This is a genomic window from Streptomyces gelaticus (assembly GCF_014649535.1).
GTDB classification, from domain to species: Bacteria; Actinomycetota; Actinomycetes; order Streptomycetales; family Streptomycetaceae; genus Streptomyces; species Streptomyces gelaticus.
In genome coordinates, this window is sequence record NZ_BMTF01000009.1 from 115344 (window position 1) to 230686 (window position 115343).

General features: G+C 69.8%; 92 protein-coding genes, 6 pseudogenes and 1 riboswitch (2 of these 99 cut by a window edge). Of the genes and pseudogenes, 55 read left to right on the forward strand and 43 right to left on the reverse strand.

What is annotated here, in order from left to right:
- Positions 1–671: the 3' portion of an enoyl-CoA hydratase/isomerase family protein gene (locus IE107_RS15955; protein ID WP_189544417.1), read on the forward strand. It extends 403 nt beyond the left edge of the window; 671 of the gene's 1074 nt are visible here — the last part of the coding sequence; its start codon lies off the left edge, out of view; it ends in the stop codon at positions 669–671.
- A gap of 73 nt (positions 672–744) precedes the next feature.
- On the opposite strand, the gene IE107_RS15960 is transcribed toward IE107_RS15955, so the two are convergent.
- The 6 genes from IE107_RS15960 to IE107_RS15985 all read right to left on the reverse strand — a co-directional run bounded on the left by IE107_RS15960 (position 745) and on the right by IE107_RS15985 (position 8187).
- Positions 745–2208 (reverse strand): L-fucose/L-arabinose isomerase family protein, encoded by a 1464-nt coding sequence (locus tag IE107_RS15960; protein WP_189544418.1) that lies wholly within the window; start codon positions 2206–2208, stop codon positions 745–747.
- Between the two features lie 39 nt (positions 2209–2247).
- Positions 2248–3726, reverse strand: a complete 1479-nt coding sequence (locus tag IE107_RS15965) for a rhamnulokinase (RefSeq protein WP_189544419.1) — start codon at positions 3724–3726, stop codon at positions 2248–2250.
- Between the two features lie 15 nt (positions 3727–3741).
- Positions 3742–5787: a bifunctional aldolase/short-chain dehydrogenase gene (locus IE107_RS15970; protein WP_189544420.1), complete on the reverse strand. Its 2046-nt coding sequence runs from the start codon at positions 5785–5787 to the stop codon at positions 3742–3744.
- Positions 5788–5844: 57 nt separating this feature from the next.
- The gene (gene rhaI, locus IE107_RS15975) at positions 5845–7011 is read right to left on the reverse strand and encodes an L-rhamnose isomerase (RefSeq protein ID WP_189544421.1); all 1167 of its coding nucleotides are present in this window, start codon (positions 7009–7011) and stop codon (positions 5845–5847) included.
- A gap of 368 nt (positions 7012–7379) precedes the next feature.
- Positions 7380–7607: a hypothetical protein gene (locus IE107_RS15980; protein WP_189544422.1), complete on the reverse strand. Its 228-nt coding sequence runs from the start codon at positions 7605–7607 to the stop codon at positions 7380–7382.
- 88 nt (positions 7608–7695) lie between these two features.
- Entirely contained in the window at positions 7696–8187 is a 492-nt protein-coding gene (locus IE107_RS15985) for a hypothetical protein (protein ID WP_189544423.1), read from the reverse strand.
- 180 nt (positions 8188–8367) lie between these two features.
- On the opposite strand from IE107_RS15985, the gene IE107_RS15990 reads away from it, so the two are divergent.
- Entirely contained in the window at positions 8368–9213 is an 846-nt protein-coding gene (locus IE107_RS15990) for a pentapeptide repeat-containing protein (RefSeq protein WP_189544424.1), read from the forward strand.
- A gap of 182 nt (positions 9214–9395) precedes the next feature.
- Complete coding sequence (locus tag IE107_RS15995; RefSeq protein WP_189544425.1) at positions 9396–10760, forward strand: radical SAM protein; 1365 nt, start codon at positions 9396–9398, stop codon at positions 10758–10760.
- Positions 10761–11277: 517 nt separating this feature from the next.
- Here IE107_RS15995 and IE107_RS16000 read toward each other — a convergent pair.
- Positions 11278–12234 (reverse strand): NADPH-dependent F420 reductase, encoded by a 957-nt coding sequence (locus IE107_RS16000; RefSeq protein ID WP_308434230.1) that lies wholly within the window; start codon positions 12232–12234, stop codon positions 11278–11280.
- Between IE107_RS16000 and IE107_RS16005 the strand changes: the two genes are divergently transcribed.
- The 3 genes from IE107_RS16005 to IE107_RS16015 all read left to right on the forward strand — a co-directional run bounded on the left by IE107_RS16005 (position 12127) and on the right by IE107_RS16015 (position 13534).
- A complete protein-coding gene (locus IE107_RS16005; protein WP_189544427.1) occupies positions 12127–12678 on the forward strand; it encodes a glycoside hydrolase family 25 protein in 552 nt (183 codons plus the stop codon). The two genes, IE107_RS16000 and IE107_RS16005, sit on opposite strands and share 108 nt — an antisense overlap.
- Before the next feature lie 86 nt (positions 12679–12764).
- Complete coding sequence (locus IE107_RS16010; protein ID WP_189544428.1) at positions 12765–13268, forward strand: MarR family winged helix-turn-helix transcriptional regulator; 504 nt, start codon at positions 12765–12767, stop codon at positions 13266–13268.
- Positions 13265–13534, forward strand: coding sequence for a hypothetical protein (locus tag IE107_RS16015; RefSeq protein WP_189544429.1), 270 nt, complete (start codon positions 13265–13267; stop codon positions 13532–13534). Before IE107_RS16010 ends, IE107_RS16015 begins: the two co-directional genes overlap by 4 nt.
- Positions 13535–13559: 25 nt before the next feature.
- On the opposite strand, the gene IE107_RS16020 is transcribed toward IE107_RS16015, so the two are convergent.
- Positions 13560–14915 (reverse strand): nucleotidyl transferase AbiEii/AbiGii toxin family protein, encoded by a 1356-nt coding sequence (locus tag IE107_RS16020; RefSeq protein ID WP_229866978.1) that lies wholly within the window; start codon positions 14913–14915, stop codon positions 13560–13562.
- A gap of 335 nt (positions 14916–15250) precedes the next feature.
- Between IE107_RS16020 and IE107_RS16025 the strand changes: the two genes are divergently transcribed.
- Complete coding sequence (locus IE107_RS16025; protein WP_189544430.1) at positions 15251–16420, forward strand: S1 family peptidase; 1170 nt, start codon at positions 15251–15253, stop codon at positions 16418–16420.
- A 130-nt stretch (positions 16421–16550) separates the two neighbouring features.
- On the opposite strand, the gene IE107_RS16030 is transcribed toward IE107_RS16025, so the two are convergent.
- From IE107_RS16030 to IE107_RS16040, 3 genes are read right to left on the reverse strand one after another with little or no spacing between them, the layout of a single operon-like run.
- Entirely contained in the window at positions 16551–17258 is a 708-nt protein-coding gene (locus IE107_RS16030; RefSeq protein WP_189544431.1) for an NUDIX domain-containing protein, read from the reverse strand.
- A gap of 28 nt (positions 17259–17286) precedes the next feature.
- Entirely contained in the window at positions 17287–17439 is a 153-nt protein-coding gene (locus IE107_RS16035) for a hypothetical protein (protein ID WP_189544432.1), read from the reverse strand.
- Positions 17440–17441: 2 nt separating this feature from the next.
- Complete coding sequence (locus IE107_RS16040) at positions 17442–17606, reverse strand: hypothetical protein (RefSeq protein ID WP_189544433.1); 165 nt, start codon at positions 17604–17606, stop codon at positions 17442–17444.
- Positions 17607–17762: 156 nt separating this feature from the next.
- Here IE107_RS16040 and IE107_RS16045 point away from each other — a divergent pair, with 156 nt between their 5' ends.
- The 6 genes from IE107_RS16045 to IE107_RS16070 all read left to right on the forward strand — a co-directional run bounded on the left by IE107_RS16045 (position 17763) and on the right by IE107_RS16070 (position 20794).
- Positions 17763–18239, forward strand: coding sequence for a hypothetical protein (locus IE107_RS16045; RefSeq protein WP_189544434.1), 477 nt, complete (start codon positions 17763–17765; stop codon positions 18237–18239).
- A gap of 225 nt (positions 18240–18464) precedes the next feature.
- Complete coding sequence (locus IE107_RS16050) at positions 18465–18608, forward strand: hypothetical protein (protein ID WP_189544435.1); 144 nt, start codon at positions 18465–18467, stop codon at positions 18606–18608.
- Positions 18609–18630: 22 nt separating this feature from the next.
- Positions 18631–19089 carry a hypothetical protein gene (locus IE107_RS16055; protein WP_189544436.1) on the forward strand — a complete coding sequence of 153 codons (459 nt, stop codon included), beginning with the start codon at positions 18631–18633 and terminating at the stop codon, positions 19087–19089.
- Between the two features lie 230 nt (positions 19090–19319).
- Complete coding sequence (locus IE107_RS16060; RefSeq protein ID WP_189544437.1) at positions 19320–19778, forward strand: hypothetical protein; 459 nt, start codon at positions 19320–19322, stop codon at positions 19776–19778.
- A gap of 313 nt (positions 19779–20091) precedes the next feature.
- Complete coding sequence (locus tag IE107_RS16065; protein ID WP_189544438.1) at positions 20092–20466, forward strand: VOC family protein; 375 nt, start codon at positions 20092–20094, stop codon at positions 20464–20466.
- A 142-nt stretch (positions 20467–20608) separates the two neighbouring features.
- Positions 20609–20794 carry a hypothetical protein gene (locus IE107_RS16070; RefSeq protein ID WP_189544439.1) on the forward strand — a complete coding sequence of 62 codons (186 nt, stop codon included), beginning with the start codon at positions 20609–20611 and terminating at the stop codon, positions 20792–20794.
- Between the two features lie 67 nt (positions 20795–20861).
- On the opposite strand, the pseudogene IE107_RS16075 reads toward IE107_RS16070, so the two are convergent.
- The 4 genes and pseudogenes from IE107_RS16075 to IE107_RS16090 all read right to left on the reverse strand — a co-directional run bounded on the left by IE107_RS16075 (position 20862) and on the right by IE107_RS16090 (position 25709).
- A pseudogene (locus IE107_RS16075) lies at positions 20862–22011 on the reverse strand (XdhC family protein).
- Positions 22004–24166: a xanthine dehydrogenase family protein molybdopterin-binding subunit gene (locus tag IE107_RS16080; protein ID WP_189544440.1), complete on the reverse strand. Its 2163-nt coding sequence runs from the start codon at positions 24164–24166 to the stop codon at positions 22004–22006. The pseudogene IE107_RS16075 and the gene IE107_RS16080 overlap by 8 nt, the downstream one beginning before the upstream one ends.
- Positions 24163–25155: an FAD binding domain-containing protein gene (locus IE107_RS16085; RefSeq protein WP_189544441.1), complete on the reverse strand. Its 993-nt coding sequence runs from the start codon at positions 25153–25155 to the stop codon at positions 24163–24165. Before IE107_RS16085 ends, IE107_RS16080 begins: the two co-directional genes overlap by 4 nt.
- A complete protein-coding gene (locus tag IE107_RS16090; protein ID WP_189544517.1) occupies positions 25152–25709 on the reverse strand; it encodes a (2Fe-2S)-binding protein in 558 nt (185 codons plus the stop codon). The genes IE107_RS16085 and IE107_RS16090 overlap by 4 nt, the downstream gene beginning before the upstream one ends.
- A 240-nt stretch (positions 25710–25949) precedes the next feature.
- Here IE107_RS16090 and IE107_RS16095 point away from each other — a divergent pair, with 240 nt between their 5' ends.
- Complete coding sequence (locus IE107_RS16095) at positions 25950–26549, forward strand: TetR/AcrR family transcriptional regulator (RefSeq protein ID WP_189544442.1); 600 nt, start codon at positions 25950–25952, stop codon at positions 26547–26549.
- A gap of 76 nt (positions 26550–26625) precedes the next feature.
- Here IE107_RS16095 and IE107_RS16100 read toward each other — a convergent pair whose 3' ends face one another.
- Positions 26626–27036, reverse strand: coding sequence for an SUKH-4 family immunity protein (locus IE107_RS16100; RefSeq protein ID WP_189544518.1), 411 nt, complete (start codon positions 27034–27036; stop codon positions 26626–26628).
- A gap of 23 nt (positions 27037–27059) precedes the next feature.
- Here IE107_RS16100 and IE107_RS16105 point away from each other — a divergent pair, with 23 nt between their 5' ends.
- On the forward strand, positions 27060–27776 hold the full coding sequence (locus IE107_RS16105) for a hypothetical protein (protein ID WP_189544443.1): 717 nt from the start codon (positions 27060–27062) through the stop codon (positions 27774–27776).
- A gap of 41 nt (positions 27777–27817) precedes the next feature.
- Here the strand turns inward: IE107_RS16105 and IE107_RS16110 are convergent, their stop codons facing one another.
- Entirely contained in the window at positions 27818–28480 is a 663-nt protein-coding gene (locus IE107_RS16110) for a hypothetical protein (protein ID WP_189544444.1), read from the reverse strand.
- A gap of 315 nt (positions 28481–28795) precedes the next feature.
- A pseudogene (locus tag IE107_RS16115) lies at positions 28796–29353 on the reverse strand (aldo/keto reductase); the annotation flags it as partial.
- 261 nt (positions 29354–29614) lie between these two features.
- Between IE107_RS16115 and IE107_RS16120 the strand changes: the two are divergent.
- Both IE107_RS16120 and IE107_RS16125 read left to right on the forward strand, forming a co-directional pair.
- Positions 29615–30085: a helix-turn-helix domain-containing protein gene (locus IE107_RS16120; RefSeq protein WP_229866980.1), complete on the forward strand. Its 471-nt coding sequence runs from the start codon at positions 29615–29617 to the stop codon at positions 30083–30085.
- Positions 30086–30241: 156 nt separating this feature from the next.
- Entirely contained in the window at positions 30242–30808 is a 567-nt protein-coding gene (locus IE107_RS16125; RefSeq protein WP_189544446.1) for an O-methyltransferase, read from the forward strand.
- 102 nt (positions 30809–30910) lie between these two features.
- Here the strand turns inward: IE107_RS16125 and IE107_RS16130 are convergent, their stop codons facing one another.
- A complete protein-coding gene (locus IE107_RS16130) occupies positions 30911–31954 on the reverse strand; it encodes a phosphotransferase family protein (RefSeq protein ID WP_189544447.1) in 1044 nt (347 codons plus the stop codon).
- Positions 31955–32082: 128 nt separating this feature from the next.
- Here IE107_RS16130 and IE107_RS16135 point away from each other — a divergent pair, with 128 nt between their 5' ends.
- A complete protein-coding gene (locus IE107_RS16135) occupies positions 32083–32724 on the forward strand; it encodes a DUF5701 family protein (protein WP_189544448.1) in 642 nt (213 codons plus the stop codon).
- Positions 32725–32865: 141 nt separating this feature from the next.
- Complete coding sequence (locus IE107_RS16140; protein WP_189544449.1) at positions 32866–33828, forward strand: nitronate monooxygenase; 963 nt, start codon at positions 32866–32868, stop codon at positions 33826–33828.
- A 142-nt stretch (positions 33829–33970) separates the two neighbouring features.
- Here the strand turns inward: IE107_RS16140 and IE107_RS16145 are convergent, their stop codons facing one another.
- Together IE107_RS16145 and IE107_RS16150 are read right to left on the reverse strand one after the other, a co-directional pair.
- A complete protein-coding gene (locus tag IE107_RS16145; protein WP_189544450.1) occupies positions 33971–35149 on the reverse strand; it encodes a serine hydrolase domain-containing protein in 1179 nt (392 codons plus the stop codon).
- Positions 35150–35380: 231 nt separating this feature from the next.
- On the reverse strand, positions 35381–36001 hold the full coding sequence (locus IE107_RS16150; protein WP_189544451.1) for a CGNR zinc finger domain-containing protein: 621 nt from the start codon (positions 35999–36001) through the stop codon (positions 35381–35383).
- A 38-nt stretch (positions 36002–36039) separates the two neighbouring features.
- Here IE107_RS16150 and IE107_RS16155 point away from each other — a divergent pair, with 38 nt between their 5' ends.
- The gene (locus tag IE107_RS16155) at positions 36040–37251 is read left to right on the forward strand and encodes an MFS transporter (RefSeq protein ID WP_189544452.1); all 1212 of its coding nucleotides are present in this window, start codon (positions 36040–36042) and stop codon (positions 37249–37251) included.
- Between the two features lie 832 nt (positions 37252–38083).
- Entirely contained in the window at positions 38084–38635 is a 552-nt protein-coding gene (locus IE107_RS16160) for a DoxX family protein (protein ID WP_189544453.1), read from the forward strand.
- 70 nt (positions 38636–38705) lie between these two features.
- Here IE107_RS16160 and IE107_RS16165 read toward each other — a convergent pair whose 3' ends face one another.
- The 3 genes from IE107_RS16165 to IE107_RS16175 all read right to left on the reverse strand — a co-directional run bounded on the left by IE107_RS16165 (position 38706) and on the right by IE107_RS16175 (position 40894).
- Entirely contained in the window at positions 38706–39851 is a 1146-nt protein-coding gene (locus IE107_RS16165) for an RNA polymerase sigma factor (RefSeq protein WP_189544520.1), read from the reverse strand.
- 8 nt (positions 39852–39859) lie between these two features.
- Positions 39860–40267: a YciI family protein gene (locus tag IE107_RS16170; protein WP_189544454.1), complete on the reverse strand. Its 408-nt coding sequence runs from the start codon at positions 40265–40267 to the stop codon at positions 39860–39862.
- Between the two features lie 198 nt (positions 40268–40465).
- Complete coding sequence (locus IE107_RS16175; protein ID WP_373302455.1) at positions 40466–40894, reverse strand: MarR family winged helix-turn-helix transcriptional regulator; 429 nt, start codon at positions 40892–40894, stop codon at positions 40466–40468.
- 156 nt (positions 40895–41050) lie between these two features.
- On the opposite strand from IE107_RS16175, the gene IE107_RS16180 reads away from it, so the two are divergent.
- The gene (locus IE107_RS16180) at positions 41051–41449 is read left to right on the forward strand and encodes a tautomerase family protein (RefSeq protein WP_189544455.1); all 399 of its coding nucleotides are present in this window, start codon (positions 41051–41053) and stop codon (positions 41447–41449) included.
- A gap of 137 nt (positions 41450–41586) precedes the next feature.
- Here IE107_RS16180 and IE107_RS16185 read toward each other — a convergent pair whose 3' ends face one another.
- A complete protein-coding gene (locus IE107_RS16185) occupies positions 41587–42369 on the reverse strand; it encodes an AraC family transcriptional regulator (protein ID WP_189544522.1) in 783 nt (260 codons plus the stop codon).
- Positions 42370–42455: 86 nt separating this feature from the next.
- On the opposite strand from IE107_RS16185, the gene IE107_RS16190 reads away from it, so the two are divergent.
- On the forward strand, positions 42456–43259 hold the full coding sequence (locus IE107_RS16190) for a sulfite exporter TauE/SafE family protein (RefSeq protein WP_189544456.1): 804 nt from the start codon (positions 42456–42458) through the stop codon (positions 43257–43259).
- 53 nt (positions 43260–43312) lie between these two features.
- On the opposite strand, the gene IE107_RS16195 is transcribed toward IE107_RS16190, so the two are convergent.
- On the reverse strand, positions 43313–43819 hold the full coding sequence (locus IE107_RS16195) for a DUF6624 domain-containing protein (RefSeq protein WP_189544457.1): 507 nt from the start codon (positions 43817–43819) through the stop codon (positions 43313–43315).
- A 288-nt stretch (positions 43820–44107) separates the two neighbouring features.
- Here IE107_RS16195 and IE107_RS16200 point away from each other — a divergent pair, with 288 nt between their 5' ends.
- Positions 44108–45616 carry a carotenoid oxygenase family protein gene (locus IE107_RS16200; protein WP_189544458.1) on the forward strand — a complete coding sequence of 503 codons (1509 nt, stop codon included), beginning with the start codon at positions 44108–44110 and terminating at the stop codon, positions 45614–45616.
- Positions 45617–45828: 212 nt separating this feature from the next.
- Here IE107_RS16200 and IE107_RS16205 read toward each other — a convergent pair whose 3' ends face one another.
- Together IE107_RS16205 and IE107_RS16210 are read right to left on the reverse strand one after the other, a co-directional pair.
- Positions 45829–46374, reverse strand: coding sequence for a YciI family protein (locus tag IE107_RS16205; RefSeq protein WP_189544459.1), 546 nt, complete (start codon positions 46372–46374; stop codon positions 45829–45831).
- 116 nt (positions 46375–46490) lie between these two features.
- A complete protein-coding gene (locus tag IE107_RS16210; protein ID WP_189544460.1) occupies positions 46491–46985 on the reverse strand; it encodes a GyrI-like domain-containing protein in 495 nt (164 codons plus the stop codon).
- A 371-nt stretch (positions 46986–47356) separates the two neighbouring features.
- Between IE107_RS16210 and IE107_RS16215 the strand changes: the two genes are divergently transcribed.
- The 4 genes from IE107_RS16215 to IE107_RS16230 all read left to right on the forward strand — a co-directional run bounded on the left by IE107_RS16215 (position 47357) and on the right by IE107_RS16230 (position 50440).
- Positions 47357–48208, forward strand: coding sequence for an alpha/beta fold hydrolase (locus IE107_RS16215; protein ID WP_189544461.1), 852 nt, complete (start codon positions 47357–47359; stop codon positions 48206–48208).
- A gap of 129 nt (positions 48209–48337) precedes the next feature.
- Positions 48338–48402, forward strand: a riboswitch (Fluoride riboswitch).
- A gap of 30 nt (positions 48403–48432) precedes the next feature.
- Entirely contained in the window at positions 48433–48918 is a 486-nt protein-coding gene (locus IE107_RS16220; protein WP_189544462.1) for an inorganic diphosphatase, read from the forward strand.
- 170 nt (positions 48919–49088) lie between these two features.
- Positions 49089–49592 (forward strand): SixA phosphatase family protein, encoded by a 504-nt coding sequence (locus IE107_RS16225; protein WP_308434236.1) that lies wholly within the window; start codon positions 49089–49091, stop codon positions 49590–49592.
- Positions 49593–49849: 257 nt separating this feature from the next.
- Entirely contained in the window at positions 49850–50440 is a 591-nt protein-coding gene (locus IE107_RS16230) for an isochorismatase family protein (protein WP_189544464.1), read from the forward strand.
- A 64-nt stretch (positions 50441–50504) separates the two neighbouring features.
- On the opposite strand, the pseudogene IE107_RS16235 reads toward IE107_RS16230, so the two are convergent.
- Positions 50505–50804: pseudogene (locus IE107_RS16235) on the reverse strand (GNAT family N-acetyltransferase); the annotation flags it as partial.
- The gene (locus IE107_RS16240; RefSeq protein ID WP_229866981.1) at positions 50747–50893 is read right to left on the reverse strand and encodes a hypothetical protein; all 147 of its coding nucleotides are present in this window, start codon (positions 50891–50893) and stop codon (positions 50747–50749) included. The pseudogene IE107_RS16235 and the gene IE107_RS16240, both read right to left, overlap by 58 nt.
- 291 nt (positions 50894–51184) lie before the next feature.
- Between IE107_RS16240 and IE107_RS16245 the strand changes: the two genes are divergently transcribed.
- Positions 51185–52759 (forward strand): N,N-dimethylformamidase beta subunit family domain-containing protein, encoded by a 1575-nt coding sequence (locus IE107_RS16245; RefSeq protein WP_189544466.1) that lies wholly within the window; start codon positions 51185–51187, stop codon positions 52757–52759.
- Positions 52760–53160: 401 nt separating this feature from the next.
- Here the strand turns inward: IE107_RS16245 and IE107_RS16250 are convergent, their stop codons facing one another.
- Positions 53161–53574 carry a DUF6223 family protein gene (locus IE107_RS16250; protein ID WP_189544467.1) on the reverse strand — a complete coding sequence of 138 codons (414 nt, stop codon included), beginning with the start codon at positions 53572–53574 and terminating at the stop codon, positions 53161–53163.
- A gap of 220 nt (positions 53575–53794) precedes the next feature.
- Between IE107_RS16250 and IE107_RS16255 the strand changes: the two genes are divergently transcribed.
- Both IE107_RS16255 and IE107_RS16260 read left to right on the forward strand, forming a co-directional pair.
- On the forward strand, positions 53795–54922 hold the full coding sequence (locus IE107_RS16255) for a sensor histidine kinase (RefSeq protein WP_189544468.1): 1128 nt from the start codon (positions 53795–53797) through the stop codon (positions 54920–54922).
- Positions 54919–55581 carry a response regulator gene (locus tag IE107_RS16260; RefSeq protein ID WP_189544469.1) on the forward strand — a complete coding sequence of 221 codons (663 nt, stop codon included), beginning with the start codon at positions 54919–54921 and terminating at the stop codon, positions 55579–55581. The genes IE107_RS16255 and IE107_RS16260 overlap by 4 nt, the downstream gene beginning before the upstream one ends.
- A 332-nt stretch (positions 55582–55913) precedes the next feature.
- Here IE107_RS16260 and IE107_RS16265 read toward each other — a convergent pair whose 3' ends face one another.
- The 3 genes from IE107_RS16265 to IE107_RS16275 all read right to left on the reverse strand — a co-directional run bounded on the left by IE107_RS16265 (position 55914) and on the right by IE107_RS16275 (position 59115).
- A complete protein-coding gene (locus IE107_RS16265; RefSeq protein WP_189544470.1) occupies positions 55914–56705 on the reverse strand; it encodes an aminoglycoside adenylyltransferase domain-containing protein in 792 nt (263 codons plus the stop codon).
- 101 nt (positions 56706–56806) lie between these two features.
- Positions 56807–57928 (reverse strand): PP2C family protein-serine/threonine phosphatase, encoded by a 1122-nt coding sequence (locus tag IE107_RS16270; RefSeq protein WP_189544471.1) that lies wholly within the window; start codon positions 57926–57928, stop codon positions 56807–56809.
- Positions 57929–58407: 479 nt separating this feature from the next.
- Positions 58408–59115: a ScbR family autoregulator-binding transcription factor gene (locus IE107_RS16275; protein WP_189544472.1), complete on the reverse strand. Its 708-nt coding sequence runs from the start codon at positions 59113–59115 to the stop codon at positions 58408–58410.
- Positions 59116–59685: 570 nt separating this feature from the next.
- Between IE107_RS16275 and IE107_RS16280 the strand changes: the two genes are divergently transcribed.
- From IE107_RS16280 to IE107_RS16290, 3 genes are all read left to right on the forward strand, one after another.
- Complete coding sequence (locus tag IE107_RS16280) at positions 59686–60372, forward strand: HAD family hydrolase (RefSeq protein ID WP_189544523.1); 687 nt, start codon at positions 59686–59688, stop codon at positions 60370–60372.
- 639 nt (positions 60373–61011) lie between these two features.
- A complete protein-coding gene (locus tag IE107_RS16285) occupies positions 61012–61470 on the forward strand; it encodes a hypothetical protein (RefSeq protein ID WP_189544473.1) in 459 nt (152 codons plus the stop codon).
- A gap of 374 nt (positions 61471–61844) precedes the next feature.
- Complete coding sequence (locus IE107_RS16290; protein ID WP_189544474.1) at positions 61845–62723, forward strand: hypothetical protein; 879 nt, start codon at positions 61845–61847, stop codon at positions 62721–62723.
- Positions 62724–63421: 698 nt separating this feature from the next.
- On the opposite strand, the gene IE107_RS16295 is transcribed toward IE107_RS16290, so the two are convergent.
- Entirely contained in the window at positions 63422–64258 is an 837-nt protein-coding gene (locus IE107_RS16295; protein ID WP_189544475.1) for an SGNH/GDSL hydrolase family protein, read from the reverse strand.
- Between the two features lie 202 nt (positions 64259–64460).
- Positions 64461–65021 (reverse strand): hypothetical protein, encoded by a 561-nt coding sequence (locus IE107_RS16300; protein ID WP_189544476.1) that lies wholly within the window; start codon positions 65019–65021, stop codon positions 64461–64463.
- A gap of 776 nt (positions 65022–65797) precedes the next feature.
- On the opposite strand from IE107_RS16300, the gene IE107_RS16305 reads away from it, so the two are divergent.
- From IE107_RS16305 to IE107_RS16325, 5 genes are read left to right on the forward strand one after another with little or no spacing between them, the layout of a single operon-like run.
- Positions 65798–72598 (forward strand): type I polyketide synthase, encoded by a 6801-nt coding sequence (locus IE107_RS16305; protein WP_189544477.1) that lies wholly within the window; start codon positions 65798–65800, stop codon positions 72596–72598.
- An 8-nt stretch (positions 72599–72606) separates the two neighbouring features.
- Positions 72607–77121, forward strand: a complete 4515-nt coding sequence (locus IE107_RS16310) for a type I polyketide synthase (RefSeq protein ID WP_189544478.1) — start codon at positions 72607–72609, stop codon at positions 77119–77121.
- Positions 77111–77446, forward strand: coding sequence for an acyl carrier protein (locus IE107_RS16315; RefSeq protein WP_189544479.1), 336 nt, complete (start codon positions 77111–77113; stop codon positions 77444–77446). Before IE107_RS16310 ends, IE107_RS16315 begins: the two co-directional genes overlap by 11 nt.
- A 2-nt stretch (positions 77447–77448) precedes the next feature.
- Positions 77449–78255: an alpha/beta fold hydrolase gene (locus IE107_RS16320; RefSeq protein ID WP_189544480.1), complete on the forward strand. Its 807-nt coding sequence runs from the start codon at positions 77449–77451 to the stop codon at positions 78253–78255.
- Complete coding sequence (locus tag IE107_RS16325; RefSeq protein WP_189544481.1) at positions 78256–79497, forward strand: glycosyltransferase; 1242 nt, start codon at positions 78256–78258, stop codon at positions 79495–79497.
- A gap of 1190 nt (positions 79498–80687) precedes the next feature.
- Here IE107_RS16325 and IE107_RS16330 read toward each other — a convergent pair.
- From IE107_RS16330 to IE107_RS16340, 3 genes are all read right to left on the reverse strand, one after another.
- A complete protein-coding gene (locus tag IE107_RS16330) occupies positions 80688–81323 on the reverse strand; it encodes a hypothetical protein (RefSeq protein ID WP_189544482.1) in 636 nt (211 codons plus the stop codon).
- Between the two features lie 190 nt (positions 81324–81513).
- Positions 81514–81705, reverse strand: a complete 192-nt coding sequence (locus IE107_RS36130) for a hypothetical protein (RefSeq protein ID WP_373302452.1) — start codon at positions 81703–81705, stop codon at positions 81514–81516.
- A gap of 17 nt (positions 81706–81722) precedes the next feature.
- Positions 81723–82274 (reverse strand): ATP-binding protein, encoded by a 552-nt coding sequence (locus tag IE107_RS16340; RefSeq protein ID WP_189544483.1) that lies wholly within the window; start codon positions 82272–82274, stop codon positions 81723–81725.
- Positions 82275–83491: 1217 nt separating this feature from the next.
- On the opposite strand from IE107_RS16340, the gene IE107_RS16345 reads away from it, so the two are divergent.
- The 7 genes and pseudogenes from IE107_RS16345 to IE107_RS16375 all read left to right on the forward strand — a co-directional run bounded on the left by IE107_RS16345 (position 83492) and on the right by IE107_RS16375 (position 96882).
- Positions 83492–83899 (forward strand): hypothetical protein, encoded by a 408-nt coding sequence (locus IE107_RS16345; RefSeq protein ID WP_189544484.1) that lies wholly within the window; start codon positions 83492–83494, stop codon positions 83897–83899.
- Between the two features lie 547 nt (positions 83900–84446).
- Positions 84447–84662, forward strand: coding sequence for a DUF5988 family protein (locus tag IE107_RS16350; RefSeq protein WP_189544485.1), 216 nt, complete (start codon positions 84447–84449; stop codon positions 84660–84662).
- A 62-nt stretch (positions 84663–84724) separates the two neighbouring features.
- Positions 84725–86040, forward strand: a pseudogene (locus tag IE107_RS16355) (beta-ketoacyl synthase N-terminal-like domain-containing protein).
- Positions 86041–86245: 205 nt separating this feature from the next.
- On the forward strand, positions 86246–92608 hold the full coding sequence (locus IE107_RS16360; RefSeq protein ID WP_229866983.1) for a type I polyketide synthase: 6363 nt from the start codon (positions 86246–86248) through the stop codon (positions 92606–92608).
- Positions 92609–92724: 116 nt separating this feature from the next.
- On the forward strand, positions 92725–94851 hold the full coding sequence (locus tag IE107_RS16365; RefSeq protein ID WP_189544486.1) for a histidine kinase: 2127 nt from the start codon (positions 92725–92727) through the stop codon (positions 94849–94851).
- Entirely contained in the window at positions 94836–95492 is a 657-nt protein-coding gene (locus IE107_RS16370; protein ID WP_189544525.1) for a response regulator, read from the forward strand. Before IE107_RS16365 ends, IE107_RS16370 begins: the two co-directional genes overlap by 16 nt.
- 133 nt (positions 95493–95625) lie before the next feature.
- Positions 95626–96882, forward strand: coding sequence for an alpha/beta fold hydrolase (locus tag IE107_RS16375; protein ID WP_189544487.1), 1257 nt, complete (start codon positions 95626–95628; stop codon positions 96880–96882).
- Between the two features lie 152 nt (positions 96883–97034).
- On the opposite strand, the gene IE107_RS16380 is transcribed toward IE107_RS16375, so the two are convergent.
- Positions 97035–98618: an alpha/beta hydrolase gene (locus IE107_RS16380; RefSeq protein ID WP_229866985.1), complete on the reverse strand. Its 1584-nt coding sequence runs from the start codon at positions 98616–98618 to the stop codon at positions 97035–97037.
- Between the two features lie 684 nt (positions 98619–99302).
- On the opposite strand from IE107_RS16380, the gene IE107_RS16385 reads away from it, so the two are divergent.
- The 3 genes from IE107_RS16385 (at position 99303) to IE107_RS16395 (ending at position 102908) form a co-directional block, all read left to right on the forward strand.
- Positions 99303–100322 carry a proline racemase family protein gene (locus tag IE107_RS16385; protein ID WP_189544488.1) on the forward strand — a complete coding sequence of 340 codons (1020 nt, stop codon included), beginning with the start codon at positions 99303–99305 and terminating at the stop codon, positions 100320–100322.
- Between the two features lie 437 nt (positions 100323–100759).
- Positions 100760–101491, forward strand: a complete 732-nt coding sequence (locus tag IE107_RS16390; protein ID WP_189544527.1) for a type 1 glutamine amidotransferase — start codon at positions 100760–100762, stop codon at positions 101489–101491.
- An 844-nt stretch (positions 101492–102335) separates the two neighbouring features.
- A complete protein-coding gene (locus IE107_RS16395) occupies positions 102336–102908 on the forward strand; it encodes a TetR/AcrR family transcriptional regulator (protein ID WP_189544528.1) in 573 nt (190 codons plus the stop codon).
- Positions 102909–103266: 358 nt separating this feature from the next.
- Here IE107_RS16395 and IE107_RS16400 read toward each other — a convergent pair whose 3' ends face one another.
- Positions 103267–103728, reverse strand: coding sequence for a hypothetical protein (locus IE107_RS16400; protein WP_189544489.1), 462 nt, complete (start codon positions 103726–103728; stop codon positions 103267–103269).
- 174 nt (positions 103729–103902) lie between these two features.
- Between IE107_RS16400 and IE107_RS16405 the strand changes: the two genes are divergently transcribed.
- Positions 103903–105714 carry a flavin-containing monooxygenase gene (locus tag IE107_RS16405; protein WP_189544490.1) on the forward strand — a complete coding sequence of 604 codons (1812 nt, stop codon included), beginning with the start codon at positions 103903–103905 and terminating at the stop codon, positions 105712–105714.
- A 355-nt stretch (positions 105715–106069) separates the two neighbouring features.
- On the opposite strand, the gene IE107_RS16410 is transcribed toward IE107_RS16405, so the two are convergent.
- Positions 106070–108205: a SpoIIE family protein phosphatase gene (locus tag IE107_RS16410; RefSeq protein WP_189544491.1), complete on the reverse strand. Its 2136-nt coding sequence runs from the start codon at positions 108203–108205 to the stop codon at positions 106070–106072.
- A gap of 5 nt (positions 108206–108210) precedes the next feature.
- Positions 108211–108489: a hypothetical protein gene (locus tag IE107_RS16415; protein WP_189544492.1), complete on the reverse strand. Its 279-nt coding sequence runs from the start codon at positions 108487–108489 to the stop codon at positions 108211–108213.
- Between the two features lie 748 nt (positions 108490–109237).
- On the opposite strand from IE107_RS16415, the pseudogene IE107_RS16420 reads away from it, so the two are divergent.
- The 5 genes and pseudogenes from IE107_RS16420 to IE107_RS16435 form a co-directional block, all read left to right on the forward strand.
- Positions 109238–110236, forward strand: a pseudogene (locus tag IE107_RS16420) (DUF4158 domain-containing protein); the annotation flags it as partial.
- A 126-nt stretch (positions 110237–110362) separates the two neighbouring features.
- Positions 110363–110815: pseudogene (locus IE107_RS34925) on the forward strand (DUF4158 domain-containing protein); the annotation flags it as partial.
- Between the two features lie 583 nt (positions 110816–111398).
- Positions 111399–113240 (forward strand): Tn3 family transposase, encoded by a 1842-nt coding sequence (locus IE107_RS34930; protein ID WP_229866989.1) that lies wholly within the window; start codon positions 111399–111401, stop codon positions 113238–113240.
- A gap of 115 nt (positions 113241–113355) precedes the next feature.
- On the forward strand, positions 113356–114000 hold the full coding sequence (locus tag IE107_RS16430) for an ArsR/SmtB family transcription factor (protein ID WP_189544493.1): 645 nt from the start codon (positions 113356–113358) through the stop codon (positions 113998–114000).
- Positions 113997–115343: the 5' portion of an MFS transporter gene (locus tag IE107_RS16435; RefSeq protein WP_229866991.1), read on the forward strand. Its footprint extends 30 nt past the window's final position; only the first 1347 of its 1377 coding nucleotides appear in the window; its start codon is at positions 113997–113999; its stop codon lies off the right edge, out of view. The genes IE107_RS16430 and IE107_RS16435 overlap by 4 nt, the downstream gene beginning before the upstream one ends.

A 115343-nucleotide genomic window follows, 5' to 3' on the forward strand; every position in this document is an offset into this window, starting at 1 on the left:
CCATGCCCGAGACCGGGATCGGATTCGTCCCCGACGTCGGTGGCACGTACCTGCTCGCTGCGGCGCCCGGTGAGCTCGGCACCCATCTGGCGCTCACCGCGGACGCGGTCGGCGCGGGCGATGCGCTGCTGTGCGGGATCGCCGACCACTTCGTACCGTCGCAACGCCTTGCCGGACTCACCGCGGAGCTCGCCGGCTGCGATACGGCCGTCGGCGTCGAGCATACGGTCCGGCGGTACGCCGCACCCGCGCCGGACGGTGAACTGGCCGCGCACCGTGAGTGGATCGATTCCTGCTACCGGGCGGATTCGGTCGAGGAGATCGTCGACCGGCTCGACAGCATCGGCGTCCCCGCCGCCAAGCAGGCCGCCGAAACCATCCTCACCAAGTCGCCCACCGCGCTCAAGGTCACCCTCTCCGCGCTGCGCAGGGCACGGGGGCTGGGCAGCCTGGAGGCGGTGCTCGACCAGGAGTACCGGACATCGTGCATGGCCTTCACCAGGCCCGACCTGGTGGAAGGCGTGCGCGCCCAGATCGTGGACAAGGACCGCGACCCGCGGTGGTGCCCGGCGACCCTGGCCGAGGTCACCGAGGCCGACGTGGCCCTCTTCTTCACCCCGCTGGGCGACCGTGAACTCGGCCTGGCCGCCGCTCCCGGGACGACGGCCTGAGACGGTCCGGACGGACCGTGGGCGGAGCACGAGACCGCGCGCGGGAGCGGAGCAGGTGGACCGCGTCCGGGACTCAGAGGTCGTTCGGTCCGTCGACCGTGCGGAACGGGACGCCGAGCAGGTCGGCCGCTGCCCTGAGGTCCTTGGCACGATGGCCGGTGCACAGCGTCCAGTGGTGACCGATGCCGGTCGCGGACCAGGCATCGGTCCACTCGCCCGGGTCGAAGCCGAAGTCGACGCGGGAGGTGGTGTTGCCGATCTCCAGCAGGGGCCCCGGCACGACCTCGCCCTCGGAGGCGATGAAGGTGAAGGTGCCGTCGGCCTCCTGCCCGATGCCGAACGTGGTGACCGGGCCATGTCTGACATCGAACTCCACGCTCACACCCCAGCCGCGTTTGCCGTGGTAGACGCCCAGCCCGCGCAGCAGTGGATCCTTGGCGCTGATGGCCAGATGGGCGGGGCCGTCGTGGCCCATCTCGACGACCCGGTCGCGGAAATTGAGGGCCTGGAGTTCGGTGAAGGAGCCACCGGCGCCGATGGTGTCGGCGATCAGCATGGCGAGGCTGGTGCGCAGTTCGTACTCCCCGGCCATCGGAATGCCGCGCGCGGTCAGCAGTGAAGCGCCGAGAATCATGCCGGCGCCGAGCCGCTCGTGGATCTCGCCCTCCAGACCGCGGTGGTAGTAGGCGAGACTGTCGAGTCCGAAGTCCTCGACGAGCCGGTCCAGCCCGACCGAAACCCGCGCTGCCCAGGCGAGATCGTCCTCGTCGACGGAGCCGTCGAGGGTGAAGACCGTGCGTGCGAGTGCGACGCGTTCGGCGGTCGCCTCGTCCGTCACAGCGGCGACCCTGACCCGCAGATCGTCGAATTCGAGGACTTCGACATGCCCGCCGAACTGGGTGGAGACCAGCGTCATGTCGGTGGAGACATCGAGCATGCCCGGGTAGAGATGGCCCATCAGACCGTGCCGGCCGTGACGCATCGCACCGCGGACCCGAGCGGCACGGATCCAGCGGCGGATCCGCTGCCAGGCGTTCTCGTCACGCAGATGGCCCGACACGGAGCGGAAGGGGATGCCGCTGCGCCGGAACACATTGGCGATCTCGGGCAGCGGGCACTGACCGCAGTACGCCAGCCACTTGCCCGTGTCGGTGTCCGGATGGTCCATCGCCTCGGTCGGCTGGAGGTCGATGGCCAGCACCGGAGCGTGCGCGCGCTGGGCGATCGGCAGCACCATCGAGGCAGTGAGATACGTGGTCAGGAACGTCACGACGATGTCGCAGTCGGCTGCCCGCAGCCGTTCCGCGGCCTTCGCGGCCTCCTGCGGGTCGGAGATGAAACCGGCGTCGACGACTTCGCAGCCCATCTCCTCGAACCGCCCGGCCACAAACCGGGCCGACTCCCGCAGCCGGTCGAGCAGTCCGGGGAACTGCGGCCAGTACGCACCGAGCCCGCCGGACACCAGACCGACACGGGTACGTCGGCGCGCGGTGCGGGAGAGCACATCGTCGAGCGCGGCGGGCGAGACATCGGTCATGAGCTTCCTTCCTTCGGTTCCGTCGAGGACCGAACGGACTCAGGCCTGTTCCAGCCGCGCGGCGGCCCGGTCCCAGGCCCGCTGGTCCCCCTGCGGGGTGTAGTGGCGCAATTCCTGCGTCCGTGCCACCAGTTGTCGCATGTCCGCGAGGTCACCCACCAGACCTCGGGCACGCGCCTGCACCAGGATGTTGCCGAGCGCGGTCGCCTCGGCCGGGCCGGCCGTGACGGGAAGCCCCGTGGCATCCGCGGTCCACTGGCACAGGAGCTCATTGCGTGACCCTCCGCCGACAAGATGGATCCGGGTCAACTCCCGCCCCGCGAGACCGGCTGCCTCCCGCAGCGTCCTGCGATGGGCCAGCGCCAGGCTCTCCAGTACACACCGCACATAGCCACCGGGACTGCCGGGCGGCACCTGACCGATCCCCACGAGATGGGTGTCGATACGCGACGGCATGTCACCCGGCGCGAGGAACACCTCGTCGTCGGGATCGATCACTGCCGCGAACGGCCTGGCACGGGCCGCCTCCGCGAGCAGTGCGGGCAGCCCCGGATCCTCACCCCGCCGGTCCCAGGTCCGACGGCACTCCTCCAGCAGCCACATTCCCATGATGTTGCGGAGGTAGCGGATGGTGCCGTCCACCCCGCGCTCATTGGTGAAGTTCGCCGCGCGCGACTCCTGCGTGAGCACCGGAGCCTGCAGTTCGAGCCCTGCCAACGACCACGTACCGCAGGACACATAAGCGAACCCGGGCTCGGTCGCGGGCACCGCCGCGACCGCCGACGCAGTGTCGTGCGAGGCGACGGCCGTCACCGGCGTGCCGGCCGGCAGACCCGTGAACTCGACGACGTGCGGCAGGAGCGTCCCCGCCGGGTCACCCGGCTCACGCAAGGGCGGGAACATGGAACGCTCCAGACCCAGCCGGCCGATCAGCGCATCGGACCAGCAGCCGGCCGACGCGTCGAACAACCCGGTCGTCGACGCGTTGGTGATCTCCGTGCCCACCACCCCGGTCAGCCAGTGCGTCAGCAGATCGGGCATCAGCAACAACGTCCGCGCCGCACCCCACTGGGCACCGGCGCGGTGAGCGGCGAGCTGGAACACGGTGTTGAACGGCAGATGCTGCAAGCCGTTCACCGCATAGAGCTCCTGCGCCCCGCACACGGCCAGCACCTGCTCGGCCGCGCCCGCGTTCCGGCTGTCCCGGTAGTGGAACGGCAGCCCGAGCAGGGCCCCGTCGGCATCGAGAAGGCCGTAGTCGACCGCCCACGTATCGATTCCGACCGATGTGATCGGACCGCTGCGCGCAGCGGCCCGCAGACCCTCCAGCATCTCCCGGTACAGCGCGAGCACGTCCCACCGCAGTCCGTCCGGCAACCGGACCGGCATATTGGCGAACCGGTGCGCCTCGCTCAGTTCGAGCCTGTCGGGCCCGGCCAGGCCGGTGATCACCCGGCCGCTGGTGGCACCGAGGTCCACGGCGGCGAAGGCCGCGTCGCTGCGTGACGTCACAGACATCGACACCTCATCCGGTCATCGGAGGAAGGCCGCGGCCACACCGGCGTCGACGGGAACGTGGAGTCCCGTCGTGTGCGTGAGGTCGCCGCCGGTCAGCGCGAAGACGGCGTTGGCCACATGCTCGGGGAGCACCTCGCGCTTGAGCAGGGTCCGCTGTGCGTAGAACTCGCCGAGCTTCTCCTCCTCGATGCCGTACGTCGCCGCACGCTGGGCGCCCCAGCCGCTTGCGAAGATCCCCGAACCGCGCACCACACCATCGGGGTTGATTCCGTTGACCCGGATTCCGTGCTCGCCCAGTTCCGCGGCCAGCAGCCGCACCTGGTGGGTCTGATCGGCCTTGGCGGCCGAGTAGGCGATGTTGTTCGGACCCGCGAACACCGCGTTCTTCGAGGCGATGTAGACGATGTCGCCACCGAGGTTCTGCGTCCGCATCATCCGGGCGGCCTCGCGCGACACCAGGAACGAGCCGCGCGCCATGATGTCGTGCTGGAGATCCCAGTCCCGGGCCGACGTCTCCAGCAGCGGCTTCGAGATGGAGATTCCGGCGTTGTTCACGACGAGATCCACGCCGCCGAAAGCCAGCGCCCCAGCCCGGAACGCCTCGACGATCTGCTCCTCGCTGGTCACATCGACCGTCACGGCGATCGCCTGGTCAGAGCCGCCGAGCTCCCGCGCCACCGAGGCGGCGTTCTGTGCGTCGATGTCCGCGACGATCACACACGCCCCCTCCGCGACCAGCCGGTGCGCGATGGCCTTGCCGATGCCGGACCCCGCGCCCGTGACCAGCGCCACCCGGGTGGCCAGCGGTTTCGCCTCCGGCATCCGGCGCAGCTTGGCCTCCTCCAGCTCCCAGTACTCGATCCGGAACTTCTCGGACTCCTCGATCGGCGCGTACGAGGAGACGGCCTCGGCGCCGCGCATCACGTTGATGGCGTTGAGGTAGAACTCCCCGGCGACCCGGGCCGTCTGCTTGTCCTTGCCGAAGGAGAACATGCCGACGCCGGGCACCAGCACGATCGCGGGGTCCGCTCCGCGCATCGCGGGGGAATCGGGGGAGGCATGACGCTCGTAGTACCCGCGATACGCCTCCCGGTACTGCTCGTGCAGTTCCTTCAGCCGTGCCGCCGCCTCGTCCAGCGGGGCATCCGCGGGCAGGTCGAGCACCAGCGGGCTGACCTTCGTGCGAAGGAAGTGGTCGGGGCACGAGGTGCCCAGGGCGGCGAGCCGTGGATGTTCGGTGCGGGAGAGGAAGTCCAGCACCGGCTCCGTGTCGGTGAAGTGGCCCACCTGGGGACGGTCGGTGGAGGCCAGTCCGCGGATCAGCGGGGCGAGTGCGGCCGCACGCTCCGTGCGCCGCTCCTCGGGAAGAGGTTCCCGGCCCGCCCAGGCAGGGCCGAAGGGTTCGGCCCTGCCCCGTTCCCGGAGGAAGGCCTCGGCGGTGCGGATCATCCAGAGGGCGTTGTGCTCGCACTCCTCGGACGTCTCGCCCCAGGCCGTGATGCCATGGCCGCCGAGGATCACCCCGACGGCCCGTGGGTTGGCCTCCTTGACCGCGGCGATGTCCAGACCGAGCTGGAACCCCGGCCTGCGCCAGCCCACCCAGGCCACCTTGTCGCCGAAACACTCCGCGGTCAGCTTCTCGCCCTCGGCGGCGCACGCCAGCGCGATCCCCGAGTCCGGATGCAGATGGTCGACATGGGCCGCTTCGACCAGGGCGTGCATCGCCGTGTCGATGGACGGTGCCGCACCGCCCTTGCCGTGCAGGCAGTAGTCGAACGCCGATACCATCTCGTCCTCGCGCTCCACCCCCGGATACACGTTCTTGAGCGCACGCACCCGGTCCAGACGCAGCACGGCGAGCCCGGTCTCGGTCAGCGTGCCCAGATCACCACCGGATCCCTTGACCCACAGCAGCTCGGTGCCGCCACCGGTGACCGGGTCGGTGCCGGTGGCCTTGACCGATGCATTGCCACCGGCGTAGTTGGTGTTCCGGGGGTCGGAGCCGATCCGGTGGGCGCGTTCCAGCAGCGCGGCGACTTCGGGGTGCGTCGCGGAGGTCATGGGAATCCTTCGTGGTCGAGGGTCAGGTCGGTGTTCGTACGCGGAAGAGGCCGGGGCTCAGGCACCCCAGCCGGCCTGCTCGCCACCGACCCGGGCGGCGGCGATCCGCTCCTGATTGCCCGAGGCCAGGTACGCGATGAACGGGTCCTTGGCCAGGCCGAGTTCCTCACGCACCTCGGCGAGCAGCGGACGTACATCGGTGTTGTACGCATCCATCAGGGCGCCGTTCGCGGCCAGCACATCGCCGGACTGCTGAGCGGCGCTCAGCGCCGCCATGTCGACCAGCAGAGCCTTGGCGGTCGCTTCCTGCACATTGGCCACCGACCGGATCACGGCAGGGATCTTCGCCTCGATGTTGTGGCACTGGTCGAGCATGAAGTTGACGTTCGTCTCCGGCTTCAGCCCGCCGTTCCTGACCACCTCGTGCATGATCCGGAACAGCTGGAACGGGTCGGCTGCCCCGGCCATCAGATCGTCGTCCGCGTAGAAGCGGGAGTTGAAGTCGAACGCGCCGAGCTTGTCCGCGCGCAACAGCGAGGCCACGATGAACTCGATGTTGGTGCCCGGCGCGTGGTGCCCCGTGTCCACGACCACCTGGGCCTTCGGACCGAGGCCCAGACAGTGCGCGTACGCCGTGCCCCAGTCGGGCACATCGGTCGTGTAGAACGCGGGCTCGAAGAGTTTGTACTCGAGGAGCATCCGCTGGTCGTCGCCCAGTCGCCCGTACACCTCGGCCAGTGCCTCGGCCAGCCGGTCCTGACGGGCTGTGATGTCGTCCTGCCCGGGGTAGTTCGTGCCGTCGGAGAACCAGAGCTTGAGATCGGGGGACCCGGTCTCGTCCATGATGTCGACGCACTCCAGCAGATGGTCGGTGGCCTTGCGGCGCACCTTCGGATCGGGATGGGTGACCGAACCGAGCTTGTAGTCGTCGTCCTGGAAGACGTTGGAGTTGATCGCCCCGATCCGCAGTCCGAGATCCTCGGCGTGCCGGGTCAGCGCGGCGTAGTCCTCGACCTTGTCCCACGGAATGTGCAGCGACACCTTCGGTGCCACGCCAGTGAACGCGTGCACCTGGGCCGCGTCCTCCATCTTCTCGAACGGGTCGCGCGGCACACCCGGCTGCGCGAACACCTTGAAGCGCGTACCGGAGTTCCCGTACCCCCACGACGGCGTCTCGATGACCTGGGACTTCAGAGCTGCCTTGACGGCCGAAACATCAGACATGAGCACCTCGTGAGCAGAGTCGTCCAGCGACCGGAGACTGTTCGGATCTGAAGGTGTGAATCGTTTCATCCGGACCGTACGCTAGATTTGGTACAAGCTTCCAGTCAAGGAGCCGGTCACGTTCTCGTCGGGTTCTCTCACCCTCTTGAATCAATTCATCGGGCGGGCGGGCCGGATTCCTGGCCGATGACTCGTTCACCAGCATGGTGGGGGATCGGGACGACGAGGTGCACAGAGGCGGCGCGCGCCTGCCGCGCTCCACCCGCCGCCACGGGCCACCCGTCGCAGGACGAGGCCGGCCGAGGTCATGCGGCCGACCCGCCGGGCGGTGGAGCAGGCAGTCCCGGGGTGACTTCCGGCGGCCCCGCTCAGTGACCGCTGCCGGACATGCTCGGCTGCAGCGAACTCACCAGGCCGAAGAACCGGGACTCGTTGCCGCAGAGGCCGGCGCGCTGCAGCGCGCCATCGGCCTCGGCGATCGGCGAAGCGAGCAAGGGGACGTACAAGGGGCCCTCGTCCGGGTCCGCGAGCGCGGCGCGAGTGGCCTCCAGCAGTCGGACATACGCCTGGGCCGCGGCGAGTTCGTCATTGCGCATCTCAGCATCTCCCGGTCAGAGGTGTCGGACCCACCAGCATCCCTCATGGGTCTGACAACGCCTGCCGACTACGGCGCCAGCGCGCCCGCTACCCGTCGTTCGGCCCCCGCACACCGACCGGCGGTTCGACCTCCAGAAATCTTCGACGACGCGCTCCGCGGTACAGCAGCACCGTCCAGCCCAACTCCCGCAACACGGCCGCGCACCGGGCCAGCTCGGACTCCTCCGCATGGGCGGCCCCGCTGCCGGGGGGCCCGAGCCAATCGATACGTACACCACCCGGTGACTCGCCCTGCTGCAAGCGGTACCCGGTTGCCGTGCGCAGGCCCGATCCGTCAACGGCCGAGGCGGCCAGGCCCGATGCCTCCAGGGCGATGGCGACCGCCCGGACCGGACGGTGCATCTCCCACGCCGCGGGTATGCCCTGCGGGTCGGCATGCCCGGTGTTCGTCAGCCGGCGGATCTGCAGCATTCCCTCGAACGCCGTCCGGACGGAAGCGGAGCGCCCTTCGTCCGGCTCCGGAGCCTGCGGGCCGTCCCCGGTGGCCGGTTCGAACCCTGTCCCGTCCCAGGTGCTCATCAGCTTCCCCCTTCGCCCGTGCCGTACTTCTCCCAGTGTGCGCCGAGCCACTGACAGTGGCTCGGGCACCGTGGCCCCGGCATTCCGGATGTCGTTGATCACGAAATTGACGCGAAAGGGTGATGGACCCCGATAGGGTCGACCGTCCCACAGTTCCGGTACCCAGAGGATCCACGCATCGTGCCCGACAACGTCCAAGACCCCGGCACCGACCGCGGCGACCGTGCCGCGCTGCGCGCCGACTGCGCGAACTGTTTCGGGCTGTGCTGTGTGGCGCTGACCCTGACACGGTCCGCGGACTTCGCGATCGACAAGGACGCCGGGAAGCCCTGCCGGAACCTCCAGGAGGACTTCCGCTGCGGCATCCACACGGAGCTGCGGACGCAGGGCTTCCCCGGCTGCACCGTGTACGACTGCTTCGGGGCGGGCCAGAAGGTCTCCGGCGAGACCTTCCACGGACAGGACTGGCGCCGGGCCCCACGGACCGCCGGGCAGATGTTCCAGGTGTTCCCCGTCATGCGGCAGCTCCATGAACTCCTCTGGTACCTCACGGAAGCGCTGTCCCTGGAACCGGCGCGGCCACTCCACGCCGAGATCCGGCGCACCCTCGACGAGACGGAACGCCTCACCCACCTCCCGGCCGACGCGTTCGTGGACCTGGACGTGGCCGGCCACCGCGACGTCGTGGCCGAACTGCTGCTCCGTACCAGCGAACTCGTACGTGCGACGGTGCCGCGCAAGAAGAAGCGTGACCGTCGCGGCGCCGACCTCATCGGAGCCAGGCTCAAGGGCGCCGATCTGCGGGGCGCCGACCTGCGCGGCGCGTATCTGATCGCGGCGGACCTCACCGGTGCCGACCTGCGTCTGGCCGACCTGATCGGCGCCGACTTCCGGGACGCGAACCTGTCCGGCGCCGACCTCACCGGAAGCCTCTTCCTCACCCAGGCCCAGCTCAACGCAGCCCGCGGCGACACGGTGACGAAACTCCCGCCGGCACTCGGCCGTCCCACGCACTGGGTCCGGTGAACCGCGGCCCGGGGACAGCAACCGACCGGCGACCCGGGCCGCGCCGCCGAGGGCCGCGAACTCGTTCCCGCCGTACCGGATCCAATCGGCCGGTGGGGCCGGGCACTGTGGACGTGTCCGGTTCGTTGCACAGTGCGGCGTACCCGGAACGCCGCAGACGACCGGACCGAGGAGTCGCGCACATGCCCAGCAGTACCGACCGCAGCCGCACCGAGACGAGCCGCACGGACGGGAGCCGCACCCGTCTGGTCGAGCGCCTCATGGAGCAGTTCCCGCACGTGCCCCGGGAAGCTGTCATCAAGGAGGATCTGCTGCGCGGCGGCGTGGCGTTCGACGAGTCCGCCCTCAGTGACAACGAGGGCGGTGACGTCAAGCCGAAGTCCTACTTCATCTTCTCTTTCGACCACGGCACCCTCCCCGAGCTCGGCGCGGCCGCACTCCGCCGTCCGCCGGAGGAGATCGTCCTCACCGGCGGTCCGTACGACCTGCGCAGGACCGTCGTGTCCGTCCGGGTCAACCCCGCGTCCCCCTACCGCGTGGCGGCCGACGAAGACGGTGTGCTCGGGCTGTATCTCGACGGCCGGCGGATCTCTGACGTGGGGTTGCCGCCCATGCCGGACTATTACCGGCACACACTGGAGAACGGCAAGTCCGTGATGGAGGTCGCCCCCACCATCCAATGGGGATATCTCGTCTACCTGACCGTCTTCCGGGTCTGCCAGTACTTCGGCGCGAAGGAGGAGTGCCAGTACTGCGACATCAACCACAACTGGCGCCAGCACAAGGCGGCGGGACGCCCGTACACAGGGGTGAAGCCGGTCGAGGAGGTCCTGGAGGCGCTCGCCATCATCGACAAGTACGACACGGCGAAGACCTCCACCGCCTACACCCTCACCGGCGGGGCCATCACCTCCCACATCGGCGGCCGCGACGAAGCCGATTTCTACGGGCAGTACGCCAAGGCCATCGAGGAGCGATTCCCAGGCCGCTGGATCGGCAAGGTCGTCGCCCAGGCCCTGCCCAAGGCCGACGTACAGCGGTTCCACGACTACGGCGTGCAGATCTACCACCCCAACTACGAGGTGTGGGACCGTCGGCTGTTCGAGCTCTACTGCCCCGGCAAGGAGCGCTATGTGGGCCGCGACGAGTGGCACCGCCGCATCCTGGACTCCGCGGAGGTCTTCGGCGCTCGCAACGTCATCCCCAACTTCGTGGCCGGTGTGGAGATGGCCGAGCCCTTCGGCTTCACCTCCGTGGACGAGGCCATCGCATCGACCACAGAGGGCCTGCGGTTCTTCATGTCGCACGGCATCACCCCGAGGTTCACCACCTGGTGCCCGGAGCCCACCACCCCGCTCGGGAAGACCAACCCGGACGGAGCGCCGCTGGAGTACCACATCCGTCTGCTGGATTCCTACCGCGCGACCATGGAGGAGTACGGTCTCAGCTCACCCCCCGGATACGGCCCGCCCGGACCCGGACGCGCGGTCTTCTCCGTCAGTTCGTTCATGGACAGTCTTCCGGCCCTTCCGGAGGACGGCCGGTAGCACCGGGCCGGTCGTCGGCCCCGGGCGCTCGGCCCGGGCCGCGGCCACCAGTTCACGCACGACGCCGGCGAACCTCCGCACGAGGTCGTTCTCCGCGCCTTCGACCCGGACGAGCACGATCGGTCCGCAGCGGTTCGACATCGGTCAGCGGCACCCTCGAAGCACTGCCCGAGGCGCTGGCGGCCGAGGTCGCCCCGCACGGAATCAGGGTTGAGATCATCGAACCCGGATCGTTCCGGGCCGGCTTTGCCGGGGGAGGAGCGCTCCGGCTGACGGCCGAGCTGCTCGTGTGGCAGAGCGTCAGCCGCAGCACGGCTTCGACGACCGAGGACCGTGTCCGATCGGGCCGCCGCAGGGCCGGACGCCTGCGCCGGATGGTGGAGCGGATGCGCCGGGTGGCCGCACCTGGCCCCCGGGTGCGCGCCGGAGCGAACACCCCGAGCGTCGCGCAGACGATCAAGAGCCTGCCCCTCGGGTGCGCGCCGGAGCGCGCCCGAGGGCTCGGTGTCGGGGACTGTCAGGCGCGCCACTCGGCCGTGCGCTCGGGCGATGCTTCGGCGAGCGCCTTCACAATTGCTTCGGCGTCGCCCTGATGACCGTAGACGGGCGTGCCGGGCTGCTGACGCCAGGAGTCGTCGAGGTCCCCCGCGTCCACGGTGTCGAAACCCAGCTCGTCGATGAGGTCGCGCACGACCTGCTTGGTCGCCGCGTCGTCACCGGCCACCGGCAGCGCCTGACGGCCGGGGCTGCCCTTGGGGAGACCGTTGGACAGGATGTCCTGCGCGTACGTCCCGTTGAACGCCTTGATCACCGGATGGCCGATCTGCTCCTCGGTCCACCGGCTCTCGGGCGTGCCGTCCTCGATCGCGGCAATGCGGCCGTCGCGCTGTTGCGGGTAGTAGTTGCCGGTGTCGATGACCGCGACCCCTTCCGCGGCACCGTCGATCAGGCCGGCGGGCAGACCGGGGACGGCCTTGAGGGGGACGGTGACGACAACGACCTGGGCCCCCCGAGCCGCCTCCGCGGCGGTGACCGCGGTGGCTCCGGTCTCCTCGACGAGAGCGGAGAGTGTCTCCGGGCCGCGCGAATTGGCGACGGAAACATCGTGGCCCAGCGCGGTGAGGCGTCGGGTGAGGTTTCCGCCGATGTTGCCCGCTCCGATGATGCCGATCTTCATGGATCCGACCTTTCGATGGCGTCTTCGACAGGTGATGTGGTCCTGTGGCTTCACCAACTGCTCGGTTCCGGCCGGTATTCCTGGCGAGGGAAAACGATGCGCAGGTTCACTCGAAGGATGGGAACCGGCGTCTGGGGGCACGTACAGGGAAGAGAACGGAATCACCGAGCCCACTTGAAGGCGGTGCCCATGCTGCATGGCGTCGATGTCAGCTCCCATCAGTCGTCCTTCGACACGGACGGACTGGACTTCGTCTTCATCAAGGCCACCGAGGGTCGTTCCTACGTCAATCCGCATCTCGCCTCACAGGTGAAGCGAGCGAGGGACGCGGAGTGCGTGGTCGGCTTCTATCACTTTCTCTGGCCGGGGAACATCACGGCCCAGGCCGAGTACTTCGTGAGCAAGGCCCCGGAGAAGGTGGGTGATCTGCTCGCCGTGGACTGGGAACAGAACGGCGAGGGCACGCGGGCCGGCAATGCCGAGAAGGACCGCTTCATCCGCGAGGTCAAGCGCCTGCGGCCGCACCACAGGGTGCTGCTGTACTGCAACCGCTACTTCTGGTTGAACCACGACACCACGTCATATGCGGGGGACGGCCTGTGGATCGCCGACTACGTGACTGCGGGAAAGCCCAGGATCAAGGCTTCCTGGCGTATCCATCAGTACACCGACCATCCGCTCGACCAGGACGTAGCAGCCTTCTCCTCGCGGACGGCCATGCGCGACTGGGCCCGGGTATAGGCGCCGCGCCGGGTTGGCGGGGCCGGGCGCCGCGCTCCCATCGGCAGGTGTGAACTCATGATGGTTGCGTGCCTAGGATGGTGGCGATGAGCGAGACCCCGCCCAGCCTCCTGGGACTCACGACCTATCTGATGTCCAAGACCGGCAAGGCGGCGCGGAACCGGCTGGCGGCGCGACTGGCCGACCGGGACATGCGTCTCTGGCACATGGCCGTGCTGTCGGCGCTCGTCGACTTCGGCCCTCATGTGCAGCGGGAACTGGCATCGCGGCTCGGGATCGACCGGAGCGACATCGTCAAGATCGTGGACGATCTTGCGGTGGCCGGTCTCGTCGACCGAGCCCGGGACAGCAGCGACCGCCGCCGCATGACCGTCACGCCGACTCCGGCCGGGCGTGCGGCGCTCAAGGAGCTCCAGGCCGAGGCGCTCACTGTGCAGGAGACACTGCTCGCACCCCTGACCGGGTCCGAACAAGCCCAGCTGGCCGCGCTGTTGAAGCGTGTTCACGCCCATGTCCACGACGGTGCCGAAGAGCTGAAGGCAGGTCGCCGACCGATTCCCCCGGCGTGGTGCGGCACACTTCCCGGGTGACCACAGCCGCGGCTCAGCCGCCTCGCGACCGCGCGCTCGGGCGCGGAATCACCACCCTCATTCCGCAGGCCGTGACGGCCACCGCGGCCGAACAGGCGGCGGCCGTTCTCGCGGCGATGCAGAGCGTTCCGGTGCGTGTGGGTGTCCTCCAGGCAGCCGTGGCCCTTCTGGAGGAACGGGTGCGTGCGACGGACGACGACGCGGAGCGCGCGGCCGCCGCGACGACGGTCGCCATGCTGCGCAGTGCGATCGGCAGGGCCGGCTGAACCGGTCCGGCGCCGGGGGCGGTGATCAGCGCAGCTCGTCGAGGGCCCGGCCGCACGCGTCGGGTTGGTTCCGCCAGTGATGCCAACTTCCCTCGTGGGAGAGGACGACGGCAAGGGCGTCCGTCAGGCCGAGCTGCTGACGCCCGGCGATCTCCCGTACAACCACGACGGCCGCCGTGAGCCCGTCCCGTCCGCCGTCGGCCAGATACCCGAGCGAGGCGGCAGGGTTCTCCGCGGCCGTCGCACGCGTGGAATCGACCAGCGGTTGCAGCCACCGGGCCCACCGCTGGTACCGGCCCGACACCTCCGCGTCCGGTCCTTCCCGCCCGCACGTCCCTGCCGGCTTGTCCGCCTCACTCGTCCCGTCCGGGCGCTCCGCCGCGTCCATCAGAGGTGTCAGGGCCCGCGCGAGACGTTCGCAGTAGCCGGCCGCACTCTCCGTCACCCAGGGGTGCTCGGCGGTGAAATGCTCCCATCCGGTCTGCACTCCCAACTCGTCGAGCCACCAACCGCCGACGGGCCGAAGGCCCTCCGTGCCACCCAGAACGAAGGCTTCCCGCACCAGTTCGTAACTCGGCGGGGTGCGTTCGGCGAGCAGCACCGCGTCGTACAGATCCTTGCCCTGCGGGTATGCGTCGGTGACCAGCCAGAGCAACTTCCAGGCCAGTGAAAGCTCGGGGGACACGGCCTGCACGCGGCAACCCGGCCCGTCTCCCAGCGGCCGGAGTTCGGTGAGCGCGGCGGGGGAGGGCAGCGACTCGTTGAACACCACGTCGATCTGCACGGTGCCGCCGGGCACCCCGTCCGCCGTCCACGGCAGCAGAACGCGTCGCCCGGGAACTCGGTCGTACGTCCAGATGTCCTCCGCCACCATGCCCGCCGCGTCGATCCGGACGGCGCCTCGGGCGGCGGCGGCCGCGTCCTGGGCGATCGTGTCGAAGAGACCCGAGGCCCGCGGGTCGTCCATGGACCAGTCCCGGGGCACGAAGAGAAAGTCCAGATCACCCGGGTCGCGTGCGGTGTCCCCGAACCACGTGGCCATCAAAACGCTGCCGCGCAGCACCAGATGGCCGCCCCACGGACCGTCCGCGATGGACGCGAGCACCGTGTCCAGCACGGTACGCCGCGCCCGGTGCCAGGCCCGCCCCAACTCCTCCTCGCCGTCGCCGAACTCGGGCTCTCCTGCTCGGTAGGCATTGGCGAACTGCTTCAGGGCGGGCTCGAAGACGAATCCGTGATTCATCCCCTGCGGTACGGGCAGCATCGTGCCAGGAAGCTCCGCGTTGCGACGTGTCTCCTCGTCCAACGGAGCATGGGGAACACGCGGGGAGCCCCAGCGGAACCTGGTCCAGGGCGCGGATTCGTCGGCGGAAGATGTCACGGTGAGGCTCCTGCGGGCGGGTTCGCTGCTGTTCGCGAGACCTGTGGTGGAAGCGGAAGCTGACACATCGGTATGCGCGATCCGCCTGACGCGAGCATAGGTGTAGGCGTTGCGCGGAGGACCGCGGGTCCGGGAGGGGCCGGGGCCGGTGCTTCGCGGGGCAGTGCGCTCGACGGCCGGATACCGGCAACGTCATTGGCATGGACCTGATAGGTGAGCTGCGTTACAGTCCGTTGCGGCACACTCTGAGAGCGCTCTCAGACGGGAGCTCCCGGACGCCTGCTGTTCCTCCCCCACGATGCCGGAACAACAGAAGGGCCATTGCCTTGAGATGTATGAACACGCTGCGTACGAGCCTCGCTGCCGTGCTGGTTGTCGGAGCCTGGGCGACCGTGGGTCTTGCCTCTGGTCCGGCATCCGCCGCCGCGGTGGAGCCGACTTCCGCGACACCCCGTTCCGCAACCGATGAGGCGCCGGCCTCCGCGGGGCTGCTCGCCGCCCTGCGGCGAGACCTCGGCCTGACAGAAAGTCAGGCCAGAGAGCGGCTGGCTGCGGAGAAGACGGCGACCGCCCTGCAGGGCAAGGCGCGCCGGGTCGCCGGATCGTCCTACGCAGGCTCCTGGTTCGATCCGGCCGCAGGCAGACTGACCGTGGCCCTCACCGACAGGCGGAAGGAGGACGTCGTACGGGCAGCCGGCGCGTCCGTCCAACTGGTACGCCACAGTGCGCGGCAGCTCGACGCGGCCAAGGCGCGGATCGACGCGATGTCCGCACCGGAGGGTGTCAGCGGCTGGCGCGTCGACCCGAAGGCCAACCGGGTCGTCGTCGACGTGGTCGCTTCGGCAGAGGGTGACAACGATGTCCGGGCGTTCGTCGAACGGGCCCGCAACGTCGGCCCCGTACTGGTGAATCGGACACCCGAAGCGCCCAGGACCTTTGCTGCCGGAACCGTGGGCGGCGATCCCTACTACACGGGCAACGTCCGATGCTCCATCGGCTTCTCCGTGCATGGTGGCTTCGTCACGGCAGGTCATTGCGGACAGGCCGGCGCCGCGGTCAGCGGATGGGACCGTTCGGCCATCGGCCACTTCCAGGGTTCCTCCTTCCCTGGTGACGACTACGCCTGGGTCGGCGTCGGCAACGGCTGGTGGACCGTCCCCGTAGTAATCGGCTGGGGAACGGTCTCGGACCAGCTGGTCCGGGGCTCCGCGGAGGCGCCCATCGGCGCCTCGATATGCCGCTCAGGCTCCACCAGCCACTGGCACTGCGGCAATGTGCTGGCCACCGGCGAGACCGTGAACTACAGCCAGGGCGCGGTTCATCAGATGACCAAGACGAGCGTCTGCGCCGAACCGGGAGACTCGGGAGGTTCGTTCATCAGCGGCGACCAGGCCCAGGGAGTGACTTCGGGTGGCTGGGGCAACTGCACCGGCGGCGGCGAGACCTGGCACCAGCCGATCAACGAGATCCTGAACCGGTACGGGCTGACCCTGCAGACAGCCTGACGGCACGCAGGGGCTTGTCGGACGACCCCGATCCGTTCGGCGCCCACTGTACGGCGGGGCCTGTTCGCGACCCGGCCTCCCTCGCTCGGGTGCGGCAGGCCCCTGCTGCGTGGCACGCGGACGCCGAGCCTCACCAAGTGCAGTCGGCCTGCAGATCGTTGATGCTGTCCGCGAGTTCGGCCGGCCGGACCGGCCAGCCTGTCGTGTGCCAGTGAGCGATGCGCCAGGCCAACCGCCGCGGCCACACCGGCGTGGTGGGCAGCTGGTCGACCGGAATCCACGTGGGCGTCCCGCCGTGATTGTCGAGTTCCGTAGGGGCGCCGATCGTGCCTTCGGCACGCAGAAGGAAGTAGTGCTCACGGCGATCGTCCTTCCAGACGCGGGCCACCTCCCTGACCACTTCGCCGCTCAGGCCGGACTCCTCCCGCAGCTCCCGGACCACCGCAGTGTGCAGGGTCTCGCCGTCCTCGACCCCGCCGCCCGGGATCTCGTAGAACGGCTGTCCGTCCTCCTCGAATCCGATGAGCAACATGCGCTCGTCACGAATCACCACCGCGCCGGCCCGTACCCGCACCGGATCAGCGGCCGCCGGATCGTCCCAGGCGGCCACTTGGTGCGCAGTGCCTTCCGCCACCCAGTCCCGCAGCACGGTCTCCGCGGTTCCGACGGGCCGGATCCGCGCGTGCAATGCCTCGGCCAGCGGCAGCGAGCACCATGAGCTGTCCGGAACCCCTCCGTGGCGGGGGAGGCTGTAGGCCCCGCCCTCACCGGGCTCCGTGGTCACGACGAGTCCGATGTCGTCGAACTGGATGTTCAGCAGCGCGGTGTCGTCAGGCATCGGTGAAGAATAGTCGCCCGTGCCGCGCTCAGGGCTCCGCACGGGCACGCCACTCGTCGAACTGCTCAGGCATACGGACCCGGTCGACCAGGTCCGACCGGTCGATGCCGACGTTCTTCACCGGCTTTCCGTACTCGGCGCGCTCCGCCAAGGTCTGCTGGCCGAGCGCCGGGCAGATCACCGTTACGTCGAGATCGCGACGATCACCGGCCCGAGGGCGTAACGCCCCACCCCCACCGCCCGGCCGACCCCGGGCAGCAGTTCGCCCAGCCGTGGACCGGTGCTCATGGCATCCGCCGCGGAGCGCAGTGCGTCATGCTGCTGCACGAGTCCCTGTGCAGCCGTCACGCGACCATTCCCCCGGGAACCACCCCCGTAAGCGCTGGGCCACCGCTTGCTGTTCGGCTCGATCCGGTTCGGCGTGCGCGGTACAGGTGCCGGACAACGCGTATGACCCGAACGAGAATCCGTGTTGCCGCGGACCTCCTCGGTAGGGTGCGTGGTGTGAGTGACGTGTATGAGTTGGCGGTATCGGTCGATCTCCGGGACGAGATCTCCGAGCAGGAGCTCGTCGAACTGCGCTGGCATCTGGGAATCGGGCCGCAGCCGGAGCACCTCTCCATCGTGACCTCGTTCCCCGTCGTGGTGGAGGACGAGTCCGGTGCCCCGTTGATCGAGAACGAACCTCGCCCGCTGCTCGCCGACAGCGGCCCGGCCCGGCGAGTGGGCGGTGTGCTCGGCTCGGCGCTGGCCGACCGCGCGAATCTGTCACGGAAGGGCTGGGCGCTCACCTCCCGGCAGGAGATCCACCCGGACGAGTTCGACCGGCTCGGCGAGTTGCTCGGCTGGCTGGCCGTGCGGATTCACGACGCCCACCTGCTCGCGGACGATGCCGTTTCGATCGGCTGCCTGAGGTTCCACGAAGACGTGGCGCCGAAGACGCTGAAGGTCGCGGACGGGCAGATCGTGTGGCCGTCCTAGCGTCTTCCGCTTCCTCCGGGGCACTGCGGCGCCGCCCGGGACGGTCCCGCCCAGCTGGTGAGATCCGGGACCGGCAGCTGTCGGGATCGGGCGACGGATGACAGTCAGGAGTGCGTAATCGACAGGGGGAGGGGCGACGCCCTGTGAAGAGGATGCGCCGGATCGCGCTGTACGCCGCGGCGCCACTGGTCATGGTGCTCGCGGCCGGCTACGGCTGGGTACCGGATGAGCGACATCGGCAAGCTGTGGCGGTACGAGGACCGGCTCGCCACGTACTGCGAGGGGTTGCTGCCCGTTGCCGAGTCCGCCGCCCTGACCTCGTACTCCAGATCCCGGACTGCCGGGGGACCGCACGGGCGGCACGGATGACGACCGCTGGGACGAGTGCGGTGTGGCGGACACGAGGCTGCTGGTCGCCCTGATTCCGCACGATGCCGTCCGTAGCCGCATTTTCTTTGGCGACCCGCTCTCGATGTTGCGCAACGGGGAATCCGACCATCTGCCCGTCGCCCTCGGCGGTGGCCGGCAGGGGTACACCGACTTCCGTGACACCGGCGTCGCGCTCAACTGCACCAACATGCCGGCTTCCCTCGTGGTGGCCGTACGAGCCGACAAGTCGCACGAGAATGCCGCGAAGACCCGCCGGATCGCTCAGTTGGCCACGGCCACCGCCGAACGGGCGAGCGCCGCATGCGGTACGGGCCCGCGTGCCTTGTTCACTGCCGACGGCACCGAGTACGCGGCCTCGCCGCACGGGCCGCCGCACGGCTACCTCCGTACCGCTCTGCGCGCCTTCGCTGAGCGCGCGGCGCAGCGCCATGGATGCACGGACCTGAAGCTGCCCTCCTGACGGAACGGCCAGGGACGCCTTGCTCGGGCGCCGGGTTCGGCGGTCGGGGGCTTGACCGAAATTGGCCGTAGCATGTCAAGAATCATGGCGGTGTGCCTTGTTGCTTCAAGGGGGTCGTGCCTCAATGAGGAAGGCAGCCGACCCTGACGGTGCGTCAGGGATGTGCTGTGTTCCGGCGTGCACGGCGCATTCAGTGCGTCGGCAGTCCCCCCACCTGAAGGGCAACCATCATGAGGTACGGCATACGGCGACTCGCCATCTGTTCCGCCCTCGCCGTGGGCGCGCTCGCGCTCGCGCCCACGGCCGAGGCGGTCACCCCCACCACCGCCACCATTTCCTTCGACTGCGGAGCCTACGGCTCGGGCAGCGCGACCCTCACCGCCACTCAGAGCGGCACGAGCGCGGTCATCAACGTCTCGACGTCCGCTATCACGGCACCGATCAGCGTCGGGGCGAACTCGGTCAAATCAACACTCACGCTCACCAACAAGGGCACGGGGTCGGTGACGTTCACCGGGAACTCCAACCCCGCCATCCCCGCCGGAAGCCCTGTGTCGACGGGGCCCCTGAAGGGGACTGTCGCCTCGGGGGACAGCCTGCAGGCCAAGTCCCTCAAGGTTGTGGTCTTCGGCATCACCGCGACCTGCAATGCGACCTCCGCTCAGTCGCCCGGACCGTTCGTGTTCTGATCCGGCAGCCCTCGGGCGCTGAGCGCAGCGCAGGGCCGTGACAGTGCTGTGATCGGTCCGTGTTCCCACCTGCCGGCGGGTGGGGGCACGGACCGAACCTTCGTTGTATTGGGCTTCGGCGGACGGAGTGGAGAAGCGAGCCAGCGAGCGAGCGGGCGATGGCCGGGTAATGGATGGGGGATCCCGCTGCCGCCTCCCCTTCGGTGCGAAGCCCGGCGGCGGTACGGCGTGCGCCGCGCATGTCTGCCGCGGTGGCGGGTACGACCGTACGCGGGGCGCAGCGGAAGCGGCCGAAGAGCGAGGGGTGTCGGAAGTGATCCGAAGGCTGCAGGCGGTCGCGCTGGACTGCGCTGATCCGGTACGGCTCGCCGAGTTCTACGCCGAACTGCTCGGCGGCCGGGTGGTCGCGGACCCCGAGGAGCCCGACTGGGTCGAGGTGCACGGGTTCGAGGGGACGCCGCTGGCCTGCCAGGGGGTGGACGGTTACCAACCGCCCGTATGGCCCGGCCAGGAGCGCCCGCAGCAGCTGCACCTGGACTTCGACGTGGACGACCTCGACGGAGAGGAGATGCGGGCGCTCGACCTCGGCGCGACCGTGCTGGAGCGGACGGACCAGCTCCGCCCGGGGACCAACTGGCGGATCTACGCGGATCCGGCCGGCCACCCGTTCTGCCTCTGCCTCCACTGAGTCCGTCGGGCCCACTGTCCTGGCTCAATGGCTGCCGCAGCCTGGACAGGCGCTACGAACGGCAAGGCTGGGCACCTCCTGGCCTTCGTCGGCATCGTCGGCGCCCTCGTCTGCCAGGCGGAGGACCGTCGCAGGCGCGTACGTGGCCGTGATTCTGCTCGACCTCGCCTGCATCCTGGTCCTGGAACGTGTTCTGCGCGCTGCACACCATGCGACCTTCGGACTGCGCGGTCGGCTCCTGAGGCCGCTGCTCGCCGCGGTCGGTATCGATCTGGTCCTCGACGGTCCGGTGGAACTCGGCGTCGGGCGGAGCGGACGCGGCCACTGAGAGGGACTCCCGGCCTCGCATCCGCCCAGCCCAGCCGGTCACCTCCCGGACGCCCGGCCTCGCCGGATCACGCCGCCGTACAGGAGCGGCCCCCGCCCGCCTTGCTCCCGTCCACGTCGTGGTGGATGGGAGTACCCGATCCGGTCAGTGGCACACCCGTGCCGCCCCGGCGCGCCGCGACGATCTCCGCCGCGATGGACAGGGCGGTCTCCTCGGGGGTCCGGGCGCCGAGGTCCAGGCCGATCGGGGAGTGCAGGCGGGCCAACTCGCGGCTGCTGACGCCGACTTCGCGAAGGCGGCGATTGCGGTCCTCGTGGGTGCTGCGCGAGCCCATCGCGCCGACGAACGCGACCGGCAGACGCAGCGCCGTCTTCCAGGAGCGGAACGTCGAACTTGGCGTCATGGGTGAGCACGCACAGGACGGTGCGTTCGTCGGTCGCGGTGCGCCGGAGGTAGCGGTGCGGCCAGTCGACCACGAGCTCGTCCGCCTCGGGGAAACGGACAGGAGTGACGAAGACCGGCCGTGCATCGCACACGGTCACGTGGAAGCCGAGGAACTTGCCCGCCCGTACGAGCGCCGTCGCGCAGTCCACGGCGCCGAAGACGATCATCCGGGGCGCCGGCACCCTCGACTCCACGAACAGCGTCACCCCGCCCGGACAGCGAGACCCGTCCTCGGAGATCTCGACGGTGCCGGTGCGACCGGTGTCCAGCATCGCGCGGGCCTCCTCCGCCGCGGTCCGGTCCAGCCCCGGATGTCCGTCGAGGCAGCCCTCGTACGATCCGCCGGGGCGGACGAGCAGTGCCCTGACGAGCAGTTCCACCGGGCCTCGGGCCACCCGGGCCAGGGCCGCCGGCACCCCCCGGTCCGCCGCCGACACCCCGGCCCGGAACACCGGCGCGTCCGCACGCACCGGTGTGACCAGGACCTCGATGACACCGCCGCAGGTGAGCCCCACCGCGAACGCGTCCTCGTCGTCGTATCCGAACCGCTCGCGTGCCGTGCGCCCGTCCTGGAGTGCCCGGACGCACAGGTCGTACACCGCGCCTTCCACGCAACCGCCGGAGACGGAACCGATGACGGTGCCGTCACCGTCGACGGCCAGGGCGGCGCCGGGACCGCGCGGCGCGCTGCCACTGACGGCCACGACGGTGGCGACGGCGAAGTCCCGGCCCTCTTCGAACCACCGGTTCAGATCCTCGGCGATGTCAAGCACTTCTGGCTCCTCCCGTCGCCCGGCGCCGGGCCTCGTCCGCCGCACGCAGAACCCGGTCCGGACGGATCGGCAGTTCCCGGTGGCGCACACCCGTCGCGTGCCACACCGCGTTGGCGATCGCGGCGGCCACACCCACGATGCCGATCTCGCCGATGCCCTTGATCCCGACCGGATCGCCCGGGACGGGGTCCTCCACCCAGTCCGCCTCGATGAGCGGCACATCGGCGTTCGAGGCGAAGTGGTACCCGGCGAGGTCGGCACCGACGTGGCCGCCCGAGGCCAGGTCCCTGATCGCCTCCTCGTGGAGCGCCATGGACAGCCCCCAGGTCATGCCTCCGATGAACTGGCTGCGGGCGGTGAGCGGGTTGACAATGGTGCCCGCGGCGTAGATGCCGAGCAGCCGTCGGACGCGCACTTCACCGGTGTCCACATCCACCGCGACCTCGGCGAACTGCGCGCCGAAGGAGTGGCGTTCCTGCTCCGTGAGAGCGCCGATGGCCCCGGCCGTGTTCGACCGGGCGGTGATTCCCTCCGGCGGAATTCCGCCACCCGGGGACAGACGCTCCCGCAGCTCCTTCGCCGCGAGCGTCACTGCCCACGCCCAGGAACGTGTCCCCGTCGAGCCCCCGGCGATCATCGCAGGGCCGAGGTCGCTGTCCGCGATGCGTACCCGGACGCGGTCCGGACCCACCTCCAGCGCGTCCGCGGCGACCAGGACCATCGCGGTCCGTGCACCGGTTCCGATGTCCGCCGCGTTGATCCGTACGGTGAAGGTTCCGTCGGCCTCGGCGGTCACGGCCGCAGTGGAGGGCCCCACCCCCGAGGGGTAGGTGGCCGCCGCCGTGCCGGTGCCGAGCAGCCAGCGGCCCTCGCGGCGCAGTCCGGGACGGGGGTCCCGGTCCGCCCAGCCGAACCTGCGGGCGCCCTCCTCGAAGCAGGCCAGCAGATTACGGCTGCTGAACGGCAGCCCGGACACCGGACCCGTCTCGGGTTCGTTGCGTACGCGCAGCGCGATCGGGTCGATGCCGCACTTCTCGGCCAGCTCGTCGAGGGCCGATTCGAGGGCGAAAGACCCCGGCGCCTCGCCCGGCGCACGCATCCACGTCGGGGTCGGCACGTCGAGTCGTACGATCCGGTGCAGAGTGTGATGCGCGTCGGCGTCGTACATCACCCGTCCCAGCACGGCGCTCGACTCGACGAATTCGTGCACGCTCGACGTGAGACTGTGCGCCTGGTGGTCGAAGGCACGCAGCCGCCCATCGGCGTCGGCACCGAGCCGGATCCGCTGAGCGGTGGGGCTGCGGTAGCCGATGAGCGAGAACATCTGCCGACGCGTCAGTACGACACGGACCGGGCGCCGGAGGACGGTCGTGGCCATCACGGCTGCCACTTGGTGCGGGCTCAGGCCCTTCGACCCGAAGGCACCCCCGACGTGCTCGGACCGCACCCGCACGGAGGCCGGAGCGAGGGAGAAGAGCTGCGCCAGTTCGCTCGCCACCCAGCTGCTGCCCTGGTTGGAGTCGATGACGTCGAGCCGGCCGCCGTCCCAGCGGGCCGTCGCCGCATGCGGCTCCAGCGGGTTGTGGTGCTCCTCCGGAGTGGTGTACTCCGCGTCCACGACGACGGCGGAGGAGCCGAGTTGGGCCTCCAGGTTCCCCTTCTCCGTCTCGGCCCGGACCATGGGGGTGTCCTGCGGGGTGTAAGCGTCCGAACGGCCGGAGTGGAACGCGACATCGTGCGGCTCCCCGTCGTACTGGACCACCAACGCCTCGGCGGCTTCCCGGGCCTGCTCGGAGGTCTCGGCCACCACCAACGCCACGGGCCAGCCCGCGAAGGGGACGCGGTCGTGCTGGAAGAGCCCCACGATCGGGTTCGGCCGCCCCAGCATGCCCAGATAGTCGGTCTCGACGTGCGGAGCGTTCCCGTGGTGCAGCACGGTGAGAACGCCTGGCATGGCCAGGACGGGACCGGCCTCCACGGAGAGGATCCGGCCACGGGCCACGGTTGACAACACCAGCCAGCCGTGGGTGAGTCCGGCGAACGGAACCTCTCCGGAGTAGCGGGCCGCCCCGGTGACCTTGTCGCGGCCCTCCACACGGGTGTGGGCGGAGCCGACGGCTCCTGTCGCGGCGGCGACCCCGGTCGTCGTGGTCATCGGGAGCCCTCCTCGGTGAGCTCGGTGAGCACGGCCACAACAAGGTTGCGCATCAGCGTCACCTTGTAGCCGTTCTCGGCAAGGGGCTCGGCGGCGGCCAGTTCGGCATCCGCCGCGGCGGCGAAGGCTTCCGCGCTCGCCGGTCCGCCGATCAGGACCCGCTCGGCCGTGCGGGCCCGCCAGGGCCTCGACGCGACAGCCCCGAGCGCCAGACGCACTTCGCGTACGACACCGTCCCGGACATCGAGCGCGGCGGCGATCGAACCGATCGCGAACGCGTACGAGGCACGCTCACGCACCTTCCGGTACCGCGAGTGCGCAGTGACCGGCGAGGGCGGCAGCGTGACGGCCGTGATCAGCGCGCCGGGTGGAAGAGCGGTCTCGATGTGTGGCGTGTCGCCCACGGGCGGATAGAACTCCGAGATCGGCAACTCGCCCGGCCCATCGGCCGTTTCGTACGAGATGACGGCGTCGAAGGCGGCGAGCGCGACCGCCATGTCCGAGGGATGGGTGGCGATGCAGTGAGCGGAGGCACCGAGGATCGCGTGGTTGTGGTGTTCGCCCTCGACGGCAGGGCAACCACTGCCGGGGGAACGCTTGTTGCACGGCTTGTTGATGTCGGTGAAGTAGCCGCAACGAGTCCGCTGGAGAAGATTCCCGCCGACCGTGGCCATGTTGCGCAGCTGCCCGGAGGCACCGGCCAGGAGGGACTGCGCCAACGCCGGACAGCGGCGCCGCACTTCGGGGTGGGCCGCGAGATCGCTGTTGGTGACGGTCGCACCGAAACGCAGCCCGCCGCCATCGGTGAACTCGACTCCTCCCAGGGGGAGATCGCGAACGTCGACGAGCAGAGCGGGCCGTTCCACGCCTGCCTTCATCAGGTCGACGAGATTGGTGCCGCCGCCGAGGAAGCGGGCCTCGGGGTCGGAACCGAGCAGGGCGACCGCTCCGGAAACGTCGAAGGCACGCTCGTAGCCGAACTCCCTCACGCTGCCGCCTCCTTGGCCTGGGTCCCCGCCGCTTCCGCAGCCTGCGCGATTGCCTGCACGATCGACACATAGGCGCCGCAGCGGCACAGATTGCCGCTCATGCGTTCGCGGATCTCCTCGGCGTCGAGCGCGGGCACCCCCGCCTCGGGCCGGACGTCGTCGGTCGCCGCGCTCGGCCATCCCGCCGCGTGTTCCTCGATCACCGCGATGGCCGAACAGATCTGCCCGGGTGTGCAGTATCCGCACTGAAATCCGTCGAGATCGAGAAAGGCCTGCTGCATCGGATGGAGCCGTTCGCCATCGGCCACGCCCTCGATGGTGGTGATTTCGCGACCCTCGGCCGCGACCGCGAGCTGGAGGCAGGAAACGGCCCGCCGCCCATCGAGCAGCACCGTGCAGGCACCGCATTGCCCCTGGTCACAGCCCTTCTTGGAACCGGTCAGGTCGAGACGCTCGCGCAGGGCGTCGAGCAGGGTGGTGCGATGATCGACGGGCAGTGTGTACTTTTCGCCATTGATGTTCAGGGTGATGGCACTGGACGTCGATGGAGTCATGATCAGCCTTCTTTCGCATTGCTGATGCGCGTCGAACGAGACGATCCCGGCGGACATTCCGGGAGGGAGAGGGCGATGAGGGTGATTTAACCACTGACGGTGGACGCAGGTCGGCCACACCGGCCGGATCTGCCACTATGGTGAATCCAAGCGGACAACTGTCCACTTATTGCCGAACCTAGCGGACAGCTGTCCGCTCAGCAAGGCCGGACCCGGCCCTGCTTTCCGGGAGGAGGACGGGTGCAGGACGAGAGGAGTACGCCATTGCGCCCGGACGCGCAACGGAATCGTGAGCGCATCCTGGAAGTCGCACTGACCGAGCTGACGCGGGCGGCCGACGCTCCGCTGAGCACGATCGCGAAGAAGGCAGGCGTCGGGCAGGGCACGTTCTACCGGAATTTCCCGAACCGCGAGGCCCTGGTCCTGGAGGTCTATCGCTACGAGATGCAGCAGGTCGCCGATACTGCCGTCCAACTGCTCCGGTCTCGCACGCCCGATCAGGCGTTGAGGGAGTGGATGGACCGTCTCGCCCAGTACGCCATGGCCAAGGCGGGCCTGGCCGACGCCCTGCGCAAGTCCACCGGAAGGTACGGCAGCCTGGCCCAGTTGGGACACGGCCCCGTGACTCGGGCGGTCACGCTGTTGCTGAACGCGAACGAGCAGGCCGGCACCATCCGTCCGGGGCTGACCCCCGACGACTTCGTACTCGCCATCGCCGGGCTCTGGCAGATCGACCCGCACAGAGACTGGCAGCCGCGCGCGAAGCGCCTCCTGGATCTCGTGATGGACGGCTTGCGGGCGGGAGCCATTCGTTCGCCGGGCCGACCTGAACCGGACTGAACCGGCCGGAGCGGGTCTGAGTGGCGGAAAGCTGTGATGTCCTTCACGGGCGGAGCAGGTCTGCCACCGGGCACAGTCAGACGTTCATGCCGTAGCCCAACTCCTCCGCGGCGACGCACCAGAAGGTGTTCTCATCGGCGACGGCCGCCGCGTCCATTGCCTCGAACCGCTCCATCAGCGCCTCGGTAAGTGCGTCGGCAGCCTCTTCGGCCGGGTCCTCGGCCGCGCCGGATTCGCTGTCGGGTCCCTCGTACGCATCCGCCTCGGCGGCAGCCTCCTCGTAGGCGCGGCTGAACGCGACGAAGGCCGCAGCGCTGGAGTTCACCAGGTGGGGTTCGCCGTCCTCCGGCAGGCCCCACAGCGAGCCGTCGGCACGGCGTACGCCGAGCGCGCTGAGCTTCGGGTCGAGGGCGACCAGGGCGTACCGTTCTCCTTCGACCGTGCAGCGCCCGACAGCCCCGTACGCCGGACGGGTCGGCGGGTGAATGGGGCGATTTCTTCGACGGGGCGATGGAACTGGAGGCCAAGAACTGGCCGCCGCTGCTGTGGTGGGCGATGTTCGGCCCCAAAGACCTCGCGGAGGCGAGGATCGCCGACACCGAGGACGCCGGTACCGAAGAGCACGCGGAGTTGCTGAGCCAGTGGGGCGAGGCCACCTACCCGTACCTGGTGGTCGACCAGCGGGCGGCGCTGTCGCGACTGCATGCCCGGCGGCAGGGACTGATCAGTCGGCTCGGCCCGCAGTTGTCACCCCTCTACGATGAGTTCGTCGCGCTCATCGCCGCCCGGTTCGGCCCCTATGTGCTGTTGCGGACCGAGGCGTTGGCCGATGGCGGTGAAGGTGGCGTCCGCCTGGTGTTCGAGGAGATCCTGGCGGACTTGGAGCGCCTCGACACCGGTCACGCCCCAGCGGCCGGCGGGCCGGTGGACAGTCCGATCTCGGATTTTCAGCGGTGGCAGCACACGGATCCGGTCTGGCTACTGTCAGGTGTCGGCGACGGATGGCCGAGCGTCGCGCTGCAGGAGCGCCTCGCCGCCATTGCGGTCGGACGGCCATCCAGTCGGAGTGCCGAGCGGTCCACCGCTGTGGCCTGGGTCCGGGTCATTCTCGTCGTAGTCTGCAGCATCGGTGCGTACTGGCTCACCGGGAGTGTCTGGCCGATCGTTGTTGCGTTCGGCGTGGTTCTGACCGTGCTGGTGGCAGGTTTCGTCCGGCGGCAAGGGTGACCCGCCGGGCCGGCCCGGCGGGTCAGGTGATCAGTACGTGATCACCGTACGACCTTGATCCACTTCTGGAACACACCTTGGCGGGACGGGGAGCGGCGTCGGCTGGTTGACGGAATGTGCTGGGCCGGCTTCGAGACCCAGAAGCGGTAGACGGCCCAACTGGCGCCCGCTGCCAGGGCCGTCCAGATGAGAGCCTCGGCCAGGGCGGTTTCCCGTGCGAAAGCGACACCCGGCCGGGGTGGCAGTGCAATCAGCTGCACGGCGCCGCCCACGGGCACCGTCAGACCGGCGAGCAGGCCGGTCACGCCGGGGCGCTCGATGGCGGCACCCACCACACCCAGTACGGATCCGAACAGCACGCTCGCCGCCCACCACATGAGCATCTCCGGCCAGTACAAGGTGAGCGGTTCGTCCCGGACCAACGCGTCCATGGCGTAGTACGCCGCTGTGGCCGCGATCAGCGCGAGCGCCGCGACCATGGCGCCCCGAGCCCACGTCCTGGCCAGCCATCCCACCACCACAGCGAGCGCCGCCCACGCCCAGCCCAGGCCCACGAGGAGGCTGAGCACCTTGGCGATGCTTGCCCAGACCGTGCCTTCCCATGGGGCGCCGAGCGCCGAATACGGGGAGGAGAGGGCGTTGGTGAGCGATGTGAGCGCACCGAATCCGGCCCCTGTCACGAGGCCCAACGACGTGATCTTCATTCGGTGAGCATACTCAGTATGTAGGTGGTGCTCTGCAGGCGGACTTCCTTGCCTTGGTCGCAAGGCTTCTACCCGTCCATCTGGCATGGAGGCACCGGCGGTACGGCTGCCGGGGCTTTTACTTCCGGGGTCACCCAGGCGGGCAGGCCCGCCACCGGCGTTCGTGAGCCGATGGTCAGGCGGCCGTCGGACATACCGGAGAGCATGGCCTGCCAGCGCTCGACGCGACTCGCCGCGCGATTCCGGGTGGCGGCTTCACCACGGGTCAGCCAGGTCGGAAAGGCTTGGGCCTGCATGGCCCGGGGATGGGCCGGTGTACTGGTTCTGTGCCGCAGCGACGGGCGCGATCGCCCGGGCCTCGGCGAACTGGACGGTGTCGACGTTGCTGACGCCCAGGTGCCGGATCAGCCCCTCCGCCTGCAACTCGGCCAATGCTGCGAACCGTTCGGTGATCGACTGGCCCCCCGGACCGGCCATCCCGCCCACCCGCAGATAGACCAGGTCGAGCCGGTTCAGACCGAGGGAGCGCAGATCCGCCTCGACCAGGCCGCGCAGCTGATCAGGCGTCGCCTGCTCGCTCGGCACACCCTCGGCCCCGAGAACCGGCCCGACCTTCGTCGCGATGACCAGGTCGTCACGGTAGGGAGTCAGCGCCGTACGGATCAGCTCGTTGGCCCACGTCTCTCCGCTGCCGTAGAAAGCGGCCGTGTCGATGTGGTTCACGCCCAGCTCCACGGCACGCCGGAGCACCGCGATGCCGCTCTCCGGGGCTCGCGAGGGACCGTCGAAGGTGCTCATCGAGAGACGCATCGCCCCGGAGCCGAGCCGGTTGATGGTCAGGTCTCCACCGAGGGAGAAGGTCTTGATCGTCATGAGGTTCATGGTGCCCACCGCCACGATGTCCGGCGAGCTCGTGGCAGCTTGCTGCCAGACTGGCGGGGTGCGGAATGAACCCGTTTTTCGGTCCAGGGGGACGCAGAGCTGGTCGCGCGTGCCGGTCATCTCTTCGAGTCCGTCCACAGCGAGTTCCTGTGCGCCGCCAGGGACCTGAGGACCTGGGCGCAGCCGGAGGCCAGGACAGCGGTCCGGAACCGGATGCGCGCCACGGAATCCCCGGGCTTCCCCGTTCGCAAGTTGCTCAGCCCGGTAGCGCTCGCCGAGGAGGAGGCCCGCGCGCACCTGCGGCTGGTACAGCGCGAGGGGGCTCTCGTGCGGATCAGCAGCTCGCCGCTGCCGCACGAGACCATCCTCATCGACCGGCGGGCAATGATCCTCGCTGGCCGGGACACCCCCACCGGCCGTGAGTGCACCGTGACGACGTCGCAGATCCTGATCGACGGGGTCCGTTCGTTGTTCAGAGCGATCTGGGACAAGTCGGCCGATCTCGACACCTATCTGCACAGCGATGTCCCCCACGTCGATACCGAGGGCCGCAGGATCCTCAAGGCCCTCGCTTCAGGGCTCACCGACGAAACGGCGGCCAAGCGGCTGGGCGTCTCACCGCGCACGTACCGGCGGCGGGTGGCCGAACTGATGATCCGGCTGGAGGCCGACTCCCGCTTCCAGGCCGGGGTGCGTACGGGGGAGCTGGGACTGTCCCGTTGACCGCAGCGGTTCGCCCACCTGCGCAACTCGGACCACGCGGCCAACCGTCACATCGACCGTTCCGAAGAGATCCGAAGCCAGCGTTCGGGCGGAACCCGGTGCGCAGGGTTCTGCTCGCGGATAGCGTCATGACCACGACGAAGAAGGGGTGCATCCATGGCAGAACGCGCTGTTCCGGAGCGTGTGGCGGCGGCGGAGCGTCTCGCCTCCGTGATGGGATTCAAGAAGAGCTGTATCCCTGAGGTGGGAAGGCTGCTCGCGCTGGCCTCTGCTGCGAAACCGCAGGGAACCATTGCGGAGAGCGGCACCGGCTCGGGAGTGGGCACCGCCTGGTTGCACAGCGGCCTTGGCGTCGGCGCACGCCTGGTCACCGTGGAACGTGATGAGGAACTGGCCCGTCGAGCGGCCGGAGTGTTCGCGGACGACGAGCGCGTCAGCGTACTCACCGGGGACTGGCGGCTGCTCGAGCAACATGCCCCCTTCGACGTCTTCTTCTGCGACGGCGGGGGAAAGCGTGACGACCCCCAGGGGGTTGTCGACCAGCTCGCTCCCGGAGGCCTTCTCATCCTGGACGACTTCACCCCCTCGCTCCACTGGCCTCCTCGTTTTGAGGGAGCGGTGGACGAACTCCGCCACTTCTACCTCACTCACCCGGACCTGGATGCCGCCGAAGTACTCACGACACCGGCCAGTTCCATGGTGATGGCGGCACGCCGCCTCTAGGCAGTCCTCGAAGGGTCTTCGAGGGACGTACGGGGCGTTCCTGCCGGCACCCGGCGTTCGAGTGCAGCCATGCACGGCTCTTCGTGGAGCAGCATCGGCCGCCTATGGGCGCTGCGACGGGACGGGCGGGAGCTTGGGCCAACGGGTGAGCATGCGGCGGCGCATGTCTGTACTGAGCCTGTGCAGGCCGCTCAGATCGGCGCGGCCAATGGTCATCCGGCTGACGACACCGAGCCGGTGGATGAGGCGTTGCCGGGCGGTCGCGGTGCCCCACTTCCAGTCCCGCTCCGGGATCCGGGCGAGATGGTCGGCGGTTTTGCGGCGGGCCCTCTCGACCAGCGCGTCGCCTTGTAGCAGCCAGCCGGCGCACGCGTCGGTGAGGTCGACGGTGAGGTCGTCGTCGCGGAGTACGGTGCCGGTCGCGGTGCGCCATGCCGTGCGATAGGCGCTCTCCGCCCGGTCCAGCAGCGCAGCGGATGCGGCGGTGACACACCAGCACGTCGGGAAGCCGATGCGCAGGTAGGCGAGCTCCACCAGCCCGCTGCCCAATGAGGCCTGCTCGAAGTCGATGAACCTGGTCCCGTCGGCGGTGTGCAGGTCATTGCCGGGACAGGGGTCGCCGTGGAGCAGAGCGTGCCCCGGTGCCTGGCCGAGCCGGTGCACCAGGCCGTCGAGCTCGCCGGGCACGCCGGGTGCGACGGGTACTTCGAGAGCCCCGGCCAGACTGAGGAAGGAGTCGATGTCGGCCTCGTCCGGGCCCCGCCAGCGCGGAAGCGCTCCGGCGTCCTCCGGGCGGCCAGCGGCGTGCAGCCGGGCCAGTGCCGCCGCGTAGGCGACGATCCAGTCGCCGGGCGGGCGGCGGTGGTCCAGATGCTCCAGAACCAGCACCCGCTCGCCGGGATCGACACCCAACAGGGCGGGCACCACAGGCTCCTCGCCCCTGGCGGCGAGCCGCAACGCGGCCAGCTCGCGGGCGTACCGCTCCTCGGCGTCGGGACCGTCGACGATCTGCTTCACCACGGCCGGTCTCCCGGCCAGATCCACGCGCCACACGCGGGAGCGCGGGCTACTGCTCAGGCGTCTGGAGCGCCTGGGGGAGCCCAGCTCGGCCCGTAACCCGTCCCCGAACGGCAGTCGCGACCACATGAGCTCATCTTTCCACGCGGGCGAACAGCTGACGGGCATCGGCTGAGGCGGCGCGGAACGATTTCGGCCGGCGCCGCGTTATAGGCGGGCACGTCAACTTGACCTGTTCCGACGTTTCATGGAGTCGCATGTCAGCCGAATTGCATACTCTGCCCTCGATCGCCGACCAGGCAGAGCGACTGATCGAGCTCGGAGTGCATGAGCTCGGTGGCTTCCGGCCCGCCGAGCTGCGCTCGGCGGCCGCACAGGCCGGGGCCCGTGCCGGCCTTCTCGTCATCCACCCGGGCAAAGTCCCCGCGTCCGCCCTCGCGCCACTGCTCCGGCATCAGGGGAAGTCCGGGTTCGTCGTGGTCGACATGCCTGATATCGACCAGTTCTCTCCTGTCGAGTCCATGAAGGTGCCCGACGAGCCGTTCTACGTCGTGGAAGGCGTCGACCGGGGCGATCACATGGCGAACTGGAGCCCTCACGAGGCGCTGCCCGCCATCGTCGATGCAGGCCGTACTCCGCTGCTCCTGGCCGAGGGCATGCACTGGGTGCTCCAGCAGCCGGCAGCACTCGAACGGGGCCGCTGCTTCATGACCATCGGCTCCCGCCTGCGGAAGGCCAACGGTGCGCTCGACGCGCGAACCCCGGCGCTGTGGATCAGTAACGGGACCGGGCGCGACGGCCGGGACAACCGTAACGCGCCCAAGGTGGGCTGGTGTTGGGAGGGGAACCGGCACACATGGCTCGGCTTCGCTTCGGCGAGCGGTCGAACCGTGGACTGATCCGACCGGTGCCCGAATCGACGCAACAGGTGCCACCGGACCGGGACAGGCGAGGAGAGGCACGGGACGCAGCAGGCCCCTGACACGGGCCGGTTTCCTGGCTCATGTTTCGGTGGGCCGGCACGGGCGATGATGGGGGTCATGGCATTGTCGACCGCGTTCACGAAGTTGTTCGGTGTGCGGCACCCGATCGCCTTGGCGCCCATGGGAGGGTCGGCCGGCGGCGCGTTGGCCGCGGCCGTCTCCCACGGCGGCGGGCTGGGACTGCTGGGTGGCGGGTACGGGGAGCGGGGGTGGCTGGCCCGCGAGTTGCCCGTCGTGGCCGCGAGCGGCAGACCGTGGGGCGTCGGCTTCCTGAGCTGGGCGGTCGAGATCGACGCGGTCGAGCAGGCGCTGGAGTACGGCCCCAGGGCCGTGATGCTCTCCTTCGGGGATCCGAGCCCGTTCGTCGAGCGGATCCGGGCCGCCGGGGTTGCGCTGATCGTTCAGGTCACCGATCTGGAGGAGACCCGGAAAGCGGTGGATCTGGGGGCCGATGTCATCGTTGCGCAGGGGACGGAGAGCGGCGGACACGGGGCCAGGCGCGGCAGGGCCACCTTGCCGTTCGTGCCGGTGGCGGTGGACCTGGCGGCGCCGGTGCCGGTCCTGGCGGCCGGTGGGATCGCCGACGGCCGCGGTGTGGCCGCCGCTTTGGCATTGGGGGCCGCCGGCGCACTCCTCGGCACCCGCTTCCAGGCCACGGCCGAGTCCCTGGTCGATCCCGCGACCGCGGAGGCGATCGTCCGCGGTCGCGGGCAGGACACCGAGCGCAGCGGTGTTCTCGACATCGCCAGGGGATCCGGATGGGCGGCGACGAATTACACCGCTCGCACCCTCGGCCACTCCTACCTCGACCGCTGGCGGGGCAGGGAGGCGGAACTCGCCGCAGACCTGGAGGCCCGGCGTGCCTATCAGGACGATGTGGCGCGAGGCGAGGTGCCGCCGCTGCCGGTGTGGGCCGGTGAAGGCATCGACCTCGTCGACGACCTGCCGTCGGCAGCCGGGCTCGTTGCCGCCCTGGCCGCGCAGGCCGAGGACGCCCTGACCCGAGCAGGAAGGGAGTGACACCCGATTGCTCCGCGCCACTTCTGCCACCGGCTGTCGGCGGGCGTGCCCCCGGCACGCCCGCCGGTGCGCGCATTGCAGGTCTCACCTGGATTCGGCAGGCGCGTCCGGCGGGTGAGGGCGGACCACGGTCAGGTGGGGCTCAGCGGCACAGAGCCGTGTTCACGACACTGTCGACGCGCTCCCTGGCCGCCTCGTCGGTCAGCTGCATGGTCACCGCGATGTTGGCGGCGCGGCCGTCGTCGGTGGCGCCGCCCCGGGTCTCGTACCCCGGGAAGCTGCCGCCGTGGCCCCAATAGAGGCCGCCGCAGGGCAGCGGCTTGCTCACGAGCCCCAGTCCGTAGCGGGCGCCGGGACCGAAGGTGGCGTCGGCGGGTTCGGTGCCGGTGCGCATCTGGGTGAGCTGGGCGTCCTTGAGGAGGTCGCCGGACAGGAGTGCGGTGAAGAACCGGTTGAGGTCGGAGTCGGTGGAGACCAACTGACCTGCGGCCCACCCCCAGGAGGGGTCGATCTCCGTGACGTCGACCAGCGGCGCGTCGGCCGAATCCCGGTAGTAGCCCTTGGGATGGGCCTCTCGGATGGTCGCGTCTCCGGGGGAGGGGAAGTAGGTGTGGTGCAGCCCGATGCGCTTGATGATGCGCCGGTCCATCTCCCTGGCGAGGGGGTGGCCGGTGACCTTCTCGACGATCAGCCCGGCGAGCACGTAGTTCGTGTTGCTGTACTTCCAGTCCGTCCCGGGGGCGAAGTCGGCCTTGTGCTGGAGAGCGATGCCGAGAAGCTCGCGGGGGGCGAAGTAACGGACGTCCTCACCGAGGTAGTTGCTGTAGTTGGGGAGCCCGCTGGTGTGCTGGAGCAGCTGACGGACCGTGATGTGGCGTCCGTCGATGCCGTCTCCGCGTACGAGCCCCGGCAGGTAGGTGTCGACGGGTGCGTCGAGGCGGATCCTTCCTTCGCCGACCAGTTGCAGCACGACCACCGCGGTGAATGTTTTGGTGTTGCTGCCGATCCGTACCTGCCCGTCCCTGGGCACCTTCGAGCCGGTGGCCAGATCACCGACTCCCGCGGTGTAGGTGCGGGTATGTCCCGCACGGTCCGTGACGCTCGCCAGCGCGGCGGGCAGGCCGTCGGAGTGCAGCAGTGCATTCAGGCCCTGCTGGACGGCGTCCGGCCTCGGGTTCGGGGCGGCGTACGCCGCGGGCGATGCCAGAACACCCACAGCCATGGCACCCACGACCACGGCGGCCGCGGCGGACACGGCTCTGCGCCGGCCGCCCCGTCGCTGCCCGGAAGAACGAACCCTCTGCCTTGCCTGCCCACGCACGAGCCAACTCCTATGGAACGTCGAGACACCAGTTGAGATACCAGTGGTGTGTGCCGGACCCAGCATTCCCGGATGCGACGGCCCGGCACGATCCCGCTACCCGGCCGATTCCAGGTAGGGCTAACCCCCGGACTTCGGCCATCTGCCCGCGGCACCTCGGCGGACAGGATCGCCTGCGGGCGACGGCTGCGGGATCGCCTGCGGGAGACGGCTGATCCGGATCCGGGTGCTCTACTGGCTGGGGCCGGGGGTGCTCTGCGCGGTTTCGCTCGACTGCTCGGCGGAGCGCGAGCGGCGGTGGGCCGCGACCCGTTCGCGGGTGGCGCAGCGGCGGGAGCAGTAGCGGCGTTCCGGGCCGCTGCCCTGGGTGATGAAGACGGTCCGGCAGCTGGGCGATGAGCAGATCCTGCCGGGCGGACGCTGGTGGTCCCAGATGAGGACGGTCAGGGCGATGCAGGACGAGGCGAGGAGCCACTCGTCCCAGGGAGCGTTGTCATCGTCGTCGAGATGGGGGTGCCAGGGGGTACTGCCGGCGTGCGAAGTCAGGCGGAGCGGTCCGGTGTGTTCCTGCAGGAGGCGGTTGAGACCGGCGGCGGCACTGTCGGTGCTCTCGGCGGCGAAGACCTCCCGCAGCAGGGCGGCAGCCGCACGCATCCCGGCTACATCGTGAACGGTGAGGTCGATTGGGTCCGGCTCGCCGAATGTGCGAAGCACATCGGCCACCTCGGCCGGGCCGGGACGGTCCTCGTCGAGAACGTTGATCAGGGCGGCGGTCCGCCGAGCCATGGTCAGCACGGAGTGCCGAGTGGACCAGTCGTCGATGGTGGGGGACACACAGGCAATGTAACGCATATTGCAGACCTTTGAGTTACTTCCATAACGTCTTTCTCATGAAAACGCGTTACCCACTGCACCTCTATCTCACGGGAGCCGTGGCAGCCCGCGCCGGGGACGAGATGTCAGGACCGGCGCTGATGCTGGCGGCCTTCACAGTGGCCGGATCGGCCACCGACGCGTCGTCGCTGCTTGCCGGTATCACGATCTCCGCCGCGGTGGGAGGGCCGGTGCTGGGGGCGCTCCTCGACAGGGCAGGACGGCCGGGTCACCTGCTGGCCGGAGCTCTCGCCCTGTACGCGACCGGCCTGGGGCTGATCCTTGTGGGGCTCGGCCGCCTGCCGTTCGCCGTCACCGTCCTGATCGCAGTGTGCACGGGGATGCTGGGACCGGCCCTGTCGGGCGGATGGACGGCCCAACTGCCTCGGGTCGTGCCGGGTGACGGCCTGCCCCGGGCGAACGCCCTCGATGCCATGACATTCAGTGCGGCGAGCCTGGCCGGGCCCGCTCTCGCCGGCGGCGTGGCGGAGGGGCTGGGCGCGCCGACCGCCGTGGTGGTCTCCGCGGTGCTCATCTGCTTGGCGCTGCCCGCCGCATGGACGCTGCCCGTCCGGGACACCAGGGGCGGTCGGGGGCGGGCTCCTCGGCCGACTTCGGTGTTCAGTGATCTTGCCGCCGGAGTACGGGTCATCGTCAGAAGACCGCCGCTGGCCAGGGCGACTCTCACCTCGACCGTCTCCTGCGCGGCTCAGGGCATGCTGATGGCCTGCGTCGCGCTCCTCGGCGAGCGCGTCCTGGGCGGAGCCGGTCGCGGTGCGATGCTGCTCTCCTGCGCGGCGGTTTCCGCTCTGGCGGCCAACGCCGTACTTGCGAGGTATCCGCGCTCGGTCGGGCCCGACACGATCATCTGGGCCAGTGCCGTTGTCCAGGCTGCCGCGCTGGCCCTGGCGGCGTCGGGCCGGCCGACCGTGCTGATCGGGGCCGCGCTGCTGGCCGGGATCGCTGAAGGACCTCAACTGGCCGCTCTGTTCGCGGTGCGTCACCGCGAGGCCCCGGAACACCTGCGCGGCCAGATCTTCACCACCGGCGCCAGCCTGAAGATCACCGGATTCGCGCTGGGAGCGTCGGTCGGCGGGCCGCTTGCGATCTGGTCCCTTCCTGGCGGTCTGGCCCTCGCCGCGAGTGTGGCGGGCCTCGCGGCGCTGTCCTCTTTCGCGATACGGTCCACGACCGTCAACGCCCCCGAGGAGCGCGTGGCGTCGAGATAGTCAGGGCACTCCGTCCGTTTGGAGCAAGAAGACGACGCGCGCCTCTTCCGCTTTCTGCACACCCCGCCCGCACCCCTTGCGCTCCCCAACGCCTGGGACATCGCGAGCGCCGGGTCATCGAGAACCGCCCTCGGTTTCTCCCGGCCCGATGTCACCGGGTCCCGGTGACGGTGAACGCGCCGTCTCCTCCACCGCCCCGGACGGCTTGTGGTGCCGGTTCATCTCGCCGACGGCATCCTTGCTCCAACTCCCGGATGAATCGGTGCCCTTGAGCGGGGCGTGATCGAAGACGCCGCCGGCCCGTGTGAAACGCACCTCGGGGCGCGAGCTTCTGATCAGGGACGCCGCCCGGCCCGAGCGCGGCGACCGCCAGGACGTCCGGCAATGCAGCGGGGCGGGGGTGTCCCCGGAGCCCGTGACCGTGCCGCTCGACGCGTACGCCGGCGACCTCGGCCGTCTTCCACCTACGCGGCGGCCGGCGCCGGCCTGGAGGCAGCACCGCTGGAGGTGTTCGCGGCCCTCGGCGAGGTCGAAGTGAAGGAGGGCTCCGATCTCGCGGACTGTCTCCGTGAGCGCCGAAGGGACGGTGACGGACCCGCCGCGGTCATTTCCTGCACCACGAATCCGCGCGCGGGCCCGGACCGCCCCGCACCGGAGGCAGCCACGCCTCCTCGCACCTGCTGATACCGCGCGCACTCCACCGTTGCGGGGTCGATCCCGGCCGGGGGAGGCGTAACGATGGAAAGAAGATCAATATCGCGTATCTCAATGAAAACGGGCGGCGGCCCGGCGGAACGGGCGGGGCGGCAGCCCGGTTGAGAGGGAGCCTCCAATGAAGTTCATCGATGAGAAGTTGCGCGCCCCGCCCCGGCCGACGGCCCACGTCCCGGCGAAGCCTGCGATATCCGCCGGTGACTGTGGTCTGCTCCTTGTCAGGATCACCTTCGGCCTCCTCATGGCCGGGCACGGATCCCAGAAGCTCTTCGGAATACTCGGTGGCGAAGGTCTCGACGCGACAGGCAGGGGTTTCGCCGCTCTGGGCTACCACCCCGGGGCGGTCTATGCCGCGCTCTGCGGCGGTTCCGAGTTCCTGGGCGGCCTGGGCCTGGCCCTGGGGCTGTTCACCCCACTGGCAGCGGCAGCCCTGATCGGCGTCATGATCAACGCCATGGCGACCGTCACCGCAGCACACGGCTTGTGGGAAACGAACGGCGGTGTCGAATACAACGTGTGCATCGCGGTCGTGGCGCTGGCCGTCGCCGCCATCGGTCCCGGCCGGTTCGCCCTCGACAGACCGTTCCGCTGGGGGAGGGGCGGCTGGCCGGAAGCCGCATTCGCGGCTTTCGCGGGTGGCATCGGGGCAGTCGTCGTGCTGAGCCTCTGAGGCCGCGGCAACGAGGACGAAGGCGCCACGGGTCACGCCGTCCACCACTGCGGACGACGAGCGTGACCCGTCAGAGACACCTCCGGGCGTTGAGCCGGGCGGCCTGGCGCGTCAGGTGGTCGCGCTCGGCGAGGTTGGGCGCCTTACGCGCCGCCTCGACATACAGCCGTGCTGCCGTCGTCGGGTCGCCGTCCCGCTCGTGGAGGTACGCGGCCACCGCGGCGTAGCGGGGCAGCGAGTCGTCCAGCGCAGCGAGCGCCGCCAAGCCGGCACGAGGTCCGTCGGCCTCGCCGACGGCCACCGCGCGGTTGAGCCGGACGACCGGGCTGTCGGTCAGGTGCGCCAGTTCGTCGTACCACTCGACGATCTGCACCCAGTCGGTCTCCTCGGCGGTGGGGGCATCGGCGTGGAGCGCCGCGATGGCGGCCTGGGCCTGGAACTCGCCGAGCCGGTCGCGTGCGAGGGCCCTCTGGAGGATCTCGACACCCTCGGCGATCGCTCCGGTGTCCCACCGCGCCCGGTCCTGTTCCGCGAGTGGCACCAGGCTGCCGTCGGGCGCGGTCCGGGCGGCGCGACGGGCGTGGTGAAGCAGCATGAGGGCGAGCAGCCCCGCCGCCTCGGGGTGCTCGATCGCGGCCGCGACTTGTCGGGTGAGCCGGATGGCCTCGGCGGCCAGGTCGATGTCGCCGGAGTAGCCCTCGTTGAAGACCAAGTAGAGGACGCGCAGCACGGTGGTGACATCGCCGGCCTGCTCGAACCGCACGCCCGAGACGGTGCGTTTGGCCCGGCTGATGCGCTGCGCCATCGTTGCCTCGGGCACCAGATACGCCTGGGCGATCTGGCGGGTGGTGAGCCCGCCGACGGCGCGCAGTGTGAGCGCGACCGCGGAAGACGGCGTCAGCGATGGATGGGCGCACAGGAAGTAGAGCTGAAGTGTGTCGTCCACCGCGGGCGTGGGCCCAGGAGCCGGTTCCTCTTCGACGCGGTCCTCGCGCCGGCGGCGGGCGGCGTCCGCCCGGGTCGCGTCCAGGAACCTGCGCCACGCCACGGTGATCAGCCATCCCTTCGGGTCCCGCGGCGGTTCGGCCGGCCAGACGCGGACTGCCTCGACCAGCGCGTCCTGCACGGCGTCCTCGGCCGCCGCGAAATCGGCTCCGCGGCGGACGAGGATCCCGAGCACGCTCGGCGTGAGGCTCCGGAGCAGGGCCTCTTTCATCGATGAGGTCACTCCGTGATGGTGGGCGGGCAGGCCAGGAACGGGCGTACCTCAAGCCACTCGTGGATCGGCTTCCCGCCCGCCCCGGGGGCGGCCGACAGCTCCCCGGCCAGTTCGACGGCGCGCTCGTGGCTGTCGACGTCGATCACCATCCAGCCGGCGATGAGGTCCTTGGTCTCGGCGAACGGGCCGTCGGTGACCGGCGGACGCCCCTCGCCGTCGTACCGGACCCACGTCCCCTCGGGGGCGAGAGCCTGACCGTCGACGAACTCGCCGGTCCCTTCGAGCCGGGCCGCGAAGTCGTGCATGTACTGCATGTGTGCCGCGATCTCCTCCGGCGTCCACTGGTCCATGCACACGTCGTTCACCGGGGCCGGGGCGCCCCGGTAGTGCTTGAGCAGCAAGTACTTGGCCATCGTTCTGTCTCCTCGGTGCTGGTGCGACCCATTGTGGTCGCGTTCCTGGCAGGGACGGAGCCGGTCATGGGTTCTCGACATCGTCGTCCAACTTTTTTTGCACCTGTGGATGAGCCCGGGCGAACCGTTCGCGGTGTCCGGGTCCACCGGACCGCCGGAGAGACCCCGGCGCATTCGTCGCTGCGCCGCATCGGCCGCTCAGCCGTCCACGCCTGCCTCCGCCTCCGTCTCCGCTTCGGCCATGGCGGTTTCGTACGTCCGCAAAGTATGTACGAACATCGCCTGCTGCTCGGTGGAGAGCGGTTCCAGCGCCTGCCGCCAGGCACGCGCTCCCCGCGCCAGCCAACCATCGATGGCGGGACGCCGTTCGACGGTGATGCTGATGATCCGGCGGCGTCGGTCGGCCTCGTCCTCGCGCCGTTCGAGGACGCCCTTCCGGCTCAGTTCGCCGACCATGAGGCTGACTGTGGTCGGCGCCACCTCCAGGCGCGCGGCCAGTTCATTGACGGTCATCGGACCGTCGAAGAGCAGACAGGACAACAGTGACAGGTGCCGTGGCGCCAGTGCGAGTGACTGGAGTTCCTCCGGAACCGGGATCCGCTTCGCACGCCCGACCATGCGCGGCATGAGCAGCAGCAGTGCCCTGATCGCGTCGTCCACCTCTTCGTTTGACACCGATGACCCCTCAAAAATACCTTTGGTTGCAAAGTGAATTAACATGCAAAGCAAAACTGTCTTCATGGTAGCGAGCCGACTGAAGCGAGCCGACTGAACGGAGAAGCAATGCCGCACTTCCAGGTACGGATCCACGAAGAAGAACTCGACGGGAAGGCCGAGCCGAGACTGATCCTTGCCCTGACCGATGCGCTGGTGAGGGTGTACGGAGAGCGGGCGCGCTCCATGGCGGTCGTCGAGCTGTTCGGCATCCCGCGTCACCGCTGGGGCGTCGGCGGTGCACCCGCCGCTGTCAACGCGCCGGTGGTCTCACTGAACGTACGCGAGGTCGCGTTGAATCTTCCGGGAGTCGACAACGCCCCCGCGCGACTGATCACATCCATCACGGATGCCGTGGCCGAGGTCTTCGGCGAATCCGTCCGGGAGCATGTGGTGGTCCAGATCGTCGGCGTTCCCGCAGGACGTTCCGGTGTGGTCGGCGAAGTCGATCCGCTCCCAGGAGGCTGACGCCATCCGCCCGGTCCGCGAGACGAGGTGGCGTGCTGCCGGGGTGGCAAGGCACGCGGGAGGCCGGAGGGCGGCCGGTGCAGCAGACCGGGCACCCGTGATGGGCGCGGCATCGCAGTTCCCGCTCCGCGCAGCAGTCAGCGTCGGCCGCTGTCCCGGCGGCTCGCGGAGAAGCGGGACGGGGGCATACCGAAGGCGCGGGTGAAGGCGGCGGTGAACGCCGCGGGAGAGGCGTAGCCGATCCTGCCACCGACCTCGCTGACCGACTCCGTGCGCAGCAGCGGGACGGCCGCGAGCAGGCGGGCCCGGCCCCGCCAGACGGCTGGGCTGTCCCCGGTCTCGGCGCGGAAACGACGGGTGAAGGCCCGTTCGCTCATGGCAGTCCTGGCGGCCCACACGGCATTGGTCGCGTCGGCGTCCGGGGCCGCCAGGTACTCACGGCAGAGCCTCGCGAGGTCGGCGGAGGCCGGAATCCCCACGTGGAACGGGAGCGGGGCACGCTCGGCGATCTCGTGCAGGAGGAGTGCGGCGATGCTCCCCTCACGCCCGGACAGGCTGTAGTCGGCCTCGAACTCGACAGCGGCCACAAGCAGCTCGCGCAGCAGCGGCGGTACGTCCACGACCGTGCAGCCGGCGGGCCACCAGGGCACGGCATGCGGCTCGACGTACAAGCTCCGGGTGCTCACACCCAGCATGCGAACCCGGTGCCGCGTAGTGGGCGGGATCAGTACGGCGCGCTCCGGCGGAACGGTCCAGGTCCCCTCGGCCGTGTCGACGACCATGACTCCGGTGGCACCGTAGAGGAACTGGGCACGCCGGTGTTCGTGCCAGTCCAGTACGTGGCCGGGCGGATAGTCGGTGCCGATCGGCAGGACGGCCCGGTCGACGTGGTCGACATCGGCCAGCGGGACGTTCTTCACCCTGTCCACACTAGTGGCTGACACACGAAAGAACTGTGCCGACCATCGCATGCGAGCAGCTCACCGTGGCTGATGAGGTGGGACCCATGGACTTCGTGATGTTGATCGGGGTCGGGCTCCTCACCGGGGTGACGACCGTGCTGTTCGGTTTCGGTGGAGGGTTCGTCGCGGTACCGGTCGTGGTGTGGGCGGACGCGGCACTCGGCGCGGACGCGATGCGGGTGGCCACGGCAACCTCGGCCCTCGTGATGGTGGTGAACGCGGGGTTCGCCACGGCGGTCACGCCGCGTCGGGTACTCCTCTCGCTCCGCGGCAGCGGCATGCTGCTCCTGCTGCTGGCGGCCGGTGCCTCGGCCGGCGCACTGGCCACACGGCTCGCTCCGGCTGCTCCGACCCGCTGGGCATTTGTCGCGTACGTCGTGCTCACCATCATCGACCTGGTTCTGCGCCCCGGCTTCCTGCGCCCGAGCAACCACGCCGCGACGGCACCCGGTGCCCCGCGTCCGCTGCCGTCCGCCCTCGGTGCACCGATCGGTGCGGTCGCCGCCTTCCTGGGCGTGGGCGGCAGCGTCATGACCGTCCCCGCGATGCGACGCGCCGGGCACCCGATGAGTGTGGCGACCGCACTGGCCAACCCCCTCACCCTCGCCATCGCGTTGCCGGCCACCGCAGTGTCCCTGTGCGTGGCAGCGGTCCCCGCCGCCACGCACGCACAGGTACGACTGGTGGGGCTCATCGACGTCCGCGCCGCATCGGCGCTGCTCCTGGGGGCCCTGCCGGTGATCGCGGTGCTGCGGCGACGTCCGCCGAGGATTCCCGACCGCATCCATGCCTGGGCCTACGTCGGACTGCTTCTCATGGTGACGGTCGCGATGCTGGACCTGGTCTGACCGGGCGTCTCGGATCCGGGTTCGCGACCGTCGACGCGACTACGAACGGGTCGTCAGGTCATCGCGAACTTGGCGACGTACTCGTCGAAGGGCTCGATACCGACCTCCGCACGCAACTCGTCCATACGCTCGGGCTCCTCGCAGGGCCACGGAACCGGCGCCCCGTCCTTCACACCGGCGATCTGAGTGCCGTAGACCTGCTTGCGGCCCTCGTTGACCAGCGTGCGGTCGCGCAGAAAGGCCAGCTCGCGCGGGCCGGCCGCGCCCGCCGACACCGCCTGCTGCATCAGCTGGAGAGCACGGCGCTGGACGGCGAGCTGCCGGTCGGCGTGCTGGGCGATCAACCATGCCGCACGCGCGGCCTCCTCACCGACCAGATCCGCCGTCGGCCATCCGTACTCGTCCATGATCTCGCCGAGCCGGTCACCGTGTCGTGCGGTCAGCCGGCGCCACGCCAATTGCTCGGCCGGGTCGTCGCTGTTCGCAAGGATTGAGGACTGGTGATCGGCCGCAGCCATGTCAGCAAGTTCCACCGCCAGCGCGGCAATAGCGTGCGCCATTCTCAACTCCCGGTTCGCGTAAGTGCCTTGTTCTGGTTGTCGGAAACCCTAACGTGCACATCGGGCGCAAAGGTCAGCACGGAAGACGGCGAAAGGAGCCTTCGCGATCGGCTGAGCCGCGGAGGTGAGGCCCCGCCCGTCAGGGCCGATGACGGCCGATGCGGGGGTGGCGCCAGCACCACCCCGACGTGGGGCTCAGGCCACCTGACTCGCCGTCGACAGCGCAGCAGACTCTTCCCAGGCACCGGCGAGGACCCGCCGGGCACTGATCGCGGACGGGGAAGAGCGATGACCGGTCACACACGCCGAACGATCCTCCGAGGAGCAGCACTCGCAGCGGCCGGCGGTGTCGCCGGAGGCTACGGTCCGGGCCACGACGCCACCGCGGCACAGGCCGCCACCATCGGCACAGGCGCTGGAGGCGGGGAGGCATCCCCGTTCCTGGAAGGTGCCTTCGCCCCGGTCACCGAGGAACTCACCGCGTTCGGCCTCGAAGTGACCGGCCGGATTCCACGCGACCGGGACGGCCGCTACCTGCGCACCGGCCCCAACGCACTGGGCATCGAGGACCTGCGGGCCCACCACTGGATGCTCGGCGACGGCATGGTGCACGGGGTGCGGCTGCGCGGCGGGTACGCCGAGTGGTACCGCAACCGGTGGGTCCGCTCCTCGGAGGTGGCGCGGAAGCTGGGAGAGCCGTACCCGGGCGAGGCGCCGCCGGACGACTTCGCCTGCAACACGCACGTCATCCCGTACAAGGGGCGCATCCTGGCCCTCCAGGAGAGCGGACCACTGCCGTACGAACTGGACGGCGAGCTGAACACCGTGCGGCCCCACGACTTCCGTTCCACACTGGAGGACGCTTTCACCGCGCACACCAAGTACGACGCGGCGGCGGACGAACTGCACGCGGTGACGTACTACCCGACCTGGGACCACGTGCGGCACCTCGTGATCGACCGCACCGGCCGGGTGGCACGGACCACCAGGATCCCGGTGGCGGACGCGCCGATGATGCACGACTTCGCCCTCACAGGGAAGCACGTGGTGATCGTCGACGTGCCGGTCACCTTCGACATGGCCGCCGCCGAGGCGGGCGCACCCGTGCCGTACGTCTGGAACCCGAAACACGCGATGCGGGTGGGGGTGATGCCGCGGACCGGCGGCGCCGTCCGCTGGTTCGAGATCGATCCGGTGTTCTACTCGCACACGCTCAACGCCTACGACCAGGGCGACACCATCGTCATGGAACTCACCACCATGCCCGCGCCGTTCTACGCCGCGGGCCGGGGCAACGGCGGGCCTTCCACGACGGGCACACCCGTGCTCGACCGCTGGACCATCGACCTGCGTGCGAACCGTGTCCGCAGCACCCGGCTCGACGACCTGCCGCAGGAATTCCCCCGCGTCAACGAGTCCCTGGTGTCGCGGCGGCACCGCTTCGCGTACGCGGCGAGCGCGGCGGAGATGTGGCGTGCCTACGAGACGGTCGACGGGATACCGCCGGACGACAAGTTCACCAACTGCCTGGTGAAGCACGACATGCTGCGAGGCAGCCGGCAGGTGCACCGCTTCCCGGACGGCGCGGCAGCCGGCGAGCCCGTGTTCGTGCCGCGCTGTGGGGCACGCGACGAGGACGACGGCTACCTCCTGTCCTACGTGCACAACCCCGACCGCGGCGCGAGCGACCTGGTGGTCCTCTCCGCGCAGGACTTCACCGGCCGCCCTCTGGCCCGCATCCATCTGCCGGGAAGGGTGCCGCTCGGCTTCCACGGCAGCTGGGTGCCGGACGCGTGAGCGAAGCACTCCGCGGGCACTTCGGCGCCGCGCATCGCCGAGGGTCAAGCCGGTGCGACGCGCAGCGCGCTCGCCGAAGCCGGTCCTTCAGCCGCGGCCCCCGAGTCCATCGGTGGGCGTCAGACCGATGCACTGCGGGCGCAGGCGAAACACGAGGATACTGAACGACCCGAAGGACTTCGGCGCAACCGGCGACCTCGGACGCCCTCATGTCATGACGGTCGCCCGCCGAACTGCCAGTTGTGCACCTCGATGTCGGCGTACCGTTCCGCGGTGAGAACGGCGCGTGCCGCGCCCGGGTCCGGCGCCCGCATCAACACCGCCGTGCCCAACCAGGCGGCGCCGTCGTCGGACAGCAGCGGTCCATAGGCGATCAGTTCGTCCCGATGGGGCGGCACCGCGAGATCGGCGGCCCGGCCCTCGCCGAGGCCGAGTACCAGGTACCGGTTGCCTCCGGACCGGCCGCCGGAGAAGTCCCACATGGTGCGCCCCAGCAGGTTGCGCCATCGTCGTACCAGCACGTCCCGGTACACACCGGCCTGGAAGCCGGGTTCGTCGAAGGCGAACGCGCGGGCGGCAGCGGGATCAGGCAGATCGACGATGTGCATGCTGCCGGTGGGTGTGTCGCCGGCGAGGGTCGGGCCCCGCGCGATCATCTCCTTCGCGTACCTGTCCATATAGGACCAGTGCTTCTCCAGTAGCCCGGCGCGCAGCGCTGCGGAGCCGGGCCGGTCGCGGTGGTAGCAGAAGAACTCCATGCCCACAGGTTCTCTTCAAGAAGGTGACCGAGTCGAGCGGGTTTCGCTGCGATGCCTGTTCTCGCCGGCCAGCGCATGCGGGCGGGGTCGGCGCCCGTATCCCTGCGGCGGGTCCGTCAGTCCGCCACCGGCCAGTTGAGTTCGGTGCGCAGGTCACGCGGATCCATGTCCGGTGAAGGTTGCGTTACGTACATTTCCCACCTGTCCTCACCGGCGGACAGCCCGCATGCCTGAATCCAGGTGTGCAGCCGTGCCCAGGAGGCCCCCAGGCCGTCGAACGATCCGGAGTGGGTCAGCCGCGCGACCCTGCCCCCGGGCAGCGAACCGACCACGACCCCGGCCTCCGGCCGAACCGCCTGGTCCGTCACGAACCCGACTTCCAGGTCCAGGGTCTCGCCCGGCGACCCGTGATAGAGGCCGAAGGCTGGACTCAGCACGGTGATCTGCTGCGCCGCGAAGGACCGGGCCAGGGCTCCGAACGAAGCGTCGAAGAACTCCCGCAGGCCGGACATCGGGACGACACCACGGACAACCGCTGTCGTAACCGGCTTCAGATCCACGAGTTCCGGCTGTGAGGCGCTGTCCTTGCCATCAAATCCGCGACTGCTCATACCGCTCTCCATCCGTTTTCAAGGCTTCCCTGGATGTATAGACCTGAGGAGCTCCGGAAATTCACCGTCCCGCGTTCGGCGTCCTTGCCGACGACGGGGCGGCTCGCGTCGACGGGACTCGGAGGGCAGAGTGAGCACCGTGCTCGATTCAGGAACTGACGAACCACGCCCCGTGGCCGCAGGCTGTGGCCTGACCACCGCGCCTGCCGCGACGGCTTCCGCCGCTGCCTGCGGCGTACGCATCCTGCCGGAACGCGGCGGGCCACAGAACCTCCAGCGCCTGCTTCTGTCTCGGCCACCCCAGCCGCCGACCCAGTGACACCGATAGGTTCCCTGCTGTGACCTCGATGGAGACAGAAGGCCTCGTGCCAATGACCGACAAGGCTCGACTGCGCTGGACGGCGCTGGGGGACATGACTCGGCAACCCCCCGTGGTCCTGCTCCATGGCGGTCCCGGTCTGCCGGACTACCTCGGCGATGTCGCCCCCATGATCGCGGACCTTGCGCCTGTGTACCGGTACGACCAGCGTGGCACGGGCCGGTCCCGATGGCAGGGCAGTCATTCCTTCGCCCGGCATGTCGACGATCTCGCCGAACTGCTCGACGCATGGGGCGTCCCCGAGGCCGTGCTGATCGGGCATTCCTACGGCACCGACCTGGCGAGCCGGTTCTGCCTGAAGCACTCTGACCGGGTTGCCGCAATGCTGCTGTTGTGCGGGCCGTTCGTCGGTGATTGGCGTACCGGGGACCGAGCGGAACGTGGCCGCCGCATGTCGCCGGCACAGCAACAGCGGCTCCGTGAATTGGAAGGTCTGCCTCACCGTACGGAGGAGCAGGAGGTCGAGCTGCTCACACTGGCGTGGTTCACCGATCACGCAGACCCCGGACGCGGATGGCGGTGGGCCGCACAGGGCGCCCGGCAGCGTCGCCCCGTCAACTGGGCCATGAACAGCGAACTCGGAAGAGAAGGACGCATGGACCCGCTCGACGAGCACCTCGCCGAGCTGCGCGTGCGACTGCCCGCGCGAGCGGAGCTCCTCGCTGGTGCCGAGGATCCCCGCCCTGTGTCAGCACTTGAATCTCTCGCCCTCCGGCTCGCCCTTCCCCTGACCCGGATCGAGGGTGCAGGACACGAACCCTGGCTGGAGCAGCCGGACGCCGTGCGTGCCCACCTCCGGCGATTCGTGCAAGGCGCGGTGGTTCCACAGAGCGCCGGTGGGTGACAGTCTTGTGGTCCACGACGGCCCCGTTTCAACGAGATCACCGCTTCGGGCAGGCCCACCGGGCATCGGGAACGTTCTCCCGTCCGCCGGGACCGGCAGTTGTACCGCCCGGCCCTGCGCGGGACACTGGACACATCGGGCGATGAGGCTCGCCGTAACCGCGCCGATGCGGCGTTGATGGCCCCTGTGCGATCCAGCCGTCCGGCATTACGGGAGGTGGCGCGGTGTCCCGCATCAAGGTCGAGGTCGAGTCGACCATAGGGTCCTCCATCGGGAGGCACGGCGGTCCGGAGGCCACCGAGCACGACGCACCGAGCCGTGTCGGCGGCTGGCCCGTCGGCGAAGGATGTGCTCAGGACACTCTCGACACGGACGGTGGGTCCGTGCGGACCATGGTCTTGATGCAGGAGCCGGCACGGCCGGGCGACGAAGTGACGGCCTGGCCGGTGGCGGTGTTGCACCTGAGCGACGGCCGACGTGACGTGGACGAGGTGGTGTGCGTTGCGGAGGCCGAGCCCTTCATCGGACTGGTCGATACTGCAGATCTGGGCCGCTGGCATGCGGAGCCCGCAGTGTGGGCAGCGGCCCTCGGTCGGCTCTCACCCGGCTCCACGTATCAGGTGATGGGCTGTGGCAGCCGAAAGGAGGCCGACCGACTGGTCGCGGATGCCCAGCACGCCTACCTTCAGCTCACCGGATGCATGGACTGAACTGGCCGCCGGGGAAGGGAATCAGGCTGTGACGACCACGATCATTGACCGCCGGACGCGTGAAGCGGTGACCCGGACTCTCGGTCTGGAACTCAGCCGTGAGTTGGGACGCCTTCCGCTGCGGGAAGCGGGTTGAGCCCGTGGCCGAGCCCGCTCCGCCCCGATTGATTGTGCTGCGGCATGCCAAGTCGGCCTGGCCGGAGGGCGTACCCGATCACGAACGCCCGCTCGCGGGCCGGGGGCGCCGGGATGCCCCGTCAGCCGGACGCCGTCTGTACGTGACGAGATGCGTGCCCGACCTGGTCATCTGCTCGACCGCCCGTCGTACCCGGCAGACATGGGATCTGGTCGCGGCGCAGCTGGGCGCGTCACCGGAGGGGGTGTTCGAGCCACGGGTGTACGAGGCGAGCGCGTCCACTCTGTCCGCTGTTCTGCGCGACGTGCCGGAGCGATGGCGGACCGTTCTGCTGATCGGCCACCAGCCCGGAGTGCAGGACCTGGTCCTGTCCCTCGCGGGAGGTGGAGACGCTGAGGCACTCGCGCGGGCACGCGTGAAGTACCCGACCTCCGCGATCGCGATTCTGTCGTTGTCCGGCCCGTCGTGGCGCCACCTCGCGCCGGGCACGGCGACGCTCGACGACTTCGCCGTCCCTCGCGGCGACACCGCCACTTGAGGATCCGGTCCGCCCGTCTTCCGCCGCTTTCCTGCCTCGGCTGTCCGCCCCACGGCCTCGGGCAGAAGGCTGAGGGCGCCGAGGGAACGCGCCGCGAGACTTCTCTGTACCCGTGATTCCTGCGGAAGAGGGACAACTGCACCGCGTGGCCGGGCGTGCCGTGCTGGTCGGGTGAATGTCCGGCGAGGGGCGAGCTTGTCCGCCGACAGAAGGGTGACCATCGGGGGATGGCCGTATCCGAGGGAAGGGCGTTTCCCATGCTTCGAGCACTGATCGTCGTCGATGTGCAGAAGGACTTCTGCGAGGGCGGCAGCGTTCCGGTCAAGGGCGGTGCGGACCGGGCCGCCGCCATCGCCGAATTGCTCCGGCGCTCAGGCGGGCAGTACGCCTTCGTCGTAGCCACCCGTGACCACCACATCGATCCGGGCAGCCACTTCTCCGAGAACCCCGACTTCCAGGACTCGTTCCCCGTACATTGCGTGGTCGGCAGTGAAGGTGGGGAGTTCCATCCGGATTTTGTGCCCGCTGTCGACTCCGGGCAGGTCGACGAGGTCGTCTTCAAGGGCGCGCACTCCGCCTCGAAGAGTGGTTTCGAGGGCTTCACCCAGGACGGTACGACGTTGGCCGACTGGCTGAAGGCCCGCGATGTCACCGATCTCGACATCGTAGGCATCGCAACCGATCACTGTGTGAAGGCCACCGCAATGGACGGCGTACGAGCGGGCTTTGCGGTGCGGGTCCTGCTCGACTACACCGCCGGCGTCGCCCTGGATACCACGCAGGCCGCAGTCGACGAGCTGCGCCGGGCCGGTGTTGCGTTGAGCGGTGCCCCTGTCGTCGTTGCCTGACCAGGCCGGCCCGATCGCGGATTCTGCTTGTACAGAGCGTGTCGGTAGCTCTGGTGGCAGGACCCTACGCCTTCCGGCATCGGTCCCGGGCCGTGGGGAGTTGCCGGAAGCCGGCTGATTCATAGGTGGCAACGGCGCCGGCATTGGAGCTCGGAGTGCAGACGATCGCGCTCGACGAGCCCAGTTCCTGGAGTGCGGCCGCTGCGGCGACGGTGATCGCCCGACCGTAGCCCTGACGACGATGCTCCCGCCGCACGCCCATCGGTTCGAGCAACCCGGGCCTGCCCGGACCGGCCGACCACACCGTCACCGCCGCCACCGCGCTGCCCCGGTCGTCGTACGCGACCAGACACCGGGCAGTTGCAGCGGCGCCCCGTCGTACTGCCGCTCCCGCAGCGCACCGACAGCCTCGCTCAGCCTGTCGACCTCAGGCCTGTTCAGCACTATCGCCATACCGCCGATCACACCCCATCCCACCGACAACCCGCACCTGGTTTCCGGTTCCGACCCGCCCCCATGACCTTCCTGAGCAGGTTGTCCATCCCGGTCGGGGTGTGCCCGCGGTGGACGAGCGATCCGGGACCGGCCGCTTCCTGACAGGACTCGGCGGTCTCGTTGTGTTTGCTTGCGATGGCGCGACACGACGGGGCCCGTCCCCGGTTCGGCGCTGCCCGATCGTCCCCGAGCACATGGCAGGGGACGATGGCCGGAGACGGTGTTGCGGAACGGGGTTCGGTGGGCGACATGAAGCACGGTGAGCGGCAGAATGCAGGGATCCCCGGCCGGTTGGACCGCAGGCTCTTCCTCGCCGCGGCAGTGAGCGGGGCGATGACCGGCGGAGTGGCGGTGGCCGGTTGCCACTTCTCCGGGACCGGCGGGTCCGCCCCGCCCGGCGTCGGCCGCCGCACCGAGAGAGGGGAGAGCACCCGGGCGGGGGACACCGACTGGCGGGTCCGTTCGATGGGACCGCCCGGAGCCATCGAGGGCTATGGCGACAAGGTGAGTGTGTTGCCGGGCGAGGAGCTCGGCCTGTACGTCTCCACCACCGCCCCGGCGTTCCGGGTCTCGGCCTACCGCGTCGGCTGGTACGACGGTGCGCAGGCGCGACTGGTCTGGCGTTCGCAGCGTGTTGCCGGGTCGGTCCAGGCCCGTCCCCGGCTGGTCCAGGCCACCCGCACCGTACGGGCGGACTGGCAACGCACACTCCCCGTCCGCACCGGCGGCTGGCCGGAGGGAGCGTATCTGCTCCGGCTGGACTCGGAAGACGCCCACCAGCACTATGTGCCACTGATCGTCCGCTCGGCGAGCGCCGCGGGCAGAGTCGTGTTGATGCACGCCCCGGCAACATGGCAGGCGTACAACCTGTGGGGTGGCTACAGCCTCTACCAGGGCGAGAACGGCGCGTACGGCACACGGTCGCTCGCCGTCAGCTTCGATCGGCCCTATGACGGCAACGGCGCCGAGAAGTTCATGGTTTACGAACGGGCGGCGGTGGTCCTGGCGGAGAGACTGGGCATCCCGCTCGCCTACACCACCGGCCTGGACGTCCACCGCGACCCCGGCATTCTCCATGACGCGGCCGGAGTCGTCTCGCTGGGACATGACGAGTACTGGACGCCGCAGCAACGGGCATACGTCACCCAGGCGCGCGACAGAGGTACGAACGTGGCCTTCCTCGGGGCCAACGCCTGCTTCCGCAGGGTCAGGCTGGAGCCGGATGCCACCGGCGCCGACCGCACCGTCGTCTGCTACAAGACCGACTACCGCAAAGACCCGTACCTCGCCGACCACCCGGACATGCCGACCAACGACTTCCGCCGGCCGCCCAGCGCCTCTCCCGAGTCCTCCCTCACCGGTGTTCTCTACGAGGGCTACCCCGTGGACGCCCCGTATGTCGTCCGCCGGAGCGACCACTGGCTCTTCGAGGGGACAGGCGTGAAGCGAGGGGCCTCCTTCGATCATCTGGTCGGCGTGGAGTACGACCGGGTCACTCCCGGCGTGCCCACCCCGGCACCGCTCGAGATCATCGCCCATTCCCCCCTCGTTTGTAAGGGCAGGTCCAGTCACGCGGACTCCGCCTACTACACCGTGCCGAGCGGGGCCGGCGTCTTCGCCTCCGGGACGATGCGGTGGGTCGAGGCTCTGATGGCGGGGACCCGCGAGAACGGACGCAACCACGGCATGGACGCCCGCACGGGAGCTTTCGTCACCCGCAGCACGGAGAACCTGCTCCATGCGTTCGCGGCGGGCCCGTGCGGCCGGAACAGGCCCAGGCCCAGGGACGATGTGAGGGACGTGTACGCGTCCGCACCACGCTGACACCATCGGTACCGCTCCGCCGGAGAACACCGTTCACCACCGGGCACGACTCTGCGGTCCAGAACCGAGCCCGCTTCGTCGGCGCACCCTGCGAAGGACCGGACCACGTGGAGCCCATGTCGTCACACGGACCGTCCGAACTGCCGTGACCGGTGGCCCCACCCCGTGCGAGCACACCGAGAGGTTCGAGGCCGAGGACGTTCTCCAACAGCCACCGCCGCGCGGGCAGCAGCCGCTCCCGTCCGAACCGCTGCGCACTCGCCCACCACCCACACGCGGTCAGGTCCGGCGCTTCCACGACGGGTGGCGGCCCGCCAGTCCCAGAGCCCGGTCAAACAGCGGCGCAGTCGCAGGCACGATGACTCCACCGCCGCTTCCGAGGCCCGGGCCATCGGTTGACGTCAGCCGGTGGGGCGGGAGCGCGCCAGAGCCAGGGCGCCGAGGGCGGTGCCGACCAGCCCCAGCACCAGGGCCGAGGCCCCACCGACCACTCCGTTGCCGGTTCCGGGACCTCCGTCGGCGACGGCGAGATTGAGCGTGCCGATGATCAGGCCGGCCAGCCCCGCCGTGAGGGCCACGATGGCCCTGATTCGCTTGTTGCCGGTGCCGGAGCTGCCAAGGCTCAGCCCACCGCTGACCACGCCGGCCAGCGCCACGAGCGCGGCCGTGGTGCCCACGAGCCGCCCGGTGGTCAGGCTGTAGGCATCGACGGCGGCGGACTGGGCCGAGACGTGCGCGGCCGCCGGTGCGGCAAGTCCGATGCTTCCGAGCACGGCGGTGGCGGTGGCGGCGGCGAGCAGGCGACGAACTGACATTCGAGGGACTCCTTCTCTTCCTGTGGCTGGGTGTTGCCCGAGCATGTCTGCCGGCCCTGCCCGCGGTCGTCCGGCGGGCGCAGACACTTCGCACTGCCGCTGATGCGGTATCCGGCCGCCACGGGTGCCGCAGGAGGTATGAAGGTACTGCGTATGCGGTAGTCCGCCGCTCGTTCGCGAGGGGGACTCGCCCGTGGTGGCAGCCAGTTAGGGTGCGCACATGAGTGCAGGTGAGTCCGGCGTCCGGGCCCGGTTCGGAGACTGGGCCATCGCTGTCGGTGTGGTGGCGGCGCTTCTGGTCACAGGGCTGTCCGGACAGCGTTCGGATACGGACCTCGCCCTGCTCGGGTACGTGCTGCTGACGACAGGCGGGCTGGCGCTGGGCGTACGCCGCCGGGCTCCGGTTGTCGTCCTGGCCGTCACCGGGCTGAGCGCGGTCGGCTACCAGGCGGCCGGTTTCGATGTGCCCGCCGTGGCGTACCTGTTCGCGGTGTACGCGGCCGTACGTGCGGGACACCGCACCGTCACGGTGGCGGCGAGCGTGGTCATGCTGGCCCTGCTCCCGCTCGCGGCGCTGGCCGCGGGGCTGCACAACACCGGCGAGGTCCTCGCGCACGCCCGAGACGCCCTCGAAATTGCCTGGCTGATCGCGGCCGGTGCCGCGGGAGAGGCACTGCGGCAGGCAGAGCAGCGGGCGGACGAGGCAGAACGCACCCGGGAGGAGACCGCGCGGCGCCGCGCCGACGAGGAACGGCTCCGTATCGCTCGGGAACTGCACGACTCGCTCACCCACCAGATCTCGGTCATCAAGGTGCAGGCGGAGGTCGCCGTGCACGTGGCCCGCAGGCTGGGCGATGAGGTGCCGCCTTCCCTGCTGGCCATCCAGGAGGCCGGGCGCGAGGCAAGCCGGGAACTGCGGGCGACACTGGAGGCGTTGCGCGACGACGACACGACCCCACCGCGCGGGCTCGACGATGTCTCCGAGCTGGTGGACCGGGCCCGTACGTTCGGCCTGGACGCGACACTGACGATCGAGGGGCAGCGACACGACGTGCCGACCGCTGTGGACCGGACCGTCTACAGGATCGTTCAGGAGTCGCTCACCAACGTCGCCCGGCACGCGGAAGCGGCAACCACGTCGGTGCGGATCGACTTCCGTCCGGAATCCCTCGTCATACGTGTCGACGACGACGGCAAGGCGACGTCGGCCACCGTCCCGGTGCCCGGCCTCGGGCTGCTCGGCATGCGTGAACGCGTCACGGCACTCGGCGGCCGGCTGCGTGCCGAACCACGTGGCGAAGGCGGCTTCACCATCCAGGCTGAACTCCCCGTGGACCGGACGCTGTGATCCGTGTCCTGCTGGTCGACGACCAGCCGCTCATCCGTAGCGGTTTTCGAGCGCTTCTCGATCTCGAAGACGACATCGAAGTGGTGGCCGAGGCCGCTGACGGCAGCGAGGGGCTGGAGCTCGCTGAAGAGCACCTGCCCGATGTTGCGCTCGTCGACATCCGGATGCCGGTCATCGATGGCATCGAGACGACCCGGCGCATCGCCGCGGACCCGGCCCTGGCAGGGGTGCACGTCGTCATCCTGACCAACTACGGCTTGGACGAACACGTCTTCGACGCGTTGCGCGCCGGCGCTGCCGGATTCCTGGTCAAGGACGTCGTACCAGAGGACTTCCTGCATGCCGTACGCGTCGCCGCTCGCGGCGACGCCCTGCTGGCGCCCTCGATCACGCGCAGGCTGATCAACCGGTACGTCACCCGGCCACTCCCCATCGAAACCGGTACTGGGCTGGAGGAGTTGACCGCCCGTGAACGTGAGGCTGTTGTCCTGGTCGCGCGGGGCCTGTCCAACGACGAGATCGCCGACCGCATGGTGATCAGCCCGCTGACTGCGAAAACCCATATCAACCGGGCCATGGCCAAACTCCATGCCCGTGACCGGGCACAACTTGTAGTCCTCGCCTACGAATCCGGCCTGGTTGCTCCGCGCAGTACTTGACCGCTCGATATGCGCACCAAGACCACGGGGAAGCTCTTGTCGCGGCATATGGGCAGGGGAGGGGTGCCGACCGGATCACTGTCGGTGATCCGACCCCCCTTGCAGGGCGGGGCGATCGCATCGCAAAGCACTGAGCCGGCTTGATTCCACAACTAGTTGGGCCGCGACCATCAGGATGCGGTGCCCCAGTTGCAGGTTCCGCGTCCGCCTGCGGCGTCCGCGATCTCGCGGCGGGTTCGGGTCACCAACTTGGCGAAACAGCGTGGACTCAGCCCTGTGCACGGGTGATCCAGGAGGGCTCCGACGTCCTGACCACACCAGACATGCCGAGATCACCGCTCCGGGTGGAGTCGACCACGGTCGCGGGGAATCCAGTGCAGGTCCGGGCTGCCCAGTCGGCCAAGTGCCGTCGCCACGAACGCGGCGGCTTCGGACGTCGTCGGCCCTGTACGTCCGTCACGTTGGTGGGCGATGGCCGCAGCCACGACCGCGTTGGCCCCGTGGCGCGCCAGGTACCATTCGCCGCCGTCGAGCTTGGAGCACAGCTGCCCGTCATCGGCGAATCGCAGTGCACGGCAGGCGTTGAGGACGGCATACGTTGTGTTTGCATGGTCCAGTGCCCACTGCAGTTCGCTGACCATCGAGGCACCGACGCGGTCGGCAGGAACCGGTCCGAAGACCTCGGCGGCCGGGGGACCGTAGACGGCGAGCGCATGTGCCCGGCACACGGCGCAGTGCAGGACCAGATCGGTGTCACCGGCATGGTTGATTCCGGGGATGATCAGGCGCTCGGTCGCACTGGCGCGGATGTGGACCTCGAACGGACAGGAATCGAGGCCGGCCGCAGTCGCTGCGGTGATGACACTCATCTCCAGTCCTGTGCCGGGGCACTGCGCTGCGGTCTTCACCACTGCCTCGCCCATGGCATGCTGGTCCACCTCGGTGCCGGGCTCAGCGACCACGGCCAGCACATCCACGTCACTGCGCGCAGCACGAAATCCCCCCAGCACGGCCGAGCCATGCACATAGACACCAATCAGGTCGGGGCGCACGCAGGCGAGGGCGGCTGATACCTCAGCGACATAACGGACGACGTCAGAAGGAACAAGACCATCGGGAGTCACGGAGCTGAGCATACTGGCGACTCGCAGGGCGCGGCAGGCGTCATCAGGGGCCCTCACCACGGGTCCGTCATCCCACTTGCAGGACAACCTTTGATGTCCTCTCAGCGGTTCGGTGACCGTCGCACAGTCAGTACTGCCACGTCGTCGTGCTGGCCGCTCTCCCCGGCGAACGCACGCGCGTCGTCGTAGAGCGCACGCGGCAGGTCGGTGGGGGAGAGCGACACGCGCCGGGTGAGACTCTCAGTGAGCGGGTAGAACGCTCCGTCCGCGTCGCGGGTCTCGGTGAGTCCGTCCGTGGTCAGCAGCAGGGTCGCGCCGGGCGGGAAAACGAACCAGTCGACCGTCGCGGGTTCGTCGGCGAGCTCGGCGAGACCGAGGGGAACGCCGGACGTGAGCGCCAGTGTCGTGACGGTGGAGTCCTGCAGCACCTGTGGCAGGACGTGACCGCAGTTGACGGCCTGCACCTCTGCACCTGCGTCGATGTTGAGGATGAGCGTGGTGACGAACCGTTCGTCGTCGCCGGTCTGCGCGGCATAGGAGTTGTGCCGTACGACGGAGGCGTCCAAGGCTTCGACGAGCGCGGTCAGGGTCGGTTCCTGGTGGGCCGTCGCACGAAAGGCGCCGATGACGGCGAACGCGGCGCCGACCGCCGGGAGGCCCTTTCCCTGGACGTCACCGATCAGCACCCGGGTGCCCCATGGTGAGTTGACGACATCGTAGATGTCTCCACCGACCAGACGGTCCTCCTGAACGGGCTCGTACACGCCGTTCACGAGGACGTCGTCGGTGAGCATGGGCAGGGGGCGCAGGATGTGGCGCTGCATCGCGGCGGCAGTGGAGCGCAGCCGCATCATCTCCTGCTCACGGCTGATGCGGCGATGGCACGCGTAGACGGAGGCCGCACCCAGGACGAGGGTGAGAAGAACCATGAGGATCCTGTCGAGCCACGGCCGCCCGTCCCCCTGTCGGACCAGCATGGTGACGATGACGACGAGTCCGGTCCAGGCGAACACGAACTTCGTCTGGCGAACGGTGCACAGTGCTGATGCCGCCCCCGGGAGGAAGACGAGAAGCCCGAGCAGCCACACCGGTGACTGCGACAGGGCTCCCAGAATCATCACCAGCAGGGTCACCGAGGCAACGGCGATCACGACTTCGGCCTCGCTCGGCGGTGCGATGGCCTCGACCGGACGCACCGGCTTCTTCGAATGCTTGCGTAGCACGGGACCTCCGGGGCAGATGGGGCATTTGCCCCTTACCGTAAGCAGGCCCGACCGCGTGGCGGCCCACGCCTCGCCGGACGGCCGTGCCCTCCCGGCCCGGCTCCGGGCCAGTCCCGCCCGGCGCCCGCTCTGCCGCCTCTGTTGTCAACCTCTGCCCAGGAGCTCGTCAGGGAGACCGGGCTGGAGCGGGCCGGTGACAGCCGCAGAAGACCAGCGCTCCGGTCCAGATCCTGATTCGCGAGAACGGGGCGGTTGCGGCAGGGGTGTTGGTCATGCCGTGCGAACCCATGGGAGGCTGCGCTGCTTTTCAGGAACAGCGTTGCTGACGGGTTCCGGAGTCAGTTGGTGACTGTCCGGTCGGGGAATGTCGAGCAGAAATGGCGGCGTCGCCGTGAGGTGGTGAGGAAGAGGGGAGGCGGGAGCCAACCTCCCGACAGCAAGATGTCTGCCGCTCGACAGCCGATGGGAACGGGCCCCATTCATGGAGAGGATCGAGTCATGGCACGACCTTCCCGGTACCCGCTTGAGCCCGGTCGCCGTGACCGATTTCCGGTGGGCGCCGGCTGGTGGTGCGCCAAGGCCCGTGCCACCAGGGCGGCGGGCTCGGGGCGTGCCTGCAGCGCCTTCAGGACCAGCAGCCACCACTGGTGCAGCCGGTCGGAGAGTTCCTCACGGTCCGCCATCTCCTCGGTGAGGTCGTACAGCCCGAAGAACGCGCACACCAAGGTCGTGGCGGTGCCCGACGGCTGGACTTCGTCAGCCAGTTCGCCTTCGGCGCGCGCCTCGGCCAGAAGGCGCGTGACGGCAGCCGCCCAGATGGCGAAGGGCGTGGGTATGGCGACGTCGATGGTGCGGCGCTCAGCCCACAGACGCGCGCCGGCCCGGGTCATGACGTCGTCGCGCAGCGCCTTGGCGATATCGAAGCTGAGGGCGACCAGCTTCTCCAACGGCGGGATCCCGGGGGTGGCATAGCGGTCGGCCAACGAGGGCCAAGCTGCGAACTGTTCGCGTACGACGGCCAGTGCGAGCTTCTCCTTGCTGGAGTAGTGGAAGTAGACAGCCCCGCTGGTGCGCCCCGAGAGGTCGCCGATCTCATTGATGCTTGTCCGTGCGTACCCTTGTTCGACGAAAAGGTGTGCTGCGGCTTCCAGTAGAGACCTGCGCGTTGCGCGTGCCCTGTCCTGCATGTGTGTTCCGCCTTCGTTCGCCAGTACCCATTTTCCTGATCCGGGAAGGTCGTGCGCCGTGGTGCACTGACGGCGCTCCGTGCCGTTAATGCGTGGAGATTATTATTGGTCTTGGGTAGTTCGTGAGTACGGTCAATGGAAGAAAGTCGCGCTTCGTCGGTGCTGCCGAGCGTTGCCACCGGTCTCCGGGATACGGCATCGTCTGTCAAGTCACCTTGATGCAAGGGCAGTTGGAGGAGTGCGGGGCCTCACTGCCCACCGCCGGATTTCGCGCATGCCTCGCGATTACTTGGTAATGAGCGTGGCGTCAAACACTCGAAATGATGATTGCGCCCTCTCGGTCGCGAAATTAACGTAGTCATCACGATGTTTCTGGGTTCTTCCGGTGAAGGCCGGACGATGTCCACCGCTGGAGGGCCCGGAGGCGAAGCATCAGCCTTCACGCGTGGTCGAGCGGGGATCGTTCGACGGCGCACCTTCTGCGGCCGAGCGGGCCTTTCCGCGGTCCCCTGCTTGCAACTGCGGGCACCGACGACGCGGGGCGGCACGCTCTTCGAGAACGGCAGGCAAATGACACCTCGTCACATCTTCACTTGGTCCCCGGCTGCCATCGTCTTCGACTGCGATGGAACCCTGATGGATACCGAACGACACTGGCAGGATGCGCGTAGCCGGGTCTTCGTGGAGTTCGGGCTGACGCCCCGCCCGGGTTTCGCCGAGCGGGCCAAGGGCGTGCACTACATCGAGTGCGGCAGCCTCATGGCCGGAGAGTCCGGGAAGCCGCAACTAGCCGACGACATGACGCGTGCGCTTCTGAGACACTTCATGGCGCTCGTGGCCGAAGACCCCGTGACCATGCCGGGTGCGGCGGCGCTGGTCCGCCTCGCCGCCCGCCATATCCCGCTCGCGGTTGCCAGTAACTGCCCTTTGGACGTGGTCGAGTCCAGCCTCTCCCGGGTCGGCCTGCTCGGCTGCTTCGCACATGTCGTCGTCGCGGGTGACGGACTGCTGCCGAAACCCCATCCGGACGTCTATGCCACCGCAGTCCGTCTGTGCGGCGTGCGGCCTGAGGACGCGATGGCTGTGGAAGACTCGGTCACCGGCGTCGAGTCGGCCCGGAGAGCAGGCATGCGCGTGCTCGGCGTGGGACCTCGGCCGGCTGATGAGAAGGCTGACCGGGCCGATCTGTGGCTGCGTACTCTGGCTGATCCGGAACTCCAGGCATGGGCCCAGGCCTGGGCGGACGGCACTGCCTAGTACTACGCTCTCCACGCCCAAGCCATTGTGCAGCACAAATGGAGACGACCTGCTGGAGTACCAGTAGTCCAGCCGCAGATCGTGATCTTCATGTCGCTTTCGCGGATTGCCGACGACAATGGCCGGCCTGGGCTCGGGCCTGGTATCGGTATCGCCAGACGTCGTCCCTCCCCGTGGGGAGGCCTGGAGGCTTGACAACGTCATGGGGAAGTCCGTTGTGGGCGAAGGTCGGGATCCTGTTCCTGGCGGGCCGGACGAAGGAGGCCCTGGATCTGGTCCGTCGGGACGAAGCCGGCTGTGCCTCGAATGCCGAACGGTGTGACACAGTCCGCGTAGTGCGTCCTCGAACCCGTCGGTGGGAGCGGGGCGCCGTCGGCGGCGATCCTGGCGTCGCCGAGCGTTTCCAGGAGTGCGTGGCCGTATTGCGATTCATCCCGAAGTGTCAGGCAGGCCAGGAGTGCCACACACCAATGTCACGCAACACTATTGGGCGGTGTCGGAGACAGAGGGGCGAGGAGTATCTGCGCCGGACTGTGAGCTGAGCTCGGCCTGCCGCGGGGGCTACTGGATCCCCTCCCTGCCCCTACGGCTAAAGTGCGACGAGTGTTCGATTCGCCGTGAGGCGGAGGGGGAGGGGTTTTGAGCGCGCAACTGAGGGAAACCGCCGGTGAGTTGGCGGAGGTCTTGTGGCGAGAACACACCGTGTACCGGGAGCGGTCCGGCGGTGTGGTCATTCGGGGTGAGCATGTACGGCGGTGGATCAGCCTCGCTCCGGCGGGCGGCCGGGACGAGGTCCTCGTACGCGTGGGGCGCATCCTGGACGGCGGCACCACTGCTCCGGCGCGCTCGGAGGCCGTGGTTCCCCTCTCTTCCAGTACAGGCGTGCTCGCTGCGACCTGCCGTCGCCTGCTCGCCGAGGCGGCGGCCGATACGGCGCTGGTTGTGCCGCGGGCAGCGCCTGGGCGGTCCAAACGCTCCGGGAAGGCCGCGCGGCCCAAAGTCACTGGGAAACACACCAGCTTCGGTTCATTGGTGATTCTTGCCTGTGTCGCCGGTGTGGTCGCCCTCTATGTCTACAGCACTGCGATGCGGGGTTAGGCATTGCTTCTCGGTTCCATTCAGGACCCGGCTCGTGGCGCCCTCCCGCGCGACGGCCGCCGGCCCGCCGCATCCTGCCGCGAGCGGGCTCGCGTCGTCCCGCGCGACAAACCTCGTTGCAGCTGCATCGCCCGGCTGCCAGGTACCACTGCCAGCACCCCCTGTCGGCAGTGGCATCGGCTCCGGGACGGTCTGTCCACCACTGTTCAGGTCTCACACCCGCACCGGCGTGTGGCTCGGGTCGCTGCCCAGCTTCGTAGGTCAACCAGCGTTCATCCAGGGCTCATTGACGGTAGTCGTCCACCGCTGCTGTAATCCAATCGCCCCTGAAAAGCGGCGTTCCGCATGGCAGAGAAAAGGGAGGGTGGGATCAGATGATGCTGGGCAGGATCTCGGCGGTCGTGGCGATCGCGGCCGCGACATTCATCGGGAGTGCGGCGTCTCCCGCGATGGCCGCGACCTGGACACGCACGGCGGACTATCAGCGATGGACAGGGCTCAATGCGCTGGAGCGCGGGCAGGGCGTGGCGACGGACGGGACGTATTTCTACTATGCCGGGCCCGGCGGGATGGTGAAGGCCACCGTCGCCAACGACTCGGAGGTCGCATCATCGATGGCCCCGATCCCCTGGGGGCTGAGCGGGACGTACGGCAGCGATCACATTGGGGACGTGGAGAGCTACGGCGGCTATGTGATCGCGCCGATCGAAGATGGTGGCAGTGGCTACCAGCATCCGCTGCTGGCGCTGTACAACGCGAGTGACCTGAGTTACACGGGCCGCTATGTGCAACTGCCCCTTGCGCAGATGCCGGGCGGGGTGCCGTGGGTCGCGGTGGACGCTGCTGTGGGACTGATCTACACCTCGCCCTGGGATCAGGATGCCGCGCAGGGTACGAACAAGCTGGTCGCCTACAGCCTGAACGACCTGCTGAACCTCCCGGCCGGTTCAACGCTTCCTGTGGTGAAGACAGTGACACTGTCACAGCCCCTGAGCAGGATCCAGGGCGCCGCGATGTGGCAGGGCAAGCTCTATGCCTCCGTGGACGACTCGGCGAAGTCGGTCTACTCGATCAACACCAGCTCCGGTCAGGTCGCCTACGAGTTCCACCAGGACGTGGAGTCCGGAGACGAAGTTCAGGGAATCGCCGCCTGGGACTTCGGTGCATCGGGCGGTCAGTTGCACATCGTCAACGTGGGATCGGGCTGGAAGTCGATCTTCCTCTATCTGCAGCACTACACCCGGACCGGCTGAACCGGGGCAGCATCAGGAATTCATGGAGCGTGAGACGGTGTCCTGCACCGTGATCGCGTTTCCGGCGCCGACTGTGCCTACCTCGACGACGGCACGCTGCGGGCTTCGACCTGGTCATCGGTGCTGATGGCGCTTGGTCAAGTACCCGGAAGGCTCTCTCCGAGGCGGATCCCGCTTATCTCGGCAGGACGTTCGCCGAGGCATACATCAACGATGCAGAGGCGCGTCATCGCGGCGTCGGACTCCTGATCGGCAGCGCCGGCATGGTGGCAGAGGCGGGCGCCAAGGCCATGATGGCCCGGCGCCACAGCAACGGCCGTGTGCTCCTCCGCGCCGGATATCGTGCACCGGAGAGTTGGCACACCGCGCTCGACCTCGCAGATGCAGAAGAGGGATCAACTCGCGGCCGATGCCGGGCGCGCGGTACATCTGGCACGACCCCGGTGAGTTCGTGGCGGCGTTGTCGGACGTCATGGCGACATGACGCAAGCGCTGCCCCGGTCGCTGCAGCGGCATGTTGTCCAGGGCCGCAGCAACGACCGGGGGAGGGTGAGTCAAGTGGTGCTCGCGGGGCGCGATGCGTCTCCACAGAGGGGGCGACGGTGACACCCCAGCCGATGCCGGAGGTTGTGCCACCCGGCTCGCGAAAGCCGCACGGCGTCCGGAGACGCCGAACAGCCTGCTGTTGTTGAACGTGATCAGCCCGTGAGCGCGTTCAGCAGCGGCAGATAGCCTTCGCTGTGCCCGGCCTTGTTCGGATGGTAGGACTCGTTGATCTTGTTCCACTCCAGGCTCGTCACCCAGACCTGGGCGTCGGCGCAGATGGTGTGCGGGTCGAACGCGGCACGAGGGTCGAGGAAGGTGAAACCGGCCTTCGCGGCCTCGGCTGCCAGAACCGAGGCGAGGGTGTCGGCGGCCGAGTTGAGGGCCGTCCGCTCACGGTCGCTGAGCCCGAAGATGCCGCAATTGCCGCCGATCGTGTACAGCCGTGGGTAGCCCACCACCACGACCTTGGCGTTCGGCGCCTTTGCCCGAATCGCCGCGTACGTGTTCGTCAGAGCAGTCGGCAGACTGCTGGTCGCGGCGGCCTTGGCAGCTTCTGCTCCGGCGATGCAGTCCTTGTCGTCGACGGTGAGGATGCAGTTCGTCAACACATCGACGAAACCGACATCGTTGCCGCCCACCTGCACCGTCACCAGTGTGGTGTCCGTGGTGAGCTGTGGTACCTGCTGACTTGTCAGCTCTGCGGTGGTCGCCCCGGAGCACGACGCCTCCACGAAAGAGTACGAGGGGTGTTGTCGGGCCCACAGCCGGGAGTACGTCGACGGACCGCGACGGCATGGGTCGTCAGGGTTGTCGTATTCGCGTGTGCCGGGCGCGACGGCGTAGGAGTCGCCGAGTGCCACATACTTGCCGGCGGACGACGGCTCGCGGTCCGCGGCGTACGCACTTGGGGCAACGGGGACCGCAAGGCAGACAGCAGCCAGTGAGAGGGAAAGGGACGCGAGGCGTCTGCGGGCTCTGGACGAGCGCATGCTTCACTCCTGGAGTGTGGGGGACTGGGCAACCTGTTGGACCAGTCGGGCAGCCAGCGGTGCTGGACGACTGGGAGTTGGAGTTCGGCGGTGTGCGGAACGAGGGTGCTTCCCGGCGGGTGGCCCCGGGGCCATGAGCCGCCCATGCGGCTCGGTGACCCGACGGCGCGGGAATCGGATCGCTCGGAGTGTTCGAGGAGCGTCAGCTCTGAACTTCCGCGATCAGGGCCAGGGCTTTGGCCTCGCTCTCGTCGTACCGGTCCGGGAACGCCGACCGCTGCACGCTCTGCGCCAGTTCGCCCGCCGTGAAGTCCGGGTTGTCGGCATCGTTCGGAACGGCCTGGTCCAGGAATGCGTTGGTGGCATGCACCGGGTCCATGCACTCTTCCGGGGTGCCCCAGCCTTGACTCGGGCGCTGCTGGAAGACGCCGAGCGAGTCGCGGTCGCCACAGTTGAGATTGTTCATGTGGGACTCCACCCAGCCCGTCTCGAACGCAGCGAGCAGCACCTTGTCGGTGACGCCGCGCTCGACCGCTGTCCGGAACACGGTCCGGGTGATGTCCAGGGCGCGGTCAGCCGGGACGGCGCAGCGCGTGTCCCGGAGTTCGGCATTTGCGCGGTGGCGTGGGGCGTCGGTGGTGTCCGCGAAAGCGATCCCCGCAGGCGCGCTCCCCGCGAGCAGAACTCCTGCTGCCAGGCCGATCACTGTACGTGTGAATGTGCTGGGAAGCCGTAATCGAAACTTTTTGGGCAGGCTGAACATTGCAATATCTCCTCCCAGCTCCCGCCTCTGGCCACCGAAGCGGGAGCTGTTTGTGTGTGTGGGGGGCGTGCTAATTCGGCGGACCGTATCCCAAGTGGCGTGTACGCGTCAATGGTTTCGCTGTCGACTTCGAGAGGCTTTTCAGCCAGTCGGCGCGGTGGTGCTTCTTGGGACTTTTGTGGAGCTGGAGTTGCTGATCAGCATGGATGGATGCTCGCGCAGCCCTGTCTGAATTGGTATGGGTGCGCCATACAGGGTTGGCGCAATTCATGTGATGCGGGAACCCATGGTGCGTCTGGTCTCGGTCGTCCGCCCCTGTTGCGAGGGTGCGGGTTGTCGTGAATGGGTCGTGAATGGTGAATGTGTATTCATGTGGATCATGTGGGTGCATTCATAACGGCATGTTCAGGTGATTTCGGGAATTTTGCTTCTTGATTCACTTCAGGGTTGGGTCGACTCGTGTCAATGGGAGTTGTGAACTCGGCGTCCCGGCAATTCAATCCGTCGATGTCGAGCTGTGACCGAAAGGGTCGAGCGGATTGTCGTACTGCGTAGTATCATCTCGACTGCCTGCCCTCGAATTCCTCACCCCCCACCCTCCCTGAGGCGCTTGATTCGCAACAGATCGCTCCTCTTTTCGAGACCGAGTCGGGCTCGCGTGCTTTCGCGCGTCCTGCAAAGAGAGCGACTGTCGTTCCTGGATATCCGATTTCGCGCGCCTCCTCGTCCCCTGGAGTGTTTCCATGCGCACGCCCTGTTTCGGCGCTGATCGTGGCATGACCACGACGGCCGATCTCGTCCTCGCACTGCATCCATTCGGTGTCGCGTCGGCACGGTTCACCGCGGCCGCCGCACGTGCGGGCGGACTGGGGGTACTCGACCTGACGGGTGATTCCCGGCCCGCTCGTGAGCAGTTGGGCCTGGCCGCCGAGTGGGCACGCCCAGGATTCGGCGTACGGCTGGGCGCGGGGCGCGAGATCCTCGCGCCGGACCTCCCTGCCTGTGTCCACACCGTGGTCCTCACCGCCGGGGCGACAACGACCGCCGCCGACTTCCCCGGGCGCCGCGTGCTGGTCGAAGTGACTTCCGGCTCCGAGGCGCGAGACGCCGTGGCGGCCGGGGCCCACGGACTGATCGCCCGGGGCCATGAAGCCGGCGGCCGGGTGGGTGAGTTGAGCACCTACGTGCTGCTCCAGCAGCTGCTCGCAGGTGAAGCCGATGGACTGCCGGTATGGGCCTGCGGCGGAATCGGCGTGTACACCGCGGCGGCAGCGGTCGCCGGTGGCGCCGCCGGTGTGGTCCTCGACACCCAGACCGCGCTGCTCGCCGAGGCGGAGCTCCCCGCAGAGGTCACCAGTGCGCTCAGCGGACTCGACGGCTCGGAGACCGTGATCGACGACGGTCTACGCGTGTTGCGGCGGCGTGCGCCCGGCCCGGACGGCTCCACAGCCACCCTGGAGATCGGCCAGGACGCGTTCCTGCCGGCCCGCTTTCAACGGCGCTGGGGCACATTGGGAGCAGCGATCCGTGGCATACACGCCGCGGTGAGCGACGCGCTCCGCGGTGGGGTGCCCGTACTCGGGCCGGACAGTATGGGCAGCCGGGCTCTGGGCACTCGACTCCCTGTTGTCCAGGGGCCGATGACACGGGTGAGCGACCAGGCGGCATTCGCCGCCGCCGTGGCCTCAGAGGGCGCCTTGCCGTTCATAGCGCTCGCCGTGTCAGGCGCGGAACAGACCCGCACAGTGCTGGAAGAGACCCGCAGCGTCCTGGGCGACGCGCCCTGGGGAGTCGGAGTCCTCGGCTTCGCCGACGAGCAGGTCAAGAGTGCCCAGCTGGAGGTCATCCGGGAGCTCCGCCCCTCGCACGCCATCATCGCCGGCGGCCGTCCCGCGCAGGCCGTGGCTCTCGAAGAGGCCGGCATCTCGACGTTTCTCCACGTGCCCTCGCCGGGGCTGCTCGGCCAGTTCCTTGAATCGGGTGCACGCAAGTTCGTCTTCGAAGGCTCGGAGTGCGGCGGCCACGTCGGCCCCCGCGCCAGCTTCCCGCTCTGGCAGGCGCAACTCGACGTGGTGGACGACTTCCTCGTGGCTGCCGGGAAGGAAGCCGCCGCCGAACTCCAACTCCTGTTCGCCGGCGGCGTGCACGACGAGCGGTCCGCGGCTATGGTCGCCGCCATGACCGCCCCCCTCGCCGCGCAGGGCGTCGCGACCGGAGTCCTCATGGGAACCGCCTACCTCTTCACCGAGGAGGCCGTCGTGGCAGGCGCGGTACAGCCGCTCTTCCAGCAGCGGATGGTGGACGCCGAGCACACCGAACTGCTGGAGACCGCCCCCGGCCACGCCACCCGCTGTGTGCGCAGCCCCTTCACAGACGAGTTCGTTTCCGCCAAGGAACAGTTGCGGGCCGATGGCGTACCCAGCCGCGAGGCATGGGAGCGGCTGGAGCAGCTCAACGTCGGGCGACTGCGGTTGGCGAGCAAGGGCATCGAACGTGTCGGTGAGGAACTGCGCGACGTCCCCGAGGACCGGCAGCTCTCCGAGGGCATGTTCATGGCCGGTCAGGTCGCCGTCCTGCGGTCGGAGGTCACCACGGTCGCCGCGCTGCACGACTCGGTCACCACCGGCGCGCAGACCTTCCTCGACCGACGCAGGGCCGCACTCGACACCGGACCGGACGAGCGGGCTGCCGCCCCCGAGCCACTGGACATCGCCATCGTCGGGATGGCCTGCGTGTTCCCCAAGGCCCCCGATCTGGCGTCGTTCTGGGGGCACGTGTTGTCCGGCACCGATGCCGTCACCGAGGTGCCCGCCTCGCGCTGGGACCCTTCCGTCTACTTCGGCGAGGAAGGGGCGGGGGAGCACACACCCTCGCGCTGGGGCGGCTTCCTGCCCGAGATCCCCTTCGAGCCCCTGGACTACGGCATTCCGCCCGCCTCCTTGCCGAGCATCGAGCCCGTCCAGCTGCTGGCCCTCGACGTGGCGCGACGCGCGCTCGCCGACGCGGGTTACGCCGACCGATCCTTCCGGCGGGACCGGGCCTCCGTGGTCTTCGGGGCCGAGGCGGGCAGTGATCTGTCGAACGCCATGACGCTCCGCGCGGTCCTGCCTTCCTACGTCGGACAGCTTCCGCCCGAGCTGGACGCCCAGTTGCCGCGCCTGACCGAGGACTCCTTCCCCGGCATCCTCGCCAACGTCATCGCCGGGCGGATCGCGAACCGCCTCGATCTCCAAGGGGCCAACTACACGGTCGATGCCGCATGCGCCTCCTCTCTCGCCGCGGTCGATGTTGCCTGCAAAGAACTGACGGCCGGCACCAGCGACATGGTGCTGTGCGGAGGCGCCGACCTTCACAACGGCATCAACGACTACCTGCTCTTCGCCTCGGCACACGCCCTGTCCCCCTCGGGCCGTTCGGCGCCCTTCGACCGCTCCGGCGATGGCATCGCGCTCGGCGAGGGCGTGGCCTGCGTGGTCCTCAAGCGGCTCGCCGATGCCGAACGGGACGGTGACCGGATCTACGCCGTCGTCAAGGGCGTCGGCAGCTCCAGCGACGGCCGGGCCCTCGGCCTCACCGCGCCGCGCGCCGACGGCCAGCGCAGGGTACTCATGCGGGCCTACCGCAACGCCGGGATCTCACCGGCCGAGGTCGGCGTGGTCGAGGCCCACGGCACCGGCACCGTCGTCGGCGACCGTACCGAACTGAGCGCCCTGACCGAGATCTTCACCCAGGCCGGAGCAGACCCCGGCGGCTGTGTCCTCGGCTCGGTGAAATCCCAGATCGGCCACACCAAGTGCGCGGCGGGTCTCGCCGGACTGATCAAGACCACGCTCGCACTGCATCACGGCGTCAAGCCGCCCACGCTGCACCTGCGGCAGCCGAACCCTGCCTGGGACGAACGCACCAGCCCCTTCGCCTTCCACACCCGGGCCAGGCCCTGGCCCGCACCGCCGGCCCAACGCGTGGCCGGCGTCAGCGCGTTCGGCTTCGGTGGAACCAATTTCCACGTCGTCCTGCGCGCCCATGACGACGGTGCCCCGCCCATCCACGCCCGCGACGCATGGCCCGCCGAACTGTTCACCTTCCGAGGCGCCGACCGAGAGACCGCCGCAAAGGCCGCCCGGGAACTGCTTGCTCTCGCCGAGGCCGACCACGTCGCACAGCAGCCTTTCCGTCTGCGGGACCTCGCCCTGGCCGCCTCCCGGCGCGCCGACCTCGCGGCGGTGCGCGGTCTGCCCACCCGCATCGCTGTACTCGCCTCTTCCGTGACGGAGTTGACCACAGCGCTGCGCCGGGCCGTCGAGGGTGAGCACGCCCCCGACGACGGCATCCATCTCGCGGACGGCACGGAACCGGGCGAGATCGCCTTTCTCTTCCCCGGGCAGGGCAGCCAGCGCCCCGGCATGCTGGCCGAGCTGTTCGTCTCCTTCCCCGAACTCCAGCGCTTCCTGCGCCTCGACGAGTCCGCGGCGGCGGCCCTCTTCCCGCCCGCCGGCTTCGACGAGGCCGGGCGCCAGGCCCAGGCCGATCGTGTCACCGACACCCGCGTCGCCCAGCCCGCGCTCGGCATCACCGCACTCGCCGCCCACCATCTGCTGGGCCGGGTCGGCGTGCGCCCGGACATGACGGCCGGACACAGCTACGGCGAACTCGCCGCCCTCGCCGCGGCCGGCGCCCTCGGTCCCGAGGAGCTGCTGTGGTGCAGCAGGGCACGTGCCGAAGCCGTCGTTGCCGCCTCCGGCGCCGGCGACCCCGGCACCATGGCCGCGGTCACCGCCTCGGCACCGCAGGTGACCGTCGCCCTGGAGAAGGCAGGCGTTGCCGAGTCCGTCGTCGTCGCCAACCACAACTCACCTCGCCAGACGGTGATATCCGGCCCCACCGCTGACGTGGAGACCGCCGTGGAGCAGCTGCGCGCGCAGGGACTGAAGGCGACACGGATCCCTGTGGCCTGCGCCTTCCACAGCACCTTGGTCGCCGCCGCGGGCGATACCTTCGCAGCGACACTGGCCTCGGTGCCACTGGAGACGCCGACGGTCCAGGTGTGGTCCAACCGCACCGCCGCGGTCTATCCCACCACCCCGGACGCGATACGTGCCGAACTGGCCGCTCAGATCGGATCGCCGGTCCGCTTCGTCGAGCAGATCGAGGCCATGTACGAGGCAGGAGCCCGCATCTTCGTCGAGACGGGCCCCGGCGCAGTGCTGACCCGGCAGGTAGCCGAAATCCTCGGCGACCTGCCGCACCGTACCGTCACCCTGGAGGCCCGGCGCGGTACGGGCCTGTCCGGCTTCCTTGCCGCGCTCGCCGAGCTCGCCATTGCCGGGGTCGACGTGCGCACCGGTTGGCTGTTCCAGGGCCGCGACGCGGTCGACGCCGCCCAGGTCCCCCGCCGCAGGCGCGCGGGCTGGACCGTCGACGGCCACCTCGTACGCACCGCCGACGGTGCCATCCCCGCCACAGCTCTGCACCCCGCCCAACGCATCCCGGAGGCCCTCGTGACCACCCGTTCCGGCACACACGGCGACCACGGACAGGTGCTCCGCACCGACACCGCCCACGGTGGGGAGGGGACCGGCAGCGAGGCCCTCATCAGTGAATTCCTGCGCACGAGCCGGGAGATGCTGGCCGCTCAGCGCGACGTTCTGCTGGGCTACCTCGGCGCCGACCCCGGTGTCCGGCCCGGCCTGGTGCCCGTGGAGCACGCACCCCGTGAGCCGGCCGTGACCGTGTTCCCCGCGCGCGCGGCGACGGCGGTTCCCGAGCCCGTCATTCCGAACCCCGCACCGGACCCGGACCCGGCCGAGCTGACTGCGGACGCGGTCCTCGCGGCCGTCCTGGAGGTGATCGGCGAACGAACCGGCTACCCGGCCGACATGATCGAACCCGACCTGGACCTGGAGGCCGACCTGAGCGTCGACTCCATCAAGCGTGCCGAGATCGCCGGGCAGCTCGCCCGACGGCTCCACCTGCCCACCGCGGACGGCCTCGACATGGAGGAGCTGGCCAGGGCGCGCACTGCGGCGGGCATCGCCGAACTGATCGTGGCCGCACGGCAGGACGACACCCGACCGCCCGAGACCGCTGTTCCCGGGCCCACCGCGGTCGACCCCGTCGTACCACCCGCAGAGGCCGAAGCAGTCGTCACAGTGCCCAAGCGGCTCGTGATGACCGATTTCGGCCTCGCGCCCGCCGCCCCGGACCCCTACGAACTCACCGGGCAGACCTTCCTGGTCATCGGCGAAGGCCCGCTCGCAGTGGCCGTCACCGAGCGGCTCGACTCCTACGGTGCCCGGGCGGTGACTGCCACCGGGATACCCGATGGTGGCCGCTTCGACGGCCTGATCCACCTCGCCTCCCCGGACGGTGGCCCCGCCCACGAGCCGGTGCTGCCCGGCGCCGTCCCCCTCTACCAGTCCGCCCTGGCCGCCGGCCCGCGCTGGGTGCTGGCCGCCGGCGCCTCCGACGGACTGCGCGGACTCTTCCGCTCGCTGTCCCGGGAGTACCCGCAGACCATCGCACGCGTCGTCGAACAGCCCGCCGGAGCCGACCCGTCCGCCGCGGCCGAGGCGATCGTCGCGGAGCTGACCGCCGCCGACCGCGAACCGGTCGTACTGCGCACGGGAGACACCCGCCGCGGGCTGCGGATGACCGAGACCGACCGCGGCTTCCTGGGCAGCACCGGAGCCGGCCCCTCCGACGACGGCGCCGCCGAGGCCGCGGCCCTCGGCCTCGACCACGAGTCGGTGGTGCTCCTCGTCGGCGGGGCGCGGGGCATCACTGCCCGGTTCGCCACCGCACTCGCCACTGCCGCCCACTGCCGCCTGGAACTGTTCGGCCGCACCCCACTGCCCTCCCTGGAAGAAGCACCCGCAATGGCCGCCACCACCGACGCCGAACTGCGAGCCGCACTCATTGCGGGCGGCCTGAGGTCCCCGGCTCAGGTCGAGCGGGAGATCGGAAGGATCCGGGCCGAGCGCGAGGTCCGCGACACCGTCCGCCGGCTCACCCGGCTGGGCAGCCGCGTGCGCTACCACTGCGTGGACGTGCTCGACGCGGAAGCCGTGCACCGCGCCGTGAAGAACGTGCACGCCGAACACGGCAGACTCGACGCGGTCGTCTACGCGGCCGGTGTGATCGAGGACAAGCTGTTCGCGGAGAAGTCCCCGGAGTCCTTCCACCGGGTCTTCAGCACCAAGACCGAGGGCGCCAGGGCCGTGCTCGACGCGGTTGCCGGGCTCCCGCACGGCCCCCGCCTCGCGGTGCTGTTCGGCAGTATTGCGGCCACCCTGGGCAACCGCGGCCAGACCGACTACGCCGCTGCCAACGACGCCCTCGAAGCCATCGGCCGCGACTGGGCCGACGGGACCGACCGCCGTGGGCTCACCGTCCACTGGGGCCCCTGGGCGCCCACCGGCACGAACAACGGCATGGTCACCCCGGAACTGATGCAGACCTATGCGGCACGCGGCATCAGCCTCATCGACCCCGACGAGGGCGCCACCAGTCTGCTGCGCGAACTGGCCTGGGGTCCGCAGGAGACCACCGCCGTCGTCTACACCGCCTCGGGGTGGTGACCGGCACGATGCCCGGAAAATGTCCGATCGCCATCGTCGGCATGGCCGCGCTCTTCCCGGGAGCGCCCGACCTCGACACGTACTGGCACAACATAGTCCACGGCGTCGACGCGATCACCGACGCCCCCACGGCTCGCTGGGACGCCGCGTACTACGACCCGGATGCCGGACGCCGTGCCGACCGCGTCTATTGCCGACGTGGAGGGTTCATCGACGACCTCGCCGACGTCGATGTCACCTCCTTCGGTGTCATGCCCGCCTCCGTGCACGCCACCGAGCCCGACCAACTGATCGTGCTGCGGGTCGCGTCCCAGGCGGTCAAGGACGCCGGCGGCGCCGACCGGATCCTCGCCGACCGGCGCCGCACCGGAGTGATCCTCGGTCGTGGCGGCTATCTCACCCCCGGCCTGGTACGTCTCGACCAGCGGGTGCGCACCGCCGGCCAGCTCGTGCACACGCTGCGGGAACTCCTGCCGGACGTGGGGGAACAGCGCCTCGAGGAGATACGCCGCGCCTTCACCGACCAACTGGGCCCAGATGCACCGGAGTCGGCCATCGGCCTCGTGCCCAACCTGGCGGCCTCCCGGCTGGCCAATCGGCTGGACCTGCGGGGCCCGGCCTACACGGTGGACGCCGCGTGCGCCTCCTCGCTCATCGCGGTCGACCACGCGGCCCACGAGCTGCAGAGCGGACGGTGCGATGTCGTCCTGGCCGGGGGAGTCCACCACTGCCACGACATCACGCTGTGGAGTGTGTTCTCCCAACTCGGTGCCCTGTCCCGGAGCGAGTGCATCCGGCCGTTCCACCGGGACGCCGACGGAGTGCTCATCGGCGAGGGAACCGGCGTCGTGGTGCTCAAACGGCTCGCCGACGCCGAGCGCGACGGCGACCGTGTCTACGCCGTGATCACCGGCACCGGCGTCGCGGGCGACGGCCGCACCGGCAGTCTGCTCAGCCCTGACTCCGCAGGCCAGGCCGAGGCGATCCGCCAGGCATGGCGCAGTGCCGGTCAGGACCCCGCCGAGCCCGGTTCCGTAGGGCTGATCGAAGCCCACGGCACCGCCACCCCGGCGGGCGACACCGCCGAACTGGAGACGGTCGCCGCGGTCTTCGGCCCGCCGGGCGACGCGCCCCGCGGTGTGATCGGTTCGGTGAAATCCATGATCGGTCACACCATGCCGGCCGCAGGGATCGCCGGGCTCATCAAGGCCGCACTCGCCGTCCACCACGGTGTTCTCCCGCCGACCCTGCACTGTGACGACCCGCACCCAGCACTCGCCCGCACCCGCTTCGCCACGGCGGCCGTCGCGGTCCCGTGGGTGACCGACACCCACAGCCCAGTACGCCGCGCCGCGGTGAACGCCTTCGGCTTCGGCGGCATCAACGCCCATGTCGTACTGGAACAACCCGTCCCCGTCGCCGCTCCCTCCGGCACCGGCGGACCCGCAACCGTGGTGCGCGAGCCCGAACGGGTGCTGCGGTTGGCGGCCGCAGCACCCGCCGAACTCGCACGTGTGCTGGACCGGGATGACGCAGCCCTCCTCGCCACCGCCTCGGACCGGACCGGACCCGGTCCCGCCGGCCCCGTCCGGCTCGGTGTGGTGGACCCCACGGCCAAACGTCTGGCGCTGGCCCGCAAGGTGGTCGACCGGGGTCGGCCTTGGCGCGGCAGGAACGACCTGTGGTTCGTACCCGAGCCCCTGCTGGGCGACACCGGCGGCCGTCTCGCCTTCGTCTTTCCCGGGCTCGAAGCCGAATTCGACGCCAACTGCGACGACGTCGCACGCCACTTCGGCCTGCCGTGGTCGCCCTCCGACACCGATGTCCAGGTCGGTGACATCGGCCGTCAAGGCACTGGCGTATTCCAACTCGGCCGCCTCCTGAACACCGCGCTGGAGCGGATGGGCATCGTGCCCGACGCGCTCGCCGGACACAGCCTCGGCGAATGGACCGCCATGGCGGTCGCCGGGATCCACGCCCCGAAGGAGGTCGACACCTTCCTGGCCTCGTTCGATCCGGACGCACTGCGCGTACCGGGCCTGGCCTTCGCGGTGATCGGCGCGCCCGCCGATCACGTCATGAAAACCCTCGCCGGACAGACGCAGGTCGTCCTCTCGCACGACAACGCCCCTCACCAGTCCATGATCTGCGGCCCGTCGGTCGCGGTCGACGAATTCGTCGGCCACTTCCGGGAAAAGGGCGCGATCTCACAAGTCCTGCCGTTCCGGTCAGGGTTCCACACACCCATGCTGCGGCCCTATCTGGACCCGATACGGAAGGCGGCGGACACCTACACACTGCACCCCGCCCGGCTTCCGGTCTGGTCCGCCACCACGGTGGGGGAGTACCCCTCACGACCGGAAGAGATACGCAAGCTGTTCGTGCGGCACCTCCTGGAACCGGTCCGTTTCCGCCGGCTGATCGAGAACATGTACGCGGCCGGCTTCCGCGCCTTCGTCCAGCTCGGGGCCGGCCAAGTCGGCTCGCTGGTCGCGGACACACTGCGAGACTCCGAACACCTCGTGGTAGCCGCCCACTCCCCGCACCGCTCCGGCCTTCCCCAACTGCTTCGCGTGGCCACCGCCCTGTGGGCCGACGGAGCCGAGCCGGACACGACAGCGCTCCGCCCCACTCCTGCGCACAAGGCCGCGCACCGCCCGGTCCGACTCGACCTCGGCGGAGCGCTCATCTCCCTCGACGAGCCCACACGCACGGCGATCGGCGCCGCCCTGTCCCCGCCGCGCCGGGCAGCGCACGGCGCACGGACCTCCGCCCTCGATGCCCTCGCCGTCGAGGACCCGCTGGCCGCCGACTTCTCCGCGCTGCTCGACGACACCGCGGCGCTCGCGGCGGAGGTCCTCACCGCGGGCCACCACAGCGGCACACGATCCGCCATGCCGCGGGCGGCCGCTCACGTCCCCGGCCCCCGTTCGGCAGGACCTCCAGCCGAACGGCCAGCAGCGACTCCAGGTGAACTACGGGCGCAGCTGCGGGTGTCGATCGACACCATGCCGTATCTGCTCGACCACTGCTTCTTCAAGCAACCGCCGCAGGCCGATCCGGCGGACCACTGGCCCGTCGTACCCGGCACCACCGTCATCGGGCACCTGATGGACTTCGCCGAGCGGGCAGCACCCGGCCTGCGCGCGGTGGCCGTCCACGACGTCCGGCTCAGCCAGTGGATCACTGCCGTCCCCGCCGTGGACATTCCGGTCCACGTCACACCCCAGCCTCCGCACTCCTCGCGAGCGACCCGGGTGACGGCCACCCTCGGAACGTACGCCCGCGCCACCGTCGAACTCGCGCGAGACCACGAACACAGGCCGTCCGCCGCCTGGACCTTCCCCAAGGACGAGGAACGCCCCTGTGACCTGACGGCCCGTGAGCTGTACACCCGACGCTGGATGTTCCACGGCCCGCGCTTCCAGGGTGTCACCGAACTGACAGCGATCGGCGACGCGCACGTCCGAGGAGTCATCACCACCCCGCCCGCCCCGGGAGCCCTGCTGGACAATGCCGGCCAGCTGCTCGGCTACTGGATCATGTCCCAACTGCCCACTCGCACCACCGTCTTTCCCGTCGGCATGCGGGAGATCCGCTTCCATGGCGCGCATCCCGCGCCGGGCGAACGGCTCGACTGCCTCATCCGTATCGTCTCCGTCACCGAAACGACGCTGGAAGCAGACATGCAACTGGTCCGACGCGGCCGGGTCTGGGCAGAGTTCAAAGGCTGGAGCGACCGCCGATTCGACAGCGATCCGCACATCCGCCAGGTGGACCGCGAACCGGAGCATCACACCCTCTCCGAGCCGCAGCCCGGCGGCTGGGTCCTGCTTCATGAACGCTGGCCCGACCTGGCCACCCGCGAGCTGATCATGCGGAACATGCTGGCCGGCGAGGAGCGAGCCGCCTACGACGCGCGCCCTCCCCGTGGCCGGCGCCAGTGGCTGCTCGGCCGGATCGCGGTCAAGGACGTGGTGCGCCGACGGCTGTGGGACGCCGGTGGCGGCGGAATCTTCCCCTCGGAACTACGCGTGGACAACGAACCCACGGGCCGCCCATATGTCACCGGCGCGTACGGCCGTACCCTCCCCGACCTCCACGTCTCCCTCGCGCACCGGGCAGAGGCCGCGGTCGCGATCGCCGGACGGGGCCCCTGCGGCATTGACATCGAGGAGGAGACCGAGCGTCCGGACGGAACTCTGGAGGTGGCGCTCGACGCTCAGGAGCGGGACCTGCTCGCTTCACTGGTGCGCGACACCGGCGAACCCGAGGCCCGGTGGTTCACTCGCTTCTGGACCGCCAAGGAGGCCGTCGGCAAGGCCCGGGGCTCCGGCCTGGCCGGAGCCCCGAAGAACTTCGAGATCCACACCGCCACCGGCACGGCACTGACCGTCCGCGCCGGCGGCGACACCTATCACGTCCGTCACCGGACGATCAGCAACCCACCCGGACTGCCCCCCAGGAACTACGTCGTCGCCTGGACGACCGCCCACGATGAGGAGAGCGACGATGACCACTGAACGCCACGAGGCCGCATCGCCCACCCGGCCCGAATCGACCGTGCTGGGCGAGGTGACCGGCATGCTGCAGGAGGTGCTCGGCGAGTACGGGTTCACCGACGCCGAGATCACCATGGGCACCCGATTCCACGACGACCTCGAACTGGAGAGCATCGATCTGGTCACGCTCTCGACGGCGCTGCGCGAACACTACGGCGACGCCGTCAACCTCGCCGCCTTCATCGCGGACCGCGGACTCGAGGAGATCATCGCGCTGACCGTGGGTGACCTGGTGCACCACGTCGTGGCGTCCCTCTCCGCAGAGCCCGCGGCCGAGGCGGTCTGAACATGGCGAAGATACGCGTCGGTGAACTCGACGTCCACGTACAGCGCATGGCCGCGGCCGGTCCGCCGGCCTCGGACCCGCCGCCCCTCGTGGTGCTGGTACACGGCCTGCTCATCGACAGCCTGGCGAGTTACTACTTCTCGCTCGGCCCCTTCTTCGCCGAGCGGGGCATGGACGTCCTCATGTACGACCTGCGCGGGCACGGGCGGACTGGCCGGCCTGCTGCCGGCTATCGCCTGGAGGACTTCGTCTCGGACTTGGACGGACTCCTCGACGCCCTCGAAGAGGACCGCCCGGCACACGTCGTGGGCAACTCCTTCGGCGGCGCCATCGCCTACGGGCTGGCCGCCTCCCGGCCCGACCGTGTCCGGTCCGTCATCGCGATCGAATCCGAACCGCCGGTGAAGTCGTGGGCCGAGAAGATGGCCGAGGGCCTCACCGGTGAAGAAGGCGGACTGGTGGTCAGGGAGGTGCGCGCCTGGCTCGCGGAGGATCCCGAACGCAACGCGCGCCCCTTCCAGCTCGCCGGCAGGCTCCTGGACGGCACCACTCTGGGCCAGGACATCCCACGCAGCCGTGTACTGGGAGACACGCTCGCCGACATCCGCTGCCCCGTCTTCGCCCTGTACGGCGCAGACTCCAAACTCTCCGGCCAGGCCGGCCACCTGTCCGCCACCCTCCCGCACTGCCGAACCGTCATTCTGCCCGATCAGGGGCACTCGGTGCTAGTGGAGCGCACGAAGGAGACGGCCGACCTGATTCTGGACTGGCTCCAGGACGACATCCACACACCTGTGAAGGCGGGCTAGATGAGCCGGTTCCTGTTCGTCGTGCCGCCGCTGGTCGGTCACATCAACCCGGCGGTCGGTACCGCGGCCGTGCTCGCCACGCGGGGCCATGACATCGCCTGGGCCGGACCTGCCGACCTCGTTCACCGCCTGGCCGGACCCGACGCACGGGTGTTCCCCTGCGTGCTCCCCGAGCCGGAGCCGGAGAACGCCGAGAAGAGCGTGGGCCGGACCGCCGACCTCAAGGGTCCCGCGGCCTTCCACTTCCTGTGGGAGCGCTTCCTGATACCGCTCGCCGATCACATGGCCCCCCGCATACGTGCGGCCATCCAGGAGTTCGACCCGGACATCGTGATCGCCGACCAGCAGACCGTCGCGGGCGGCATGGTCGCGGAGTCGCTCGGCCTGACCTGGGTCACCTCCGCGACCACCTCGGCCGAACTCGTCGACCCGCTCGCGGGCATGCCCAAGGTGGCGGCCTGGCTCGACGGCCTCATCGAGGCGTTGCGCGGCCGGATCGCGGACGGGAGGGGCACGGCCGACCCGAGGATGTCTCCGCACGGGGTCATCGCCTACACCACCAGCGCTCTGCTGGGCTCGGCCCCACTGCCCGAACACGTATGGCTGGTGGGCCCGTCCGTCACCGACCGCCCTGCAGCGGCCGACTTCCCCTGGGAATGGCTGGAAGCGGCGGAGCGCACCGTCCTTGTCAGCCTGGGTACCGCCAACGCGGACGCGAGCGGACCGTTCCTGAACGCCGCAGTCCGGGCGCTGTCGGGCATGCCAGGCATACGCGCCGTCGTCGCCGACCCCGCAGGCACCGTGACGGAGGCGGGCGAGAACATCCTGCTGCGCCCGCACGTGCCTCAACTGCCGTTGCTCGCCCGCGTGGACGCTGTCGTCTGCCACGCCGGGCACAACACCGTCTGCGAGGCGCTGTGGCACGGCGTCCCTCTGGTGGTTGCTCCCATCAGGGACGACCAGCCCATCGTCGCGGGTCAGGTCACCGCCGCGGGCGCGGGCGTCCGGCTGCGCTTCGGCCGTGCCGACGCGCGACGCATCGCCGACGCCGTAGGCATGGTTCTGGACGAGGCTGCCGGCTACCACGACGCGGCGCACGCGATCGGCCTCTCGTTCCGGGAGGCGGGCGGAAGCGAAGCCGCGGCCGACCGCCTGGAAGGTCTTCTGTCGCGCCCCGAGCCGCACTTCAGAGGCGGTGCGCGCGGTGCAGGAGAGAGAGGACAGGAACCCGATGACGGATGACCTCCGTCCGCCGAAACCCTCCGAGAGCCTTCGGCCCGCTCCTCGGCCAGGCCCGGATCCGACGGTGCACCCCTGACGCTGCCCCTCGTCCCGGGCCTGCCGGAGCCGAGGCACGCCGCCGGAGCACCTACGTCGGGCAGGGCGTCTCCGCTCTGGCCCGCGCCCTCCGTGACAACCTGCTGCACGCGGCGCGGGACGCCCCCGACGAGGACATCGCCGGGGGAACGAGGGCGACCCGGTTCGACGGCCTGGCGGCCCCATTCGGACAGAGGCCCGGACGCAGCTCGTTCGTCCGATCCGCCGGTTCAGCCGGTCACATGCGGCGGGACCCGTACGCCTCGGGGGCACTCCGCCCTGCCTCGCGTGAGCCCGAGGAGATCCTCGCGAGCGCGGACGGGACGGAACCGGTCGGTCCGGGGTTCGGACCCACCTCCCTGTGGCGTCCGGGCTTGAGTGAAAATGATGCTGAGCCCGTCGACCGGTAAGGGTTCGTCGCCCGCAGATGAAATGCGGTCCGGAGGCCATGGTGGAGGCTCCTGGATTCTCTGAGGCGCACGAACCACCATCCACGGGCCGGGCCGAGGCGGACGGCGTCTCGGCCCGGGTGGCGTCTCTGCCGCGCCCGCAGCCCAGCCAGAGAAAGTAGAGTTCACCCGTGCCTCACGAGACTCCGATCTACAACCGCCTTGTCCTGGAGCAGGGGGATGTCCCTGCCGATGTCCGCGGGGTGGCTCAGCGGCTGGCACGAGAGCTGGAAAGTGTCATACGACCGATGCCGCTGCAGCCTCCTGTGAACGTTGGTGCGGCCCAGCGGGGCGTCACATTCCGGCCGGGCATCTGAGTTCATGGGTGCCGGAGTCGCTGTTCCGCGGACACCACGGTCGCGACAGGGCGGTGGAGACGACACCGCACACCGCCGGCCCACCCCACACCGTGCGGCCGGGCTGGAGACCGCCGAGCGGGCCGCGCTCGAACGGCCGCGCAGGTCGAGCACGTGACCCGCCGACGGACAGGGCTCTGGCCCTGGGTGTTCATCCGCCGATCGCCGGGGGAGCGGGGACGGAGCGGCGATTCCTGCCGCCCGAGCAGCGAAACCCCCGCACGGTGTGTGGGGGTGCGGGCCGGGTGAGCCGCGCACCACCACCGTCGGCCCGGGCATGGCCGGTTCCGGGCCCCGCTCTGCCCGGCTGTCACCAGATGGTGAGGTCGATCGCGCGAACACAGTGCGGGTCGGCTCCGTCCGTCGGTTTCCAGCGTTCCTTCTCATGTACGAGCGCAGGGAGTGCGGCGAGCAGCGCGGTCAGCGCGCCGGTGAGGCGCACATCGACCGCGACCGGCCCGTCGGCTTCCCCGACCGCGATGTAGAGCCGCATGCTGTCCTGCTCCGTGAGGAGAAAGCCGCACAACGGGGGGCTTGGTGGTGTCTCGGTGAACGGCCAGGCCAGTGTCCGCAGCACGCGAAGTACCCGGTCCGTGCGTGTCGGCGGAGCAGGTTCGACCATGGAGGTATCGACCCGGACCAGCGTCATGCCCATTACGGACGCGTGCGGGTAGGCGGGGCCGACGGCGGTGAGCGTTCGTGTCCAGCCCAGCACCACCGGGGCGGTGACCGGCTCGTCCTCGTCATCCACCAGCGGGATCTCGTAGGCGACCAGCGAGCTCGGCGTCACGGCGTCGTCGGCGCCGGTCACGATCCGGACTGCGTCCCGCGTCGGCAGGACCCCGCGCAGGAAGCTCCCGCCGACGAGAGGAACCGCCGTGTACTCGAGAAGGAAGCGCGTGATGTACGCCTGATGTTCGACTGTCTCCCCGTACGATCCGCTCACTCGTTGATCCAGTCCGGGCACTTGTTGACGCCCTTGCAGTGAGCTCCGGCCAGGACGCTGATCAACTTCATGACCGGACCGTGCCACACCCCGGCCGGGCATCGTCATCTTCGCCCACAGGATCGTTCCCCTGCCCCCCGGACGAGTGACTCTCAGCCACCACGAAGTGACCGGCCAGGAACGGCGATCTTCACCCCGCCAGCACCCGTCGGCCGACGAGGAGCCCGATGTTCGCCGACGTACGAGGTGCCGGGTCATGGCCCGTTTTCATCGTCCACGCCGCAAGGGCGCGGCCGACGACGCACAGAATGCTCCAGCCGGGCATCGCGATGACGACCAGGGAAATCGCGGCGAACGCGAGAAGACTTTCGGTGCTCACCATGGGCGTTAGATCCTGATCTATGTCACTTCGTCAGTGGTCTGCGCGCGGTGCGTGCTTGCTGTACGCGAGAGGGAGGCCCGGCGTGGCGTCAGGGAGATGGTGGCCCAGATCGTCCGGGTCCCGTCGCGTTCCACGTGTGTGCCCAGTGCGCGGGTGCAGTTGGCGACGATCCCCAGGCCACGGCCGAAACCGGAGTCGCCGTGCCAGTGTCTGACGGTCCGCTCCGTACCCTGGTCGCGCATCTGGATGCGCAGGTGACTCCTGTTCTGTTGCAGGTCGGTCGTGATGACGCTGCTGTTGGTATGGAGAATGGCGTTCGTGGCGAGTTCCGTGGTGATCAGCAAGGTCGTGTGCCGGACACCTTCGTCGGTCAAGTGCTGCTGATCGAGCCATAAGCGGGTCAGGTACCGGCAGACAGGGACGGCCCGGTCCACTGCCGGGAGGCGCAGGGTGGTGGAGCGCGATCGGAGCCGGCCGGTGGCCAGCACGCTCGCCACCGGCGTATCGGGCCATCGTTCGACTTCTTGCGGGGTAAGCGCGATACACGCATATGCGCGGGTCGTCGACATGACTCTCCTGGTGCTCGTGAGAGGCGCAGGCGGTTGAAGGTTCTGGTGTCCCGGACCGGCGTGTGGCGCCGCCGGCGTGTCGGGCGTGTTCCTTCACGCCTGTGAGAAGAAGCACGGCGCTGTGCTTTCATTGGGCTTGGACACGGGGGTCGGCGGACACAAAGACGGAAGGGCGCATACAAGGCGCGGTTCTGCTGCACGTACGCTCCTTCCTGTCGGCGAGGTCATGTGCCTTTGCACAGAGGCGTCCCGGCCTCCTGGCCGGATGCTCGGGCACCGGCCCGGGCCGAAGACGGCGACAACCGCCGTGCCAATACAGGACGGCGGTCTGTCGGGATGGTCCGGTCCGGCATCGGCGCGGCCTTGCCGCGACGTGCTCGACCGGGTGCTGGATCCTGAACGTCAGCCGGCGCCGGGTGACGCCGGCTGACGCGTCCAACTCCTCTCGCGGGGCGCCCATAGCGGTACACAACCGTTCAGCGGCTGGCGCGAATCAGACGCCTGATCGGTTGGATAGCCACTTCCCCGGAGAGGACGGGCGGCCAACCGTTGGACGTAACCGTTATCCGCCGGGTTCGCATATGACGGCAATAGGTGTCAGTGGAATAGTACCCGAATGGCCCAATTCGATGCGATGAAATGTTCGGATTCTGTCTGGTTTAGAAATAGACGAACGAGTGTGGCGGGTGCTTCGGGTGCCCGTCGCGCGGCGATTTTCTGACGCCTTATCAGGTTGCCTTGTTCGCGTCTTTCGCCGCCACCGGGGCAGAAGACGTGCGCGTCTGATAGCTGATCGGGTTCTCCTGGAGGTGCCGTTGTGAAGTGCCGAATCGTTATTTCGGCGGCGCGGCAAGGCTTTTTTGTCGCCTGAATTGCGCGTGGGCTGGAAGGGGATGTGCACACTGTTACGGCAGTGAACGTTGGTGCGTTTGATTTTCCGCTTTGCGTGGTACTCCGATCGAGTGATTGGGGGCTGCCTCTCTTGAGGTGTCACTAATCCGTCCCGCTTACTGGATTATGAACCGGCGGGTCGCCCATCCCTTCCCGGGGACGTGGCTGTTACCCGTTCCGGTCCTCGCTCCCGTCACAGTGAAGTGTGCGGTGGCCAGACGGTGTTCTCGCTCGCAGAACAGACCGTCCCTTTGGGAAGAGAAGGGCACCGCTCCGCCGACGTCGTCGCCGAAAGAGCGCGTACGTCTTTTGTAGGGAGTGCCAGCATGTTCCGTTCCCGTCTTGCCGCCGCCACTGTCACCGCCGCCCTGGCGGCGGGCGCCGTAGTGGGCCTCGCCCCCCTGGCCGCAGCGGCTCCAGCCGCCGCGGTCTCCTCCGCCTGTGTCAACGACCTGCAGGCCGCGCAGGCGTCGAACGACGCCGCCATCGCCGCCGACCAGGCCAACGACACCAAGGCTGCCTTCTCCAGCAACCTGAGCACCGCCACCTCGCTCGCCTCCGCGCTCGGCGACTGTGCCGGGCAGCCGCCGACGGTGGGAGCCAATGTCCTCATGGCTTCCGCGACCAACGCGACCGCCATCGTGTACAACCTCCTCGGAGCCGCCGGTTCTGCTCTGAGCTCCGAGCAGGCGACCGCTTCGTCGATCATCCAGGCGCTGGCCAGCGCGACCTGACCGGTGCCCGGGCGGGTGCCTGCCTGTGGCCAGGTTTTCTCATCCCGCCCCAGCCGGCCCGGCCACCGTCCGGCATTCGGGTTCCCGGCCTGGAGACCGGTGCGCAGGCCGGCCGCACACCGCCGCTCGGGCGGTGGTGGGCGGTGGTGGGCGGTCGGCGTGGCCGACGAGAAGTCCCTCGCTCTCTCCATACGCAGCCGGAGTGCCCTCCCGGGGCCCGGAGTCCGGCAGTTGGCGAACCTCCCGAGGCCCGCGATTCGCTTCCTCTCCTCGCGCACGGTGCGGGCATACGTGTATGCCAGAAAAGCGATGCACTTTTCCCACCGCATGTCGAGGTAATTGCACTGGTCTCCGACTTTCCGATTCCCTGTTTTGTGCCTGTTGCATGGCTTCCCGTTTCCGATTCGCTTCTCTCCGCCCTCCGTTTGCGGGCGAGAAACCGGTGATGCCGCACCGCGCCCCAGGTGAAAACGCCCTGGGGCGCGGTGTACATGGGCGGAGCACGGATCAGGCACAATCTGCCCGTCGACCTAAACAGGAGCTGGATTTGTCCGACCGTATTCGAGTCAAGCTTTCCGGAGGTCCGGACTGGATTCCCATTCCTGCCGTATGGGAAGTCGAGTCCCTGGAGACCGAACCCAACGTGAAGATCCTGTGCGGCAACGCCTATGAGCACTTCGATTTCTCGGGCTGTTACTCCCTCTATGGAGGAGAGCAGCTTCCCATCTACCGCTGGCGCCGCCGCACATATCTGGCCGAATAGGTCCGTCCCGTGATCCTGAAGGAAAGATCCATGATTGATCCACCAGCGTCCGTGGGTGACTCATGACGCGGCGCACCGGCGGCCGAGCCCGGGATGCCGTGGTCACCGGCATCGGCCTGTGCCTTCCAGGTCCAGGGAGCCCAGTCTTCACCGCGGACGATCTCTGGGACGTCGCGTCCACCGGAACGTCCTGCCTCATCAAGAACGACATTTACTACGGCAGCGTGGACCTTCCGGGCGAAACGTTCGATGAACGCGTGCCCGGCGTTCCCGAGTTCTTCTCGCGTCACTACACAGATGCCCACCGCTTCGGACTGGTGTCGCTGGCTCAGGCGTGCGCGGATGCCGGCCTCGAAACCCAGCACGACCTGGAAGAAGCCGCCATTCTGGTGGGCCGCGGCGGCGTGGACGCCAACGTCGACAGCTATCTCGCCGTCCTCGGGGCCGACCCCGCGACCTACCCGGTCACGGACGCGCTGGAGATGTCCGTCGCGGCGGAACAGGCCATCACCCCTCGGACGTCGCACTGGTCCAGGGCGCACTCACCCGGTCCAAGGCCACCAACTTCACCGTCTCCGGCGGCTGCGCGTCCTCGGCCCTCCAGGTCGGCAACGCACAGCGCCTCATCGCCGCCGGTGAGGTCGATGTCGCCGTGGTGACCGGAGTCGACGTCTTCAGCGTCACGCTCATCCGCAACATCCAGCGCCTGCTCAGCGGAGCCCAGAGGGTCTACGACACCATGAGGCCCCAGGACAGGCCCAGTCTCCCGCCATCCGTCGACGCCCTGATGCGCCCCTACGACCGGCGCGCCGAGTGCATCAACCATGGCGAGGGGTCCGCGAGCATCGTCATGGAGAGCAGGGAACACGCCTTCCGACGGGACGCCCGCCCCTACGGACAAGTCCTCTCGCAGGCAACCACCCGCGACGGGCTGGCCAACCCCCTGGCCAGCGACGAGAGCGGAAAAGCACTGGTCTCCGCAGTACGGCGATGCCTCGGTGACACCTGGGAGATCAACCAGGTGCCCTACATCCACGGCGGCAGCGACGGCAACGTCGTCGTCACGGCCTTCGAGGCGAACGCCATCAAGGAACTGTACGGTCCCGCGTCGAGCGACCTGCTCATGACTTCGCAGGAAGGCTGCTTCGGTCACAACGGCGCCCCGGCCGGCTGTCTCGGCGTGGCACTGACCCTGCTCATGACGAACCACGGCCAGGTGTGCCCCACCGCCAACTACGAACAGCCGGCGCAACAACTGACCTTCGATCCGGTTCCGGGAACAGCACCCCGTCGCCTCGACTTCGACCACGCCTTCAGCTTCAACTACCAAGTGGGGGGCGTGAAAAGCGCGATCCTGCTGGGAAGCCCCGACGTCTGAGCCGCTGTTCCCTCAGCCCTCTCCTTGTTCACAGGCCGTCGCCCCAGGGCCGGCGACGGCCCGGCCCCGTGCTCCACAGCCCCCGCCGCCCCGGCCCGGACAGGCCCCGACACACCTGCACGCCGGTGCACCCCGTGCCCCTCGACCGAGCGGCACACCGCCGCATGCACCGCCCCCGTTCCCCGTGAACGACAAGGAGACCCCCGTGGCCCACCGCAGGCACCCTCACCACCCAGCGAACCCGCCCATCGCCGTCATCGGCATGGGCTGCCGCCTCCCCGGAGACGCCGACTCCCCGGCCGCCTTGTGGCGTCTGCTGATCAAGGGCCGCGAAGCGGTGAGCACTCCACCACCCGGCCGCGAGATGGCCAACCCCGCGGACGGGCTGCCCACCCACGCACAACCCGCCTTCCAGCGAGGCGGTTACCTGAAGGACGTCTCACGGTTCGACGCGGACTTTTTCGGAGTCTCCGGACGCGAGGCCGACGTATTCGATTCCCAGCACCGGCTCCAGCTGGAAGTCGCCTGGGAGGCCCTTGAACATGCCGGGCTGCCACCCGAGCAGCTCACCGGCTCCCCGACAGGCGTCTTCACGGGGCTGAGCTACAACGACTACATGGACCAACTCGTCGGCCGACCCCAGGAACTCGAAGGCTCCGTCCTGACGAACGGCCACTGCGTCGCCGCCGGCCGCCTCTCCTACCTCCTCGGTCTGCACGGCCCCAGTCTCGCCCTCGACACCGCCTGCTCGTCCTCTCTGGTCGCGCTCCACCTGGCCTGCAATTCACTGCACCGCGAGGACTGCGATCTCGCCCTGGCCGCCGGCGTCACTCTCATGCTCGCCCCACGCGTCACCCGCTCCTTCGCCAGGATGGGCATGCTGTCCCCGACCGGACACTGCCACACCTTCGATGCCGCCGCGGACGGATTCGTCCGCGGCGAGGGCTGTGGTGTCGTCGTCCTCAAACGCCTGGCCGATACCCGCAAGGACGGCGACCGCATCCTCGCCGTCGTCCGCGGGTCCGCCGTGAACCAGGACGGCCGTTCCGACGGCCTCGCAGCCTCCTCCCTCACCGCCCAACAGACTCTCTACCGCACAGCACTCGACCGAGCCGGTGTCGACCCCGCCCGCATCTCGCTGGTCGAAGCCCACGGCACAGGCACCCCCGTCGGAGACCCCGTCGAGTTCGCCAGCCTGGCCGCCGTCTACGGCAACGGCCTCTCGCCGTGCGCCCTGGGCTCGGTCAAGACCGTCCTCGGCCACCTGGAGCCCGCCGCAGGCATCACCGGGCTGATCAAGACCGTGCTGTGCCTCCAGCGCGGGACCATCCCGCCCAACCTCCACTTCACCCGATGGAACCCGGCCATCGCCGCAGACACCACCCGCTTCTTCGTCCCGGTCGAATCCACCCCTTGGCCCGGCAGCCAACCGGTGAGGCTGGCCGCGGTCTCCTCATTCGGTTTCTCCGGCACCAACGCCCACGTCATCCTGGAACAACCTCCAACCCCCCGCCGCCGCCCCAGCCCGCCCGCCCCCAGCAAACCCCGGCTTTCCCCGCCCGAGGTGATCCTCGTCGCGGCCGGATCCCACCAAGCCCTGCCGGCCGCTGCCCGCCGCCTGGCCGACTGGCTGGACAACGACGGCGCCAACACGCCGCTGCGGGACACCGCCCACACCCTGGCCCTACGCCGCAGCCCCGGCCGAGGACGCCTCGCCGTCCTGGCCCATTCACGCGCCGACACGGTCGACGCACTCCGACGGTTCGCCGACGGCCTGCCGCACCCCGCCCTCATCCCGGGAACAACCGACGTCACCGCCACCCGCCGGCCCGTATGGGTGTTCTCCGGCCAGGGCTCCCAATGGCCTGGCATGGGCCGCGAACTTCTCGCCCACAACAAGGACTTCGCCCAAGTTCTGACCGATGTGGACGCCCTCATCCGCAACGAGGCGGGCTTCTCCGTCCTGGAACTGATCCGAGTCGGCGAACCCCTCACAGGATGCCCAAAGGTCCAACCAGCGCTCTTCGCCCTGCAGATCGCCCTCGCCGCGACATGGCAGGCACACGGCGTGAGACCCGCCGCCGTCATCGGCCATTCCATGGGAGAGGCCGCAGCTGCAGTCGTGGCCGGAGCCCTCACCCTCGCAGACGGCGTCCGCGTCATCTGCCGCCGCTCGGCACTGCTGGAGCGAATCGCCGGCACGGGGGCGATGGCCAGTGTCGGCCTGGCCCAGGCCGCCACGGAAGCTGCCCTCGCCGACGCCGGGGCCGACGCCGGGGCCGACGCCGTGTCCGTGGCAGTCCTGGCCGCACCCGACACCACCATCATCTCCGGCGACGCCGGCCAGATCACCCACCTGACCAGCCAATGGGACCAGCTCGGCATCCCCGCCGCCCCCATCGCTGTCGATGTCGCCTCCCACAGCCCTCACGTCGATTCCCTCCTGCCCGATCTGCACCAGGCACTCTCCGGCCTGACCCCCAGCCCGCCCCGCATCCCCTTCTACTCCACCGTGACCGAAGATCCCCGCCACGCCCCCCTCCTCGACGCCGCCTACTGGTGCGACAACCTGCGCCGCCCCGTCCGCTTCCACCCCGCCGTCGTCGCCGCCGCCCAGGACCGCCACCAGGTCTACATCGAGATCTCACCCCACCCCGTGGTCGCCCAGTCCCTCACCGACAGCCTGACCGAACCGGTCCCCGACGCCGTGGTTCTGCCCACATTGCGCCGCGCCCAGGACGAACCCACGACCTTCCGGACCCAGCTGGCCACCCTCCACTGCAACGGCGGCACCGTCGACTGGACCCACCTGTACGGCGACGGCGACCTGGTGGACACCCCCACCATCACCTTCGACCGCACCCGCCACTGGGCCGCCGGCCGGGCAACACCGGCCCACATGGACGTCCTGCCCGGCCGATACACCGAGGCCCCCGGCGACCAGGTCCGCCACACCTGGAGCGCCGTCGCCCCAGCCCTCCACCTCCCCTGGCTCAACGACCACCACGTCCACGGCGCTCCCGTCCTGCCCGGCGCCGGCTTCTGCGCCCTCCTCCACACCACAGCCCACGCCGCACTCACCGGCGAGCCCACGGACATCGTCCTCACCGACATCACCTTCCAAGACCTCCTGCGCCTGGACGACGACACCCGGATGAGCACCACCGTCACACTCACCACCGGCGAGCAGGCCGCCTGCGAGGTTCACTCCCGAAACCCGGACGGCTCCTGGCAACTGCACGCCACGGCCCTCGCCCGGCGCGGCCCCGCACCCCACGACGCCCGTCCCGCATCCGTGCCCGACCTCAGCACCAGGCACCACGTCCCCCTCGACCCCGCCAGGCTCTACGCCGCCCTGCGCGCCTGCGGGGTCGAACACGGCCCCGCCTTCAACGGGATCACCACATTGCACACGACGAGCCGCCGGGACAGCTTCTGGGCCGACGTCCAGCTACCGCCCACCGCCCGCACCCCCGAACCCAACCTCAGCATCCACCCCGTCCTGCTCGACCTGTGTCTCCAACTACTGGTAGCGGGAATCGGCTTCGAGAGCACCCCCGCACCAATCCTGCCGCTCCAGGTCCGCGCCCTGCGGATCCTCGGCGACCCCGCCCAGGCAGCCCACGCCCACGCACGGGTGACCGAGAACAACGGCACGACGCTCGCCGGAGACGTCCGTGTCCTGAACGCCCAGGGCCAGCCCGTGCTCGCCCTCGACGGCGTGCGGTTCACCCGCCGCGAAACCGCCCGAGGCAACGCCGTCGATCAGTGGTTCTTGCAACTCGGCTGGCACCGAGCACCCTCCCCCCGCACCACAACGACCCCACCCGGGAACTGGCTCGTCATGGACGAGGGCGACGGCCAGGGCGAACACCTGGCCGCGCTCCTGCGCGCCGCCGGCGCCCAGACGCAGGTACGGGAATGCCCCCCGGACGCGAAGGAACTCGCACCCCTGGCCGAAACCTTCGGCCGGCACCTGACCACCCCGACAAACCCCTGGCGCGCCGTAGTCCTGCTGTTCCGCGCACCGGCCACCCCCCATACCGACCCCGTCCAAGGTGCACAGCAACGAGCCCGGCAGCTGCTCGCTCTCGCCCAGGCTGCCGACGAGCACAGCGGAGGATGGCGCCTGTACGCCGTCACCCGGCACGCCTACGCCGTCACCGAAGACGAGTCCGGCCACCCGGCCCACAGCACCGTGCGCGGCGTGGCGCGCGTCATGGCCGTCGAGCAGCCCCGTACGCGACCCACCCTCATCGACACCGACCCCGGCGAGAGCGGGCTGCGCGCCCTCGCCGCCGAACTCCTCGCCGACGCACCCGAAGACGAGGTCGCACTACGCGGTGACACCCGACACATTGCCCGCATCGACCGCGCCCCCGTCACCCCCGCCGAACGCGCCGCCTGCGCCACCCGAACCGTCCGATTCGGACACGACGGGTTCCGCCTGCGCATCGGACAGCTCGGCGATCTCGACAGTCTCGAACTGGCCGCGACCGGCCGCCGCCGGCCCGGCGAAGGCGAAGTCGAAGTACGCGTCGACGCCACAGGCCTCAACTTCCGCGATGTCCTGACCACCCTCGGCATGCTCGGCTCCGAACCTGCCACCCCCTACCGCATCGGCTTCGAGTGCGCGGGCGAAGTCAGCGCCGTAGGACCCGGCGTGCACCACATCCGCCCCAAGGACACCGTGCTCGCCGTCCAGCTCGAGGGCGGCGCCTTCGGCTCCTTCATCACCCTCCCCGCCACAGCCGTCACCCCCCTGCCACCCACCCTGGCCCCCACCACCGCGGCAGGACTGCCCACGGCTTTCCTCACCGCCTGGTACGCCCTGCGGCACGTCGCCCGGCTCGCCCCGGGCGAACGCGTACTGATCCACTCCGCCACCGGAGGCACCGGCCTGGCCGCGATCGCCGTCGCCCGACTCCTGGGCGCGGACATCCTGGCGACAGCCGGCAGTGAGGAGAAACGGCACCACCTGCGCGGCATGGGGATCCGCTGTGTCATGGACTCGCGCACCCTGGACTTCGCCGAGCAGACCCGCCGAGCCACCGATGGCCAGGGAGTCGATGTCGTCCTCAACTCCCTGGCCGGCCCCGCCGTCCGGGCCGGCCTCGAAAGCCTGCGCCCGTTCGGCAGATTCATCGAACTCGGTGTACGCGACATTCTGGCCGACGCCCCTCTCAGGCTCGCCCCCCTGCGCCACAACATCACTTTCAGTACTGTCGACCTCATCGAACTGCAACAGCGGCGCCCGGAGCTGTTCGCCACGGTCTTCCGCGAGGCCATGGACCATATCGCCGCCCAGCGGCTCAAGCCGCTCCTGTGCACCGAATATCCGCTCGACCGAGCAGCAGACGCCTTCCATCTGATGGCCCGTGCCGGTCACATCGGCAAGATCGTTCTGACCGTCCCCGACCGGGGAGAGGCCACGGCCGTCCTGCCCGACGGGCCACCCGTCGTCCGCACCGACGGCGCCTACATCATCACCGGTGGCCTGGGAGGCCTCGGACTGGCCACCGCGCGCTGGCTGGCTGAGCAGGGAGCCGGCCGCATCATTCTCAACGGCCGCCGGTGCCCCTCACTGGAAATCGCACGAGCCGTCAACGACCTTGCCTCCAGCACCACGGTCGTCCTCGGCGACATCTCCCGGCCCGACACCGCCCAGCGACTGGTCACCGCCGCCACCAGCGGGGGTGTGCCCCTGCGCGGGATCGTGCACTGCGCCATGGTCCTCGACGACGCGGCACTGGCCACCGTCCGAGAGCACCAGCTCAAACGAGTGTGGGCCCCCAAGGTCACCGGCGCCTGGAACCTCCACCAGGCCATCGCCACCCACTCGCCGGACTGGTTCGTTCTGTACTCGTCGATGAGCTCCCTTCTGGGCAACGCCGGACAAGGAACGTACGCGGCAGCCAACGCCTGGCTCGACGCCTTCGCCACCTGGCGCACCCGCAACGGCCTGCCCACGCTGGCCGTCGGCTGGGGTCCCTGGGGCGAAACGGGGCCGGCCGTCGACTTCGCCGAACGTGGCTACGAGACGATCCCCACCCGCAATGGACTGGAGGCTCTGCACTCCCTCCTCTCCCACCAACGGGTCCGGACTGCCGTGATCCCGGGGCCGGCCCGGACCTGGATCCCCGGCACCGCCGCACACTCCAGCCTCTTCGAGTTCCTGGCTCCAGCTCCGGCCGGAGCCACCGAACCCGTCGCGGACGGGGGCAATGCCGTCAAACGCCCCCGGGGTGGCATCCGGCCCCGGCTCGAGGCGCTGCCCGCCGGCATCGCCCGCCAGACCGCCCTGGAGAGCTACCTGGCCGGCCACATCCGCGCCATCCTGCGTACCGGCAGCGGCACTCTCGACCCGCACACCCCCCTCAAGTCCCTCGGTTTCGACTCGCTCCTTGCCACAGAACTGCGCATCCGCCTCGACACCGACCTCGGCATCCGTCTGGCCGGCAACTTCGTCTGGCAGCACCCCACCGTCGCCTCCCTCGCTACGGCGTTGGCCATCCACATGGGCCTGGACCCGCAGGACGAACCACCCCTTTCCGGCACCGGCTCGTAGCGCCCGGGCAGGCCGGTGCAAGGCCTGGCGTGTGGCGATTGCCGACCGTTCACAAGCTCGACCTCGGGATTCGTCACCACTACCGGGAGACAGCGTGCGGGAGGTACGTTCCGGCGATGAGCCGGATTACGTGGTCGAGGACGGGCGGTCCGCCCGGGTGGCGCGTTCTGCTTCTTCCCGTGCTCGCCCTGGCCTCGACGCTGGTGGTCGTGCCCTTCGGCACAGCTGCGATCGCGGGCGCGGTCGCCGCGCCGGTCGCCGCGCTCATCGCGCTCCACGCACTGGCCGTGCACCGCACCGCAGGGCCGGCACTTGCAGGAGCGGCCACGGCCACAACGGTCGCCTCCGGTACCGCCGCTGCGCTCGGTGAGCCGCCCCACTACGTGGCGGGAGTCGCGCTGGTGACGGGCGGCGCAGTGGCGGTCGCCTTCGCGACGGGACGGTCACGTCGTCGCAGGCGAGCCCACAGGTCCGCACTGGTCGCGTACCGGGCCGGCACCTCCGCGGTGCCCCGGTTCGCGGCGCTCGCCGAGCGGGACCGGCTGGCGGCGGAACTCCACGACGTGGCCGCGCACCGGCTGACCGGGATCGTGGTGTCCGCCGGTGCCGCGCTCCGGCTCAACGACCAGGAGCGGACTGCCGAGGCGCTCCGTCACGCGATCGACGCGGGCCGGCAGGCGGTGCGCGAACTCGACCGTCTCACGGGACCGGGCGAGCGCGCCGCGGTGGCCGGCCTGGCCGACATCGACGCGCTGGCTGCCGAACACGGTGTGGACTATCGACGCACGGTGGACGCGGCACCCGGGAGCAGCACGGAGGCTGCCTACCGCGTGGTCCGCGAGGCGCTGACCAACGCGGCCCGGTACGCGCACGGGGCGGCGGTGCGCGTACACGTGGAGAGGGGCGGAAAGAGCGGCGGGGTGGAGCAGATCGCCATGTCCGGCGGGCCCGACCGGACCGGCGGTGGTCCCGGGCTGACCGTCACCATCACCGACGACGGCGGCACGGTCGCCGTGCCGGGCCTCGGTACGGGCCACGGCATCGCAGGGTTGCGAGCCGCGGTCCGCACCGCAGGCGGAACGCTGTCTGCAGGCCCGGAAGGCTCCGGCTGGACCGTACGGGCACAGCTGCCTCCGGCCGCGTCACCTGCCGTACGCCGGCGGCCCGGCTGGCGCGGGCCGATAGCCCTCGACTGGGCGTTGGTGGTCCTCGCGATCGCCCTCTCGCTCGGCGCGAGCCTGCTGTCGGCCGACGTACCCGACTCCTTCCGCGGCTTCCTGCCCGCGGTGCCGACGGTCCTGCTGTCGGGGCTGCACGCCGTGCCGCTGGGGTGGCGTTCGCGCGCGCCCGGGCGCGGACTGGCCGCGGTGCTGCTGGCCTTGGTGCTGTGGCTGGCCTGCGATCTGGCCGGCTGGACGCAGCCGCCGGTCAGTGACATCTTCCTGGTCTACTGGTGGGTCGAGTTGACGCTCGCCCATGGCTGCGGAGCGTATCTGACCAGCCGTCACAGCCATCTCGCGCCCCTCGCAGTGGCCGCCGTGGGTGGTGTCGCGCTCGCCAGCGGCAGCGGCATCACCGGAAACCGGGCGGCAGCCTGGGCGGTACTGACCGGAATGCTGGCTTTCCCCGCGTTCGCCGCCTGGTCACTCGGGCGGTTCACGGCCCGTCGCCGGGAGCGGCTACGGGCCGCGGCCGCCCGGCAGCGGAAGCTGCTCGACCGGGACGCCGACGCCGCGGTTCGCGACCAGCGCCGACGAATCGCCGCCGGGCTGCGGCGCACGGCGCACCGGCACGCGCGCGCGGTGGTCGCCGCCGCCGAGGCCGGTCACCTGGAGACCGTACGGACCGAGGCCCGGGCCGGCCTCGCCGCGCTGCGGGAGCTGCTCACCGAACTGCGGGACCGGGACGGCGGGGACGCCCCACCGCCGACCGTGGCAGGGATCGCGGCGCTGGCCACCCGGTACGGCACCGCGGTCCGCTACACCGGCTCTCGCCGTCCGGCACCCGCCGTCGTGGAGGTCGCCGCGTACCGGGTCGCCGCGACGCTGATGGCCGCGGGGGTGACACTCACCGTGCGCAGCCTCGACGACGGGGTCGAGCTCTCCGGTCCCGCACCCGCCGACCCCGGCGTGCTGCGGCGGCTGCGCGTGATGGCCGATGCCACCGGCGGTACCCTCTCGACGTCCGGCCGCGATGCGGTACGGGTGTGGCTGCCGGAGGTGTCCCCATCACGATCAGAGTGACCGTCGCAGACGACCAGGCCGTCGTACGTGCCGGGATCGCAGCGATCATCGACGCGGAGCCCGACCTGTGCGTCGTCGGGCAGGCCGCGGACGGCGAAGCCGCCGTCGAACTCGCGCTGTCGCTGCGGCCGGACGTCGCGCTGATGGACATCCGGATGCCAGGCGCCGGTGGCCTGGCGGCGACCGCCACGATCACCGCACGCAATCCGGCGACCCGCGTTCTCGTGCTCACCACCTTCGACCTCGACGAGTACCTGTTCGCCGCCCTGCGTGCAGGGGCCGCCGGTTTCCTGCTGAAGGACGCCGAACCGGAGCGGATCATCGACGCGGTGCGGGTGGTCGACACCGGGGCCGCGCTGCTCGATCCGGCGGTGACCAGGAGGCTCATCGACCGATTCGCCGAAGCGCCCGACCTGTTCGACACGGTCCGGCTGGACCGGCTCACTCCGCGCGAGACCGAGGTGCTCCGACAGGTCGCGCGGGGGCTGTCCAACACGGAGATAGCGGCGGCGCTGGGCATCAGCCCGCCCACTGTGAAGGATCACATCTCCGCGGTCCTCGGCAAACTCGGCGTGCGGAATCGGGTCCAGGCGACGATCGCCGCGTACGAGACCGGCCTGGTCCGGCCCGGCGCGCGCTGAACTGCCGGCATGCCACCGTTCCCGACCCCGCCGCGCGGCGGGGTGACCCCCCGCCGCACGGCTGTGACCTCCCGCTCCCGGATCGTCCCGCAGCGGGAGGGAATGCGCGCACCGTGTTCCTAGCCTGGTCCACATGGCACACACACCTGCTCGCCGCCGCCTCGTCGGCGGCGCTGTTCTGCTGCTCTCGCTGCCGCTGGCATCCGTTGCGGCGGCGGCCGGATTCCTCGTCACGGCGTATGTCACCACGAGCGTTCCGGTGTTCACTTTCGCCGGGCTCGCATCCGGCGCCTCGGTCGGCTGGCTGCTCGGTCGCGCGGGGTTCGCCGTGCTCGGCGCGGGCCGGCGGGCAGCTGTCCTCTTCGCGGGCGGGCTGACCGCCGCCGTGGCAGTACTTGCCGCCGTCACGGTATTCCGTCCGATGCCGAGCCCCGCGGGGGCGCCCGTCCCGCCCGGTGTCGGCTTCTGGAAGCTGCCGACCGGCTCGCGCATCGCGTACGTCCACGCCCCCGCCGTCGGCACGGCCAGGCCGACGCCGGTGATCTTCCTGCACGGCGGACCCGGTACGCCTGCGGAGGGCCTTCCGATCGGTGGCCGGGAACTCGCGGAGGACGGCTTCGACGTCTATTCCTACGACCAGCTCGGAGCGGGCCGTTCCACCAGGCTGCAAGACGTCACCGGATACACGGTCGCCCGCCAGGTCGCCGACCTCGACGCGATCCGCCGTACGCTCGGCGCGGACCGGATCGTCATCATCGGCCAGTCGTGGGGAGGGTCGCTCGCGGCCCAGTACCTGGCGGCCCACCGTCAGCACGTGGCCAAGGCGGTGTTCACCTCGCCGGGTGCGCTGTGGGGCCGCGAGTATCCCGGTTCCACGGCAGGCGAACCCTGGAACCGGCTCACCCCGGCCCAGGAGGCCCGGCTCGAGAAGCTGAACAGCACGCCCCGGATGCTCGCCGCGAGCCTGCTGCTGGAGGTCAACCCCGGTGCCGCACATGCCCTGGTCGGGGACCGCGAGGTCGACCACTGGATGCACGAGGTGGCTCTGACGGGCAAGGACAGCACCTCGTGCCAGGGCGCGCCGCCCACCGAGGCACACCACAACCCCCAGGGCTTCTACAGCAACCAGATCCTCCGCGACGACTTCGAGCGGATCCCCGACCCCCGGCCGAACCTGCGGGCGGCGCACGTCCCTTCGCTGATCCTGCGGGGCGAGTGCGACTTCATCAAACCCGCGGTCACCGACGAGTACCGGCGCACCCTCTCGAACTCCCGGCTCGTGACCCTCAAGGACGCCGGTCATGCCATCTCCCGCGGCCGGCCGCGCCTCTATACCGCGCTGCTGCGGGCCTTCCTGCTGGGCAGGCCACTGCCCGCTACCGCATCCTGAACAATCGAACGACGAGCCGCGGCCGGCCACGGGGCGACCGTGCGTGGCCGCCTCCGCCATCTTGGGACGGGGCGGGCCGTTCCTGTCGGAACCTTCCCCTCAAGACGGGTGCGGCACCGCTTGAGGGGAGTTCCTGATCATGGAATCTGCGCTCACCCGGTCTGAAGCCCGGCCTGCTGGGAGCAGGTCCGGTCGTGGGCGGGCAGCTTGCCGGTGGCCAGGTACCGGTTGACCTTGTTGTCGACGCAGGCGTTCTCGTAGAGCCCGTAGATCGCGTGTCGGTTCGCGCCCTTGAGAGTGATCAGCTTGGAGCTCGGCAGCAGGCCGTGCAGGGCAACGGCACCCTTGTGGACGGTGCGCGGGTCGCCGGTGGCGGACACGATCAGCACCTTGGCGTCCTGCTTCACCCGGGTGGGCTTCTCGCGGGGCAGGTCCCAGAAGGCGCACGGGCCGATGTTGTTGACGAGGGCACCGAAGCGCGGGTACGCGGCGCGGCTGCGTTCGATGTCCCGCCAGTAGACCTCGGGGTCGCGCGGGGCCGCCACGTCCCCGCAGATGACCGCGGGCTGCACGCTGCCGTGGTGTGACTGCTCACTGGTCAGTGCGAACCGCAGCAGCCCGGCGAACTGCGGTGACAGCCGGGTCGGCTGCCCGGACGCGGCCTTGTTCAGCACGGATATCTGCTCCCCGAGGGCCGCGCGGGACGTGTCGGTGTCGCTGTCGAGGCCGGCGAGCAGGAGGAACGGGGTCCGGGTGTCGTCGAGTTGGAAGGTCTCCGGGGCCGTGCCGACGGTCAGCGGGGCGCGTGCGGATGCCCTGATGACGCGGTCGACGGTGGCGAGGACCTGGGCGCGGGTGCGGCCGAGGCCGTAGGTGTCATTGCGGGCGGCCGCCCAAGAGGCCCAGTCGGCGAGCGCCTGCTCGTTCTCACCGACGGCCTCGCGGAGCAGCCGGGGACCGAACTTGCGCGGGTCGATGGCGCCGTCCAGGACCATGCGGTCGGCGCGGCCGGGGAACATCTGGGTGTAGACGGTGCCCAGATAGGTGCCGTACGAGTAGCCGAAGTAGGAGATCTTCTTCTCGCCGAGCGCGCCGCGGATGACGTCCATGTCGCGGGCCGTGTTACGGGTGGTGATGTGCGGCAGCACGGAGGCGTTGGTGGCGCGGCACTTGGCGGCCAGGTCCTTCTGGAGGACGACTTGGCGGTCGAAGCTCGCCCGGCTGTGACCGGCCGAGAAGAGATTGGTACCGACGGGCAAGCCGCAGTCCAGCGGGGTACTGCGGCCGACGAAGCGCGGGTCGAATCCGACGATGTCATAACGCGGGCCGACCTTCTTCATCCACGCGTGGAATTCCGGTGGGGATTCCAGGGCGGTGCCGCCAGGGCCGCCGTTGTTGAGCAGGATCGAGCCGATGCGGTGGTGGGTGTCGGTGGCCTTGAGCCGGGATATCGCGATGGTGATCGTACGGCCTCGGGGGTCGGCGTAGTCGAGCGGCACGGTGACATCCGCGCACTGCACGCCGGCCTTGTCCAGATCGCGCCCCATGGTGTCGCCCGGGTTCTTGGCGCAGCTGCCCCAGCCCAGGCGCTGGTCGTAGTAAGGGTCCAGCCAGGCCTCGGACTTCGACGTGGTGGGGGCCGGCGCGGCCGTGACGACGGGGGCCGCTCCGAGGGAGGCGGCGAGGGCGAGGCCCACCGCAGAGGAGCGGCACAAGGCGGGGCTGGTGGTGATCACGAAGTCTCCTTGGGGTGCTGGGTGTTGTGGTCGGGAGTGCCGGTCGGATGTGCCGCGTTCGCCGTGGGCAGGCAACTGCCACCGTGCCCGACGGGACAGCCGGCACTGCTGCGGTCCGGTCCGGTAGGTGCTTGTTGAAGGAGAATCACTTTGCCCCGTTCCGTGTACGTCTCACACCGTCAGACGCTAGGCGGAGCAGTAGCTCTCACTCACTACGGCTGTCCCCCCAATCGCGGTGGGGTCACCCTCAGCGACGGAGAGGGATGGTCAAGGTCTGTGGACATCCGTCCGCCGCTGCTCGGGGGAGCCTGTCGGCGCGTTTGCGGACCTTGGGCATCGTGATTGCGTTCGGACAGCCCCCTGTCTCGCCTCGGCACCTCGACGACAGGCAGCGGTGCCGAGGCCCGAACTCCGGTCGGGGCTGCGGCCGATCCGTGCCAGTGGCACTACTGGGCACCGAGCACGCGCGGTCCGGGATATCGTCCGGGAGCCGCCGAACGGGGGCAGCGAGGTACGCGAGTCGCGCCGGGAGACGGCCGTCACCACCCAGGAGGAGCGTGACGCCGAACTCGAAGAGGCGCTCAGCGATCTCCGGCTCGGCGATGGAGTGGTGCGGCCCGTCCGGACGAGCTCGCCGTACCCGAGGAGCGGCGCGGTATCGGCGTCCGGATCGAGGAGGACCTCATGACCATCCATCAGGTACGTACCACCGACTATCACACCGGCGGTGAACCGTTCCGCATCGTCCCCGAGCCGCCGGTCGCCATCGAGGGGGCCACCGTCGCCGAACGCCGAATGTTCGCCGTCGGCAACCCCGATGTGGACAATCTGCGCAAGCTGCTGTGCTTCGAACCTCGCGGGCACGCCGACATGTACGGCGGATTCGTCACCCCGCCCGACGACGAGGGCGCTCACTTCGGCGTGCTGTTCTGGCACAAGGACGGCTTCTCGACAGCCTGCGGTCACGGCTCCATCGCGCTCGCCGTCTGGGCCGTGCAGACCGGCCGCGTCGCCCGTGACCCCTCCGGCGTGACCATCGTCGTCATCGACGTGCCCTCGGGCCGGGTCACTCTGCGCGTGCGCACCGCCGGCGAACGGATCACAGGTGTCGACTTCGTCAACGTCCCCAGCTACCGGCTGGCCGAACGCGTCACCGTCGCCACGTCCCGCGGGGACGTCGTCGTCGATGTCGCCTACGGCGGCGCCATCTACGCGCATCTGTACGCAGCCGATGTGGGACTGGCCGTCACTCCCGAGCACTACTCCGACCTCATCGCGATCGGACGTGAGGTCAAATGGGCGCTGAACGACAGCGAGCACGCCCGTCACCCCGTCGACGACCGCCTGAGCGGCATCTACGGCACCATCCTGTACGACGACCTCGGCGTCGACGAGAACGGCAACCCGCACCAGCGCAACGTCACTGTCTTCGCCGACGGTCAGGTCGATCGTTCCCCGTGCGGCTCCGGCACCTGCTCCCGCGTCGCCGTGCTCGCGGCGACCGGTCGCCTGAAGCCGGGCCAGGTCCTCGTCCACGACTCGATCGTCGGTACCCGCTTCCACGCACGGATCGTCGCGGAGTCGGCCGTCGACGGCTACCCCGCCGTCGTCGCGGAGGTCACGGGGAAGGCGTACCGGACCGGCGAGCACTGCTTCGAGCTCGATCCCGCGGACGACCTCGGCACCGGCTTCGTCCTGCGGTAGCCGCCCTGCCGACCGGCTCGATCCTCCGCCCGGCGCCACCGGGGCCGACTTGCCCCGTCGGCCCGCGCCAGGTTCCGCGGCGCCCCGAGGGCTTCCCGGACGGGCGGAGGCGAGCGGGCCTACCTGGGCCTGCCGGGCGAGGCGGAGGGCCGGGCAGAGGACAGACTCGCGACATCCCTGCCCATGTCGGCCCTGGTGAGCCCTCGATCTGCTGTGCAGGACGGCAGGCATCAGCCAGTACGGTCCCACCGTCCGGCAGTCCCCGACTGCTCCCGGAGCGATCCGCGTGAGCGTGAACACGGATGCCGGTGTCGTCGGTGCTGCCCTGGGGCAGTGTGGTGTGGCAGAGGGCGAGTGGGAATGACTTCGCCGCTCGTTTCGGCCGACAGGGCGCGTGGACGACGACAAGGGGCAGAGGAATGAGTATCGCCGGCGTGATGGCTACGGCACTGGTGGTACAGCACGATTCCGGAGGGGGACCGGGCCGTTGGAAGGCCTGGCTGACGGAGCGGGGCCTGGCGGTGCATGTGGTTCGCGCATACGAGGGAGCCCCGCTTCCGGACCGGTTGGAATATTCCGCGCTCATCGTTCTCGGCGGCGCCTACCTTCCTGACGACGATGTCCGCGCGCCCTGGCTGCCGGCGACCCGGGCCCTCGTACGTCAGGCCGTCACCGAAGAGACGCCGATGTTCGGTATCTGCCTCGGGGGCCAGATGCTCGCTCATGTCGCCGGTGGCGAAGTACGCGGGAACCATGGACCACCCGAGTTCGGCAGCACCCGGCTCAGCTTGCGCCCCGAGGCAGCCGGGGATCCGCTGTTCCACGGGCTGCCCGCGCATCCCCCGGCCATCGAGAACCACGTCGACGCCATCACTGCGCTTCCCGCCGGCGCCCACTGGCTGGTCCGCAGCGAGCGCTGTCCCTACCAGGGATTCCGCATCGGTTCCGCTGCATGGGGCGTTCAGTTTCATCCGGAGACGACTGCTGAGCGGATCTGCGGCTGGAACCGCGACCGGTTGAACCGAAACGGTGCTCCAGCCCCGGAAACCCTGCACGCTCTGGCACTGCGTGACGAGCCGACGGCCACCGACACCTGGCGCACCGTTGCCCACCGCTTCGCGGACATGGTGACCACGAGAGCCCGGAGTACGGCGCCACGGGTCCTCTGACGAGTCCGCCCACCGTCGTCGGCGAACGCGGACAGGAGGGTTGATCGCGCTGTCGCGGAACTGCTGCCATTCCTCGCCCTTCAGACCGTACTTGGCCTTGGCCGCGTCGAGGCGCGCCTCCCAGTCGGCGGGCAGCATGGCCAGGATCCGGTCGACGACGGCCTGGTGCTGCGGGTCCATGGAGGAGGTGTCGATGGAGGACTGCGGCGACCGGCTCGCCGTAGCCGTGACGCCGGTCGCGTCAGCGGCGTGTGCGGGAAGCGCCATGCCAAGGCCGCAGGTCGCGGCGATCGCCAGGCTCGCTGCCACAGACAGGGTCTTCTTCACGAGATCTCCTTTCGAGGGTGCCCGGTAGGGCATCCAAGGGCGACGCTCAGTCTGTAAGGCCAACTACCGAATCAAGAACCGTCGTTCACTGTCCGAAACCGGCATGTCTGGAACCTGACAACCTCATGGACCCCGTCACGCCTGCGCTGCCGGTGGTCCGGTCTGCGCGCTCCCGACCGGCTCGACCGCACCGTCCCCTCGTACGCGACCGGCGGGACTCCTCCGGGGACGGGCCCTCGGCGCCGGGCATCTTCGCATCGGCGGCGCGGAGTTGTGAACGGCTCGTGCCGACGGCTGCCGCGAGGCGGGCGAAATCGACCGGAAGGCCGGTACCGACGGGCGATCTCCCGCTCGTTCCGCCAACCCGCCCGACGACCGCGGGCTCGGGTGTGCGCACCTTCTCGCTGCGCGGTCGGCGAGGCCGAGCCGATGCGCCCCGCAGCCGTACTACGCTTCCCGGGTGACGAAAGCCACCGAGTCCCAGGACCCGCGGCCTGCCGCCCGGGGCTCGGCCGCCGTGCAGGGAGGGTCGCCCGACCAGGGCCGCCCCGCCAACCAGGGGCGCCGGGTCGCGGCCCGCAACCGGACCGCCCTCGTCGCCGCCGCGCGCGAGGTCTTCGGTGAACAGGGTCTGAACGCACCTCTGTCCGCTGTCGCCCGCCGTGCCGGGGTGGGGCAGGGCAGTCTGTACCGGCACTTCGCCGACCGGCTCGCGCTGGCCTCCGCCGTTCTCGACGAGAACGTCCGGCAGATCGAGCGGGCCGCGGCCGAGCCCGGCGCGAGCCTGGAGAGCGTCTTGGGTGTGATCACCTGGCACCTCAGCCGCTCGACGGCGTTCGTCGACCTCCTGCGCGTTCACGGCGAGCAGGCCCGCGCGCTGTCCGAGCGCGTCCGCACGGCCCTGAGCGGGTGCCTGCCTGCCGGCCATCGCCTGTCGACCGACGACGTCATGCTCGCCGTGGCCATGGTCTCCGGAGCCATCGGCGGCTCCACCCCGGCGGAACGAGAGCACTTGGCCCTGCGTGCCTGGCGGCTGCTCGGCGTCGAGGTGGGGCCGTCGCGGCCCTTCGAGGCGGCCGTCGACGAGTGACCGTCAGCCGCCGTTGGACTGGCGGATGCCCTCGGCGAGCGCGGTGAACCTGTGCCGGTCTCCGTGCCGCATCCGGTCAGTGCCAGGAGTCCGGCGGCTGCCAGGCCCGCCAGAGCGCGGGACGCGCGGTACGTGGTCATGGGGTGATGGCTCCTTCCTGTCGCGTCCGGGCCATCCGGACGCCGTGCCGTGCCGTGCAGGAGATGTGTCCCGGCCGTGGCGCCGGGTGCGAAGGGGCGGTTCCGTGCCGCGGGGCGGGCACCGGGAGGGCCCGGCGGGGCGGTGATCAGGCGGCCGACCAGCCGCCGTCGGAGGGCAGGATCGCGCCGCTGACGTTCACCGCGTCCTTGCTGAGCAGTCAGTGCATCGAGTCCGTCGGCGGCCATGTCGACCGCGACGACGCGGCCCCCTCCCGCGTGATGCGCGCGGCGACGGCCCTGCCGATGCCGGAGGCGGCGCCGGTGACGACGACGGTCCGGCCGCCGAAGCGACCGGCCGTGACTCGCTCTGTCCACGGCTCGGGGGTGCCGATCTCGACGCCGGGGCCGGGCTCCACGGCCGGCGCGGTTCGGGCCGGGGGAGCGGTGGGCAGCCCCTCCGGAACTTGGCCGGTCCCAGCGGCCGTGACGAGCGCGTCCACGAGCTCCGGCGGGAACTTTCCGCCGGACGTCCTCACCAGCTGCTCCAGCGGCAGACCGAGGGCGGGGACGAGGGCCAGTTCGCTCTGCCCCTCCGAAGCCAGCAGACCGCGCAGGACCTGCCCGGCGGCAGGGTCCGCCAGCCATGCGCGCAGCGGTGAGGCGGGGGTGAGGTTCGACATCGCGGGCCCTTCGTGTCGGTGCTCGGGCAGGGCCGCGTGCGCCGGGTCCCACCCCAACCGGACAGTGCTGTCCGGTACTTGGGTTACGGTACCTGTGACCGCGCGGGACACCGCGAGGACTTGACCCACCCACGCGGCCGGCCGACGCACCTCCCGCCGAGAGAGGAATCCCCCATGACCCTGCCGCAGTGCGACACCCCGCCCACCCCGCAGCGGACCGCCGGCCTGCGCGAGCGCTATCGCATCGAGCGGGAGCGCCGCGTGCGCCCCGAGGGACCGGGCCAATACCGGTCGGCGTCCGCGGAGTTCGGCTACTTCGCCGCCGACCCGTACACCGGCGCGGTGCCGGAGCGCGAACCGCTGCACGACGCCGTGGACGTCGCGGTCGTCGGTGGTGGGTTCGGCGGGATCCTGGCGGGCGCACACCTGCGCCGACAGGGTGCAGGGGTGCGGGTCGTCGAGAAGGGCGGCGACTTCGGCGGCACCTGGTACTGGAACCGCTACCCGGGCATCCACTGCGACATCGAGTCGCACGTCTATTTGCCGATGCTCGACGAGACCGGCTACGTACCCGAGTGGAAGTACGCCCCGGGCGAGGAGATCCGCTGCCATGCGGTGCGCATCGCCGAGCAGTTCGGCCTGTACGAGGATGCCCTCTTCTCCACCGCAGTCACCTCCCTGACCTGGGACGAGACTGCGCAGCAGTGGGTGGTCGCCACCGACCGCGGCGACGAGTTCCGCGCCACCTACGTCATCACCGCCACCGGAACCCTGACCGAGCCCAAGCTGCCCGGAATCCCCGGCATCGAGGAGTACCGGGGCCACACGTTCCATACCTCCCGCTGGGACTACGACTACACCGGCGGCAGCCCCGAGGGCGGAATGACGGGTCTGGCCGGCAAACGGGTGGGCGTGGTCGGCACCGGCGCCACCGGCGTGCAGGTCGTCCCCATGCTGGCCGAAGACGCCGGACACCTGTACGTCTTCCAGCGCACCCCTTCCTCCGTGGACGTTCGTGGGCAGCGGCGGATGACGCCGCAGGAGGCCGGGGCGGACCGTCGGGGCTGGGCGGCCGAGCGCCGGGAGAACTTCCTGCGGATCGTTTCCGGGGAGCACGCCGAGCGGGACCTGGTCGCCGACCGCTGGACGGAGTCGGCTGCCTTGCTCGAGAAGCTCCTGCCGGGCTTCCGCCGCGACGGCGAGCCGGACTTCGAGGTCGCCTACGAGGCCGCCGATCACGCCACGATGACCGCCATCCGGGACCGTGTGGCCGCCGAGGTCAGCGACCCCGCCACGGCCGCGGCCCTCCAGCCCTGGTACCGGTACGCGTGCAAGCGCCCCACGTTCTCCGACCGGTACCTGCCCGCGTTCAACCGGGACGACGTCACGCTCGTGGACACTGCCGACAGCCACGGCATCGAGCGCATGACCGCGCGAGGTGTCGTCGTGGGCGGTGTGGAGTACGAACTCGACTGTCTGGTGTTCGCCACCGGGTTCTCCGTCGGCGTCTCCGGCATCACCTCCGGAAAGCTGCCCGTGACCGGCCGCGACGGGGTCCGGCTCCTCGACGTGCGGGCTCAGCACGGCCCGCGCACTCTGCACGGCTTCACAAGCAACGGGTTCCCGAACCTGATCCAGATGGGTTCGCTGCAGAACGCCAGCAGCGTGAACTTCACGCACGTCCTGGACGAGCAGGCCGTGCACGCCGCCGCCCTGGTCGCCGCCGCGGAGGAACACTGCGCCGTCGTGGAGCCCACCCGCGAGGCCGAGGACGCCTGGATCGGCATATGCGCCCAGGGCGCACCCGACCACGAGTGGTTCCATGCCGAGTGCACCCCCGGCTACTACAACCGGGAGGGCCGTGGCCGCCCGAACGGTCCCCTCGCGTACCCGCACGGCGCCGTCGCCTTCCATGACCTCCTGCGCCGCTGGCGTGCGGAGAACATCATCGAGGTGCTGCAGGCCAGGGCCTCAGCCTCGGTCTGACGGCCGTCCGACGTGCCCCGCCAGGCGTACCGGGCGAGCGCGGCGAGACCTCGCTCGAACGCCCCGCCCGGCACATGCCTTCGGGCCGGGGCCGCCACCCGCGCCGTGGGCTTCACTCTGAGCAGGGAGCAGCCCCGGCCGAAGCCGCCCACCGCCGATCGACCGTACTGACAGCTCCGTGCGGGGGCACGGCCATGAGCGCCGGCCCTGCTGCCACGCGCAGCCGGGGCCGCGGTCGGCGGGCACCGGCACTTCGAGTTCTTCACGCAGCCCGGGCACGAGGATCAAGTGCTACGGCCAATGCGGCCTGATCAGGCGTCAAATCCAAGGCGCCTGCCATCTGGCGGTGCTTCGGTCATGGTCCGCAGCATGGGCGGATGAGGAGCAGGGCGATGTCGTCGTGGCGGGGTGCGGATTGTTCGGCGTGGTGGAGGAGGGTATCGGCGAGGGCGTCGAGGTCGCCGGGCTCTGTTGCTGCGAGGTGGCCGGCGAGCGTGTCGGTGGCGTCGTCGATGTCGGTGCCGGGGCTTTCGACGAGTCCGTCGGTGTACAGGGCGAGGACGGCTCCGGGTGGGAGGGGGATGTCGGCGGTGCGGTAGTCGGCGTCCGGCTCGATGCCCAGCAGCAGCCCTGGCGGCAGGCGGAGGATGTCGGTGCGCCCGTCGGGGTGGCGGAGCAGGGCAGGGGGGTGCCCGGCTGTGGCCAGAAGTGCGTGGTGGCGGGTGAGGTCGAGGTGGGCGATGAGGCAGCTGGCAAACAGGCCGGGGTCGAGGTCTGTCAGGAGGCGGTTGGTGCGGGCGAGGACCTCCCCAGGGGCGGCGCCGGCGGTCGCGTGGGCGTGGACGGCGGTGCGGACCTGTCCCATGAGGGCGGCGGCGGCAGTGTTGTGGCCCTGCACGTCGCCGATCGCGGCGACGGCCGTCGTGGAGGTGCAGCGGATGAGGTCGTAGAAGTCGCCGCCGATATCCATCCCGTAGCCGGCCGGCCGGTAGCGAGCGGCGACCTGAAGGCCGGGAAAGCGCGGCAGGGTGTGGGGCAGCAGACCGGTCTGCAGGGTGTGGGCGAGGGTGAGCTTGGCGTCGTAGAGGCGGGCGCGGTCCAGGGCCTGAGCGATCAGGCCGGTCAGCGACGTGAGCATGGCTCTCTCGGCGGGCGGGAACGCGTGGGGCTGGTCGTAGGCGAGGACGAGGGAGCCGACCGGGCGGCCGGAGACGATCAGGGGGAGGAAAGCCCAGGCGGCCATTCCGTCCTGGCACACGGCCGGGGGATAGGCCCTCTTGAGGTCGGCGAAGGTGGCGAAGAATCCGGGCACGCCTGTGGCGATGACGTGCGCGGCGGGGGTGTCGGAACTCAGGGAAGCCGCATCGAAGCGGGCCATCAAGGCCGGGCTGTAGCCGCGGGAGCCGGCGATCCGCAGCCGTCCGTCTTCCACGGTCAGCAGTGCCAGGGCTCTCGGGCCGAAAGCCGGCACGATCTGGTCGGCGGCCAGTTCGACCGCGTCCTGCACGCTGACGGCTTCGGCGAGGGCGGTGGCAAGGTGCGTGAGGTGGTACAGCGGCGTCGCGCCGACGAGCCCGGCCGGCGGCGGGGCCGCTGCCGCTGCCGCCTTGGTGCTCGGATCCCCTGCGGTGGGTGTGATGTGGACACTGATGCCGCTGTCGTCCGGGTAGAGCTGGAAGACCAAGCGGGTGTCGGGCGGGCGCGTGGCGGTGAAAGAGGTGGGCTGCCGGGTGACCACCGCCTCCCGGTAGCGGTCTTCGAACACCGGGTCGTACAGCCACAGGAGCACCTCCCAGGGGCGTTTGCCCAGCAGGGAGGCGGCACCGGTGCCGACCAGCTCGGCGCCGGCGGGATTGATGAAAGTGAGCCGGCCGTCCAGATCGAGTGCGCAGCAGCCCACGGGCAGCCGCTCGGCGAAACCCAGAGCGGACATGGCCCAGGCCGGATCGGCCTCGCGGGGGTGCAGCGCAGGCAGCAGACGAGGTTCGTCGGCGGGCCGCAACGGACGGTTGCTGTCGGCAGCGTGCTGGAGGAGCGCTGCCACGCGCCGACAGCAGTCGGTGATCGTTTCCTGCTCGGCGTCGCTGAGCTGCGCCGGGTGCCAGACAGGCCACAGCAGCACGATGCCGCCCCACACGGTGGCGACGCCAGTGATCGGAGCCGCGGCAACCATGTAGTCGTACGGCAGGACGAGGCCGACCCGCGGATAGCGGCGGGCGATCTCCTCCTGGCTCCCCAGCCATAGCAAGCGCCGTTGCCGTACGGCGTCTGCCACAGGGATCGCGGCGTCCACGGGGACGCGGGCCCAGGGAGCGACGATCTGCCGGGACACCCCGGAAGCAAGCACCAGACGCAGCACCCGCTCGCCCGGCAGCATCACGTACACCATGCCCGCCGATGCACCGGTGTCACGTACGACATCGGCCAGAACGTCATCCGGCAGCCCAAAGCCGGGGCCGGCCACGTTCTCAGGAAGAGCAGGGCGCCGCATGCCCCTCACCCGCCCCTGCCGACAGGCGCGGCGGCGGGGGTACGGCCGAAGCGGCGGCGGGCCGCCTCTGCACTGATACCCAGCCCCGCCCCGATCTCCGCCCAGCTCGCCCCCGCCCGCCGGTCGGCCAGCACCACCGCGCGGACCAGCTGCCCCGCCAGATCAGGCACCCGGGCCACGGCAGCGCAGTTCCGGCCCGCGGGCGAACCCGGCGAGGGCGGCTCCAGGTAGACCCTCGCAATGCCTTTGACGTGCAGCAGCAGGACCTCACCTGCCGCGTTCATCCCTTCGCGTGCCGGCGCCGCCTCCTGCCACCGGCGCCGGGCCCGCCAAGCCGCCTGTCGGTGTGCCGGGCGACAGTACCGGCGCCCGCGGGCCACGGACCCCGGGAGCCGCCCACCACACCCGTCGCACCGCATGTCACCCATATGCGGACAATATGCCCGCTGGGTTGTGACGGCACCCTGTCCCGGCCCCACAGGGGAGGGGACTCGGCGGCGGATCCCGTCGGCGTACGGGGAGGAGATCTGGATGGCTTCCCGCGATGTCTTGGCGATTCTTTCGGTACGGTCGAGGGCCGCGGTGATCGCGGCTTGGCGAATCGGTGGGGTCGGGTTCTCGATCCGGCCGGTGATGCGCTGGTGGAGACAGGCGGCGTGGCGGGGGAGGGCACCACGCGCACGGAGACCCCGTGCGGTTTCCACCGCGGTGATCGGTTCCCTGAGTGAGACCCGCAGGGTACGGCCGGACGCGCGGCTGCTCGGGCACGCGGTCGATCACAGGGCCGGACGGCAACATCCTTGTGCGAAGGCGGCTGCACTGGGCAGGTGCCCCGGCCGCATTCCTCGTCGCCGTCTCCGGCCTTGGGGACCAACGGAACAGTCATTAGCGCTAAGCACTTGATGGGGGCTGAGGAACATCGGAACGAAAACCGGCGCTAAGCCTGCCTGGCGTCGATGTGGGCTTTGACCTGGGGTTCTGTGAGGGATGAACCTTCGGCAGTCGTATTGATCGACTGTCTGGAGGTCCGGGGTGCCGGTCGAGTTTTTGACAGATGAGCAGGCTGCCGCGTACGCGGCGTATCGCGGGGCGCCGTCCCGTACGGAGTTGGAGCGGTTCTTCTTCCTGGACGACGCGGACCGGGAGCTGATCGAGTCCAAGAGGCGGGCACACAACCGCCTGGGGTTCGCGGCCCAGCTCACGACCGCGCGGTATATCGGGGTGTTCCTGGACGATCCGGCGGACGTACCGCCGGAGGTCGTGGACTACCTTGCCGAGCAGCTCGGCATCGGTAACCCGTCGGTGCTGAAGGTGTACGGCGAGCGGGAGAACACCCGGCTGGAGCACGTACGCGAGCTGCGGCGGGTGTTGGAGTACCGGGAGTTCGCCGAGGCGGAGGCCGAGCTGCGGGAGTGGGTGGACGCGCGGGCGTGGACGACGGGCGAGGGTCCGAAGGCGTTGTTCGACGCGGCGGCCGGGTGGCTGCGCGAGCGGCGGGTGCTGCTGCCGGGGGTGACGACGCTGACGCGGCTGGTGGCCTCGGTACGGGAAGCGGCGAACCAGCGGCTGTGGGACACCCTGTACGGGATGCTCGGCGTCGGGCAGCGGGCGGTGCTGGACTCCCTGCTGACGGTGCCGCCGGGTGAGCGGGTTTCGGAGCTGGACCGGCTGCGCCGGGGCCCGGTGCGGGTGTCGGGCCCGCAGATGAAGCGGGCGTTGGAGCGGGCGGAGGAGATCGCCGCGCTCGGGATGGGCGCTGTGGACGTGTCGGGGATACCACCACGGCGCTTGGCGGAGCTGTCGCGCTACGGGGTGGACGGGAAGGCGTCGCTGCTGCGCCGGCACTCCGACGCACGCCGCCTGGCGACGCTGCTGGCCACCACCGTGTACTTGACCTCGCGGGCGGTGGACGACGCGCTGGACCTGCTGGAGGTGCTGATCGCGACGAAGCTGCTGGCGAAGGCGGAGCGCGAGAGTGCGAAGGAGAAGCTGAAGACCCTGCCGCGGGTGGAGCGGGCGTCGGCGAAGCTGGGGTGCCGGTAAGAACGCTGTCACCAGCCGCAAGCGGCGGTGATCTTGCGAGGGTGTCACCCGTGTGGGTGAGTCCGGGGTCGTACAGCTGCGCGGGGTGAGGCCCCGAGAGGACGATCGACGACCGTGGCCCGTACCCCTTTGGACCTGGACGACCTGGTCGAGCACTGGACGCTGTTGAAGGACGAGCAGGGGCTCGTGTCCGGCAAGCGCGGTGCGACGCGACTGGGCTTCGCCGTGTTGCTGAAGTTCTATACGCAGTACGGCCGGTTTCCCCGGGGCCGGTTCGAGCTGCCGGGCGAGGCGGTGGAGTTCGTCGCCCGGCAGGTTCAGGTACCCGCCGCCGAGCTGGACGCGTATGAGTGGAGCGGCCGGACGGTCGAGTACCACCGTGCGCAGATCCGCGGGCACCTGGGCTTCCGCGAGTGCAGTGTCGCGGACGCGGACAAGCTGACGGTCTGGCTGGCCGAGCACGTCGCGTGCAAGGAGCGGCGGCCGGAGCAGGTGCGGGTGGAGCTGCTGGCTCGCTGCCGAACGGAGAGCATTGAGCCGCCGACTCCGGGGCGGTGCGACCGGATCGTGGGCGCCGCGCTTCGGGTGGCCGAGGAGACGCTGACGGCGAGGATCTCGGCGAGGCTCACGGTGGAGAGCATGGAGCGGATCATCGCCCTGGTCGCTGGCGCCGACCAGGCGGACGACGCCGTACGCGGTGAACCCGGTGCCGGTGAGGGCGAGGACGGCCCGCCGGTCCTGGGGAAGATCAAGGAGGCTCCGGGCAATGTGAGCCTGGAGACGATGCTCACCGAGATCGACAAGCTGCTCGCGGTCCGCGCTGTCGGGCTGCCGGCGGACCTGTTTGCCGATGTCGCGCCAAAGGTGGTGGCCGGGTGGCGGGCGCGGGCCGCGGTGGAATCCCCGTCCCACCTGCGGACTCATCCGCGGCCGCTGCGGGTGACGCTGCTGGCCGCGCTGTTGCATGAGCGGGAGCGGGAGATCACGGACACGCTGGTGGAGCTGCTGATCTCCACGGTGCACCGGATCGGGGCGCGGGCTGAGAAGAAGGTCACCGAGCAGCTGGTCAACGCGTTCAAGAAGGTGTCGGGCAAGGAGAACATCGTCGTACACGAACCACTACCGGCGCGGGCTGATCAGGCTGCTGGACGTGCTGGAGTTCCGCTCGTCCAACCACACCCACCGGCCGGTGATCGAGGCGTTGGCGCTGGTGGCCCGGTACGCAGCAGCGGGCAACACCACGTACTACCCGCTGGGCGAGACCGTGCCCGTGCACAAGGCGATGAGCGGGGACTGGGCCGAGGTCGTCCACCGCACCGACAAGCACGGCCGGCGCCGGGTGGTGCGCATGGTCTACGAGGTCGTGGCCTTCCAGGCCCTGCGCGATCAGCTCAAGTGCAAGGAGATCTGGGTGGTCGGCGCTGATAAGTGGCGCAATCCGGATGAGGACCTGCCGCAGGACTTCGAGGCCCGGCGGGCGGAGAACTACCGGGAGCTGCGCAAGCCGCTGGACGCGGCGGTGTTCGTCGATGAGCTGCGCGAGCAGATGACGGCCGAACTGACCCTGCTGAACGACAAGATGCCGAAGCTGTCCTGGTTGGACATCGCCGAGCGGAAGTCCGGGGCGATCCGGCTGACGGCGGCCGAGGCCCAGCCCGAGCCGCGCAACCTGCGCAGGGTCAAGGCCGAGGTGCAGAGGCGTTGGGGCATCGTGCCGCTCGTCGACATACTGAAGGAAGCGGTGCTGCGGACCGGCTGTCTGGACGCGGTCACCTCCGTCTCCGGCGGCGGCAGCCTCTCGCCGGAGGTGCTGGCCGAACGCCTGCTGCTGGTCATCTACGCGTACGGCACGAACACCGGGATCAAGGCTGTGGCGTCCGGCGGCCACGGGCACACCGAGGACGAGCTGCGGTACGTGCGGCGCCGCTATCTGTCCGTCGAGGCCGCACGCGCCGTCGCCATCCAGATCGCGAACGCCACCTTCGCCGCCCGCAACACCGAGTTGTGGGGGCAGGGCTCGACCGCGGTCGCCTCCGACTCCACCCACGTGCGCGCCTACGACCAGAACCTGTTCACCGAGTGGCACTCGCGCTACGGCGGTCGTGGGGTGCTCATCTACTGGCACGTGGAGAAGAAGTCCCTGGCCATCCACTCCCAGCTGATCAACTGCACCGCCTCCGAAGTCGCCGCGATGATCGAGGGCGCGATGCGGCACGGCACCACCATGGACGTCGAGGCCAACTACACCGACTCGCATGGCCAGTCGGAAATCGGGTTCGGCATCACGCGGCTGCTGAACTTCGACCTATTGCCGAGGATCAAGCGGATCAACAAGGTGAAGTTGTACCGGCCGGTGGCTGGCGAGCCGGACGCCTATCCGCAGCTGACCCCGGCGCTCACCCGCCCGATCCGCTGGGAGCTCATCGCCCAGCAGTACGACCAGATGATCAAGTACGCCACCGCGATCCGGACCCGTACTGCATCCACCGAGGCGATCCTGCGCCGCTTCACCCGCAACGCCTCCCACCCCACCTACGCAGCGATGCTGGAGGTCGGCCGCGCCCAAAAGACGATCTTCGTGGCCCGCTACCTGCGGCTTCGGGACCTCCAGCGGGAGATCGAGGAGGGCCTGAACGTCATGGAGTCCTCCAACGGCGCCAACTCCGTGATCGCCTACGGCAAGGGCGGGGAGATCGCATCCAACCGGCGCGACGAGCAGGAGATGTTCGTGCTGTGCCTGCGGATCTTGCAGTCCGCCTTGGTCTTCGTGAACACCCTGATGCTTCAGGACATCCTCGGCGAACCGGAGTGGGCCGACCTCCTCACGCCCGCCGACCGGCGCGGCCTGACCCCACTGTTCTGGTCCCACGTACGCCCATACGGTGAAGTGAACCTCGACATGGACGCCCGCCTGAACCTCACCGCGGTCACGGTGCCCAGCCCCCGTACGGCGGGCGATCAGGAACCATCCGGGCAACGTACAGGCGGGTGAGGCTGCCCAGTCCCGTCTCCGATGCAGTGCCGGTGGCTGGCTACCAGCCAACTTCCCAAAAGAAATTCTGCAAAAATACTTTTGCGGACTCTCTGGGCCGCTCTACCCTCCCATCATGGTCAGCGAAGAGCAGAAACGCGTACTCGATCCCGAGCAAGATGCAGCAGCCCTGAAGGCCCTCACGCACCCTCTGCGCATCCGGCTGCTCGGGATGCTGCGGCAGGACGGCCCGGCCACCGCAAGTGAACTCGCGGTCAGGACCGGGGAGTCATCCGCTTCCACCAGCTATCACCTGAGGGTTCTGGCGAAGTACGCGTTCGTCACCGAGGCCGAGCACCGTGACGGGCGGGAGCGCCGCTGGCAGGCGGTGCACTCCGTGACCTCCTGGAACAACAAGGCAATGGAAGCCACACCGGGCAGCCGCGCCTACGTCAGCCTGTCACGCAGGGCCCAGATCGAGCACCTGGAGGCATCTCTCGCCCGGCACGAGGCCGCCATCGCCGACGGGCGGCTGGGCCAGGAATGGGTGGAGCCGTCCGGAATCAACGACCTGATGCCCCGCCTGACCCCTGAGTCGCTCACCGAACTCTGGGAGGTGCTCGACCGGAAACTGGAGGAACTGACCACCCGCGACGCACAAGATCCGCGCGCCGCGCAGGTCGTACTCCTCACCGCCGGATTGCCCCTGGCACCACGCGACCCGGGCGCTGAGGAGGACACCTCAGCCCCTGCGGTGACAGATGCCGAGGACGCGTCATGACCGGGCCGCTGGACATACACACCGCACGCCGCCGCTACATCACGGTCTGCGTTCTGTTCTGGCTGCCACTGGGACTGAGCATCGCTCCCCTGATCTTGCTGTTCACCGAGCGCGGCATGGCCATGGCGGCCATCGCAGGCTTCTTCGCCGCGCACTCCCTCACCGCCGCCGCACTGGAACTGCCCACCGGAGGACTGTCCGACGTCCTCGGCCGCCGCACTGTTCTGGCCGCGGCCGGGCTGCTGAACCTGGCCGCCTTGACCCTCGTGGGCCTGGGCACTGCTCCCTGGCTGCTCGGCCTCGGTATGGCCCTGATGGGCGCGGGTCGCGCCCTGTCCAGCGGCCCGGCCGAAGCCTGGTACGTCGACACCGTCCAGGCGCACTCCGGCCCCGACGCCGAACTGCGTACCGGGCTGGCCCGTGGCGGATCCGCGACATCCGCCGCGCTCGCCACCGGCACCCTGCTCGGCGGTGCCCTTCCCTGGCTGCTCGGACTCGGCCCTGCCCTTAGCGTGCGACTGAGCGAAGCGACGTCCGAGCTGGTGCTGCCCCTTTCCGTTCCGATGCTGCTGGGCGCGGCAATCGAGATCGTCTTCGTGCTGTACGTCGTGACTGCTCTGCGGGAGCTGCCCCGGCCGGCAGCCACCCTGCCCTACGTACTCCGCGGCATCCCGGCCACCATCGTGGGCGGACTGCGGCTGGGGGGCCGCGACGCGCTGGTCCGCCGGGTGCTCCTCAGCGCTGGGGCCGCCGGCGGCGCCCTGGCCGCGATCGAACTGCTCACGCCGGGCCGTGCCGCGGCCCTCACGGGCGCATCGGAGTCGGGGGCGGTGCTATTTGCCGCGCTCGCCTGCGCCGGATTCATCTGCGCGGGTATCGGCAGTCACCTCGCACCGCTGACCGCCCGGCTTGCGGGCAGTGGCGAGCGCGCGGTCATGGTCAGCCTCGGCGTGAGCGCGAGCGGCCTGCTTCTGCTCGGCGCCACCGCGGCGTTCGCCGGAGCGGGCTCCATGGTCATCGCGGCCGTCGGCTACGGCCTGGTCTACCTCGGGCTTGGCGCGGCGGGGCCGAGCGAGAACGACCTCTTGCATCGCCGGGTCGCAAGTTCGGGCCGGGCCACCGCACTGTCCGTCCAGTCTCTCGCCCTGCAACTGGTGGCAGCCCTTACCGGCTTGATCATTGGTGTCCTTCCGTCAGGCCCGATGCCCTGGCTGCTGGGAGGCACCCTGCTGCTGGCAGCAGCTCTCCTGTGGATTCACCGCAGCGGGGCCACACGCCGGACTCCGGCGGCAACGCCTCAGCCACACACCGTGTCGTTCTCTGCGACGAGCACCGCTGGCTCC

Coding starts and splice junctions, on each gene's coding strand:
- IE107_RS15960 (WP_189544418.1), bottom strand. CDS start 2,208: ATGACCGATGTCTCGCCCGCCGCGCTCGACGATGTGCTCTCCCGCACC.
- IE107_RS15965 (WP_189544419.1), bottom strand. CDS start 3,726: ATGTCTGTGACGTCACGCAGCGACGCGGCCTTCGCCGCCGTGGACCTC.
- IE107_RS15970 (WP_189544420.1), bottom strand. CDS start 5,787: ATGACCTCCGCGACGCACCCCGAAGTCGCCGCGCTGCTGGAACGCGCC.
- rhaI (WP_189544421.1), bottom strand. CDS start 7,011: ATGTCTGATGTTTCGGCCGTCAAGGCAGCTCTGAAGTCCCAGGTCATC.
- IE107_RS15980 (WP_189544422.1), bottom strand. CDS start 7,607: ATGCGCAATGACGAACTCGCCGCGGCCCAGGCGTATGTCCGACTGCTG.
- IE107_RS15985 (WP_189544423.1), bottom strand. CDS start 8,187: ATGAGCACCTGGGACGGGACAGGGTTCGAACCGGCCACCGGGGACGGC.
- IE107_RS15995 (WP_189544425.1), top strand. CDS start 9,396: ATGCCCAGCAGTACCGACCGCAGCCGCACCGAGACGAGCCGCACGGAC.
- IE107_RS16005 (WP_189544427.1), top strand. CDS start 12,127: ATGCTGCATGGCGTCGATGTCAGCTCCCATCAGTCGTCCTTCGACACG.
- IE107_RS16000 (WP_308434230.1), bottom strand. CDS start 12,234: ATGCGGATTGACGTAGGAACGACCCTCGGTGGCCTTGATGAAGACGAA.
- IE107_RS16010 (WP_189544428.1), top strand. CDS start 12,765: ATGAGCGAGACCCCGCCCAGCCTCCTGGGACTCACGACCTATCTGATG.
- IE107_RS16025 (WP_189544430.1), top strand. CDS start 15,251: ATGAACACGCTGCGTACGAGCCTCGCTGCCGTGCTGGTTGTCGGAGCC.
- IE107_RS16030 (WP_189544431.1), bottom strand. CDS start 17,258: ATGCCTGACGACACCGCGCTGCTGAACATCCAGTTCGACGACATCGGA.
- IE107_RS16050 (WP_189544435.1), top strand. CDS start 18,465: ATGAGCGACATCGGCAAGCTGTGGCGGTACGAGGACCGGCTCGCCACG.
- IE107_RS16060 (WP_189544437.1), top strand. CDS start 19,320: ATGAGGTACGGCATACGGCGACTCGCCATCTGTTCCGCCCTCGCCGTG.
- IE107_RS16080 (WP_189544440.1), bottom strand. CDS start 24,166: ATGACCACGACGACCGGGGTCGCCGCCGCGACAGGAGCCGTCGGCTCC.
- IE107_RS16090 (WP_189544517.1), bottom strand. CDS start 25,709: ATGACTCCATCGACGTCCAGTGCCATCACCCTGAACATCAATGGCGAA.
- IE107_RS16105 (WP_189544443.1), top strand. CDS start 27,060: ATGGAACTGGAGGCCAAGAACTGGCCGCCGCTGCTGTGGTGGGCGATG.
- IE107_RS16110 (WP_189544444.1), bottom strand. CDS start 28,480: ATGAAGATCACGTCGTTGGGCCTCGTGACAGGGGCCGGATTCGGTGCG.
- IE107_RS16125 (WP_189544446.1), top strand. CDS start 30,242: ATGGCAGAACGCGCTGTTCCGGAGCGTGTGGCGGCGGCGGAGCGTCTC.
- IE107_RS16130 (WP_189544447.1), bottom strand. CDS start 31,954: ATGTGGTCGCGACTGCCGTTCGGGGACGGGTTACGGGCCGAGCTGGGC.
- IE107_RS16135 (WP_189544448.1), top strand. CDS start 32,083: ATGTCAGCCGAATTGCATACTCTGCCCTCGATCGCCGACCAGGCAGAG.
- IE107_RS16140 (WP_189544449.1), top strand. CDS start 32,866: ATGGCATTGTCGACCGCGTTCACGAAGTTGTTCGGTGTGCGGCACCCG.
- IE107_RS16150 (WP_189544451.1), bottom strand. CDS start 36,001: ATGCGTTACATTGCCTGTGTGTCCCCCACCATCGACGACTGGTCCACT.
- IE107_RS16155 (WP_189544452.1), top strand. CDS start 36,040: ATGAAAACGCGTTACCCACTGCACCTCTATCTCACGGGAGCCGTGGCA.
- IE107_RS16160 (WP_189544453.1), top strand. CDS start 38,084: ATGAAGTTCATCGATGAGAAGTTGCGCGCCCCGCCCCGGCCGACGGCC.
- IE107_RS16165 (WP_189544520.1), bottom strand. CDS start 39,851: ATGAAAGAGGCCCTGCTCCGGAGCCTCACGCCGAGCGTGCTCGGGATC.
- IE107_RS16170 (WP_189544454.1), bottom strand. CDS start 40,267: ATGGCCAAGTACTTGCTGCTCAAGCACTACCGGGGCGCCCCGGCCCCG.
- IE107_RS16175 (WP_373302455.1), bottom strand. CDS start 40,894: ATGCCGCGCATGGTCGGGCGTGCGAAGCGGATCCCGGTTCCGGAGGAA.
- IE107_RS16180 (WP_189544455.1), top strand. CDS start 41,051: ATGCCGCACTTCCAGGTACGGATCCACGAAGAAGAACTCGACGGGAAG.
- IE107_RS16190 (WP_189544456.1), top strand. CDS start 42,456: ATGGACTTCGTGATGTTGATCGGGGTCGGGCTCCTCACCGGGGTGACG.
- IE107_RS16195 (WP_189544457.1), bottom strand. CDS start 43,819: ATGGCGCACGCTATTGCCGCGCTGGCGGTGGAACTTGCTGACATGGCT.
- IE107_RS16200 (WP_189544458.1), top strand. CDS start 44,108: ATGACCGGTCACACACGCCGAACGATCCTCCGAGGAGCAGCACTCGCA.
- IE107_RS16205 (WP_189544459.1), bottom strand. CDS start 46,374: ATGGAGTTCTTCTGCTACCACCGCGACCGGCCCGGCTCCGCAGCGCTG.
- IE107_RS16210 (WP_189544460.1), bottom strand. CDS start 46,985: ATGAGCAGTCGCGGATTTGATGGCAAGGACAGCGCCTCACAGCCGGAA.
- IE107_RS16215 (WP_189544461.1), top strand. CDS start 47,357: ATGACCGACAAGGCTCGACTGCGCTGGACGGCGCTGGGGGACATGACT.
- IE107_RS16230 (WP_189544464.1), top strand. CDS start 49,850: ATGCTTCGAGCACTGATCGTCGTCGATGTGCAGAAGGACTTCTGCGAG.
- IE107_RS16240 (WP_229866981.1), bottom strand. CDS start 50,893: ATGGCGATAGTGCTGAACAGGCCTGAGGTCGACAGGCTGAGCGAGGCT.
- IE107_RS16245 (WP_189544466.1), top strand. CDS start 51,185: ATGAAGCACGGTGAGCGGCAGAATGCAGGGATCCCCGGCCGGTTGGAC.
- IE107_RS16250 (WP_189544467.1), bottom strand. CDS start 53,574: ATGTCAGTTCGTCGCCTGCTCGCCGCCGCCACCGCCACCGCCGTGCTC.
- IE107_RS16255 (WP_189544468.1), top strand. CDS start 53,795: ATGAGTGCAGGTGAGTCCGGCGTCCGGGCCCGGTTCGGAGACTGGGCC.
- IE107_RS16275 (WP_189544472.1), bottom strand. CDS start 59,115: ATGCAGGACAGGGCACGCGCAACGCGCAGGTCTCTACTGGAAGCCGCA.
- IE107_RS16280 (WP_189544523.1), top strand. CDS start 59,686: ATGACACCTCGTCACATCTTCACTTGGTCCCCGGCTGCCATCGTCTTC.
- IE107_RS16290 (WP_189544474.1), top strand. CDS start 61,845: ATGATGCTGGGCAGGATCTCGGCGGTCGTGGCGATCGCGGCCGCGACA.
- IE107_RS16295 (WP_189544475.1), bottom strand. CDS start 64,258: ATGCGCTCGTCCAGAGCCCGCAGACGCCTCGCGTCCCTTTCCCTCTCA.
- IE107_RS16300 (WP_189544476.1), bottom strand. CDS start 65,021: ATGTTCAGCCTGCCCAAAAAGTTTCGATTACGGCTTCCCAGCACATTC.
- IE107_RS16305 (WP_189544477.1), top strand. CDS start 65,798: ATGACCACGACGGCCGATCTCGTCCTCGCACTGCATCCATTCGGTGTC.
- IE107_RS16310 (WP_189544478.1), top strand. CDS start 72,607: ATGCCCGGAAAATGTCCGATCGCCATCGTCGGCATGGCCGCGCTCTTC.
- IE107_RS16315 (WP_189544479.1), top strand. CDS start 77,111: ATGACCACTGAACGCCACGAGGCCGCATCGCCCACCCGGCCCGAATCG.
- IE107_RS16320 (WP_189544480.1), top strand. CDS start 77,449: ATGGCGAAGATACGCGTCGGTGAACTCGACGTCCACGTACAGCGCATG.
- IE107_RS16325 (WP_189544481.1), top strand. CDS start 78,256: ATGAGCCGGTTCCTGTTCGTCGTGCCGCCGCTGGTCGGTCACATCAAC.
- IE107_RS36130 (WP_373302452.1), bottom strand. CDS start 81,705: ATGGTGAGCACCGAAAGTCTTCTCGCGTTCGCCGCGATTTCCCTGGTC.
- IE107_RS16340 (WP_189544483.1), bottom strand. CDS start 82,274: ATGTCGACGACCCGCGCATATGCGTGTATCGCGCTTACCCCGCAAGAA.
- IE107_RS16345 (WP_189544484.1), top strand. CDS start 83,492: ATGTTCCGTTCCCGTCTTGCCGCCGCCACTGTCACCGCCGCCCTGGCG.
- IE107_RS16365 (WP_189544486.1), top strand. CDS start 92,725: ATGAGCCGGATTACGTGGTCGAGGACGGGCGGTCCGCCCGGGTGGCGC.
- IE107_RS16375 (WP_189544487.1), top strand. CDS start 95,626: ATGGCACACACACCTGCTCGCCGCCGCCTCGTCGGCGGCGCTGTTCTG.
- IE107_RS16385 (WP_189544488.1), top strand. CDS start 99,303: ATGACCATCCATCAGGTACGTACCACCGACTATCACACCGGCGGTGAA.
- IE107_RS16390 (WP_189544527.1), top strand. CDS start 100,760: ATGGCTACGGCACTGGTGGTACAGCACGATTCCGGAGGGGGACCGGGC.
- IE107_RS16400 (WP_189544489.1), bottom strand. CDS start 103,728: ATGTCGAACCTCACCCCCGCCTCACCGCTGCGCGCATGGCTGGCGGAC.
- IE107_RS16405 (WP_189544490.1), top strand. CDS start 103,903: ATGACCCTGCCGCAGTGCGACACCCCGCCCACCCCGCAGCGGACCGCC.
- IE107_RS16410 (WP_189544491.1), bottom strand. CDS start 108,205: ATGCGGCGCCCTGCTCTTCCTGAGAACGTGGCCGGCCCCGGCTTTGGG.
- IE107_RS16415 (WP_189544492.1), bottom strand. CDS start 108,489: ATGAACGCGGCAGGTGAGGTCCTGCTGCTGCACGTCAAAGGCATTGCG.
- IE107_RS16430 (WP_189544493.1), top strand. CDS start 113,356: ATGGTCAGCGAAGAGCAGAAACGCGTACTCGATCCCGAGCAAGATGCA.